The 87,953-nt window shown below is 64.6% G+C and carries 70 protein-coding genes and 1 tRNA gene (1 of these 71 only partly in view); 26 read left to right on the forward strand and 45 right to left on the reverse strand.

The features are described from left to right. The 5 genes from FKZ61_RS12345 to ilvB form a co-directional block, all read right to left on the reverse strand. Window positions 1–530: the beginning of a hypothetical protein gene (locus FKZ61_RS12345; RefSeq protein ID WP_141610430.1), read on the reverse strand. The gene continues 1,378 nt to the left of window position 1, outside the view; only the first 530 of its 1,908 coding nucleotides appear in the window; its start codon is at window positions 528–530; its stop codon lies off the left edge, out of view. A gap of 36 nt (window positions 531–566) precedes the next feature. Further along, window positions 567–2,345, reverse strand: coding sequence for a 2-isopropylmalate synthase (locus tag FKZ61_RS12350; protein ID WP_141610431.1), 1,779 nt, complete (start codon window positions 2,343–2,345; stop codon window positions 567–569). A 286-nt stretch (window positions 2,346–2,631) separates the two neighbouring features. After that, window positions 2,632–3,768 (reverse strand): ketol-acid reductoisomerase, encoded by a 1,137-nt coding sequence (ilvC, locus tag FKZ61_RS12355; RefSeq protein WP_326838568.1) that lies wholly within the window; start codon window positions 3,766–3,768, stop codon window positions 2,632–2,634. A 27-nt stretch (window positions 3,769–3,795) separates the two neighbouring features. Next, entirely contained in the window at window positions 3,796–4,365 is a 570-nt protein-coding gene (ilvN, locus tag FKZ61_RS12360; RefSeq protein ID WP_141610433.1) for an acetolactate synthase small subunit, read from the reverse strand. Window positions 4,366–4,549: 184 nt separating this feature from the next. Further along, window positions 4,550–6,280 carry a biosynthetic-type acetolactate synthase large subunit gene (ilvB, locus tag FKZ61_RS12365; RefSeq protein WP_268251980.1) on the reverse strand — a complete coding sequence of 577 codons (1,731 nt, stop codon included), beginning with the start codon at window positions 6,278–6,280 and terminating at the stop codon, window positions 4,550–4,552. Between the two features lie 829 nt (window positions 6,281–7,109). On the opposite strand from ilvB, the gene FKZ61_RS12370 reads away from it, so the two are divergent. The 5 genes from FKZ61_RS12370 (at window position 7,110) to FKZ61_RS12390 (ending at window position 13,605) form a co-directional block, all read left to right on the forward strand. Further along, a complete protein-coding gene (locus FKZ61_RS12370) occupies window positions 7,110–7,316 on the forward strand; it encodes a hypothetical protein (protein WP_141610434.1) in 207 nt (68 codons plus the stop codon). Continuing rightward, complete coding sequence (locus FKZ61_RS12375; protein ID WP_141610435.1) at window positions 7,313–9,352, forward strand: hypothetical protein; 2,040 nt, start codon at window positions 7,313–7,315, stop codon at window positions 9,350–9,352. The genes FKZ61_RS12370 and FKZ61_RS12375 overlap by 4 nt, the downstream gene beginning before the upstream one ends. Further along, window positions 9,349–11,007, forward strand: coding sequence for a glycosyltransferase family 39 protein (locus FKZ61_RS12380; protein ID WP_141610436.1), 1,659 nt, complete (start codon window positions 9,349–9,351; stop codon window positions 11,005–11,007). The genes FKZ61_RS12375 and FKZ61_RS12380 overlap by 4 nt, the downstream gene beginning before the upstream one ends. Window positions 11,008–11,051: 44 nt before the next feature. After that, window positions 11,052–11,939, forward strand: coding sequence for a patatin-like phospholipase family protein (locus FKZ61_RS12385; RefSeq protein WP_170199631.1), 888 nt, complete (start codon window positions 11,052–11,054; stop codon window positions 11,937–11,939). A gap of 817 nt (window positions 11,940–12,756) precedes the next feature. Beyond that, window positions 12,757–13,605: a sulfurtransferase gene (locus tag FKZ61_RS12390; RefSeq protein WP_141610438.1), complete on the forward strand. Its 849-nt coding sequence runs from the start codon at window positions 12,757–12,759 to the stop codon at window positions 13,603–13,605. A 104-nt stretch (window positions 13,606–13,709) separates the two neighbouring features. Here FKZ61_RS12390 and FKZ61_RS12395 read toward each other — a convergent pair whose 3' ends face one another. The 10 genes from FKZ61_RS12395 to FKZ61_RS12440 all read right to left on the reverse strand — a co-directional run bounded on the left by FKZ61_RS12395 (window position 13,710) and on the right by FKZ61_RS12440 (window position 25,221). Next, window positions 13,710–14,354, reverse strand: coding sequence for a hypothetical protein (locus tag FKZ61_RS12395; protein WP_141610439.1), 645 nt, complete (start codon window positions 14,352–14,354; stop codon window positions 13,710–13,712). Between the two features lie 279 nt (window positions 14,355–14,633). Then, window positions 14,634–15,584, reverse strand: a complete 951-nt coding sequence (locus FKZ61_RS12400) for an AfsR/SARP family transcriptional regulator (protein ID WP_141610440.1) — start codon at window positions 15,582–15,584, stop codon at window positions 14,634–14,636. Window positions 15,585–15,664: 80 nt separating this feature from the next. Further along, entirely contained in the window at window positions 15,665–16,111 is a 447-nt protein-coding gene (ndk, locus tag FKZ61_RS12405) for a nucleoside-diphosphate kinase (RefSeq protein WP_141610441.1), read from the reverse strand. 57 nt (window positions 16,112–16,168) lie between these two features. Further along, window positions 16,169–16,987: a tetratricopeptide repeat protein gene (locus FKZ61_RS12410; RefSeq protein WP_141610442.1), complete on the reverse strand. Its 819-nt coding sequence runs from the start codon at window positions 16,985–16,987 to the stop codon at window positions 16,169–16,171. A 103-nt stretch (window positions 16,988–17,090) separates the two neighbouring features. Further along, the gene (locus FKZ61_RS12415) at window positions 17,091–18,152 is read right to left on the reverse strand and encodes a histone deacetylase family protein (RefSeq protein ID WP_141610443.1); all 1,062 of its coding nucleotides are present in this window, start codon (window positions 18,150–18,152) and stop codon (window positions 17,091–17,093) included. A 16-nt stretch (window positions 18,153–18,168) separates the two neighbouring features. Continuing rightward, window positions 18,169–19,923 carry a hypothetical protein gene (locus FKZ61_RS12420; protein WP_141610444.1) on the reverse strand — a complete coding sequence of 585 codons (1,755 nt, stop codon included), beginning with the start codon at window positions 19,921–19,923 and terminating at the stop codon, window positions 18,169–18,171. A 115-nt stretch (window positions 19,924–20,038) separates the two neighbouring features. Further along, the gene (locus FKZ61_RS12425; protein ID WP_141610445.1) at window positions 20,039–21,637 is read right to left on the reverse strand and encodes an ABC transporter ATP-binding protein; all 1,599 of its coding nucleotides are present in this window, start codon (window positions 21,635–21,637) and stop codon (window positions 20,039–20,041) included. 70 nt (window positions 21,638–21,707) lie between these two features. Then, complete coding sequence (locus FKZ61_RS12430) at window positions 21,708–22,763, reverse strand: ABC transporter permease (protein ID WP_229964229.1); 1,056 nt, start codon at window positions 22,761–22,763, stop codon at window positions 21,708–21,710. A gap of 4 nt (window positions 22,764–22,767) precedes the next feature. Next, window positions 22,768–23,892, reverse strand: coding sequence for an ABC transporter permease (locus tag FKZ61_RS12435; protein WP_229964230.1), 1,125 nt, complete (start codon window positions 23,890–23,892; stop codon window positions 22,768–22,770). Between the two features lie 240 nt (window positions 23,893–24,132). Then, window positions 24,133–25,221, reverse strand: coding sequence for a BMP family ABC transporter substrate-binding protein (locus tag FKZ61_RS12440; RefSeq protein ID WP_229964231.1), 1,089 nt, complete (start codon window positions 25,219–25,221; stop codon window positions 24,133–24,135). A 331-nt stretch (window positions 25,222–25,552) separates the two neighbouring features. On the opposite strand from FKZ61_RS12440, the gene FKZ61_RS12445 reads away from it, so the two are divergent. From FKZ61_RS12445 to nagA, 10 genes are all read left to right on the forward strand, one after another. After that, the gene (locus FKZ61_RS12445) at window positions 25,553–26,518 is read left to right on the forward strand and encodes a tagatose 1,6-diphosphate aldolase (protein WP_141610446.1); all 966 of its coding nucleotides are present in this window, start codon (window positions 25,553–25,555) and stop codon (window positions 26,516–26,518) included. Between the two features lie 3 nt (window positions 26,519–26,521). After that, entirely contained in the window at window positions 26,522–28,561 is a 2,040-nt protein-coding gene (locus tag FKZ61_RS12450; protein ID WP_141610447.1) for a hydantoinase/oxoprolinase family protein, read from the forward strand. Continuing rightward, window positions 28,558–30,159 carry a hydantoinase B/oxoprolinase family protein gene (locus FKZ61_RS12455; RefSeq protein WP_141610448.1) on the forward strand — a complete coding sequence of 534 codons (1,602 nt, stop codon included), beginning with the start codon at window positions 28,558–28,560 and terminating at the stop codon, window positions 30,157–30,159. Before FKZ61_RS12450 ends, FKZ61_RS12455 begins: the two co-directional genes overlap by 4 nt. 631 nt (window positions 30,160–30,790) lie before the next feature. Beyond that, entirely contained in the window at window positions 30,791–32,161 is a 1,371-nt protein-coding gene (locus tag FKZ61_RS12460) for a sialidase family protein (RefSeq protein ID WP_141610449.1), read from the forward strand. A gap of 259 nt (window positions 32,162–32,420) precedes the next feature. Then, window positions 32,421–35,024, forward strand: coding sequence for a two-component regulator propeller domain-containing protein (locus tag FKZ61_RS24295; protein WP_141610450.1), 2,604 nt, complete (start codon window positions 32,421–32,423; stop codon window positions 35,022–35,024). Between the two features lie 48 nt (window positions 35,025–35,072). After that, window positions 35,073–36,875, forward strand: coding sequence for a hypothetical protein (locus tag FKZ61_RS12470; protein ID WP_141610451.1), 1,803 nt, complete (start codon window positions 35,073–35,075; stop codon window positions 36,873–36,875). Beyond that, complete coding sequence (locus FKZ61_RS12475; RefSeq protein WP_229964232.1) at window positions 36,872–37,939, forward strand: ThiF family adenylyltransferase; 1,068 nt, start codon at window positions 36,872–36,874, stop codon at window positions 37,937–37,939. The genes FKZ61_RS12470 and FKZ61_RS12475 overlap by 4 nt, the downstream gene beginning before the upstream one ends. 18 nt (window positions 37,940–37,957) lie before the next feature. Continuing rightward, a complete protein-coding gene (gene glgB / locus FKZ61_RS12480; RefSeq protein ID WP_141610453.1) occupies window positions 37,958–40,198 on the forward strand; it encodes a 1,4-alpha-glucan branching protein GlgB in 2,241 nt (746 codons plus the stop codon). A gap of 13 nt (window positions 40,199–40,211) precedes the next feature. Beyond that, entirely contained in the window at window positions 40,212–41,381 is a 1,170-nt protein-coding gene (locus FKZ61_RS12485; protein ID WP_141610454.1) for an ATP-binding response regulator, read from the forward strand. Between the two features lie 88 nt (window positions 41,382–41,469). Further along, window positions 41,470–42,687 carry an N-acetylglucosamine-6-phosphate deacetylase gene (nagA, locus tag FKZ61_RS12490; protein WP_141610455.1) on the forward strand — a complete coding sequence of 406 codons (1,218 nt, stop codon included), beginning with the start codon at window positions 41,470–41,472 and terminating at the stop codon, window positions 42,685–42,687. Window positions 42,688–43,307: 620 nt separating this feature from the next. On the opposite strand, the gene mvk is transcribed toward nagA, so the two are convergent. The 11 genes from mvk to FKZ61_RS12545 form a co-directional block, all read right to left on the reverse strand. Further along, a complete protein-coding gene (mvk, locus tag FKZ61_RS12495) occupies window positions 43,308–44,261 on the reverse strand; it encodes a mevalonate kinase (protein ID WP_141610456.1) in 954 nt (317 codons plus the stop codon). Beyond that, complete coding sequence (locus tag FKZ61_RS12500; RefSeq protein WP_141610457.1) at window positions 44,258–45,427, reverse strand: aminotransferase class V-fold PLP-dependent enzyme; 1,170 nt, start codon at window positions 45,425–45,427, stop codon at window positions 44,258–44,260. Before FKZ61_RS12500 ends, mvk begins: the two co-directional genes overlap by 4 nt. A 24-nt stretch (window positions 45,428–45,451) precedes the next feature. Next, a complete protein-coding gene (locus FKZ61_RS12505; RefSeq protein WP_170199633.1) occupies window positions 45,452–46,195 on the reverse strand; it encodes a glycerophosphodiester phosphodiesterase in 744 nt (247 codons plus the stop codon). 4 nt (window positions 46,196–46,199) lie between these two features. Next, on the reverse strand, window positions 46,200–46,877 hold the full coding sequence (locus FKZ61_RS12510) for a restriction endonuclease (protein WP_141610459.1): 678 nt from the start codon (window positions 46,875–46,877) through the stop codon (window positions 46,200–46,202). Between the two features lie 119 nt (window positions 46,878–46,996). Next, window positions 46,997–47,398, reverse strand: coding sequence for a metal-sulfur cluster assembly factor (locus tag FKZ61_RS12515; RefSeq protein WP_141610460.1), 402 nt, complete (start codon window positions 47,396–47,398; stop codon window positions 46,997–46,999). 51 nt (window positions 47,399–47,449) lie between these two features. Beyond that, window positions 47,450–47,860, reverse strand: a complete 411-nt coding sequence (mce, locus tag FKZ61_RS12520) for a methylmalonyl-CoA epimerase (protein ID WP_141610461.1) — start codon at window positions 47,858–47,860, stop codon at window positions 47,450–47,452. A 2-nt stretch (window positions 47,861–47,862) separates the two neighbouring features. Continuing rightward, window positions 47,863–49,563 (reverse strand): acyl-CoA mutase large subunit family protein, encoded by a 1,701-nt coding sequence (locus tag FKZ61_RS12525; protein ID WP_141610462.1) that lies wholly within the window; start codon window positions 49,561–49,563, stop codon window positions 47,863–47,865. 8 nt (window positions 49,564–49,571) lie between these two features. After that, window positions 49,572–50,201: a recombination mediator RecR gene (recR, locus tag FKZ61_RS12530; protein WP_141610463.1), complete on the reverse strand. Its 630-nt coding sequence runs from the start codon at window positions 50,199–50,201 to the stop codon at window positions 49,572–49,574. Window positions 50,202–50,235: 34 nt separating this feature from the next. Beyond that, window positions 50,236–50,616 carry a YbaB/EbfC family nucleoid-associated protein gene (locus tag FKZ61_RS12535; RefSeq protein WP_141610464.1) on the reverse strand — a complete coding sequence of 127 codons (381 nt, stop codon included), beginning with the start codon at window positions 50,614–50,616 and terminating at the stop codon, window positions 50,236–50,238. 36 nt (window positions 50,617–50,652) lie between these two features. Further along, complete coding sequence (gene dnaX / locus FKZ61_RS12540) at window positions 50,653–52,278, reverse strand: DNA polymerase III subunit gamma/tau (RefSeq protein ID WP_141610465.1); 1,626 nt, start codon at window positions 52,276–52,278, stop codon at window positions 50,653–50,655. 5 nt (window positions 52,279–52,283) lie between these two features. Continuing rightward, complete coding sequence (locus FKZ61_RS12545; RefSeq protein WP_141610466.1) at window positions 52,284–53,609, reverse strand: epoxyqueuosine reductase; 1,326 nt, start codon at window positions 53,607–53,609, stop codon at window positions 52,284–52,286. A gap of 198 nt (window positions 53,610–53,807) precedes the next feature. Between FKZ61_RS12545 and FKZ61_RS12550 the strand changes: the two genes are divergently transcribed. Next, window positions 53,808–54,791: a hypothetical protein gene (locus FKZ61_RS12550; RefSeq protein ID WP_141610467.1), complete on the forward strand. Its 984-nt coding sequence runs from the start codon at window positions 53,808–53,810 to the stop codon at window positions 54,789–54,791. Window positions 54,792–54,888: 97 nt separating this feature from the next. Here the strand turns inward: FKZ61_RS12550 and FKZ61_RS12555 are convergent, their stop codons facing one another. The 6 genes from FKZ61_RS12555 to FKZ61_RS12580 all read right to left on the reverse strand — a co-directional run bounded on the left by FKZ61_RS12555 (window position 54,889) and on the right by FKZ61_RS12580 (window position 61,414). Further along, window positions 54,889–55,329, reverse strand: a complete 441-nt coding sequence (locus FKZ61_RS12555; RefSeq protein WP_211358535.1) for a diacylglycerol kinase family protein — start codon at window positions 55,327–55,329, stop codon at window positions 54,889–54,891. A 4-nt stretch (window positions 55,330–55,333) separates the two neighbouring features. Next, a complete protein-coding gene (gene ybeY / locus FKZ61_RS12560) occupies window positions 55,334–55,861 on the reverse strand; it encodes an rRNA maturation RNase YbeY (protein WP_170199635.1) in 528 nt (175 codons plus the stop codon). Window positions 55,862–55,871: 10 nt separating this feature from the next. Continuing rightward, complete coding sequence (locus FKZ61_RS12565; protein ID WP_141610470.1) at window positions 55,872–58,076, reverse strand: HD family phosphohydrolase; 2,205 nt, start codon at window positions 58,074–58,076, stop codon at window positions 55,872–55,874. 89 nt (window positions 58,077–58,165) lie between these two features. Then, on the reverse strand, window positions 58,166–58,618 hold the full coding sequence (locus tag FKZ61_RS12570; RefSeq protein ID WP_141610471.1) for a GatB/YqeY domain-containing protein: 453 nt from the start codon (window positions 58,616–58,618) through the stop codon (window positions 58,166–58,168). 109 nt (window positions 58,619–58,727) lie between these two features. Next, a complete protein-coding gene (locus FKZ61_RS12575) occupies window positions 58,728–59,489 on the reverse strand; it encodes a TVP38/TMEM64 family protein (RefSeq protein WP_141610472.1) in 762 nt (253 codons plus the stop codon). A gap of 197 nt (window positions 59,490–59,686) precedes the next feature. Next, window positions 59,687–61,414 carry a sulfatase-like hydrolase/transferase gene (locus FKZ61_RS12580; protein WP_141610473.1) on the reverse strand — a complete coding sequence of 576 codons (1,728 nt, stop codon included), beginning with the start codon at window positions 61,412–61,414 and terminating at the stop codon, window positions 59,687–59,689. Between the two features lie 138 nt (window positions 61,415–61,552). Between FKZ61_RS12580 and obgE the strand changes: the two genes are divergently transcribed. Both obgE and nadD read left to right on the forward strand, forming a co-directional pair. Next, window positions 61,553–62,833, forward strand: coding sequence for a GTPase ObgE (gene obgE, locus FKZ61_RS12585; RefSeq protein ID WP_141610474.1), 1,281 nt, complete (start codon window positions 61,553–61,555; stop codon window positions 62,831–62,833). A gap of 137 nt (window positions 62,834–62,970) precedes the next feature. Continuing rightward, window positions 62,971–63,636, forward strand: a complete 666-nt coding sequence (gene nadD / locus FKZ61_RS12590; protein WP_141610475.1) for a nicotinate-nucleotide adenylyltransferase — start codon at window positions 62,971–62,973, stop codon at window positions 63,634–63,636. A gap of 27 nt (window positions 63,637–63,663) precedes the next feature. On the opposite strand, the gene FKZ61_RS12595 is transcribed toward nadD, so the two are convergent. Then, window positions 63,664–64,974 carry a S41 family peptidase gene (locus tag FKZ61_RS12595; RefSeq protein WP_141610476.1) on the reverse strand — a complete coding sequence of 437 codons (1,311 nt, stop codon included), beginning with the start codon at window positions 64,972–64,974 and terminating at the stop codon, window positions 63,664–63,666. Window positions 64,975–65,301: 327 nt separating this feature from the next. Between FKZ61_RS12595 and FKZ61_RS12600 the strand changes: the two genes are divergently transcribed. After that, window positions 65,302–66,042 carry a response regulator transcription factor gene (locus FKZ61_RS12600; protein WP_141610477.1) on the forward strand — a complete coding sequence of 247 codons (741 nt, stop codon included), beginning with the start codon at window positions 65,302–65,304 and terminating at the stop codon, window positions 66,040–66,042. A gap of 350 nt (window positions 66,043–66,392) precedes the next feature. Further along, entirely contained in the window at window positions 66,393–67,052 is a 660-nt protein-coding gene (locus FKZ61_RS12605; RefSeq protein ID WP_229964233.1) for a redox-sensing transcriptional repressor Rex, read from the forward strand. Between the two features lie 66 nt (window positions 67,053–67,118). Here FKZ61_RS12605 and rsmG read toward each other — a convergent pair whose 3' ends face one another. After that, window positions 67,119–67,976: a 16S rRNA (guanine(527)-N(7))-methyltransferase RsmG gene (gene rsmG / locus FKZ61_RS12610; RefSeq protein WP_211358536.1), complete on the reverse strand. Its 858-nt coding sequence runs from the start codon at window positions 67,974–67,976 to the stop codon at window positions 67,119–67,121. Between the two features lie 296 nt (window positions 67,977–68,272). Here rsmG and FKZ61_RS12615 point away from each other — a divergent pair, with 296 nt between their 5' ends. Further along, on the forward strand, window positions 68,273–69,031 hold the full coding sequence (locus FKZ61_RS12615; protein WP_141610479.1) for a metal-dependent transcriptional regulator: 759 nt from the start codon (window positions 68,273–68,275) through the stop codon (window positions 69,029–69,031). 12 nt (window positions 69,032–69,043) lie between these two features. After that, the gene (locus tag FKZ61_RS12620; protein ID WP_141610480.1) at window positions 69,044–69,487 is read left to right on the forward strand and encodes an NUDIX hydrolase; all 444 of its coding nucleotides are present in this window, start codon (window positions 69,044–69,046) and stop codon (window positions 69,485–69,487) included. A gap of 130 nt (window positions 69,488–69,617) precedes the next feature. On the opposite strand, the gene infA is transcribed toward FKZ61_RS12620, so the two are convergent. The 10 genes from infA to FKZ61_RS12670 form a co-directional block, all read right to left on the reverse strand. Further along, on the reverse strand, window positions 69,618–69,836 hold the full coding sequence (gene infA / locus FKZ61_RS12625) for a translation initiation factor IF-1 (RefSeq protein ID WP_141610481.1): 219 nt from the start codon (window positions 69,834–69,836) through the stop codon (window positions 69,618–69,620). 285 nt (window positions 69,837–70,121) lie between these two features. Then, complete coding sequence (gene rpsU, locus FKZ61_RS12630) at window positions 70,122–70,328, reverse strand: 30S ribosomal protein S21 (RefSeq protein WP_229964234.1); 207 nt, start codon at window positions 70,326–70,328, stop codon at window positions 70,122–70,124. Between the two features lie 346 nt (window positions 70,329–70,674). Further along, the gene (locus FKZ61_RS12635; protein WP_141610482.1) at window positions 70,675–71,898 is read right to left on the reverse strand and encodes a 30S ribosomal protein S1; all 1,224 of its coding nucleotides are present in this window, start codon (window positions 71,896–71,898) and stop codon (window positions 70,675–70,677) included. A gap of 251 nt (window positions 71,899–72,149) precedes the next feature. After that, the gene (locus tag FKZ61_RS12640) at window positions 72,150–72,737 is read right to left on the reverse strand and encodes an HD domain-containing protein (RefSeq protein ID WP_211358537.1); all 588 of its coding nucleotides are present in this window, start codon (window positions 72,735–72,737) and stop codon (window positions 72,150–72,152) included. Window positions 72,738–72,924: 187 nt separating this feature from the next. Then, window positions 72,925–74,556, reverse strand: coding sequence for a chaperonin GroEL (gene groL, locus FKZ61_RS12645; RefSeq protein ID WP_141610483.1), 1,632 nt, complete (start codon window positions 74,554–74,556; stop codon window positions 72,925–72,927). A 53-nt stretch (window positions 74,557–74,609) separates the two neighbouring features. Next, on the reverse strand, window positions 74,610–74,909 hold the full coding sequence (gene groES / locus FKZ61_RS12650) for a co-chaperone GroES (protein ID WP_141610484.1): 300 nt from the start codon (window positions 74,907–74,909) through the stop codon (window positions 74,610–74,612). Between the two features lie 253 nt (window positions 74,910–75,162). After that, entirely contained in the window at window positions 75,163–77,346 is a 2,184-nt protein-coding gene (locus FKZ61_RS12655) for a tetratricopeptide repeat protein (RefSeq protein ID WP_141610485.1), read from the reverse strand. 48 nt (window positions 77,347–77,394) lie between these two features. Then, complete coding sequence (locus tag FKZ61_RS12660) at window positions 77,395–77,724, reverse strand: hypothetical protein (RefSeq protein ID WP_141610486.1); 330 nt, start codon at window positions 77,722–77,724, stop codon at window positions 77,395–77,397. Between the two features lie 188 nt (window positions 77,725–77,912). After that, on the reverse strand, window positions 77,913–79,382 hold the full coding sequence (locus tag FKZ61_RS12665; RefSeq protein WP_229964235.1) for an SLC13 family permease: 1,470 nt from the start codon (window positions 79,380–79,382) through the stop codon (window positions 77,913–77,915). Between the two features lie 237 nt (window positions 79,383–79,619). After that, entirely contained in the window at window positions 79,620–80,756 is a 1,137-nt protein-coding gene (locus FKZ61_RS12670; RefSeq protein ID WP_141610488.1) for a tetratricopeptide repeat protein, read from the reverse strand. A gap of 96 nt (window positions 80,757–80,852) precedes the next feature. Here FKZ61_RS12670 and FKZ61_RS12675 point away from each other — a divergent pair. Beyond that, window positions 80,853–80,924 (forward strand) — tRNA-Arg (locus tag FKZ61_RS12675). 132 nt (window positions 80,925–81,056) lie between these two features. Next, window positions 81,057–81,455: a response regulator gene (locus FKZ61_RS12680; protein ID WP_170199637.1), complete on the forward strand. Its 399-nt coding sequence runs from the start codon at window positions 81,057–81,059 to the stop codon at window positions 81,453–81,455. Between the two features lie 181 nt (window positions 81,456–81,636). Here the strand turns inward: FKZ61_RS12680 and FKZ61_RS12685 are convergent, their stop codons facing one another. Then, the gene (locus tag FKZ61_RS12685) at window positions 81,637–84,873 is read right to left on the reverse strand and encodes a glycoside hydrolase family 3 N-terminal domain-containing protein (protein WP_141610490.1); all 3,237 of its coding nucleotides are present in this window, start codon (window positions 84,871–84,873) and stop codon (window positions 81,637–81,639) included. Between the two features lie 187 nt (window positions 84,874–85,060). On the opposite strand from FKZ61_RS12685, the gene lepB reads away from it, so the two are divergent. Together lepB and FKZ61_RS12695 are read left to right on the forward strand one after the other, a co-directional pair. Further along, a complete protein-coding gene (lepB, locus tag FKZ61_RS12690; RefSeq protein WP_141610491.1) occupies window positions 85,061–85,789 on the forward strand; it encodes a signal peptidase I in 729 nt (242 codons plus the stop codon). Continuing rightward, window positions 85,786–87,561 (forward strand): AI-2E family transporter, encoded by a 1,776-nt coding sequence (locus tag FKZ61_RS12695; RefSeq protein ID WP_141610492.1) that lies wholly within the window; start codon window positions 85,786–85,788, stop codon window positions 87,559–87,561. The genes lepB and FKZ61_RS12695 overlap by 4 nt, the downstream gene beginning before the upstream one ends. The last annotated feature ends 392 nt before the right edge of the window (window positions 87,562–87,953 follow it).

Below are 87,953 nucleotides of genomic sequence, written 5' to 3' on the forward strand. Positions count from 1 at the left end.
TGCAGGCAGAGCAGGGCCTGGGAGGCGGACTCGGCCGAGAGGCGGGCAATTTCAGCTGAAAGCCCCACCGCCACTTCTTCGGCCAGCCGGTCCATGGCCTGGACGAACACGGGCGCGCTGAAGGCGGCTGCGGCCACCGCCTGGGTCAGCCGTTCGGCCTGTTGGGGCGACCAGCCGGACAGGAACTGGCTCCACAGGTCCTCCTCCTGGCGCACCGTCTGAACGCCGTGGAGCACCGCGGCGTCGATGGCCTGGTCCATCTCCACCCGTTGCCAGGCCGCGGCCACCGTGGCGGCCACATCCACCGGGTGGCCGGTCGGCCCGATGGCCTGCTGGGCAAAGCGGTTCAGCTCGTCTCGCAGGGCTTCATCGTGGATGCTGGCGCAGGCAGCCGGCAGCGCTGGCTCTGCCTGGCCGGTTGGGGCAGCCCGGGCCACCGGTGGCCGGCCCCAACCCAGGACGCTGCCCAGGCAGAGCCAGGCCACCAGGGCCAGCCGGATGATGGGGTGGGATGGGCGTGTGTTGGACATTCTCCTCCTGGGTAGGCCCCGGGCAGCCAGATCGTCTTACGACGAAGGGCTGGCTTCCCCGGCCGGTTCATCGGCTGCGATGCTCACAGCCGAGACATCCTGGTCCTGCATGGCCAGGGCCTTGTTCAGCGCCTGCATGTAGGCCTTGGCGCTGGCCACGATGATGTCGGTGTCGACCCCGCGGCCGCTGAAGAGCCTGCGACGGGGTCGGCCCTGGGCCGTCTCTTTGTAGCCCCGGCTGTTGTCCGGCACTTCGATGCGGATGGTCACGTCGCCGTTGGCGTCAATGCCTTCGGTCACCGCCTGGACCAAAAACTCTACCAGGTTGTTGCGTACGCCTACCACCCGGTTGATGCCCTGGTAGACGGCGTCCACCGGGCCGGTGCCGAAGCCGGCGTCGGTGATCACCTGGCCGGTCTGGTTGTTGCGCAAGGTGACCACCGCCGTGGGCGTCACGTTGGTGCCACATTGGACCTGCACCTGGAGCAGCTCCCAGATCTCCTGGGGCTGGTAGATCTCGTCGCCCACCAGGGCTTCCAGGTCGGCGTCGGTGACGGTTTTCTTCTTGTCGGCCACTTCTTTAAAACGCTGGAAGACCTCGTTGAGCTCCTCCCGGGTCAGGTGGTAGCCCATCTCCTCCAGCTTGCGGCGCAGCGCGTGGCGGCCGCTGTGTTTGCCCAGGACCAGGCGGCTCTGGTTGAGGCCGATGGTGGCCGCGTCCATGATCTCGTAGGTGCGCTTGTGTTTCAGCACGCCGTCCTGATGGATGCCGGCTTCATGGGCGAAGGCGTTGGCACCCACAATGGCCTTGTTGGGCTGGATGACCATGCCGGTGTAGCGGCTCACCATGTCGCTGCTGCGATGGATTTCGGTGGTGATGATGTTGGTCTCCAGGCCGTAGACGCTGTTGCGCACGTAGAGGGCCATCACCGCCTCTTCCAGGCTGGTGTTGCCGGCCCGCTCGCCGATGCCGTTGACCGTCACCTCCATCTGGCGGGCGCCGGCCCGCAGGCCGGCCAGGGTGTTGGAGGTGGCCAGCCCCAGGTCGTTGTGGCAGTGGACGCTGAAGATCACATCCTTGCCGCCGGGTACGTTTTCCCGCAAGTATTTGATGAGCCCGCCGAACTCTTCCGGCGTGGTGTAGCCCACTGTGTCCGGAATGTTCAGGGTGGTGGCGCCGGCCCGAATGGCCACTTCCAGCACTTTGACCAGGAATTCCGGGTCGCTGCGGCCCGCATCCTCGGGGCTGAATTCCACGTCCTGGCAGAGGCTGCGCGCGTACTGGACCATGTCGCCCACCGTTTCCAGGACCTCGTCCCGGGTCATGCGCAGCTTGTGCTCCATGTGGATGTCGCTGGTGGCGATGAAGGTGTGGATGCGGGGGCGCACCGCGCCGCGTACCGCCTGCCAGGCCTTGTCGATGTCCGCTTTGTTAGCTCGGGCCAGGCCGGCAATGGTGGGGGGGGCGACGATGTCGCCGTTCTTGCCGATACGGGGCTTGCGGCCCACCGTCTCCGCGATCAGCCGCACGGCTTCCAGGTCACCCGGGCTGGCAGCGGGGAAGCCGGCCTCGATGATGTCTACACCTAGCCGGGCCAGCTGGTGGGCAATATCCAGTTTTTCCTGGGTGTTGAGGGTGGCGCCGGGGCTCTGTTCACCGTCCCGCAGGGTAGTATCGAAGACCAGGACGGTGTTGCCGTGGGCAATGGCGCGCGCGTGGGCCTGAATATCGGGTATGGCAAATTGGCTTACATCTACGGCAGGCTCTTCGCCGACCGGGTTTTCCTGCTCAGAACCGTTGACTTGGGTACTCATGATTCGTTTCTCCAGGGTGTGTATGTGTCCGACAGAGACCATTTAACGAGGCTGCCGGCTGGCAGCCAGGAGCCGCCCGCTGTGTCTGGCTGTGGTCTGGGCCACAACATTCGTGGGTAAGCTCACTAAGGCCGTCATCCATACATATCACCCCCCTTCGTGGCGCTGCGTCCAGCAGCGATCTTTTGGTCCGACTGCCATGGCCCTGGGTTAAGGCCGGTGTGGCCATGTTTTGTAGCTGGGCGGCAGGATGAACTTAAGTTCGTCCTGCCGCCCAGAGGTGACCCTATTCCACTTCTTTCGCGTCCAGGAAGGTCATCATCTTGCGCAGTTCTTTGCCTACCTGTTCGATCTGCTGGTTCTGCTCCTGCTTTCGCCGGGCGTAGAAGGTCTTGCCGCCGCTGTGGTACTCGTCCATCCACTCCTCGGCAAAGGCGCCGGATTGGATCTCGGCCAGGATCTGCTTCATGGCCTTGCGCACTTCGTCGGTGATGACCCGGGGGCCGCTCTTGTAGTCGCCCCACTCGGCCGTGTCGCTGACGCTGTAGCGCATGTAGCTCAGGCCACCCTGGTACATGAGGTCCACGATGAGCTTCAGCTCGTGGAGGCACTCGAAGTAGGCGATCTCCGGCTGGTAGCCCGCCTCCACCAGGGTTTCGAAGCCGGCCTTGATCAGCTCGCTGACGCCGCCGCAGAGCACCGTCTGCTCGCCAAAGAGGTCCGTCTCCGTTTCTTCGGCGAAGGTGGTCTCCAGGACGCCGGCCCGGGTGCTGCCGATGCCCTTGGCGTAGGCCAGGGCGTTGGCCAGGGCCTCACCGCTGGCGTCCTGGTGGACGGCCACCAGCGCGGGCACGCCGGAGCCCTCTTTGAAGACTTCCCGTACCCGATGGCCGGGCGCCTTGGGGGCCACCATGGTCACGTCCACATTGGCCGGCGGTACGATGAAGCCATAGCGGATGTTGAAGCCGTGGGCGAACATCAGGGTGTCCCCCTCTTTCAGGTTGGGGGCAATCTCCTGTTCGTACACCTTCGCCTGGATGGGATCCGGCAGGACCATCATGATCATGTCGGCTTCGGCCGCGGCCTGGGCCGTGGTCATGACCCGCAGGCCGTCCGCCTCTGCCTTGGGCCAGCTCTTGCTGCCCTCGTACAGGCCAACCCGCACATCCACGCCGCTGTCCTGGAGGTTGAGGGCGTGGGCATGCCCCTGGCTGCCGTAGCCGATGATGGCTACCTTCTTGTTCGCCAGCCGACTCAGATCTGCCTGGTTTTCGTAGTAAATCTTGGCCATGGGTACGTTAAACCTTCCGTTTTGTTGTCTTGTTTGTACGTTTTGCTGGTAGGATGGGTTGCATTGCCCTGAATACGGGTACAGTCGACCGGGATGGATGTATGGGCTCAGCCCTGACTTCCAGACCCGTATCCCCTGGCGTCACCGTTAGACTATCTCCTATACGCCACCGGTTGTCAAACGCGCGTCCTCACTGGCGGTACCATTGGCCCGGGCCCGCCACACCGCGGTGCTGCGGCGGAAGCGCCGTTCGGTGGTGCCCCGCACCAGGGCCACCCGGCCGGTCCGCACCATTTCGGTGATGCCAAACTGGCTCAGCAGATCGATGAGGGAATCCACCCGATCCTCGGAGCCGACAATTTGGACGACCATGCTGTCCAGGGAGACGTCCACGATTTCGCCCCGGTAGATGTTGACAATCTGCACGATCTCGGAGCGGGTCTCCGACGTGCACTGGACCCGGATCAGGGCCAGCTCCCGGGCCACCATGGGCTTGTCGGTGATGTCCTCCACCCGGGTGACGTCGATCACCTTCCGCAGCTGTTTGATCACCTGGTCGACCATGCGTTCATTGCCGTCCACCACGAAGGTCATGCGGCTGATCCCCGGGGTTTCGCTGTGGCCCACCTGCAGGCTATCGATGTTGAAGTTGCGCCTGCGCAACATGCCCGAAACCCGGTTCAACACGCCGGGCTTGTCCCGCATCCAGGCGACGAGAGTGTGTTTCATCTTGCATCCTCGCTTCTCTGTGAGCGTGTAAAGGCTGTCCTCGCCCCGTTTTCAGTATAATACCGATTGTCTTACGAATTGTCTTACGAAGTGGTACGCATGACTTCGTAAGTCCGGTATGGAAACCGGGCCGTAGGTCACGTAAGAAAACGTGACCTACGGTGGTTCTTGATTCGTGTTCCCCTTACCAGTGGGGCTCCACGCCGCTGTATCCCTGGACGATGGCCGGCTTGGGGCGGCGGATCAGGTCGTCCACTGCGGCGCCGGGCGCCACCATGGGGTAGACATTCACCTCTTCCTTGACCCGGAAGTCGATCAGGAAGGGGCCGGGCGTGGCCAGGGCCCGCTCCAGGGCCGGCACCACATCCTGGGGCTTGCGCACCGACACGGCCGGGATGTCATAGGCCTCGGCCAGTTTGACGAAATCCGGCGAGACCACGGGGGTGCCCACGTAGCGCTTCTGGTAGAAGAGTTGTTGCCACTGGCGCACCATGCCCAGGAAGCCGTTGTTGATGATGGCGATCTTCACCGGCAGGTTCTTCTCCTGCTTCAGCACCGCCAGTTCCTGGAGGGTCATCTGGAAGCCGCCGTCGCCGGCCACGGCCCAGACCAGGCGGTTGCGGTCGGCCATCTGGGCGCCGATGGCCGCGGGCAGGGCAAAGCCCATGGTCCCCAGGCCGCCGCTGGTGATGAGCTGCCCGGAATGCTCGTGGATGTAGTATTGGCTCTCCCACATCTGGTGCTGGCCCACATCGGTCACGATGATGGGGCGGGCGTCCCGGGTGCAGTGCCAGAGCTGGCGGATGACGTAGGGGGGAATCAGCTCGTCCACTTCGTAGTTCAAAATGTCGGTCGCCTGGGAATCGGCTCGCCATTCGTTGATTTCCTGGATCCAGACCTGGTGACGTCGGGCCTCGATCTTGGGCAGGAGGGCGGGCAGGGTTTCGGCCAGGTCGCCGATGACGGCCACATCTGGCACCACATTTTTGCCCACCTCGGCCCGGTCCAGTTCAAAGTGGATGATCTTGGCCTGCTTGGCGAAGCGGTCCAGGCGGCCGGTGATGCGGTCGTCGAAGCGCATACCCATGGCGATCAGCACGTCGCACGCCTGCACCGCCCGGTTGGCAAATGCTTCCCCGTGCATGCCGCCCATGCCCAGGCTGAGGGGATGACTTTCGGGGATGTTGCCCGCGCCCAGCAGGGTGGTGACCACCGGGATCTCCGCCTTTTCCACCAGCTCCATCAGCTCCCGGCTCACGCCTGCCAGCTGCACACCGTGGCCGGCCAGGATCAGGGGTCGCTCGGCCCGGTTGATCAGCTCGGCGGCTTGCGCCAACGCCTCGGCATCCACCGAGGGCCAGGGCTCAAAGCCGGGCAGGTCCACCTCCATGTCGTAGCGGAAGAGGCCGGTGGCCGTCTGCACATCTTTACAGATGTCGATGAGAACTGGGCCGGGGCGCCCTTCCCGGGCGATGTAGAAGGCTTCCTTGAGGATGGTGGGCAGCTCGTGGATGTCCGTCACCAGGTAGTTGTGTTTGCAGACCGGCTGGGTCACGCCCACCACGTCGGACTCCTGGAAGGCGTCGGTGCCCAGCAGGTTGGAGGGCACCTGGCCGGTGATGGCCACGATGGGGATGCTGTCCATCTGGGCCGTGGCCAGACCCGTGACCAGGTTGGTGGCGCCGGGGCCGCTGGTGGCGATGCAGACCCCCACCCGGCCGGTGGCCCGGGCATAGCCGTCGGCCATGTGGGCTGCGCACTGTTCGTGGCGCACCAACACATGGTGGATCTTGCCGCTTTCTTCGTAGGGGGCCAGGGCGTCGTAGGTGGGCAAGATGGCGCCGCCCGGGTGCCCGAAGATGACATTCACTCCTTCACGCACGAGAGCTTCCCAGACCATTTGGGCTCCCGTCATCGGGACGGGCGTCTCCTGCTCTGGTGAGCGGGATTCGGCCGACCTGTCTTTGGCAGAGCTGGCTCCATTTTGGTGCGACTGGGGCATGGTACCTCTCCTTACCTGTCGGTCATTCGGATGTCGGCGATTACCGTTTGGTGATTACCGTTTGACGTAACAGCTTGACGTAGATATCCAGGATATCCAGGTGGATTCTGACAGAAACCGGGTTCATGGCTGGCTGTTCATCTCTGGCCATAGGGGGTGGTACATTTCTGCCGTCATGAACCAAGATATACAAAAAAACCCTTCCCGGTTGGGAAGGGTCTGCAGTGACCAGAGGCTGTTAAAACAGGTCCGTCCTAGCGCACTTCTCCAACCAGCAAATTCTTCTGGACGCCGAGTACGACGACCAGAAGTTCGCTAAGGATAATTACGACAAGGACAGGAAGCGCCAGCACGGACATAAGGAAAGTAATTTCTGTATCAGTAAACCTGCGTCAGCAAACTTGGCTACCTACGGCCATTTTTACGGTTCGCCATTTTTACGATTCTATGGGCCTCTATGGGACAGGTTGCACAACGACATCGCAGCAACTTGTCCAGAGTTGCTTGTAAGTATAATGGACCCAAGGGAGGATTGTCAACTGTGAGAAACGTTGAAAGTGCTTAAACGGGCGTTGAACCATCTGTCCCCGTCCTTACACCATATGGCCGTTTCTCAGGAATCGCTTATAATAGGGCCCATATGAACACAGGAGAGGTAGGATTCCGCGCGGTCCGAAAGATACTTGTCATATCCTCCCTGGCTTTCTTCCTGGTTTGTGGGCTGGGGGGATGCGGGGCGGACGTGGCCACGCGGCCGGGGAGCGATTCACCCCTGGCCGTGGAGCAGGCCACATCTATCACCGCGACGCCAACGTCTCCTGTGTTGGCCTGGAACCAGGAGGATTCCCCAAGCACCGGCGCGGAGTCGAAAGGGGTGTTGACCCTCCTGGCGTTCGTCCTGGCTGCCATGCTGGTGGCCGTGGGTCTCATTGCCTGGCGTCAGCCATGAACCGATATGCGCTGCTTCTCTTCGCCGGCGGGAGCCTGCTGTTTCTGTTGCTGGCCGCCTGCCAGGCCCTGAGCCCCCTGGGGACGTCCCAACCCCGGCAGGCCGGAACCAACGAAACCGTTACCCCTACCGTCTCCCAGACGGTCACCGTTTCGCCCACGGCTACCGTGACCGGGACACCCACGGCCGCCGTCCCCCTGACCGTCACCGTCACGCCTACCGGCCCGCTGCCGCTGGTGGAGTCGCCTGCACTGACGCCCACGGCCCGTCTGACGGCCACCGTGGGCACATCGCCCACGGCCTGTGGCAGCCGCAGCCGTCTGCGGGTCCGGGCCAATACAGTCGTCTACTACTGCTACACCCTGGAGAACACTGGCCCCATCTCCCTGACCCGACACAGCCTCTCTGATGTTCGCTTTGGCACTTTGTGGGCTGACCGAATCTACCCGATGCCTCCCGGCGCCGTGACCGACACCGTGGCCGGCGGGTTGGTCCTCAGCCACACCATCACCGGCTCCCTGGTGAACACGGCCACCTGGATCGCGGTGGCCACCGCGGTATCCCGCAGCGTGGCCGTGAGTGCGACGACCCTGGTGGCAGTGATCACCCCCACGGTGGCCTTTACCAAGAGCGTGGGGCCACCGGGGGAGGGCTGCCCCGAGGCCACGGCCTACGCCCTGCTCGCCGGTGGGGATGCCCGTTTTTGCTTGACCCTGCAAAACACCGGCAACGTGACCTTCAGCCGCCATGCCCTGTACGATCCCGGCCTGGGAATCGAGGCCACCTTCACCCACACCTTGCCGCCGGGTGCACGGCTGCTCATCACCGATGGCAATGCCAGTCAATACCAGATCACCCAGCCGCTGACTGTGCGCGGCGTCCAGACCGATGTGATCAATGTGGCCATCTACACCGGCACCACCCCGGGCGGGGTCACCACCACGGTCACAGCGTCGGCCACCGTGGCCTTGGGGCAGGCCGCCATCGCCGTGACCAAAACCCTGGGCACGGATCCGGCCAGCTGCGGCACGGCCACTGCCCTCGAGGTGGGGCCCACCACCGGCGTCTACTACTGCCTGACGGTGGTCAACCAGGGGGTAGTCACCTTCACCCATCATGCCTTCCGTGAGCAGGAGCTGAACATCCAGGGCGCTTTCACCCACACCCTGGCCCCTGGCCAGGTGCTGACCCTGACCAACGAGGTGCTGGTCAATCGTTTTGGGCTGCCTCGCGTCTTTGGCCCCCTCTATCCACCCATCAACAGTGTCATGCGCTATACGGCCACCAATCCGGCCGGATATGTAGCTACGGCTACCGCGCTGGCCGTGGCCAACGTCGCGGGGATCCCGACAGCTACGCCGACGCCCACGTCTCGTTCCAGCTTTCCAACCAACACGCCCTTTCCCACGGCCACGCCCACCAACACACCCGTGCCCCCAACGCCCATCCCCACCTTCACCTTTACGCCGGCTCCACCCACGCCCACGCCGACGCCCACCCGGAGCTATGCCATCTCGTCCCTGGCTACACCCACCCCCCGGCCCGTTTCTCCCCTGGAGGTGCCGGCAGTGGATGTGGCCGCCACCCAGGCGGCCCTTCTGACCGTCCAGGCCCAGTCGCCCTTGCCGACGCCACCGCCGACTGAGGGCCCGCCGGCGGCCGCGCCGATTGCACCGGCGCCGGAGGCTGCCCGGCCCGCTCCAACTGTGGTGATCGTGGTGACCTCTCCGCCCCTGCCCACCCAGCGGCCTGTGGTCTATCCCACGCCCACCCCCACGCCCGACTACCTGCTCCTGGCGGCCCGGGTGATCGATGCCGCGGTGGCGACGGCCGGCTGGATCTGGTTCCTGGTGGGGACTCTGATCTTTTTCGCCGCCGCAGGGATCATGGCGGGGCTCAGCTTCCGCCAGCAGGAAGCCCATCGCTTCGATCTGCTGGAGGCAGCCCCACCGGAGGACGAAGAGGAGTGGGACGCGGACGATGAGGACATGGGCCCGCCGGAGATGGACGACAACTGGCCTGCTTCGCTGCCATGAATGTACAGACACCCAACTTGCCTGACCTGACTGGCGGGACCTCTCTGGCTCCGCTGCCCGAAGAAGGGACTGCCCTTCGGCCTGCGTCCCGCACCTGGCTCCTGGCGCGCCCTGCTCTGCTCGTGCTGAGCCTGGTGGCCTTCGCCTGGCGCGTCCATGGGCTCACCGGCCAGAGTCTCTGGCGGGATGAGGTGGATGCCATCTACTTTGCCACCCGCCATCTCCCGGAGACGTTGCGCATGTTTGTGCTGCCGGGCCAGAATGGTCCCCTCTTCTTCCTGGCCCTGCGCCCCTGGTTCTCCCTGGTGGGGACCTCCGAGTTTGCCTTGCGTTATCCCTCCGCGCTGGCCGGGATGCTGAGCGTCCCCCTGCTCTACCAGGTGGCCCGCCGCCTGCTGCCATCCCGGCCTGGGGGCTGGCGAGGGGGAATTTTGCCCCTGCTGGCCGGGCTGTTCCTGGCCGTCAACCCCTATCAGCTCTGGTACAGCCAGGAAGGCAAGATGTACGCCGTCATCGTGGCCCTGGTCTTGCTGGCCACCTGGCTTTGGTGGAAGGGGATCACCCGGGGTGGATGGCGGCCGTGGCTGGCTTACTGGGCGACCCTGACCCTGGCCCTCTACACCCACCTGTTGATGATCCTGATCTTTCCCCTGCACGGACTCTGGTTTCTGCTGGCGTGGCCCCAGGCGAAGCGACACTGGCGGGGCTACGGCGCTGCCCTGGCTGGACTCACCCTGCCATACCTGCCCATGGTCTGGTGGCAATGGGATCTTTTACTCGCCAAGGAGCAACGCACCGGTTTTCAATTCACCCCCCTGGCGGATATGCTGGAGACTCTGCTGTACAACCACAGCCGGGGCTTCATGCCGCCAGGGCCGGTGGTGTGGATGGCGCCGGTCTTTTTCCTGGCGGCGGCCGGGCTACTCCTGGGGATGGAGGAAGTGGGCGAGGGAGACCCGGCAGACGAGGCCCTCCTGGCTCCGTGGCGCCGGATGGCCCTCCTCTGGACCTGGCTGCTGGTGCCGGTGTTGACCATCTACGGCCTGAGCCTGCGCCAGCCCATCTTCACCGATCGCTACGTGATCTGGATTGGGCCGGCCCTGATGTTGCTCATGGCCCTGGGCGTCGCTGCCGTCTATCACAGCGGCGGCAAGGTGGGACGGTGGATTGCCGTGGGGCTGGTGGTGTACGTTGTGGGCTTCTGGCTCTACGCCGGTTGGCAGCAGAAGACCCTCCCCACCAAGTACAACCTGCGGGACGGCGTCCAGTTTATCGCCCAACATCGGCAGCCGGACGCCCTCCTGATCCTGCAGATTCCCCACATGGAGTACGCGTACCGCTACTACACCAGCGACTTTGGGCCTCGCCCTTTTCACGACAGCGAGGCGCGGCTGGCACCCTGGGCGCCCGGCCTCTGGACCAACACCAACCTGCCAGACGAACAGGCCCGTCAGGCCGTGGCCCAGCAGATGGCGGGGCTGACGGCCGGCTTTCGCGATGTGTGGGTGCTGCGCAGCGAGGTGGAGATGTGGGATCAACGACATCTGATGGATGAATGGTTGGCCCAGAATGGCGTCCTGGTGGATCAGGCAGATTTCCACGGCGTGCAGGTGCGCCACTACCGGCTTGGCGTGCCGGAGGGAGCCGGAGGATGACTCCGCCGCCAAAGGAAAAGGAGCGAGATGTGAAAGGAGCGAACATGCCACAGCAAAGCGTACCAGGCAAGCGGATTCCGGTGGTGCCCATCGTGTGGGAAAAGCAGCCGATCCCCCAGCGGGTGGGCCTGGCCCTGGGGGGTGGGGCTGCCCGGGGGCTGGCCCACATCGGGGTGTTGGAAGTTTTAGAGGAATACCGCATCCCCATTCACTGCATTGCGGGGACCAGCGCGGGCGCCCTGGTGGGGGGGCTGTGTGCCGCCGGGGTTTCTGCGACCCGCATGCGCACCCTGGCCGAGAACCTGAACTGGCGCACCATCAGCAGCCTGAGCCGCCCTTCGTTGCACCTCAATGCCAGGACGGCCTCGGTGATGGGCCTGCCCCTGGGCATCCTGGATCTGGACCGCTTGATCGGCTGGATTGAGCAGGTGCTGGGGGGCTCCCTCACCTTCGACGACCTGTCGATCCCCTTCGCGGCCATTGCCACCGACATTGTCAGTGGTGAAATGATCGTCATGAACCAGGGGCCCATCGCACCGGCCATCCGGGCCAGTTGCAGTGTCCCCGGGGTCTTCACCCCATGCCGCCGGGAGCATCGCCTGCTGGTGGACGGGGGCACGGTCAACAACCTGCCCGTGGCCGTGGTGCGCCAGATGGGGGCCGACTATGTGATTTCGGTGGACCTGCTGCCGGCTCCCCAGGAGCAGACCCGGGAGCCCCGCAACATGCTGGAGGTGGCCATGGTAGCCCTTTATACCTTGATCCGGGCCAGCCAGATGGAGCGCCCCATGGCCGACTGCACCATCGCGCCGGCCATCGCCCACATTGGCCTGGCCGACCTGGGGGCGGGGCAAGAGTTGATGGCGGCCGGGCGAGCGGCAGCCGAGGCCCTGATGCCCACCATCCTGCAGGATCTGCAGATTCAGCGGTGAAGTCTCCCGACTGCGTGACACCTTCGGAATAGGGATGTACGCCATTTAGGGGCTTGGAGTCGCAAACCGGCGACGCTGTCCGCCCAGGTCCGCCACAGTGGGGCACCCCCTCCTGATTTGACAAAGTGGCGCGCCTTCACTATACTCGCCATTGCCCTTGGGCTGCCTTTGAATTTTAAAAAAGTGGTTAGTAGACAGTAGACGGTAGTCAGTAGATGGCGTCCCAGGGCATCACGCGGCAGGCAGGTGCTTCGATGAACGCGGTTCATGTACGGAAAGGGGTTCCAATGCGTTCTATCTGGCAACAGCAATGGGTTATCCCACGGCGGCGCCCAGGCAGGTTTGGGCCAGCCCGCCAAGCTCTTTCTTCTGTCCCGTTCTCCGCTCCTGCCCTCTGTTGTTTCCCCTGTTGTACCTGCTCGTGTATTTGAGCCGGTCAACGGCGCTTCTCACTTTCCCTTTCTTCGCTCTGGCTTCCGCCATCCAGCCAAATCGCCCGTACCGGCAGCGTTCCCTCGACGGTGGCCACCAAGGCGGCCGCATTGAAGGTGGTCGAGGTCCACTTGGGATGCTGGACTGAAATCGGGTTGGCGCGTGCTGACCGCCGGCAAGGCTGGACGCCCCCCCGGGGATGTTGCCCGGTTCTTGATACCGTAGGCCGGGCGGACAATGGCAGTCGCCAGGCTGGCCAGAGCCAGAATCTGCCGGCACGAACATTCGTTGAAAGAAGCCCCGGCACCTGTTGGCAACCGTTGGAACAATCTGTTTGGAAGAATCTGTCGGAATTCAGAATCAGAACCAGAAAAGGAGAAATCCCATGAGCAAAGGATACGCCCATCCAGAGGTGTTGGTCAGTACCGAGTGGGTCGCCGAACACCTCAACGATCCCAATGTCAGGCTGATTGAGAGCAACGAGGACGTTCTGCTCTACGATACAGGCCACATTCCCGGCGCTGTGAACATCGACTGGCACACGGATCTGAACGATCCCATCATCCGGGATTACGTGGGGCCGGAGCAGTTCGCCGCCTTGATGCGCCGTCACGGCATCACCCCGGAGACCACGGTGGTCTTCTACGGCGACAAGAACAACTGGTGGGCCACCTATTCCTTCTGGGTCTTCCAGCTCTTCGGCCACACCAATGCCAAGGTGATGGACGGTGGTCGCCAGAAGTGGATCGACGAAGGGCGGGAGCTGACCCGGGAAAAGCCCAGCTATCCCCCCAGCGACTACCCGGTGCCCCAGCGGGATGACACCGTGATCCGGGCCTTCCGGGATCAGGTGCTCCAGCATCAGGCCGCCCGCAAACCCCTGGTCGACGTCCGCAGCCCGGGCGAATATCGGGGCGAACTGCTCCACATGCCGGATTACCCCCAGGAGGGCGCGCTCCGGGGCGGCCACATCCCCGGCGCCAAGAACATCCCCTGGGCCCGGGCAGCCAACCCGGACGGCACCTTCAAGAGCGCGGACGAGCTGCGGGCCATCTACGAAGCGGAGCAGGGCCTGAAGCCCGACGAAGAGATCATCACCTACTGCCGCATCGGCGAGCGCAGCAGCCACACCTGGTTTGTGTTGAAGTACCTGCTGGGCTACGAGAAGGTGCGCAACTACGACGGCTCGTGGACCGAGTGGGGCAATGCCGTCCAGATGCCCATCGAGAAGTAACGTCGGGCTGCCCCGAGCCGTTTCTACAATCTGTCTGCCCCGAATTCAGGCACAGGAGCTTCCGCTGGAGGTTCCTGTGCCTTTCTATTGGCGCTGGTGCTACCCTATTCCTGGCCGGTATCTGGGCTGGCGGCCCGTTTGGCGGCCTGGTGGGCCAGGTTTTCTTCCAACAGACGAACCCGGGCCTGGAGCGCACAGAGCTCTGCCTGGAGCCGGGCCACATGGCTCTCGGCGTCGTCGTGGGATAGGGCGGATGGGTTGCGGGCTGGGTGTCCAGCAGGCGGAAGCGGGGATGGGGCAGGGTGGGGTGCAGGATGAGGGCGTCCGTGGGCATGGCCGGCCTCCCGGTGCGGGTGGGCCGGGGTTTTCTGAGACGAAGCATCCGGCGGCCCCATGTCCTCCGCCTCTAGCGGGTCGGACGACGGTGGCGTGCCCATCAGTTGATGGATCACCTCGGTCAGGGCGTCCCGGTAGTGGGTGGCCAGCTCTTCCCAGCGCTGGAGGCTCTCCTGGAGCAGCTTCTCCTGGTGGGCGCTGTCCTCGCTGGCCGTGGCGCGCAGGGTCAGCTTGAGGAGGGTGTGCTGGATAAACAGCACGGCGTCGACCATGTCTGTGAAGCGGGATTCCAGCCCATCCTGGACGTGGCAGATGTAGCCCCGCCAGCGCACCTGGGGCCCGTGCTGGGGATCCGACCAGCGATCCTGGGTGAAACGGACCAGGAACGAGGCAATGTCACGCTGTGTGGTCATACGGCTTGGAACCTTTCTGGCCGGCAGGAGGGTTCAGCCAGTAGCAGGTAACACCGGTAGACAAAGGCCAGTTGTCCATTTACATCGGGGTGGGCAGACGACATATCCCCCATTTGCCTGGAGGGCAGGCCTGCCTCCAGCAGGATAAATCGAGGCGGTTACAGATAGGTTACAGGCTAAAGGGACGCCGCGGCAGGAGGACGGCCCGAAAAAATTTCACCAGTCCCCGCTCCTCAAAGGGAAGCGGGGACTGGTGAGTGACGGGTCACGAAATGGGAATCAGAGTTCGCCCTGCAAAATTTGCCGATAGAGCTCCTGGGTTTCTGGCAGGGGATCAACGGCAAATTCCTCCTGGAGGACCTGGACACACTGTTGGTAGGTGCGCAAGGCCAGGGGGCGATTGCCCTGGGCCGCGTAGGCCCGCATCTGGATCCGGTACGCATCCTCCCACACAGGATCCATGGCAAGCACCCGTTGGGTCAGCCGAACGCTCTCCAGCGGGTTGTGGGGCAGGTAGAGTCCGGCCAGGGTGGTCATGGTGCCCAGGGCCAGCACCTGCAGCCGCTCCCGTTCGGCCACACTCCAGTCTTCATAGCGGCGTTCGGGCAGGTAATCGCCCTGGTAGAGCTCCACCGCTGCGGCGAGGTAGCGCATGGCCAGGGCTTCATCGGCAGGCGTTTCACCCGCTGGCTCGTCCCCCGGGCTGTCCGCCGGCTGGGGAGAGAGCAGGCGATTGCCGGCTGCGATCAGGAGCTCGAACACGTCGCTGTCCAGCCAGATGTATTCCATGGCCAGCCCATAGGCCAGACCCTGCCGACGGATAAACTGGGCTTCACTCCAGGGTGTCCGCTCCGGCTCCAGCGTCTTGTTGACCGCGTTCAGTGCCACCTTGAAGTCCCGGTCACCCCGGCGTGCGTCCAGATCCGGCCAGAGCTGGTCGATGATCTGTTCCTTGTGCAGGTAGTGGCTGCGGTTGGTGATGAAAAACTGGAAGAGCTGCAGTGCTTTTTCACGGCCCCACGCCCCTGGGAGGATCTCCTCGCCATAGCGCCAGACTCGGAAGCCCCCCAGGGTCTGGACTCGAAGGGGGGCATGGATGGAGACGTAGCCGGGTACGTCTGCCAGCAGGCTATCCAGCCGTGCCGGCAGCACCGGTCCGGGCTGGGCTTCCGTGGGCGCGGTCGGTGAAGGGCCGGTGAAGGTGCCGCCGGTGGCAGCCTGTCCGTCCATGGCTGGGGTCGGGCGGGCTCCTTCACGACTGGCCTGCCCTTCGCGGTGAATCTGGCTTCGGGATCGACAGCGGGCCTTCTCTATTCGAAGATCCACGGATCGTTGGCCCGTTGCCATTCGATTAGATCGTCGCCAAACCATAGGGCAATCTCGCTGGCAGCCGTCTCCGGCCCATCGCTGGCGTGGACCAGGTTGCGGCCGATCTCCAGACCAAAGTCAGCCCGGATGGTGCCCGGGGCCGCTTCCGCGGGGCGGGTGGCGCCCACCGTGTTCCGCACCACGGCAATGGCATCGGTCCCCTCCACCACCATGGCCACCACCGGCGCGCTGGTGATGTAGCGGATGAGGCTCTCGAAGAAGGGTCGGCCCTCGTGGACTGCGTAATGCTGGCGGGCCAGCTCCTCGCTCACCTGGAGCATTTTCATGGCCACCAGCTTCAGGCCCCGGCGCTCAAAACGGCTGATGATCTCACCCACCAGCCCCCGCTGTACGGCATCCGGCTTCAGGATAATGAAAGTTCGTTCCACTGGATTTTCTCCCCGTGATATCTGGTATCAACGAAATTGAATGAATCAAGAAATTCGTCAGGCTCTCTCACCCGCATCCAACAGGCGTGCCTCTTCTTCCGTCACCCGCAGGTGGAAAGTCTCCTGCGGCCGAGGAACCCGGTAAACCCGGCGGACGAACTCCCCATCCGGATCCATGGACTGGATAGGGTGCTGGGCCAGGGCCCAGTCGTTCTCGTCGCCGACGGCTTCCAACACAACCCAGCCCATGAGCAGATGGGGTTGGCTCTGCACCAGGTGTCGGGCCAGGTGGTAGGCTTCTTCCCGGGCCTGAAGCTGCCAGAGCGCGACCATCAGGCAGACTTGAAAGTCGATGCGTCGGGGCTCAGCACGGACCAGCGCCCGATAAAGCGCCGCTGCCTCGGCCCAGCGTCCACCCAGCCGATATAGGGTGGCCAGGCAGGCCGGGTTGAAGGCCAGGGCATGGGGCGCTTCCAGGCTGGTCCGGGCCAGGCCGGCCCGGATCTCCGGCTCGAAGGGCGCCATTTCAAACGCCCGTTGCCACATGGCCTGGGCCCTGGCCCGCTGTCCCCGCTGCTCTGCCGCCCGGGCCAGAGCCCGCCAGGCCAATGCATGGCCTGGATCTGCCTGCAGTAGCCGGCGCCCCCACTCCTCCCCCTCTTCCCATCGTCTGAGCAGCCAGGTCAATCGCAGGAGCCAACGATAGGTCCAAAGGTGCCGGGGCAGGTGCTGGAGCACCACCTGGGCCAGCCGGGCCCCTTCTTCCGGTGCATCCTGTTGCAAGGCCCGTTTCATGGCCGCATACCAGGACGTCAGCGGAATCTCCACCGTTTGGGCGGCGTGGCCGTTTTTCGGTCCATTTGTACTATTATCCACAATCTGCCCTCATCCCGGAAATGGACGACAGCCCGATTGTCCCAAAAAGCACAAGCGCCCCGCCACGGAGTAGAGCAGCGGCCGTGGCGGGGCAGGTCACTTTTCAGTGGGGGATGGCGTAAAAGGGCGGGTCCTCCAGGCGGTGGAGCCGGCGCAGTTGCTCCAGCAGGGGGGCCACTTCCCGCTCGGCGCCCGGCGCGGGCCCAAAGGGATCGCTGACCGCGTCCGCTTCTCCCCGAAGCAGGCGCAGGCTGCTCAACACGTTGTGGGCCAGGACTTCCAGGTTGTAGCCGCCTTCCAGGACGGCCACCAGCCGCCCCTGGCAAAGCTCTTCCGCCAGCTCCATCACCACCGCCGTCAGCTGCGCGTAGCCGGCAATGCTGAGCCGCATGCCCGCCAGGGGATCCTGCCAGTGGGCGTCGAAACCCGCGGAAAGGAGGATCAGCTCTGGGCGGAAGCGCCGGGCCACGGGCATCAGGATGCGCCGGAAGGCTTCCAGGTACCCCGCGTCTCCCACCCCAGGCGGCAAGGGGACGTTGACCGTAGTCCCCACCCCGGGGCCGGCCCCCCGCTCCCCCGCCGCGCCCGTGCCTGGATAGTAGGGAAACTGGTGGGTGCTGAAGAAAAGCACCGACGGATCCGCGTAGAAGACATCCTGGGTGCCGTTGCCGTGGTGTACGTCAAAGTCCACGATCAGAACCCGGTCTACCCCAAATTGGTCCTGGGCCCAGCGGGCGGCGATGGCCACGTTGGCCAACAAGCAGAAGCCCATCCCCTGGTTCACCAGAGCGTGATGGCCAGGCGGGCGGACCAGGGCAAAGGCATTGTCCGCCTCTCCCCGCAGGACGCGTCCGGTCACGTTGAGCAGGCCGCCCGCGGCGCGCAGGGCCGCTTCATAGCTGTCAGCAGTGACATAGGTGTCGCCGTCCAGATGGCCGCCGCCGGTTAGCGCGACGTACTCCAGGCGCTCCAGGTACTCGGGGGTGTGGACCCGCAGGATGGCTTCTCGGGGGGCGGGCGAAGACGGGACCTGGATGAGGTGCTTTAGGATGCTATCTTCCTGGAGAAGGGCCCAGGTTTCTTCGACTCGGCGGTGATTTTCGGGGTGGTGAGGGTAGGTATGGTGGGTATGGAAGGGGTCGTAGACAATGGCAGTTCGTTTCATGAGTCAATCGGTTCCATCATTGGTTTCGCTGGCCAGTTGGCCGGTCAAAGTGGGGTCGAAAATGGATCGGAGAGCCCGTGGGCGACTCCCCATTGCTCGGGGCCGGCGTGATCTCAAACTGGAGGTCGAAGTCGAATTCACCGGCGCCAAGGGCGCGGATGCGCCCACATGGCACCACCGGATACTCGCTCTCCACCGGCCCGGTGGCGTAGAGTACCTCCCCATCCCACACCAGGCTCAGGCTGCCCTCCTGCCAGGGCATCTCCAGGAGCGCCCACCACGTCCAGGAGTTGTGGGCAGTTGGGGAGACGGCCAGGCGCTCACCCTGCCAGCGCAGGCCACATCCCTGCCAGATGGCTGCCCCGGCCAGGGCAATCCCCGCTTCCGGGCAGCTGAAATGCCAGGGGGCACGCGCTGACATCTGCCAGCCGGTGGCTTCCACCCAGTCGTCCAGGGGGAAGGGGGGCTGGGCCAGGGTGGACACCCCGGTGGCCCGGGCCAGGCGACTGTACTCCTGGGCTTCGCTCTCCCACCGGGCCGCGTTGACGCTGTCTCCCTGCCAGCTGGCCAGTTGGGTGGCCCACTGGAGGGCCACGGCCACGTCGGCCAGGCGTGGCCCATCCTCCTGCAGTTCCCGCCGCAGCAGGATCAGGGCCTCCACGCAGACCTGGACGGCTTCGTAGTGGTCGGCCAGGACGGGATGGGGGCCATGGCGCTGGATGTGGCCATGCAGGGCGGCCAGGTAGGCCCGGTTGGTGGCTGTCACCGCGAGCCCTGGATCGGCCGGTGCCTCTTTGGCCCGCAGGGGCAGGATTGTGGGCAGCCGTCCCTGGCTCCTCTCCGCCACCCGACGCAGGTGGGCCAGCAGGTTGCGGCTCAGGACCAGGTCGTGGGCGTCCAGGCAGCGAACCAACCCCGGGACAGACTCGACCCGGCGGTCCGAGGGGGCCAGCCCTGTGCGCAGCCGCTGGACATGCCGCAGGGCAGTCAACCGACCCACCTGGAGAGCCCGGTTCAGCCGGGGATCGGAGGTCCAGAGGCGGCCCGTTTTCACCACCCGGCTCCAGGCTTCGCCCGCCTGCTCAAAGGCCCGCTCCGCGTCCCGCAGGGAGAGGAAGCCGTTCCACGCCACCTGTTCGCCCACGTCGCTGATGGTCAGCACCAGGGGAACTTCCACGATCCCGTTGACCAGGACGTAGTAGATCAGCAGGGCGCGGCCTTCGTCGCTGAGTTCCACGGCCGAGGGCCGGCCGTAGGGGTTGCCAAAGACCCGGGTGCTGTCTGCGTTGTGCTGGGCGTAGATCCCCTGGGCCCGGCCCGGGTTCATCTGAGCCACCAGCAGCCCGTCCACCATGCGCTGGGTGAGGGGCTGCCCCCAGTCGATCTCCACTTCCAGCCGCAGCAGCCGGTCCCCTTCGGCCTGGCACTCCAGCATCCACAACACCGAGCGATCGTAGTTGGAGCCCAGGGGAACGGCCAGCCGCTTGCTGACGATCACCCCCTCGCTGCCCAGGATGCTCTCCTGGTAGCCGGGGTAGTAGCGGGTGGCCATCTTCATCAGGGGCTCGTCGTCGGGTGGGCTGCTGATGCGGAGCTGGATCCGCCGTGCATAGAACTCATCCGCCCAGGGCCAGAAGAGGTCCAGGAGGTCGGTGTTGGCGTCTACCGTAAAGACCACGTCCTGGTTGGCCAGTTGATAGGTGGCTTCGGGGTCGAGCTCGTCCTGATCGATGACCTGGGGCTGGTCCAGGATGGGGCTAAATGGATCCATGGCACCTCTTTACACCAAAATGGGACCGGTTTACATCAAAATGGGATTGGGGACACACCCAGGATACACAATAGCCAAGCGACGGCGGGGCTGTCAAATCGGGGAGGAACCGCGCTTATTCGGCCTCGGAAGGTTCGCCCTCCCGGACGGGTATGCCCTGGGCGGCCCGTGAGGCGTGCTGGAGCTCCTCTGGGCGGACGCCGGCCATGAGCAGGCCCAACTGTTCCCGGGTCGCCTCTTGTCGGGGCAGGATGGCCACGATTTCGCCCCGGTACATCACGGCGATGCGGTCTGAAAGGGCCAGGATTTCATCCAGCTCGGCGCTGACCAGCAGGACCGCCACGCCCTGATCCCGCTTGGCCACAATCTGCTGGTGGATGAATTCGATGGAGCCCACGTCGATGCCCCGGGTGGGCTGGGCTGCGATGAGCAGCCGGATGGGGCGGCTGAACTCCCGGGCCACCACCATCTTCTGCTGGTTGCCGCCGGAAAGGCTGCCGGCCGGGGCCAGGATGCTGGCGGTGCGCACGTCGTATTCCGCCACCAGGCGAGTGGCATGCTCCCGGATGGCCTGCTCGTTGATGGTCCAGCCCCGGGCGAAGGGCGGCCGGTAGTAGGTGTTGAGGACCAGGTTGTGGGCGACCGGGTAGGTGTCCACCATGCCGTAGGCGTGCCGGTCCTCGGGGACGTGGCTGCTCTGCCCCTCGGCGGTGATGCGCCGGGGGGTGGCGTTGGTCATCTCCTGGCCGGCGATGGTCACCCGGCCTGCCATGGCCCGCCGCAGGCCGGTGAGCACTTCCACCAGCTCGGTCTGGCCGTTGCCCTGGACGCCGGCCACGCCCAGGATCTCGCCGGCGTGGACCTGGAAGGAGACGTCGCGCACGGCTGGCGCACCTGTGTCGTCCTGGGCCGAGAGCCCGACCACGTCCAGCACCACCGGGCCGGGACGGGCTTCCTCCTTCTGCACCGTCAGGATCACTTCCCGGCCCACCATCATGGCGGCCAGAGAGGCCTGGGTCGCCTGGCCCGGGTCCGTCTCCCCCACCACCCGGCCGTTGCGCAGAACCACGATGCGGTCGGCCACGCGCAGGACTTCCTTCAGCTTGTGGGTGATGAAGATGATGGACTTGCCCTGGGCCCGCAGCAGGTCCATCACCTGGAAGAGCCCCTCGATCTCCTGGGGCGTGAGCACCGCGGTGGGCTCGTCCAGAATGAGGATGTCGGCGTTGCGGTAGAGGGTTTTGACGATTTCCACCCGCTGGCGCACGCCCACCGGCAGATCCTCCACCAGCGCGTAGGGATCCACCGCCAGGCCGTAGCGGTCGGACAGCTCCCGAATGCGCCGGGCCACCGCTTCCACATCCAGGAAGCCGCCCCGGACGCTCTCGCTCCCCAGCATCACGTTTTCGGCCACGGTCATCACCGGGACCAGCTGGAAGTGCTGGTGCACCATGCCGATGCCCAGGGCGATGGCATCCTTGGGGCTGGAGAGGGTCACCGGCCGGCCGTTCACCCAGATTTCCCCTTCGGTGGGTCGGTAGAGGCCGTAGAGGATGTTCATCAGGGTGGATTTTCCGGCCCCATTCTCCCCCAGCAGGGCCAGGATCTCGCCCGGGTAGAGCTGGAGATTCACATCTTCGTTAGCCACCACGCCGGGAAAAAGCTTGGTGATGTGGCGGGCTTCCAGCACCGGGGTACGATTCAACTGTTCCATGGCTTTCCTTTCACCCAGTCTCCTGACCGCGTCTCCTGGTGGGGCCTTCCTGCCAGGTCGGATCCGCCCCTCACTCGGAGCTGCCTTCGGTCTCGTAAACCTTGCCCTCGGCCGCGGGCGGCCGCACCCGACCCACGAAGCCGGAGACGGCCACGATGGTGACCACGTAGGGCAACATGGAGATGAACTGGCGGGGCACCTGGGTCACGCCGGCCAGCAGCAGCTCGTTCTGCAGGGCCTGGGTGTAACCGAAGAGGGTGGCCGCACCCAGCGCGCCGAAGGGGTTCCAGTTGCCGAAGATCATGGCCGCCAGGGAGATAAAACCCCGGCCGGCGGTCATGCCCTCCTGGAACTGACCCACTGCTTCCAGGACCAGGAAGCCCCCGGCCAGCCCGGCCAACATGCCGCCCAGGACAGTGTTCACGTAGCGATAGCGGTTGACGTTGATGCCTACCGTATCCGCCGCCCGGGGATGTTCGCCCACAGCCCGGGTGCGCAGGCCCCACCGGGTGTGGAAAAGGGCCACGTGGATCACCACCACCAGCAGCAGAGCCAGGTAGGTGATGGGCGGGTTCTCAAAGAGGACGCTCCCCAGCACAGGAATGTCTGCCAGGAGCGGAATGCGCACCGGGCCAAACTTGCCCTCGGCCACCGCGCTGCGGTCGAAGAGGTAGGCGGAGAAGCCGGCCGCCAGGATGATGATCACCGTCCCGGAGATGATCTGGTCCATGCGGAAGCGGATGGAGAGGAGGGCATGGAGCAGCCCCATGAGGCCGCCCACCAGCAGGGCGGTGGCCACGCCTACCGCCAGGCTGGCCGGCAGGGGCCAGCTGTTGGTCGCCACCTTGGCTACAAAGGCGGCGAAGGCACCCGCCAGCATCATGCCCTCAATGCCGATGTTGATGATGCCGGAGCGCTCGCAGAGGATCCCGCTGAGCGCCCCCAGAATGAGGGGGACGCTGGCCCGCAGGGTGAAGTTTAACGCGCTGACGCCAAAGAGCACCCGCAGCCAGACCTGCTGGTTGAGGCTGGTGGTGTTGACCAGAATGGCCATCACCACCAGGAAGAGGGCAAAGGCCATGCTGATGATGGATGAGGTCTTCCAGAACTGCCCGGTACGTCCCATGCTGCTACCTCCCGGCCCAGCCGGTGGTCAGGGTAGTGGTCTCCACTTCGTCGGGCGCGCGGCGGACGCGGTAGAGGGTCCGGATCAGGGTGGGCGCGGCCACAAAGGCCAGCACCAGGGCCTGGATCACCTGGATGATGTCGGCAGCCACGCCGGATTCAAACTGCATCCGGGCGGCGCCGGCATCCAGCGCGCCCAACATGAAGGCCGAGAGCACCACGCCCAGCGGATGGGTCTGGCCCAACAGGGCCACAGTGATGCCGTCGAAGCCCACTGCACCGCTGAACTCCGGCGCGAACTTGTGGTTCAGTCCCAGGGTTTCAATGGTGCCGGCCAGGCCCGCCAGGGCGCCGGCCAGGGCCATGGCCAGGATGATCATGCCGTTCACCCGCATGCCCGCGTAGCGTGCCGCCCGGGCGTTCTGGCCCACGGTACGCAGCTCAAAGCCCACCGTCGTCCGGTAGATCAGCCACCACATGACCACGGCCACCAGCAGGGCCAGCACCACCCCCCAGTGCACCCGGTAGGGCGGCCCCACGATCCAGGGGATCTGGGCGCTGGCCAGCACGTCGGGCGTTTCCGAAATGGCGCCCGCCGTGGGATCCCAGAGGGGGCCAGGCTGCTGCCCCTGGGTGCCGCCCGCGTAGACCGTCCACCCGGCGAAGAGGCTGGCCACATAGTTCAGCATGATGGTGACAATGACCTCGTGGGCGCCTGTGTAGACCTTGAGCAGGCCCGGCAGCGCGCCCCAGAGGGTACCGCCAGCGATGCCCGCGGCGATGGCCAGGGGCAAGTGGACAAAGGCGGGCAGTCCCTCAAAGTGGATTCCCACCGCCACCGAACAGATGGTGCCGATGATGAACTGGCCAGATGCACCGATGTTGAACAGCCCCGCCTTGAAGGCCACGGCCACCGACAGGCCGGTCAGGATCAAGGGGGTCATCTTGCGGATGGTGGTGGACCAGGCCCGGCCGTTGCCAAAGGCCCCACTGAAGAGCCCCTGGTAGGCCCGGACGGGATCATCCCCGAAAATGGCCATGACCAGCGCGCCGATGGCCAGCGCGGTGAGCAGCGCCAGCACCGGGATGAGAATCGCCCTACCCAATCTTCGCCAAACAGGAATATTCATGGACACTCCATATGTCCCGAGTACCAAGCGGGGTGCGTAGGCGGGTTCCCGCACCACGCCGTAGGTCCGGCCGGGAGGCCGGACATGGATGCTTGTCACGCAAGGATGCGTGACCTACGTACTGCCGGGATTGACGACCAGATAGGGGAAGACGGGAGGCGGCCTGCGCCACGCTCCCGTCTTCCCAGAGACGCACACGCAAAGGTGCGTCCGTGCCGAGCCTGCATGTCCGGTCGGATGCTACTGGCCGTAGCCGGTGGAGATGCTGCCATCCTCCAGGCCGGCTTTGATGCGGGCCAGATCGTCCTTGACTTCCTGGGGAATTTTATCCTCGAAATCGTGGAACGGCGCCAGATCCACCGGGCCGTAGTAGTTGCCGCCCTGGAAGGTGCCGTTGTGGACCTGCATGATCAGGTCCACAACGCTGGGGGTGATCAGCTTCATGGCGCTGGAGACCAGGCAGGCGTGGGCAGCCGGGAGGGTTTCCCACTGGTCGGTGTCCACGCCGATGCAGTAGACTTCCTGGCCTGCCTCGGCCGCGGTGGCCACCTCCTGGAGCGCGCCGTTACCCGTCTGGCCGCCGGCGCCGAAGATCACATCCGCGCCCTGGTCCAGGGCCTGGCGGGCGGTGGCCGCGCCCCACTCCGGGTCGGTGAAGGCCTGGGAGAGCTCACCCGGGTGGTAGGTGGAGATGATGTTGATGTCCGGCTTGACGTAGCGGGCGCCGGCTTCATACCCTTCCTTGAAGGCCACCACCGGCGGCACCAGGTCGGTCCCCAACACCGCGGCGATGGTACCCGTCTTGGTCAGGTGGGCGGCCAGAGCCCCGGCCAGGAAGCCCGACTGATCCTCATGGAAGATCAGGCCCACCAGGTTGGGCAGGGTTTCACCCTGGAACTGGTCCACACCGATGAAGTAGATGTCCGGGTTCTCCTTGGCCGCGGCGATGGTGGCCTCGCCCAGGGCAAAGCCCACGGTCACGATGACCTGGTAGCCGGCATCAATGAACTGCTGGATGTTGTCGGCGTAATCCTTGGCGTCCTGGGTCTCGATGTACTTGTAGTCCACGTTCTCCTCGAGACCCAGCTGTTGGGCCGCCTGTACCACGCCTTCCCAGGCCGACTGGTTAAAGCTGCGGTCGTTAACCCGGCCCACGTCGGTCACCAGACCAATCTTGAGCTTGGCGGCCGGGGCAGTGGCCTCCGCCTCCTGCGCCTGTTGCCCTTCGGCGGGGGCCGGGGCCGCTGCCTGGGGAGCCGCTGGTGCCGCACAGGCACTTACCACGAGAAGCGCAACCAGTGCCATCAGCAGGATCACATGTTTTCGCATACCTTTTGAATCCTTTCTTGAACCTTCGCTGAGCTTGACGGAAAGATCACGACGCTGTTGGGCCGCACCCATCCTCAGGCCCTGAATTGATATCCTGCTACGAAAAGATGTAGAATGGGTACCATGGCCAACGGCAGTATGAATGCTGGAGGATGGAGACGCCGTTGGGGCGGCACCGTAGCCCCATGTCTATAGCCCCATGTCTACAGGGCAGCACACAGAATGAGCTCAAGCCAATTGACACCGTTGGCCGTCGGGCAAAGGCATTATAAACAAGCTATTCGTCAGAAGCAAAGCCGCTTTTTCAGGGAGAGGAGGGTGTAGAAGACTTATGTCTCTTTCTCTTGGTAAACGCCGGGCGCTCCAACAGTGTGCCCAGGACGATGGCACCTTCGCCATGCTGGCCATGGATCAGCGGGGCAGCCTGGCCCGCATGATCGACCCGGATGCGCCGGACCAGGTCTCCTTCCAGCAGGTGATCGCCATCAAACGGGACGTGATCGCCGCCCTCTCGCCCCTGGCCAGCGCCGTCTTGCTGGACGTGGAATACGGCTACGGCCCCTGCGTGGCCAGCGGCGCCCTCTCCGGCCGGGCTGGTCTGCTCCTGGCCATCGAGAAGAGCGGCTACGAAGGCGACCCCACGGCCCGCCGCACCAGCCTGTTGGATGGCTGGGACGTGGAGCGAACCCGCCTGGCCGGCGCCAGCGGCGTGAAGCTCCTGATCTACTACCGGCCGGACGCACCCAACGCCGCCGAGCAGGAGGCCCTGGTGGCAGAAGTGGCCGCCGCCTGTGACCGCTGGGAGCTTCCCCTCTTCCTGGAGCCCCTCCACTACTCCCTGGATCCAGCGGTCAAGGTGGTCCCCAACGCCGAACGGCGACGGGTGGTCATCGAGACGGCCCGGCGCCTGGTCCCCCTGGGCGTGGACGTGCTCAAGGCCGAATTCCCCCTGGACGTGAAGCAAAGCAACGACCAGGCCGAATGGGCCGACGCCTGCGCCGAGCTGAGCGACGCCTGCCCGGTACCCTGGGTGCTCCTCAGCGCCGGGGTGGACTTCCCCACCTACGCAGAGCAGGTGAAGGTGGCCTGTGCCAGCGGCGCCAGCGGCGTCCTCTGTGGGCGAGCCATCTGGAAAGAGGCGGTGCAGTTGCCGCCAGCCCAGCGGGTGCAGTTCCTGCAGACTACCGCCCGGGAGCGCTTCCGCCAGCTTAGTCAGCTCGTCAGCGAGGCGGCCCGGCCCTACACCCACTTCTACCCGGCCAGCGACGGCGCCGACCTGGAGAACTGGTATCGATAGCCCATGACGTCTGACGTTTCCCCGATTCCCCTGGTCGGCATCGACGTAGGCGGCACCTTCACCGACTTTGTAGTATTTCAGGACGGTGCCCTGCGGGTGCACAAGGTCCCCACCACGCCGGAGGATCAGAGCCAGGCCATGGTGGCGGGCCTGGCTGCCCTGGGCATCCAACAGGCGGACATCGTCCACGGCATGACCGTGGCCACCAACGCGCTGCTGGAGCGTCGGGGCGCGCGGACCGCGCTGCTCACCACTGCCGGTTTTGCCGATGTGTTGGTCATCGGCCGCCAGAACCGGCCCCACCTCTACCGCCTGAGCCAGCAGCGGCCCGCCCCCCTGGTGGAGGATCCCTGGCGTCTGGAGGTAGACGAGCGGCTGGACCACACCGGGCGGGTGTTGCGCCCCCTGGACGAAGCGGCCGTGGAACAGCTGGCATCGCGCCTGGCCGCAGGCCAGGTGGAAAGCGTGGCCATCGTCTTTCTCTTTTCCTTCCTCAACCCGGCCCACGAAGAACGGGCTGCGGGGCTCCTCCGGGCCCGGCTGCCGGAGCTACCTATCTCCCTCAGCAGCCAGATCCTGCCGGAATACCGGGAGTATGAGCGGACGGCCACCACGGTCATCAACGCCTACGTCCAGCCGCTGGTGGCCCGCTACCTGCAGCGCCTCCAGGATCGGCTGGCCCACTGTCGGCTCCGCATCATGCAGTCCAATGGCGGCGCCATCGGCCTGGCCCAGGCCAGCCAGCAGGCAGCCCGGGTGGTGCTCAGCGGCCCGGCCGGCGGCGTGGTGGGCGCCTTCGCCGTGGCCCGCCAGGCCACCGGCAGTGACGCGCCCCAACTGATCACCCTGGACATGGGCGGCACCAGCACCGACGTGGCCCTCTGTCCGGGGCAGATCCCCACCACCGCGGAGAGCACCATCACCGACCTGCCCCTGCGCCTGCCCGTCATCGATATCCACACCGTGGGCGCAGGCGGCGGCAGCATCGCCTACCTGGATGCAGGCGGCGGCCTGCGGGTGGGCCCCCGTAGCGCCGGGGCCGTCCCAGGACCGGTTTGCTACGGCCGGGGTGGCACAGAACCCACTGTGACCGACGCCAACCTGGTGCTGGGCCGCCTGGCCCCCGAGGGCTTCCTGGGCGGCGCGGGGGAAGTCACCCTGGACCGGGCGGCCGCGCGCCGGGCGCTGGCCCGGCTGGGCGAACCGTTGGGCCTCAGCCCCGAGGCGGCTGCCCTGGGGGTGATCCGCGTTGCCAACGCCACCATGGAGCGGGCCCTGCGCCGGGTTTCGGTGGAACGGGGCCACGACCCACGGCAGTTTACCCTACTACCCTTCGGCGGCGCCGGCCCCCTCCACGCCTGTGACCTGGCCGACGCCCTCCAGATCCGGCGCATCCTGCTGCCGCCCATGCCCGGGGTGTTGAGCGCCTACGGCATGCTCGTGGCCGACGTGGCCCGGGACGCCTCCCGCTCCCTTCTGAGCACCCTGGGCGACTTACAGCGGGATCGGACGCCGCTGCAACAACTCTTCCAGGCGCTGGCGGAGGAGGTGCAGTCCGCCCTGGCCCAGGAGGGCATCGCCCATCCCACCCTGGAAGCCGCCCTGGACCTGCGCTATCGGGGGCAGAGCTACGAGCTGACCGTTCCCCTGGCCCTTTCCCTGGACGAGGCGGCGCTGGCCGCCGCGGGCGAAGCCTTCCACCGGGCCCACGAACAGCGTTACGGCTACGCCATGCCGGGGGAAACGGTGGAGACGGTCAACCTGCGGGTACGGGCCAGCAGCCCGGGAGCGTCTGCCGTCCTGCCTGCATTGCCCGACGCGGGACCGGATGCCACCGCCGCCCGCCTGCCCGAGCGCCCCGTCTGGTTTGACCCGTGGGAACCCACGCCCACGCCGTGCTACGATCGGGAGCGGCTGCAGCCCGGCAATCGTCTGGCCGGCCCCGCCATCGTTCACCAGTTTGACACCACCATCGTCATCACGCCCGGCTGGCAGGCCCGGGTGGACGCCTACCGCAACATCTGGCTGGAGAAACCCCAATGAGCGCCGCAGCCGTCGATCCCATCACCCTGGAACTCTACCGCCACCGTTTCGCCGGCGTGGCCGAAGAGATGGGCGTCACCCTGCGACGGACCGGCTATTCGCCCAACATCAAGGAGCGGCTGGACTTCTCCTGCGCCATCTTCGACGGCCGGGGCGCCATGATCGCCCAGGCGGCCCACATCCCTGCCCACCTGGGCGCCATGCCGGCCAGCGTCCACACCATCCTGGCCCGCTTCCCCCATTGGGAACCGGGGGACGTGGTCATCGTCAACGACCCGTTTGAAGGGGGCAACCACCTGCCGGACATCACCATGATCGCGCCGGTCTTTGTGGAAGGTGGGGCGGGGGATCCGGCTGGCCGGCCTGACTTCTTCGTCGCCAGCCGGGCCCACCATGCGGATGTGGGCGGCATGACGCCGGGTTCCCTGCCCCTCTCCACCGAGATCTACCAGGAGGGCATCATCATTCCGCCGGTGAAGCTCTACAAGCGGGGCGTGCTGGACGAGGATCTGCTCCGCCTGATCCTGCGCAACGTGCGCACGCCTGGGGAGCGACGGGGGGACCTGGCTGCCCAACGAGCGGCCGCGGCCATCGGCGCCCGGCGTCTCCAGGAGTTGGTGGACCGTTTTGGCTATGGGGAAGTCCTGGCGTATGCCGGCCACTTGCAGGCCTACAGCGAACGGTTGACCCGCGCGGCCATTGCCCGCTGGCCGGACGGCACCTACCGCTTCGAGGATGTGCTGGAGCTGGTGGAAGGGGAGCAGGTGACCCTGGTGCCCATCCGGGTGGCCGCCACCATCCACCACGACGAGATCACCTTCGACTTCACTGGCACCGCGGCCATGGTTCACGGCTCCCTGAACGCGGTCATCGCCATCACCCAGTCCGCCTGCTACTACGTGGTCCGCTGCCTGGTGGGGGAGGAGGTGCCCATGAACGCCGGCTGTTTCGCACCGGTCCACGTGGTGGCGCCGGCCGGCAGCCTGGTCCACGCGCAGGCGCCGGCGGCCGTGGCGGGCGGCAACGTGGAGACTTCCCAGCGCATCACCGATGTGGTGTTGGGTGCGCTGGCCCAGGCCTTGCCGGAGGAGATCCCGGCTGCGTCTCAGGGGACCATGAACAACCTGACCATCGGCGGCCTCCGGGCCGAGGGAAGCGGGCCCTACGCCTACTACGAGACCATCGGCGGGGGCATGGGCGCCTCTGCCCGGGGAGACGGCATGAGCGGCGTCCAGGTGCACATGACCAACACCCTCAACACGCCGGTGGAAGCCCTGGAGATGGTCTTTCCCTTCCGGGTGGTGCGCTACAGCCTGCGCCCTGGCAGCGGCGGCGCCGGTCGGCACCGGGGTGGCGACGGCATCGTGCGGGAATATGAGATCCTGGCACCGGCCACGGTGACCATGCTGAGCGAGCGCCGTGCGGTAGCGCCATGGGGCCTGGCCGGCGGCGAGCCCGGCCAACCAGGCCGGAACTGCCTGATCCACGCGAACGGCCAGGTGGAAGAACTGCCCTCCAAATTTTCCCGCCGGCTCATGCCCGGCGACCGCCTGCGGATTGAAACCCCGGGGGGCGGCGGCTGGGGTTCGCCAGCCTGAACTGCCCCTCTCTTCCCCGCCTTGACACCCGTCTCAAAACGCCACCAAAACATCGCCACCAGACAACGCCACAAAATGCCCTGAAATTCCGGGAACAACCCGGATGGCCCCTCCGTCTTCGCATCAGAGGATGTTCTTTCCGCCAATGGACAACCCTCGTGATGAGGGGGCGGCATCCTGTTCTGAAAAAAAGGAAGCCGGATGGGTAGTCCGGTCTCCTGGCCGGACATCTGCACCCAACGGGACGGAAACCCAGGTCACGCATCCCTGCGTGACCTGCGGACTACGGACCGTATCTGTGTTCATCTGTGGCTTCTGCGGAGGACCCATCTGGGGTTTTGGCAAGAGAAGCAAGAAGCGTCAGAGAACGGTCCGACTTCAAGGCCAAAGTGGTCAAGCAGCGGGATTTGACCTCTGTTAAAGTGAGAGTCGACCCTGTCGCTTACGCCAGGAGCAACTGGCGCAAACAACGTGGCCCAAACTGGCGCAACCACCGTTGGCCTGGGGCCTGTCTCCCGGTACACTGGGTTCAGGACAGCAGACAGCATCGCACAGCATTCCAACCGCAGCTCCAGCCGGAGCCGCAGAAGTAGCTCCAGCCGGAGCGGGAAAAAATAGAGGAGGTTGACCCATGAATGCACGCCGCATCTTTATCCTGGCTGTCACTTTGATCTTGATAGGCGCCGTCTTTACCGGGGTGATCTCGGCCATGGAACCCGGCACGGGCAGCAGCGCCCCCCAGACAGTGACAGCTCTCCAGAATGTACGCGATTATGCGTTCGGCGCCGGCCAGACGTATGTGGTCGATGGCGGTAAATTGTACGTCGGCGCCGCGTCCACCCCCGGGCTTCTGCCGGCCCGCTGGACGGAAGTCACCACGCCCGCCGATGTGATCGTGGGCGCTGTGGCCATCGATGAGGAACGAGGGATCGTGTACATCGGCGCCGCCAACGAAATGGCCATCTACCGCAGCCAGGTGCCGCAGAGCGGCGTTGCGACAGGCGCAAACAGCCAGCCCAACTGGCAGCGGGTGCCCCTTACCGCTGAGGTCGCAGGCGGGGTCACCGACATCGCCGTGGATCCGGTCCAGCGCCTGGTCTACGTGGGCACGGACAACGCGGGCCTCTTCCGCCTGCGGGACGTGGGCTCCAGCATGGTGCTCAATGCCCAGTTGTTGCTGGATGAGCCGGTGCGCCAGGTGGTGGCCGCGCCCGGTGCTGACCTGGCCCTGGCCCGCACCGACTGGCACCTCTACCGGGCGGAGAACTTTGGCCTGAGCTGGGTCCAGGTGGATGACCTCATCCAGAGCGTGCCCACGGCTCTGGCCGTTGCCGCCGGCCCTTTGGGCCAGGTGACCGCCTACGTCGGCACCATGGACCGGGGTGTGCTCAAGACCCAGGATGGCATCACCTGGACCCTGGCCAACCAGGGGCTGGGTCTGGTACCCGGGTCCCGGCTGTCGGTGGATGCCCTGGCGGTGGATCCCGCCCAGCCGGAGGTGGTCTACGTGAGTACCAGCTACCTCTACGGCACCACCCAGGTGCACCGTTCGCCGGCCATGGTGGCCATGAGCACCGATGGTGCCACGGCCTGGACGCCCCTGGAGACCAACCTGAAGGTGGCGGTGGTGGATCTGGTGCCGGCTGTGGGGCAGACAGGCGCTGTCTACGCCCTGACCACCGAGAGCCGTGCTTTGACCAGCATGCCGCTGGGGACCGCCCTGGCCGCGGCTCCAGCCCAGGCGCCGGTCGAAGGCGAGGGTGGCTCGTTGGTGGCGGGCACCAATCCCGGGGCGCCTCAGGTGGCAGCCACGAGTGAGGCAGTCCCAACCGGTCAGCGCCTCCCCTGGCAGAGCCTCCTGGCCTGGATTGTGGCCGGCCTGGCTGCCCTGGCCCTGGTCTTCGCAGTGGTGAGCGACCTGCGTAGCCGCCAGCCGAAGCCGGTCACCGGCCGGGAGGGCAGCGGGCCGCTGGCCCAGAATCCGGTCCACAACAACCGGTAATCCGACGTCCGCCGACTATTCGACAGGCATTTCCCGACGCCCCCTCCTCAACTTGAGGAGGGGGCGTTTTGTTGTTGCGGAGATGGCGCCCAATGTTAGCGTAGTGCCTTTACGCCAGAGGGGCATCAATGTTACAATCGTGTCCAGCAGTGTAGGGCTGCCCTACGGTTCGGCCCACCACATCTTCCCGGGCCGGATCGACTGCCCTGTCATCATCACCATCCCGTGTCATCACCATCCTATGAAGGAATGACCGGCCGTGCAGTCTACATCGTTCCGTTTGATCTCTACCATCATCACCCTGTTGCTTCTGCTCGCGCTCCTGGGCGTGATCGGCCTGGCCGTGCGCACCACTCCGGCCATGACGCTGGGGCAGGTCCTGGGGGCTACGCCGGTCACCTCTACCCCCAGGAGCCGTCCGACGGCCACTTCCCCGGATGCCCGTGCCACCCGGACGCCTCCCCTGGCCCAGGAAATCGCCCTGGGGCCCGTGGCCCAGGTGGCGGACGGCGGTTTCAGCTTTCGCCCCCTGCCCGATTACACCCTCACATTCAGCGATGACTCGGCCACATTGACCGCCGGATCAACTTCGGCTCCTGGCCAGGATGCCCTCTTCTCCCTCCGCGGCGGCCCCGTGACCCGTTTCATCACCACCTCGCTTCCATCCCCGGAATTGCCCACCATCCTGGAAGCGTACGCAGCGTCCTATGCCCAAGCGCACCCCGTGCGGGTGGGCGCGCCCCAGGAGCTGACGGTAGATGGCGTGCCGGCCCTGGCGGCCGATCTCACGGCGGATGAGCCGGGCCAGGTCGTGGTCGGCCGCATCACCCTGGCGCAGCCCGAACCCGGCTGGCTCTTTGTGATGGTCGGCACCGGGCTTGCCGACCGCTGGCAGGCAGAGCTGCGTCAACAGTACGATGCCCTCCTGGCTTCGGTGCGATTTCTGCCATTGCAGGCCACGCCCACGCCGACCCTGGGCATCGTCCTGGCGCCTACACCGACCCTGCCGGCCACGGCCACTCCCCAGCCGTCTCCCACAGGCACGGCGGCCCCCCTGGCGCCCGCCACGCCGGACACCCACTGGCAGATCTGGTCAGATGGCAACGTGATCAACGACCTGGCCCTGGCCGGCAACACCCTCTGGGCGGCCACGGAAGGGGGCTTCGTAGCCTGGAATCGAGCCAGCGCCAGAGCGGTCAAGTTCACCACCCGGGACGGCCTGGCGGTAAACTATGCCACCACGGTGGTCAACTGCCCCCTGCCCAATCTGGGCGTGGTCTTCGGCCATGACCATGGACTGCAACTCTTCGATCTCCAGCAAGGGCGCTGGAAGACCCTGGACAGCAACACCAGCGCCATGCGCAGTGACCGGGTGGTCGGCCTCTACTGTGACCTGGAGGGTGGGCTCCTGTGGGTGGTCTATGCAGACCAGGGGATCGACGTCTTCGACGCCGCGGCCAACACCTGGAGCGCCGTCCCCCTGCCTGCCCAGGCCCAAGAGGCGGGCGCCCTGCGGGATGTGGTGACCGTCGATGAGGGGCAGCGCTACTGGTTGCTGGCCGAACGAGGTGTGATCGCAGTGGACGGCCAGACGGCGACCCTGTACAATGGGCAGAACAGCCCTCTGGATACAGACCAGGTGACCGCCATGGCGGTAGATGGCTCGGGGAGCGTCTGGTTGACCACGGCCAGCACCCTCTACCGGTTCGATGGCGAAAGCTGGAGCTCCTTTGGCCCGGAACAACTGGTGGTCTCGGGCGCCCCGGCCGGCCGCCTGACGGATCTGGCCATCGCCGCCGACGGCACCATGTGGCTGGCCTGGGATCAGGCCGAGGTCTGCCGCTTCGACCCGGGCACGGGCCGCTGCCTGGCCTTCTACCGGGGGGAAAGTGGCATGGCTGCCCCACCCTTGACCGCCCTCGAGGCGGGCGCCGGCGGCCAGGTCTACTACGCCACGGCGGGAGATGGGGTGAGTTGGTTCGATGGAGAAGGCTGGCACCACTGGGTGAGCCAGGCCGAACCCCTCCTGGGCAACCAGGTGCGTGCCATGACCCAGCAGACGGATGGCACCATCTGGATCGCGACGGACCTGGGCGTGCAATCCCTGAATCCGGATGGCTCCCAGACCCTGCAGACCTTTACCCGTCGGGATGGCACCCTGCCCTTCGACAACATCCAGGTGGTCCACGCAGCCGATGGCGGCATCTGGATTGGGGGCCAGGGCAGGGTAAGTTTTTACGACGGCATCGCCTGGGCGGATTACGGCGTGAACGACGGCCTGTTGGACGGCCAGGTGCGGGCCATCGCCGTGGACGCCAGCCAGCGGGTCTGGTTCGGAACCAGCGCCGGGCTGAGTATCCTGACGGGCGAGGCCTTTTTCAACCTTACCCGGGCAGACAACCTGCCCAGCGACCAGATCACGGCCCTGGCCACGGCTGGCCAGGTGGTCTGGATCGGCAGCCAGGGGGGCGGCCTGTATCGCTTCCAGGACAACCAGCTCCAGGTCTTCAACACCGCCAATGTCCAGTTGCCCAGCGACAACATCACAGCCCTGGCGCTCCACCAGGATGGATCCCTGCTCATCGGGACGGATCGGGGGCTGGCCCGCTTCCACGAAGGCCGGTTCAGCCCCATTCCCGATGTGAGCGACACCACGGTGACGGCCCTGGCGTCCACACCCCGGGGCGAAATCTGGGTGGGCACGGCGGACCGAGGCGCCTTCTATTTTGATGGCGCCACCTGGTCTCCCTTCCCCCGGGATGGCCGCCTGCCCGCACCCCAGGTCAGCGCCCTTCTGGTGGACCAGAATGGCGTGGTCTGGATCGGAAGCCGCCGCGGCGGGCTGTTGCGCTACACGCCGTAACCTGATGACCGCACAGAGAGCCAGATAAACGCAGGGCGGAGAATCAACATGCCAGATGCGATTCCCTTAGTCATTCATGCGACCCATGAAGCCGGCGTGAAAGTGGGCGGCATTGGGGCCGTGTTGGACGGCCTCCTGAGCGCGGAGTCCTACGTGGAGCGGGTCCCCCGGACGGTCCTGGTCGGCCCGATGCAGGCCGGCGACCCCGTGTACATGGAGCGGCTCACCGATCCCCGCAACGGCCTGACCATCCGCTACAGCAGCCTGCACGGCATCTTCGACGGCCTTCCCGAAGTCCTGCGGGCGGCCCTCCAGGGGGTGGAGCGCCAGTACCAGGTGGGCGTGCTCTACGGTGTGCGCCGCTTTGGGCCGTACGAGCACGAGGTGATCCTGGTGGATGCGACCGCGCCCAACCGCCACGAGGCGGACCTGTTTCGCTACTACGTCTGGCAGCGGTATGGCATCGACTGCGCCCGCTACAGTTGGAACCCGGAATTCAACCTCTATTTCGACATTGCCCAGCCCCTGTTTGCCGCCATCAAGGCCCTGGGTATGGATGTGGGCCTGGAACCGGACCAGAAGTTCATCATCGCCCACGAGTGGCTGGGCATGCCGGTGGTCTTTGCCGCCCAGTTGAGCGAGCCGGCCCGCTGGCGTACCATTTTCTATGCCCACGAGACGGCCACCGCCCGCCGCCTGATCGAAGAGCACGACGGCCACGACACCCGGTTCTACAACGTGCTGCACAAGGCGGAAGAGTGGAACCTGGACCTGGAGAGCATCTTCGGCAACCAGGACGACCTCTTCAAACACCCCATCCTCAAGGCGGCGGTCCACTGTGACAACATCTTCGCCGTGGGCGACCTGGTGGTCCAGGAATTGCGCTTTCTGGGTGGCCGGTTTCGGCAGGCGAACATCGACCTGGTCTACAACGGCATTCCCGCCCCCCAGACCACCCTGGAGGAGAAGCTGGCGTCCAAGCGGCGCCTGCAGGCCTATTGCGAGGCCCTCCTGGGCTACTCGCCTGACTATGTCTTCACCCACGTGACCCGCATGGTGCTCTCCAAGGCGCTGTGGCGGGACATCCGGGTGATGGAGCACCTGGAAGGGATGCTCCAGGCGGCTGGCAAGCGGGCGGTCCTCTTCGTGTTGAGCACCAGCGTGCCGGCCGGCCGGCGCCCGGAGTGGGTGGAGGCCTGGGAGGCCCAATACGGCTGGCCGGTGGGCCACCGGGCCGACAACGGCGACCTCATCGACCTGGAGGTGCCCTTTTTCTTCGACGGGGTGGAACCCTTCAACCGTCAGGCCCGGCAGAGCCAGATCGTGCTGGTCAACCAGTTCGGCTGGAGCCGTTCCCGCTGTGGCCGTCGCATGCCGGCGGACATGGAGTTCCTGGACATCCGCCAGGGGACCGACCTGGAATTTGGCCAGAGCATCTACGAGCCCTTCGGCATCGCCCAGGTGGAGCCCCTGGGCTACGGCGCGCTCTGCTGTGTCAGCAACGTGTGTGGCTGTGTGGGCTTCGTGGAGCGGGCCGCCGGCGGGCAGGAGGAGATCCCCAACCTGGTGGTGGCGGACTACACCACCCTGCCCCAGGGCTACTGGCTGGGCAGCCCCTATGATGCCCTGGCCATCAACCGGAGCGTGCGGGATTGGATCGAGAGCCACAACAGCCTGGACGCGGCCCGCACCCTGTTCGAGCGGCTGCCCCAGGATTCCCAGCAGATGGCCCATCTGTTGCGCTGTGGCCAGGAGGTGGCCCAGCACATGAGTTGGGATGTGGTGGCCCGGGACTATCTGCTCCCCGGCCTGGAACGGGCCCGGCAACGGAACCTTCAAAACCCAGGATGATGAACTCAGAAGAACTTGCCCGATACCATCGCCAGATCATCTTCCCGCCGGTGGGGGAGGATGGACAACAGCGGCTGAAGGCGGCCACGGCCGTAGTGGTCGGCTGTGGCGCCACCGGCTCCGCCCTCAGCAACCTGCTGGTCCGGGCCGGCGTGGGCCGGGTCCGCATTGTGGACCGGGACTTCATCGAGCTGAACAATCTCCAGCGCCAGATCCTCTTCGACGAGGAGGATATCGCCGCCAACCTGCCCAAGGCCGAAGCGGCCGCCCGCAAGCTGCGCCGGGTCAACCGGGATGTGACCGTGGAAGCGGTGGTGGCGGATGTGAACCCCGGCAACGTGCTGGACCTGCTGGCGGATGCCACCGTGGTGTTGGACGGGACCGACAATTTCAGCACCCGCTTCCTGCTCAACGATGCCTGCCTACACCTGGGCAAGGCCTGGATCTACACCGGCGTGATCGCCTCCTATGGCATGACTGCCACCTTCATTCCCGATGGCGCGGTGGCGACGTTGCCGGGAGATCGCCAGGCCACCGGGTGCCTGCGCTGCCTGCTGGGTACCATGCCGGCCCCGGGTGTGACGCCCACCTGCGACACGGCGGGGGTGATCGGGCCGGCGGTGGCTCTTATCACGGCTGTGGCAGCGGCCGAGGCCATGAAGCTGATCATCGGCCGGGGCAAGCTCAACCCGGGCGTGATCCACATGGACCTCTGGACCCACGAGTACCACAGCTTCGGCGGCGCCATTCGGCGTCCCGACTGTCCGGCCTGTGGCCTGGGCCGCCTGGAGTACCTGGACGCCACCGTCGGCACGGCCAGCGCCACCCTCTGTGGCCGCAACGCGGTGCAGGTTCGGGTGAATGGCAGCGGCCCCCTGGATCTGGCCCGGCTGGAAGCCCAGTTGCGCCCGGTGGCCAGCCGCCTGGCCCGCAACGATTACCTGTTGCGGGCCCAAATCGGCGACTATGAATTCACCGTCTTCCCGGATAACCGGGCCATTATCAAAGGGACGGAGGACGAAGATTTGGCCAAAAGCCTGTATGCCCGCTACATTGGTGGATAGATCAAAGGAGCCAAGCCCATGACGTCCGAGCAGAAGAGCGCCCAGGAGAGGACTTCGCCCCAGTCTACAGTGAACCCGACAGAGATAGAGGCCATCGTCGGTGGCTATCATGGCGCGGCTTTTTCCGTCTTGGGGCCCCACGTGGTCACGGTAGATGGGAAGACCTGTGTGGCCATCCGCGCCTTCCGCCCTCTGGACGTGGCGGTCACCGTCCTGCGTCCGGATCGGGGCGAGCGCCAGGAGATGGTGCGGATCCATCCGGCCGGCTTCTTTGAGGCCATTTTCCCAGAGGAGCAGGCGCCCTTCGTCTATCAACTGCTGCTCCGAGATCCCCAGGGCGGTGAGCACCTCATTGAGGACCCCTATCGCTTCCCGCCCTTTCTAACCGACTTTGACCTGTACCTCCATGGGGAGGGGAATTTCCTGCGCAGCTACGAGAAGCTCGGCGCACAGATGTGCACCCGGGAGGGGGTCCCGGGGGTGAACTTTGCCGTGTGGGCGCCCAATGCCCTGCGGGTGAGCGTCATCGGGCCATTCAACGGCTGGGACGACCGCATGCACCCCATGCGCTGCCACGAGGGGGCCGGCATCTGGGAGATCTTCATCCCTCACCTGCCCGAGGGCATGCACTACAAGTACTCCATCAAGTCTCGTTTCATGGGCTACCAGGTGGACAAATCCGATCCCTACGCTTTCTACGCTGAGGTTCGCCCCAGCACCGACTCCCGGGTTTGGAACATCAACAAATACCAGTGGCATGACGAGGAATGGCTGGCCTCTCGGCCCCAACGGCAGGCCCTGGATCAGCCCCTCAATATCTATGAAGTCCACCTGGGGAGCTGGCGCCGGGTGCCGGAGACCAATGGTTTTCTCAGCTACCGGGATTTGGCCCATCAGCTGGTGGACTATGCCCAAAAAATGGGGTACACCCACATCGAACTTCTGCCCATCACGGAGCACCCTCTGGACGCTTCCTGGGGATACCAGACGACCGGCTATTTTGCCCCCACCAGCCGCTTCGGTACGCCGGACGACTTCATGTACTTCGTGGACTACTGCCACCAGCACCAGATCGGCGTAATCCTGGACTGGGTGCCGGCCCACTTCCCCCGGGACGCCCATGGCCTGGCCTTCTTCGACGGCACCCACCTCTACGAACACGCCGATCCCCGCCAGGGGGAGCAGCGGGATTGGGGCACCAAGGTCTTCAACTTTGGCCGCAACGAAGTGCGCAATTTCCTGTTGAGCAGCGCCCTCTTCTGGCTCAAGAAGTATCACCTGGACGGCCTGCGGGTGGATGCGGTGGCGTCCATGTTGTATCTGGACTACAGCCGCAAGGAGGGCGAATGGATCCCCAACCGCTATGGCGGGCGGGAAAACCTGGAAGCCATCGACTTCCTGCGCCGCTTCAACGAAGTCTCCCACGAGGAGGCGCCGGGGATCCTCACCATTGCCGAGGAGAGCACCGCCTGGCCCATGGTCTCCCGGCCTACCTACATGGGTGGCCTGGGCTTCGACCTCAAGTGGAACATGGGGTGGATGCACGATACCCTTTCCTACTTCCAGAAGGATCCCCTCTACCGGCGATATCACCAGAACGAGATCACCTTCAGCCTGGTCTATGCCTTCCACGAAAATTTCGTCCTTCCCCTGAGCCACGACGAGGTGGTCCATCTGAAGCGCTCCCTGCTGGACAAGATGCCCGGGGATGCCTGGCAGAAGTTCGCCAATCTCCGCTCCCTCTACGCGTACATGACCGCCCATCCCGGCAAGATGTTGCTCTTTATGGGCGGGGAGTTCGGCCAGTGGGCCGAGTGGAGCGAAGCCAAGAGTCTGGACTGGCACCTGCTGGAGCATCCGCCCCATCAGCAGCTCCAGCGTTTTGTGGCCGATCTCAACCACCTCTACCGGGCCGAGCCCGCCCTGCACCAGGTGGATTTCAGTTGGGAGGGCTTCGACTGGATCGATTTCAACGACGCGGAGCACTCCGTTATCAGCTTCGTCCGCCGGGCGCGAGACCCCCAGGACCTGGTGGTGGTCGTGTGCAATTTCACCCCCGTTCCCCGGCACGACTATCGGGTTGGGCTTCCCATGTTGGGCACCTATCGGGAGATCTTGAACAGCGACTGGACCCAGTACGGCGGCAGTGGGGTGGGCAACCCAGAGCCCATCGTGGCCGAGGCTATGCCCTGGCAACGGTGCAACTACTCGGCCCTGCTGAACCTGCCACCGCTGGGTGTGATTTATCTCAAACCATGACCGCACACCAATCATGTCGATCCTGAAGCGCAAGCAGCCCCTCATCCTGGTGGTGGAGGATAACCCAGACGTCAAGCTGGCCATCTGTGACATCCTGGAGGCCTACGGCTACCAGGTTCGTTCTGCCACCAATGGCATCGAAGCCCTGGAGATCCTGCGCCAGATCCGGCCGGATGTCATCCTCTGCGACATCATGATGCCGGGCATGGATGGCTATTCGTTGCTCCAGCATACCCGTTCGGATACGGAGCTGCGCACCCTGCCCTTCATCTTTCTCACAGGGCTGACCTCCACCGTCGACCAGCGCCGGGCCAAGGATATCGGCGTGGAAGACTACCTGACCAAGCCCTTCAACAACAACGACCTGATCCTGGCCATCCGCAACGCGCTGCGCCGCCACCAGATCATGGAAGAAGAGATGCAGCGCCAGATGGATCTGCTGCGCAATCAGATCGTGGGCATCCTGCAGCACGAGTTTCGTACGCCCCTCACCTTTGTCATGGGCTGGGCTGAATATCTGCAGGATACCCTGGCCGAGGAGCCCGAGCTGGATCTGGAAAACGTGCGGACCTCGGCAGCAGCCATCCTGGAAGGCGGCCGTCGCCTGCAGCGACTCATCGAAAGTTTCCTCCTCCTCTCCGACCTGCAGAACCGCCGCCTCCAGCCAGAGGAGGTGGAAGTAGTCAACGCCCTGGATCTCTGGCGAGAAGCCCAGGTCAACCTGCAGGAAAAAATTCAGGAAACGGGCATGGAGGTGCAGATCCTGCCGGAAAACGCCGACGCCCAGGTGAGCGTGGATCCCCACCTGCTGATCAACGCCCTGACCCGCCTGTTGGACAACGCCCTGGCCTACCGTCGGGAGGATTCCCGCCACGTCTGGCTGTCGGTGGTCACCATGCCCCGCTACATCGGCCTGCGCATCCAGGACGAGGGATGGGGGATCCCCGAGGCGCGGATCCCCCACCTCCTCCATCCCTTCAGCCGCAACCAACAGGAGGAGTGGCAGGTCTCTTCCACCGGTGTCGGGTTGAGCCTGGCCCTGGTCCACCACATCGCCCTCTCCCACGGCGGCAGCCTGGAGATCGAGAGCACGGTGGGGGAAGGCAGCACCTTCACCCTGTGGCTGCCGGACGTGATTTCTCCACCCGCTGACGACACCGAGGACACCGACGGCCAGGCATGAAAGACTGGCGATAAAAAACCGGGCGTGAGGAACGGGGGCCCCCTCCCCCTGAAGTGCCCACCCAAGATCCTGGAAACGAGAGAATCCCATGGCATCGAACCACGAATTGTTCATCACCCATGCCATGGTGCCGGCCGAATTCCTGCCGGCTCCTCAGGCATCGTCATTGCCGGGCTTCGGTCCCGGATTCGTGCACATCCGCCAGGGGCAGATCGTCTCTGTGAATGTCCCCGGGGCAGCAGCGCCGCCCCGGGGCGTGCGCCGCCTAAACGCTGAAGGTTGCATCCTCCTCCCCGGCCTGATCGACGTCCACGTCCACGGCGCCATGGGGCACGACACCATGGACGCCACCCCGGAAGCCCTGGCCGCCATGGCCCGCTTTTTCGCTGCCCACGGGGTGACGGCCTTTCTGGCCACCACCATGACCGCTTCGGCCGAGGCCACCCTGGCCGCGGTGCGGGCGGCAGCGGACTACTGCCGGGGTCCCCAGGAACCCGGCGGCGCGCGGCTGTTGGGCGTCCACCTGGAAGGCCCCTTCATCAGCCCGGAGTTTCCCGGTGCCCAGCGGGCCGACCAGATCCGGCCGCCCGACCTGGCAGAGTTCGACGCCCTGTGCCAGGCCGGCCCTGTGCGTATGATCACCCTGGCGCCCGAGCAGCCGGGTGCCAAAGCCCTCATCGCCGCGGCACGTCGCCGGCAGATTGTGGCTGTGGCGGGGCATACCAGCGCTACTTACGAGGAGTGCCTGGCCGGGATCGAGGCCGGCATCACCCAGGCCACCCACACCTACAACGCCATGACCGGCCTGCACCATCGCCGCCCCGGCACCCTGGGTGCGGTTTTGAGCGATGATCGGGTGTACGCCCAGCTCATCGCGGACAATATCCACGTGCACCCGGCGGCCATGAAGATCCTGGCCCGCTGCAAGGGCCCGTCCCGCACGGTCCTCATCACCGACGCCATGCGGGCCGCGGGCCTACCCCCAGGCCAGTATGACCTGGGGGGCCAGATGGTAACCGTGCAGGATAACCAGTGTCGGCTGGCCGACGGCACCCTGGCCGGCAGCGTCCTCACCCTGGAGCGGGGTCTGGCCCACTTCACGGCCGCCAGCGGCCTGGATCTGGCCCAGAGCTGGCCCGCGGCCAGCCGTACGCCGGCCCAGTCCCTGGGGTTGGACCACGAATTGGGGGCCATCGCGGTGGGGTATCGGGCGGATCTGGTCTTGTTGGATGGGGAGCTGAACGTGGTGGCCACCCTGGTGGATGGTCAGGTGGCCTATCTGCAGGATGAGGCGCGCCTGGAGTAGACTCCGTCTTATCTCGACGGATATTCCTTCGCCCGCCTGGATCTGGTGAGCCTGTGTGGTTGGGTACAACGGGGACGTAGCGGGTCTCTGGCCCGCCGTGGGCGGCTCGAACGGCGGGATTTCCGGCCCCGCCGCAGGCGCCGCTCGTAGCGGCGCTTCGTCGCTGCCCTTTCACCCGCCGGGATGTGGCGACAGCGGGCGGCTGGGAGCCGCCGCTACAAGAACCGGCGTCCTTTCGGGGCTGGCGACAGCGTGCGGCCGGAGACCGCACCTACGGCCAGGGTCGCCGCCCGCGTGGTTGGGTATAACGGGGACGTAGGGCGGGTCTCTGGCCCGCCGTGGGCGGCTCGAACGGCGGGATTTCCGGCCCCGTCGTAGGCGCCGCTCGTAGCGGCGCTCCGTCGCCGCCCTTTCACCCGCCTGGCTGTGGCGACAGCGGGCGGCTGGGAGCCGCCGCTACAAGAACCGGCGCCCTTTCGGGGCTGGCGACAGCGTGCGGCCGGAGACCGCACCTACGGCCAGGGTCGCCGCCCGCGCGGTTGGGTACAACGGGGACGTAGGGCGGGTCTCTGGCCCGCCGTGGGCGGCCGGATCTGCGGGGCGCCGGCCTGCTTTCTTCGTCAAGATTCCGCCCCTCCAACCGTCGTGATTACAACCTGAGTGGCGCCGGCGGCCACGAGGGCCTTCTTGACTGCCTTCGCCCGATCTGGATCCACCAGGGCGATAATGTTCCCCCCTCGCCCGCCGCCGCTGAGTTTGGCGCCCAGTGCACCAGCCTCCCGGGCTGCCTGGATCAACCGCTCCAGGGGTGGTGAACTCACCTCCAGGCGAGCCAGCAACGCCTGGTTGTCGTCGAATAGCGACCCCAAAGCTGTCACGTCGCCGGCCTCAATGGCCCGCCGGGCTGCCACCGCCAGCTCACCGATGGCATCGAACCAGCCTTCATAGCGAGCCCGATCCTGCTGCCAGCGGCTGCGAACATGGGCCACCGTCTCCCGGGTGGGGCTGGGAATGCCGCTCATGGCAATGGCCACCGTGAAAGCCCTACCTGGCCGGATGACCTCTGGCGGCTGGCCGCGCACAAACCAGATGGGCTGGCCCCAGGCCACCACCGTATTGTCGATGCCGCTGGGTGTGCCGTGGTACAGCTCCTCGCTGACATAGACCAACCCGCTGACCTCCTCCGGCGTGGGGGCCCGGCCCACATGCTGGAAGATGGCCCGCACCAGGGCGGCGCTGAGGGCAGCGCCGCTTCCCATGCCCCCGGCAATGGGCAACTGGCTGGTCAGCTCGATGCGCCAGTTGGGGTCAGGGGGTAAGGCCAGGGCCTGAAGGGTCCTGCGGACCACACAGGCCAGGGGCTGATCCGGCGGCGCATCCCGCAGGCGCAGGGTTAACCCCACGTCCCGAGCCACGATCACGCAGCCGTGCTCCCCCGCTGTCTCCTCGCCGCGCTCCTGGATATGGGCTGTGGCCACCACCCCCCAGACCGGCGCGGCGATGGCCGGCCGGCCATAGACCACCGCATGTTCGCCCACGAGGATGATCTTGCCAGGCGCTGTTGCTGTCGTCATGATGGCTGTTGGGTTGATGGCGATTGGGCCAGGATGGTCACCAGGCTGTCCACCAGGTAGCGGAGCTCCTCTTCGGTGTTGTAGAAATAGGGGCTGATGCGCAGGGCGCCGGGACGGGCATCCACGATGATGTTGTACTGGCGGGCCAGCGCCTGGACCACGGACGGCGGATCCGCCAGGGGCACCATGACGATGCCCCCATGACGCTCCAGGTCGTCCGGCACCCGGGGCTGGAACCCGGCCGCCCGCAGCTCCCCCACCAGGGTGGCGACCAGTTCCTGGGTCCGGGCACGGACCGAATCCACACCAATTTCCTCGATGATGCCCATGCCGGCGTTGGCCGCGTAGACCGCCGCCATGGCGGGCGTGCCCGTCTCGAAGCGGCGGGCATCCCTCGCGCGGTCAAAGTGGTAAGGGTCGAACTGGAACATGTTTTCGCTGGCGAACCAGCCAGTGGTGGTGGGCTCCAGCCGTTCGATCAGGGATTCCTTCACGTACATGAAGACCACACCCGGGCCGCCCAACAGCCACTTCAGGCCGCCGCTCAGGTAAATGTCCACATCCGCGGCCTTGACATCCACGGGGATCTGGCCGGCCGCCTGATAGCCATCGAAGAGGCTGAGGGCGCCGTGCATGTGGGCCAGCGCGCTGACGGCCGTCATGTCCTGGATCCAGCCGCTGGTGAAGAAGACATGGCTGGTGGCTACCAGGGCCGTCTGGGGACCGATGGCGTCGGCAAAGGCTGTCAGGGGCACGCTGATGCGGTCTGGTGAGGGGAGGAAGCGAACCCGCGCGCCCTCCCGTTCCCGGGCCAGCCACTGGTAGGGCAGGGTGGGGAAGTCCATCTCCGTCAACACCACTTCGGGCCGCTGCCGGTAGTCCAGGCTGCTGGCAATGACGCTCAGGGCCACGCTGATGTTGGGCAGGAGGGCCACTTCGTGGGGCTGGGCATGGATCAGCCGGGCAAAACGGGCCCGGGCCTCGGCCACTTCCCCGGTCCACGTCTCATACCAGGCGCTGGCGCCATAGCGCATCCAGAGCTCCAGGAACTGGTACACCGCGGTCCGGCTGCGCCGGCTCAATTGGCCCAGGGAGCAGGTGTTCAGGTAGGTGGTGTGGCTGAGGCCGGGGAATTCGTCCCGCCAGCGGTCGGTCAAGGCGCGCATGGGTTCCTCCCTTGGGGCCAGCCCTTACGCCGCCGCCCGCAATCCCGCCCGAATCTGATCCGGCACGTCGGTGATGATGCTGTCCACCCCCAGGGCAGCCAGACGGCGGGCCTCCGCCACGTCGTTGACCGTCCAGACGTTGACGGCACAGCCGTGGGCACGGGCATGCTCCATGGTGCCTTCGTTGACCAGGCTGAAGTGGGGATGGAGCGCTTCGGGCCGGATGATAGGGCTGAGCCAGGCCTGCTGCAGGTAGGGGGGCAACTCTCGGCCGTAGAGCAGCCCCAGGCGCACCCGGGCATCGCTCCAGCGCATTTTGATCAGGGAGATGGGGTTGAAGGACGAGACGATCACCTGGTCGTAGAGATTGCGCTGGCGGATCAGGGCGGCCAGCAGATCCACCTCATCGCCGCCCATGGGATCCAGGCTTTTGATCTCCACGTTGATCAGGCAGCGGTCGCCCACCAGATCCAGGACGTCGTCCAGGAGGGGAATGCCGGTGCCGGCAAAGGCGGGGTTGAAGTGGCTGCCCGCGTCCATGCGGGCCAGCTCGGCAGCGGTGAACTCCCGCACCCGTCCATGCGCGCCGGTCGTTTTGTCCACCTCGAAGTCATGGATGACCACCAGCCGCCCGTCCTTGCTGCACTGGACGTCTAGCTCGATGCCGTCGCTGCCCAGCTCCAGGGCCCGGGCAAAGGCCGGCAGGGTGTTTTCGGGTGCCGCCGCGCTGGCACCCCGGTGGGCGAAAATGAGGGGAAGATGGGCCATTGGTTCACCTCTCAAGGCTTGCTGGAGAAGCAGGGATGGAAACCGGTTCGGCCTGGGCCAGCCGAACCAACAGGGGGCCATCGATGAGGCCGATGGGCTTGCCCGCGGCCCACCGGCGGGCCGCTTCGCTGACCTGACCGGTCGTGACCAGGTAGGCCTGGGCGGCGCCGGCGTGGATCATGGTGCCGTACAGATCCCGCACCACCGCCTCGCCCACGGTACCCCGATAGCGCTTACACTGGACAACGGCCTGACGGCCTCGTTCGTCGAAGACCAGGATATCGATCCCACCATCGCGCACATCCGGCGTGTTGTGGACCCGGTAACCCTGGCGGGCAAAGATACGCTGGGCCACGTACTCTTCGAATTCCGAGGGCGAGAGGCGCTGGAGCTGTTCCAGATTGAGGGCCGGCCAGGCCGTGGAACGCCAGCGCGCCCGCCACCGTTGCAACGTCGTCCGCCAGCCCAGGGCGATGGCCACCCCCAGGCCGATGCAGCCCAGCATCAGCGCCAGGTTGAGCCGGTTCGCCAGGGGAAAGCGGTCGTGCCAAAGGTGCCAGCCGATCCAGCCGTAGAGCCCACACCAGAGTAGGGTTCCGGCCACCAGGGCGGCAGTCTGACTGTACAGTTGATCCGGGGGACGCCATTGGGGAGGCCGGAAGTCATAGCTCACGGATGCCATGAAGCATTCGACGTTGACAGGATGGGGTGCGTCCCCCGCGGGACTCAGGGGAGATTTCCTGCTGCCGCCGCTTTTTTTAGAGGAGACGCACCAAACCGGATGATTGGGACAATGGAGCTTCAGAGGCCCAAGAGGCGGCGAATCAGGCCTTTTTTCTTGGGCGGCGGGGGAGGAGGCAGCTCAATGGCCAGCTCCGGCTCCGGTTCTGGCTCCTCCAGCAGGCCCAATTCCCGCTGGAGTTCTTCGGTCATGGCCGCGGGCGTCCACATGGGTTCCCAGACGATGTTGACCTGGACCGCGCTGGCTCCTTTGCTCCGCAGGGTCTGTTCCACGTTTTCGATGATCTGGGGGCCCATGGGGCAATGGGGCGTGGTCAGGGTCATGGTCACCACCACCCCGTTGCCCTCATCCACCTGAATGTCGTAGACCAATCCCAGGTCGACGATGTTCTGGTAGATCTCGGGATCGATGACCGCCTTCAAGTACTCGCGGCACAGCTCTGGGGTTAGTTGGTTCTCCATGTCAGCTCCTTATGGCTCAACCCCTGTGGGGTTCAGACAGCCATGCCCCTGCTAATGGGCGTGGCTGTCTTTCTGCAACAATTCGATCATCACGCCGTGGGCGGCCTTGGGGTGGACGAAGGCCACCAGCCCGTGGACGCCACGGCGGGGCGTTTCGTCGATCAGGCGCAGGCCCCGTTCCTGCAGGGTCTTCAGGGCCGCCTCAATGTCATCCACCTCATAGCAGACGTGATGGGTGCCCTCCCCCCGATTGGCCAGAAAGCGGGCGGTGCCGCTGGTCGTATCCGTCGGGGCGATCAGTTCGATGGTACTGTTGCCACCATCCAGAAAGGCTGCCTCCACCAGCTGTTCGGGGATGGAGACCCGGCTGAGGAGGGTGAAACCCAACTGCTGGCAGTAGGTCTGGATGCTGGCCTCCAGGTCGTGGACCACGATGCCCACATGGTCGAGTCTGCGAAACATGGTCAGATCCAGCTTTCCGGGGTGTATTCGCCGAAGACCCGGCGCAGGGCGTCACAAATTTCGCCCAGGGTGGCGTAGCATTCCACCGCCTCGATCAGGAGAGGCATCAGGAGGGCTTCCGGCTGCCGGGCCGCGGCCTCGATCCGCTGCAGGATGGCCTGGACGCGGCCATTGTCCCGGCGCTGCCGAAGGTCGGCCAGGGCCTGGATCTGGGCTTCCCGGACGCTTTCATCCACCCGCAGCAGTTCATCCAACGGGGGCTCGTCCGTCTGGAATCGGTTGACGCCCACCACCACCTGGTCGCCTGCCTCGATGGCCCGCTGGGTTCGATAGGCGGCCTCCTGGATCTCTCGCTGAATGAAACCTTCCTCCACGGCCTGCAGGGCGCCGCCCAGTTCGTCGATGCGCTGGATGTAGGCAGTGGCCTGGCGTTCAATCTCGTCGGTGAGCCACTCGATGTAGTAGGCCCCGCCCAGGGGATCCACCGTGTCGGCTACGCCGCTTTCGTAGGCGATGATCTGTTGGGTGCGGAGCGCGATCTCCACGGCCTTTTCGGTGGGCAGAGCCAGGGCCTCGTCCTTGCTGTTGGTATGCAGGCTCTGGGTGCCGCCCAGGACCGCGGCCAGGGCCTGGATGGTGACCCGGACGATGTTGTTGTCCGGCTGCTGGGCCGTCAGGGTGCTGCCGCCGGTCTGGGTGTGGAAGCGCAGTCGCCAGCTGTCCGGGTTTTGGGCGCCGAAGCGCTCCCGCATGATGCGGGCCCACAGCCGCCGGGCCGCCCGGAACTTGGCGATCTCCTCCAGGAAGTTGTTGTGGGCGTTGAAGAAGAAGCTGAGCTGCCGGGCAAAGCTGTCCACGTTGAGGCCGGCCCGGATGGCCTGCTTCACGTACTCGATGCCGTTGGCCAGGGTGAAGGCCACCTCCTGGACGGCGGTGCTGCCCGCCTCTCGAATGTGATAGCCGCTGATGGAAATGGTGTTCCACTTGGGCACGTGGGCGGCGCAGAAACGGAAGATGTCCGTGATCAGGCGCATGGACGGGGCAGGGGGGAAGATGTAGGTGCCCCGGGCGATGTACTCCTTGAGGATATCGTTCTGGACGGTGCCCCGCAGTTGATTCAGGGAGACGCCCTGCTTTTTGGCCACGGCGATGACCATGGCCAGCAGGATGGCGGCCGGTGCGTTGATGGTCATGCTGATGCTGACCCGGTCCAGGGGGATGCCATCCAGCAGGGTTTCCATGTCCTGCAGGCTGCTGATGGAGACGCCCACCTTGCCCACTTCCCCCTCGGCGAAGTCGTGGTCCGCGTCGTAGCCGATCTGGGTGGGCAGGTCAAAGGCCACCGAAAGACCGGTCTGCCCCTGCTCGATCAGGTATTTGTAGCGCCGGTTGCTTTCCTGGGCCGTGCCGAAGCCCGCGTACTGGCGCATGGTCCAAAGACGCCCCCGATACATGTTGGGCTGCACGCCCCGGGTGTAGGGGTATTCGCCGGGGAAGCCAAGCCGTTCCAGGTAGTATGCCGCGGTGGCTTCGTCGTGCAGCCCCAGGTCGTCCGGCGTGTAGAGGGGCTGGACCTCGATATCGTCGCTGCTGGTGGTGAAACGGGCCCGCCGTTCCGGGTAGCGCTGAAGTTGCGGGGCGAGGACCGTCTCCTGCCATGCTTTTTTCAGGGTCTGGAGTTTGGCCGGTTTTGTGTCAATCATAGCCCCCCCTAAATTTCGCTGCGGCCGGCCAGGGCACGTCCCAGGGTCACTTCGTCTGCGTACTCCAGGTCGCCGCCCATGGGCAGGCCCCGGGCCAGCCGGGTGACCCGGATGCCCAGGGGCTTGATCAGGCGAGCGATGTACATGGCCGTGGCCTCCCCTTCCAGGTTGGGGTTGGTGGCCAGAAGAACTTCCCGGATGGGCACCCTTCCTTCTCCTTCGGCGCCCGTGGAGCTCGCCTGGATGCGGGCCAGCAGCTCCGCGATCTTGAGATCGTCCGGGCCGACCCCTTCCACCGGGGAGATGGCGCCGTGAAGGACGTGGTAGACGCCGTGGTATTCCCGAGTGCGCTCAATGGCCTGCACGTCCAGGGGCTCTTCCACAATGCAGATCAGGGCATGATCCCGCTGGGGATCGGCGCAGATGGCGCAGGGATCCCGGTCTGCGATGTTGAAGCAGACGCTGCAGAAGAGGGTGTTGGCCTTCAGCTCCTGCAAGGCCTGGGCCAGGTTGAGCGCAATGGATTCATCGCTGCGCAGCAGGAAATAGGTCAGGCGGCTGGCCGTCTTGGGACCGATCCCCGGCAGCTGGCTGAAGGCGTCGATCAACTTGGTGATGGGCTCGGCTAGTGGCTGCATATGTGTGGCGCGCCCAAAGGGCTCTCCGTTGATCTCAAAGACCCAACCCCGGCGGCAAACCCAGCCCGCCGGTCAGTCCCCCCATGCGTTCTTCCTGGAGATCCTGGGCCTTCTGGAGGACATCGTTGACGGCGGTCAGGATCAGGTCCTGCAACATCTCCACATCGTCGGCGTTCACTACCTCCGGATTGATGGTCACGGACCGCAGCCGGGGCTCGCCGGTGGCTACGATGGTAACCGCGCCGCCGCCCACGCTCACGGTGAATTCTTCCTCCTGGAGGGCGGCCTGGGTCTTTTCCATCTCCTCCTGCAGCTTCTGCATCTGGGCCATCAGGTTGCCGAGACCACCACCGCCCATCCCTGGGATGCCGCCGCGGGAGGGACGGGGCCCGCTATGTTTGCGCTTTTTGGCCATGCTTTGCTCCTTTGGATCGAATTGACGAGTCTGTCCCTATTCTACCACTTCTGCGCCCAGATCGTTGATGGCGTACTCCACCAGTGGATCCAGGGTGTCGCCGGCGTCTGCTGCGTCTCCGCTTTGGCCAGCGGACAGGCTCAGGGACAGGCGTGCCTGTTCTCCCATCTGACACTCCACCTGGACGGGGCGCCCCAGGTATTCTGAGAAAATGCGGCTGACCTTCTGCAGGGTATCCGGCCGGGCCACCATGTCCCGGGCAAACTGGTTGTTGCCGAAGGCCAGGGCCACCCCCTGTTCCGCGATGGCGATGTCCCGCACCGAGTTGAGCGCGGCCTGGATTTGAAAGCCACACTGCTCGCGGATCACCGACAGGAATTCTCGCCAGCGTGCCCGCAGCCGCTTGACCGCGTCCGGATCGGCCACCGGGGCCTGGGGCGCCGCTTCGGCAGCCGACTCGGTGGCCGGCGCGGGTTTCGCGCTTTCCGGCGCGGCTTCTGTAGGGCTGGCCGCGGCGCGGGCCGGCGTCTCGGCTGGCCGTTGGGGGGGCACGTCCGCCGGGGCGGCTGCCACAGGCGGCCCCTCCACCATTTCAATGAAGGCCAGCTCCAGGGGAAGCTGGGGTTGGAAACTTCCTTTTAGCTCGGGCAGGGCCTGGCTGAGCCGCTTCACCGCGAAGAGGGTCAGGGGGCGGGAAAGTTGCCGGGCCTGCTGCTGCATGCGCCGGATCATCTCCTGGGGAAGGTCGCTCAGCAGTGCCGGCTCGTCTGCCATCTGCAGGAGCATCACCCCCCGCAGGTGCTCGATGACCTGCTGGGTGAACTCGGTCAGGCTGGCGCCTTCAGTCACCAGCTGCTGGATCAACTTCAGGCCGGCGCGCACGTCCTTCGCCGCCAGCGCGTCCACCAGTTGGGCCACGGCTTCGGTGTTCACGGCCCCCAGGGCCTGTTGAACCTGGGCCAGGGTGACGGTGTGGACGCCCGTGCTGAGCATCTGGTCCAGCAGGCTCACCGCGTCCCGCATACAGCCCTGCGCGCTGCGGGCAATGGCCAGCAGCGCCTCGTCCTCGGCCTCAAAGCCTTCGGCCTCCACGATGTGCCGCAGGTGGCCGGCAATCTCCGGCGCGGGGATGCGGCGGAAGTCGAACCGCTGGCAGCGGCTCAGGACCGTGGCCGGGATCTTGTGGGGCTCGGTGGTGGCCAGGACAAAGCGGACGTGGGGGGGCGGCTCCTCCAGCGTCTTGAGCAGGGCGTTGAAGGCGCTGACGCTGAGCATGTGGACTTCGTCGATGATGTAGATTTTGTAGCGGCCTTCGCTGGGACGAAAGCCCACTTTGTCCCGCAGTTCCCGGATGTCGTCCACGCTGTTGTTGCTGGCGGCGTCGATCTCGATGAGATCGATCATCCGGCCCTCGTTGATGGCGACGCAGGTGGGACAGCGGTTGCAGGGGCGTTCGCTTTCTGCCGGCGCCGTGCAGTTGAGGGCCTTGGCCAGGATGCGCGCGGTGGAGGTTTTGCCCGTGCCCCGGGGACCGGAGAACAGGTAGGCATGAGCCACCCGCCCATCCCGCAGCGCGTTGCGCAGGGTTTGGGTGACGTGTTCCTGCCCGACCACTTCTTCGAATGTCTGGCTACGCCACTTGCGGTAAAGTGCCTGTGACATGTTGTCTAGTGTAACACTGGCGACAGGCCGTCGGCAAGTGATGGGGTGGACAGGGCCAGGTGGATCTCTTCCTGAACCCAGGGATCGGCCTCGGTCTCCAGCGCGGCTGCCAGGAGGGAGCGGGCCTGGCTGTGGGGGTGCCGGGCGGCGATGCGGCCCAGGGCCCAGGCCGCGTGCCCCCGGGGGAGGGGCTCTGGATCCTGTAGGGCCTGGCCCAGCGCGGGGATGGCTTCGACCGCGCCCCAGTTGCCCAGCGCTACGCAGACGTTGCGCAACATGCCGGCCCGCCCCGCCCGCAGGATCGGCGAGTGGCGGAAGTGTTCGGCAAAGGCCGCTGGCTGTAGCCAGTAGGGGGTCTCCGCCGCGAAGCCTTCCAGCAGGGGCGGCGCGATGCGATCGGCGTGGGCCTCCAGCCCCTTCAGCAACGGCGTCTGTCGGGAGAGGCGGCGGTTCCAGGGGCACACTTCCTGGCAGATGTCGCAGCCGAAGATGCGATTGCCGAATCGGGCGCGCAGGGCCCGCGGGATCGGCCCCCGGGCTTCAATGGTCCAGTAGGAGATGCAGCGTTGGGGATCCAGGTGATAGGGCCCCACGAAGGCTGCCGTCGGGCAGGCATCCAGACAGCGGGTGCAACGTCCGCAGGTAGCCACGACGGAGCGCTCCGGGGTCTCTGGTGGGGATAGGTACCAGCGGCCGTAGACCTGGTCCGGGGGCAGGCCGGCCATCACCGCCTGGGCAGTGGGCTCGTGGGGAGGCAGGGCCTGCGGTGGCGGGTCGTAGGTCAGGCGTTCAGGAATCAGCAGGGTGGCCAGAAAGAGCCAGCTGCCATCGCGGGGGTGGATCAGGCAGCAGTTTTTGCCCATGAAGCCCACCCCGGCCTGTTGGGCCCAATCCCGTTCCAGGACCGGCCCGGTGTCCACCAGGGCTTTGCCCAGGCTGGCGCGGCCTGTTTGGGTTCGGATGAAGGCATCCAGTTCGTATAGCAGTGGGCGCATGATCTCGTGGTAGTCATCGCCCCAGGCGTAGGAGGCGATGATGCCCCGGCTGGGATCGTCCCGCAGGGAGGGTGGCAAGTCGAACTGGTAGTAGTTGACCGTCAGGACCAGCATGGTCTGGAAGGGGGGCGTTTTGGGGGAGGCCAGCAGGGCAGGTTGGCGCCGCTTCTCCTGGTGGCGCTCCAGATAGGTCATCTCGCCGGCCCGACCTGCTGCCAGCCAGGCCTCGAAGAAATCCGCATGGGGGGCAGTTTGGACGGGCAGCGCCCGGCAGTCGTCGAAGCCCAAGCGGCGGGCTTCCCGTTTGATGGCCTGGGTCAGAGAGTCAGTGGGCATGGTTCACAGGAGGCAGAGGGGAGACCAAAAATTCGATTGTACGCCCCATCCTTTTATGATAGAATAGCCACGTACAGCTGGTTTTGCTGCCTTGTACACCCCTTTCTTACCCACACCTTGTTCGTTCTTTCTTTCACGCGCAGTGGAGGACCAATCCAAACGGAGGAAAAACCACAAATGCAAAAAGGAGATCATCTCATGCGAAGCGGGCGATTGAGTCTTTTGGCGTTGCTTGCGGTGGCTCTGCTGGTGTTGGCCGGCTGTGGTCCCCGGGCCACCGGGGGGCGTCTGGCAGCGGCAGCCAGCCCGGATCAGGTGGTCATCGATCTGCCGGCCCTGGTGATCGACATTGACAGCAGTGGTCAGCCCAGCGTGGGGGGGACTCCCCTGGCCCAGTTGGGTAGCCTGGTCAACCAGGACCTGGCCGCATTCACGGTCCCGGCCGAATGGGTCGATTACCTGGTGGCCAGCAATATTCAACATATCCAGATCGATAATACGGCCGATGGCCTGCTGATCCTGGTCAATGGTGAGCCCATCCCCTCCATTGCGTGGGATGGGGAAAAGCTGGTGGCCACGGCGGAAGCCCTGGAAACCTTTGGCGCTGGCGTTGCCCTGCTGGACAAGCTGCTCCCCATGATTCGCAACCTGGGCATCGGCGTGATTGTGCGCTTCCCCGTGCCCCAGGGTGAAGAGATCATTCCCCTGGTTGTGGAAGACAGCGAAGCCGCAGCCGCAGCCCGAGCTGCCCAGGAGGAGTTCCTGTCGGCTGTGGGATCTCCGCCCACCTTCCAGCTGGTGGTCAACTATGCCGCCGACGGCACCTGGAACCTGGGGGATCTCAGCGAGGCGGATCTGCGGCAGTTGGCGCCCATGCCCTGGGAGATGTTGAACCTGCCCCCCGCCCTGATCCAGGCGGCCAGTGGGGCCGGCATCCAGGAAATCGGGCTGGCCACCAACAGCGACGGCATCTTCATCTCCCTCAACGGCAAGACGTTGCCCTACATCACCTGGGCTGATGGCCGGGTGAACCACATGCTGGAGCTGGCCGGCCAGTTGGGGCTCCTGGAGGGGATTTTGGGCCCGGATCCCAGCAACATGGAAGTGATGATGGATACCGTCCAAAGCCTGTTGCCGGCGGTGCAGGCCTCCAACGTCAGCATCAAGGTGGTCTTCCCGTAAAGTGAATCTGCACTTATCCAGGTGTGTCCCCCTGGGGGGATGGCCCCCCGTACCCGCCAGGGGACGCACCTGGCTCCAGGGAAACGTCTGGTCACCCTCAACCGGCCAGGAGCGCCCAGAGCCGGGGGCCGAACAGAAAACCGGCAACGCCCAGGCTGGCCATCACCGCAATCAACAGGGCGCCGGCAGCAGCGTCCTTGGCAATCCGGGCCAGGGGATGGTATTGGGGCGACACCAGGTCCACCACCGTTTCCACTGCCGTGTTCATGGCCTCCAGGGCCAGGATCAGCCCGAAGGTCAACGTCAGCAGGGCCCACTCCACCAGGCGGATGCGGAACCATACGCCGGCGATGACCACGACCACCACAGCCGCCACCTCGATCCACGCATTGGGCTGGGTACGCAGGGTGTAGCGGACGCCAGCCACTGCCGCCTGTAGACTCTGCCAGCGCCCCTGCAGGAAGCTCCCCACAGCTGGATCTACCCTGACAGCCGCCAGGGTTCCCTCCTGTTGGCGGCGATTTTGGGATGTCCTCAAGGCCTCAGCCTCCACTTTCCATCTCGTCATAGCGTGCCCCCAGATCCTTCTCTCCCAGCAGGGCCAACACTGCCCGCTGGGCTGCCCACATGGCCGCCTTTTCCTCGGGCGTGCCGTGGTCGTAGCCCAACAGGTGCAGTGTACCGTGGACCGTCAGCAGGCGCAATTCAGAGCCCAGGGGTGTCTGATAGTGGGCGGCCTGCCGGGCCGCGTAGGGGAGGGCGATGACAATATCGCCCAAATAGTGGGCCAGCTCTGAAGCCAGCTCTGGGGGGAGCGCCAGCCCATCTTCCTCTCCCTGGCTGGGAAAGCTCAGCACATCGGTCGGCGCGTCCACGCCCCGGAAGGTCCGGTTTAGTTCCTGGATCACCTCGTCCCCGGTGATGACCAGGGTCAGGCTGGCCGTGGCCACCCCCTCATGCTGCAGGGTGGCCTGGACGGCTGCCGTCAGGTCTTCCGGATCTACCTGCCCGGCATAGGGCTCGTCGACCTGGACCTCAATCTGATAAGCTGGATCGGCGGGGTGGTTCATGGGCAGATGGTCAGATGCTGGCGGGCTCTTCCACGCCGCCGGTGCGGGACAGGCGTGTGCCTGATGGGGTGGGCGACCCGCTGCGGGGTTCTTCTTCCCGGTGGCCATTTCCCCCGGCAGGGGCAGTTTCGGGCGTTGGCGCAGCGGCTTTCTGCACGTTTTCCGGATACTTGATCCGCGGGTGGTGGACCCCCTGGAGCACGTGGAGGAAGACTTCTTTGATGGTGTTCAATTCCTTGAAGGTGAGGTTGCAGTGATCCAGTTCCCCATCGGCCACCCGCTCGTCGATGAGGCGGTTGACCAGTTGGGCCAACTCCTCCCGGTTGGCCGGGCGCATGGCCCGCACCGCCGCCTCGCACGTGTCGGCCAGCAGCAGGATGGCCGTCTCCTTGCTGCGGGGGCTGGGGCCAGGGTAGCGGAAATCTTCCTCCCGGACCGGCTCGCCTTCGGCCTGTTTCTGGGCCTGGATGTAAAAATACTGAACCAGGGAGCGGCCGTGATGTTCCCGGATGAAGTCCTGGATCCGTTCCGGCAGATGATATTTACGGGCCAGATCCAGGCCATCCGCCACGTGGCTGATGATGATCTGCGCGCTGGTCAGCGGATCCAGCTTGTCGTGGGGGGAGCTGCCGTCCATGATGTTTTCGGCGAAGAAGTAGGGGCGCACCGTTTTGCCGATGTCATGGTAATAGGCGCCGACCCGGGCCAGGAAGGCATCCGCGCCGATGGCCGCTGCCGCTCGTTCCGCCAGGTTGCTGACGATGATGGTGTGGTGATAGGTGCCCGACGCTTTCAGGAGCAACTGGCGTAGGAGCGGATGGGTGGGGCGGCTCAGCTCCGTCAGCTGGAGGCTGGTGGCAATGCCGAACAAGTTGCCCAACACAAAGTAGCCGATCAGGGCCACGCTGGCGGAAAGCCCCCCATTGAGCAGGACGATGAGATGCAGCTGGAGCAACTTGGGGACAGTGAAATCGGTGAACGGCGCCCGGTAGGAGGCCAGCGCCAGCAAATTGCAGCCCACCACAGCCATGCCAGCCCACAGGAAGGCGGACAGCCGCTCCGCCCGGCCCAAAATGACAGCGCCCAACAGGGACCCGGTACACAGGTAGGTGATCAGGGGGACGTTGTTGGGGCTCAGGTAGTGGACCACCAGGGCCATGGCCATGGTGACGACGACGGCCACCTGAACGTCGAGGAGCACGGCCAGCAGCATGCTCAGCGCCGCCAGGGGATAGAGGTAGGGCAGCCAGTCGTGGGGAACGATCATGAATTTGGCGGCGAGTAGCCCCACGGTCACCACCACCACCACAATGGCCAGTTCTTGCTGATGGCGCAGGGTCCGGGGGCGTAGTCGGTAGAGGGTGGCGCCGGTCACCGTCATCAGCGCCACGGTGAAGAAGATAGCTCGGGCGGTGACCCACCAGTTCCACTCGCTCTGAATCAGGCCGATCTGGGTCAGGGCTTCCACCTGCTCCGGCGTGGCGATGTCGCCGGCCCGCACGATGATCTCGTTGCGCTCCAGGGTCACCTGCTGGACGGGCACCTCGCTGCGGGCTTTGGCCCGCAATTCCTCTGTGCGAGCCTGGTTGAAGAGGCTGTTGGGGCGGATCAGCGCCTTGACCAGCTCGGCCACAATTGTGCTGGCCTCTTCACTCAGTTCGGCGCTCACCAGGGCCGGTACGCGCCGCCGGGCAATGGTCACCGTGTTTTCCCGGATCTCCTCCCGCATGATCCGGTCCAGGGTGCGGGGGACATCCGCCACAATGGCCTGCCACTCCTCCGGCGAAGCTTCCAGGATCGCCAGGGCCAGCTCGGGCGTCAGATCCAGGTCGGCAATGGCCAGCAGGTAGTCGATCTGGAGCTCTGGCGAGGCGTAGGGATCGCTGCGGACGATGGTGATGAAGTCCAGGATCTCCCGGCTGCGTTCCACCTGCTGGCGTCGGACCCGGCCGTCGGGCGTGTCGTATTGGTCGGGGACACTCTGGGCGGCCCGTTCTCGTGCCCGTTCGGTCAACACCTGGCTTTCATAGGTGATCTGGCGGGGCGCGACCACATCGTGGGGCGCCACTTCGCCCACCTGCAGCTGTAGCTGGACGCCGAAGGGGATCTGCCAGGAAAGCAGGCCCACCAGCAAAATGGCCACAGAGCTGATCAGCAGGGCCGTGATGAAAATATCAAGCCATTGACCTGAACGTGCCTTGAGGCTCGCAAGCATTGTGGGTTCCTTATGGGCAAAGGGGCTCAGGCGATCTGCTCGTCGCCGGTTGGCCCCTTTGCCGCTCCACAGGGCATTTCGGGCCGGCGTCAAAGCAGGCGGCGGACCACCTGGCTCACCCGCTTGCCATCTGCCTGGCCCCGCACCCGTTCCATCAGCGTCGACATGACGCGCCCCATATCCCGGGCGGAGGTAGCGCCCACCTCCTGGATCACCTGGCGGGCCAGGGCTTCGATCTCTTCGTCGGAGAGTTGCCTGGGCAGATATTTCTCCAGCACAGCCAGTTCCGCCCGCTCTTTGGCGGCCAGCTCCTGGGCGCCCAGTCGTTCATATTCGGCTGCGGCCTCCCGGCGTCGTTTGGCCTCTCGCTGTAAAATGGCCAGGATTTGCCCTTCATCCACGGTGTGGGCGTCGCCGCTTTTGCTCTCTTCGGTGATGGCGGTCTTAACCGCCCGCAGCGCCAGCTTGGCCACTTCGTCCTTCTCGCGCATGGCCTGCCGCAGGTCGGTGTCAATGCGTTCCATCAAACTCTGTTCACTCATATCCTCGATCCCTGGTAAATCCGGCAGAAATTCGCCGATAGTTTCCACTAGAGGTGGTGCGCTCAGAGGGCACCCGGAATTTCTGCCGTGGTATTGACGCCAGACTGTCCTAGTCCGGCGGTGACAGTATGTTCCCATCCTGGCCCGCCAGGTGGTCGCGATGAAAGCGGGGGCTCTCCTGCAAACGCCTGTGTAGCCGGCGGTCGAACCAGCTCACCAGCCTGTCCTGGTAGCGGAAGAACAGCACCACCAGCCCCGCCAAAACGCCGATCACGAGGCCGATCTGCCATCCCTCCAGCAGCATGATGCCAGCGCCTGCTGCTGCCGCCACAAAAACGCTGGGCATGCGCACCACCACCGTGATGGCCAGCAGTTTTGGAATGGATACCTTGGAAAGGCCAGCAAGGAAGTAGGGCAGATCGCCGGTGGGGCCCAGCAACAGGACGCACCAGAGCAGGGTGTCGGTGCTGTGGGTCACCCGCTCCCATCGTTCCAGCCGGTCCGCCCCCACCATGCGCACAGCCAGGGGACGGCCAAAGTGCCGGGACAGCCACATGGCCAGGGTCGAACCGGCCACCAGGCCCAGTCCCCCCCAGATGCCGCCCCACAGGGGGCCATAGAGATAGCCGGCTGCAATCTGAACCACATAGCCGGGAATGGGAGCCACCAGAATCTGCAGGGCGTTGAGGGCGACCAGGGCCAGAGGACCGAACCAGCCCAGGCGCAATATGGCTGCCTTGAGCTGATCCACATCTTCCAGGAGTTGTAAGAGCGCCGGTCCCCACCGCCAGAGCAGAGCCAGCAAGACCAACAGGGCCACGCCCATCCACCCATAGCGGCGCCAGCAGGCTGGCAAACGTAGCCCATTCATCCGTCTTGCCGTGGCCTCTGCTGCCTGTCCATGTTGCCTCCGTTGAGACTCGGGCGCCGTTCCATTGCCACGCCGGCAGTGGCCGTGGCCACCGACGCCCGAGTCTATCAAGACCAAAACCGTGCGATAATTATACCGTCCCCTGACGCCGTGTCAACAGCCTGGCCGGCCCAAGCTGCCAAAGCTGGCTGACCATGCTAGCCGGGGGCGTTCCATTTTACCTGGACATAGAGCGCGGGGATGAAGCGTTTGTAGAGGGCCGTCGGACAGGGCTCGTCCGTCTGGCGCCAGGCTTCCAGCCGTACCCGTCCGCTGGGGAAGTGCAGGTCCGGGAATGTGCAGACATTTTCCCCGGTTTCCGCCCGGGTCGCCCATTCCCGGTCATCTACCCGCAGGTGGACGACGCCCGGCGGCACATCGCGCCGAAAGCGGACCGTGACTTCATAGGGGCCATCCTGCCTGGCTGTCAGCTCCCAGTATCCCCGCAGGTTGTCCTGGTTCCATCCCTCCTCGCCGATGATGCGCCAGTCGTTCTGGGTGAGCAGCACCGGGTTTTCGTGGCGCGTGCCGATGGGGATGGGAGGCGGGTCGAAGGTGCCCAGGCCTCGGGTGGCCGCCATCTCATCCAGCCAGTTATCATACTGGGCCCGTAGCTCTGCAACCAGCTCGGGATGATCGGCGGCGATATTCGTCTTCTCATACGGATCCGCCACCAGGTCGTAGAGCTCATCGGGTTGGCTTTCGTGGGGGCGGTGGAGCTTGTGGCGTTGGGTGATCACCGCGTAGTTGCGGTAGCGAACCGGTACGTCGCCCCTGTGCCACTGCATGAAGATGGTACGTTCGGGCCATCTCTCTGGCTCCTGTTCCCCACGGAGCAGCGGCAGCAGGTTGACTCCGTCGATAGCCCGATCGGTCGGCAGAGGGATGCCGCAGGCCGCCAGCAGTGTTGGGAAGACGTCGATGGGGTGGGAAATCCGATCCACATCCCGGGCTGCCGCGAAGTGGCCGGGCCAACGCCAGAAGCAGGGAACCCGGATGCCCCCTTCGTACATGGTACCCTTGATCCCGCGCAGCCCGGCGTTGAAGCGATCTTGCTTCCCTGGCGGTGCCGTCCGATCCCGGGCTGAGCCGCATGGACCGTGGTCGCTGGTGTAGATCACCAGGGTATCCTCGGCGAGGCCAAGCTCGTCCAGCCGGTTCAACAGCCGTCCCACGTTCCAGTCGATATTTTCGACCATGCCATAGAGGCGGGCATGGGTTTCGTTGATCCCCATTTGGCGATAGCGATCGGCCCATTCATCGCCGATGATGAGAGGCGAGTGGGGCGCATTGGTGGCCAGGTAGGCAAAGAAAGGTTCGTCCCGATGTTCCTCGATGAAGGCAATGGCGGCATCGGTGAAAATGTCGGTGCAGTAGCCCTGATATCGTTCGGGTTCCCCGTTGTGATAGAGGACGGGGTCAAAATAGCTGTCCGTCTGCCAGCGGGGATAGTTGTCTGGGTGGTCACCTGGCTGTCCGATGCCGCCGGCCCGATGCGTCAGGGTCTCTTCGAAACCCAGGTCGATGGCCCGCATGGGGTAGCAATCTCCCAGGTGCCACTTGCCGAACGCACCGGTGCGGTACCCGTGGTCGTGCAGGGCCTGGGCCAGCGTCCGCTCTTCCGGATCCAGCATGGAGCGGCCGCAGTAGGTGTCGATCACCCGGGTGCGCAGATGGTAGCGGCCGGTCATGAGGCTGGCCCGGGCCGGTGAACAGAGGGGACCGCTACAGTAGCGGGTGAGGTGGGTGCTCTCCTGGTAGAGGCGATCCAGGTTGGGGGTGTAGGTGTAAGGGTTGCCATGGCAGGCCAGATCCCCCCATGCCAGGTCATCCATGATAATGATGAGGATGTTTGGACGTTGCTGTGTCAGGGTTTCGTGGGGCATGATCGCTCCTCTGGAAACATGGATGGTTTGTTTCTCGTCTTCAAATCAGGCTTTCAAATTAGACCTTCAAATCAGGCAAATCAGGTTGCTATCTCTGCAGATTGGAAAATTCATGCTTTCTTGGCTACAATGGGCAACATGTTCTTCGATCGCGCACGGATCTATGTGAAAGGTGGCGATGGCGGCAACGGTGTAGTCGCCTTCCGCCGGGAAAAGTTTGTGCCCCGAGGCGGGCCCGCGGGGGGCAGTGGCGGCCGGGGCGGCCACGTCTATCTGGTGGTCGACCCTGAGTTGAACACTCTGTACCCCTTCCAGAACCAGGTGCACTTCCGGGCAGAACGGGGAGGGCATGGCAGCGGCGCCAACAAGACCGGCGCCACAGGAGCCGACCTGCGCATCCCAGTGCCGCCGGGGACCCTGGTCCGGGATGCCGAAACCGGTGAAGTGTTGGCCGACCTGACCCGGCCGGGCCAGGAAGTGCTGGTCGCCCGGGGTGGCCGGGGTGGCCGGGGCAACGTGGCCTTCAAATCCTCCCGGAACCAGACCCCCAGGCTGGCTGAAAAAGGGGAGGCCGGTCAGGAGCGATGGCTGGAGCTGGAGCTCAAGCTGGTCGCGGATGTGGGGATCGTTGGCGTCCCCAACGCCGGCAAGTCCACCCTGTTGAGCGTGGTCAGCGCGGCCAAGCCCAAGATCGCCGACTACCCCTTCACCACGGTGGTGCCCAATTTGGGGGTCGCCGAGGTGGATCACCGGCAGATGGTGCTGGCCGATATTCCCGGCCTGCTGGAGGGGGCCCACGACGGCGTGGGGCTGGGCCTGGAGTTTTTGCGCCACATCGAACGGACCCGGGTGCTGATCCACCTGTTGAACGGCGCCAGCCCGGATCCCCTGGGCGACTTCGAGGCCATCAACCAGGAGCTGGTGCTCTTCAACCCCGCCCTGGCCGACAAACCCCAAATCGTGGTCCTCAACAAGATGGATCTGCCGGAAGCCCAGGCCCACTGGCCGGCCGTCGAGGCCCACATGGAGCGCCTGGGCTTGCCCGTGATGCACATCAGTGCTGTCACCGGGCAGAACGTGACCGAGCTGCTGCGCCGGGTGCAACAGATGTTGGACGCCCTGCCTCCTCTGGAGGTTGAGGAAGAGCCCCTGCCGGAGCTGACGCCCGAGCCGGACGAGAAGGCGTTCCAGATCCACCGGCTGGCACCCGATGTCTGGCAGGTGAAAGGGATCGCCATCGAACGGGCCGCCCAGATGACCAACTGGGACTACTACGAGGCTGCCATGCGTTTCCAGCGCATCCTGGCGGCCCTGGGCATCCGGGATGCCCTGCGGGAAGCGGGCATCAATGAGGGCGATACCGTCCGCATCGGAGATGTGGAGCTGATCTGGGGCTACGACAACGCCTACGATACCTGACATCGATCCACGCCACAAACCATCACAGAGGGTGCGTACCCCTTGCTTGGGCCCACTGCAGTGCACCCATGTAACTGCCAGCCAGCGGCCCTAAATAGTGGGACGCACCCCATCACACAGACCAGGAAAAGGAACCCATGCCCCAAGAGGATGGCGCCTGCCAACCCGCAGGCGAAGAGGCTGGCACTTTGCCTCGCCGAAAGCGCATCGGCATCTTCGGAGGAACCTTCGATCCCATTCACATTGGCCATCTGATCCTGGCCGAAGAGGCGTGGTACCAGTTGAAGCTGGATTGCATCTTCCTGGTGCCGGCCGGCGATCCACCCCACAAGCGTAACCGCCGCCTCACCCCGGTTGCCCACCGCATCCACATGGCCGAACTGGCCACCGCCGACATCGACTACATCTGCGTCAGCCGCCTGGACGCGGACCGGCCCGGCCCCCATTACACCTCGGACATGGTCCGCCTGGTGCGACAACGGGTCGGGCCGGATGCCGAGATCTACTTCCTCATGGGCCTGGACAGCCTGCGGGATCTGCCCACCTGGCACGAGGCCGCCTGGCTGGTGGAAAACTGCAAGCTGGTAGCCCTCAACCGCCATGACGTGGAGCTGGACTGGGACCAGCTGGAGGCCGCCCTTCCCGGGATTCGGGAAAAGGTGATTATCCTGGACATGCCCGAACTGGAGATCGCAAGCCATACCATCCAGGAGCGGGTGCGCCGCGGCCAGCCCATTCGCCACCAGGTGCCCAAGGCGGTGGAAGAGTACATCTACAGCCACAACCTGTACCGGGAGCCCTGAGGTCCTCCTGGCCGCTCGTCGTGCCGGTTATGGCTGCGTGGCAGGCGTGACAGCCTCCTGCTCCGCGCTGCGCACACTCCAGCGCAAGAGGAGCAGCCCCATCTGGAACTGGCGATCCGGATGGCGTCGAACCTCCAGGGCATCCATTTCATCCAGGGCCACGCTGCTAACCATCTTCACCGAGGTGCTCTGCTCCACCACCACATCCGGCTGAATGCCCTGCCCCTTGATCAGGTGCTGGTTGGGCGTCAGCCAGTTGGTGACCCCCAGGCGTAGAACCGAGCCATCGCTCAGGGTGAAGGGGCGCAGGACGGTGCCCGTGCCCACGGTGGGCTCGCCCACCAGCCGCGCCCGGCCATTTTCCTGCAGCGCGCCAGCCACAATCTCGGCCGCGCTGGCCGACCCGGGATTGACCAGGACAATCAGCGGGATGGAGCGGGCCAACCCGACCCCGCGCGCCCGGTAGGTGGTGATCTGACCCTGGGCGTCCCGTTCGTGCAGGATCACCTGGCCTGGCTCCAGGAACTGGCTGGCCACCTGGAGCGCCTCCTGGAGGTACCCACCCGGGTTGTTGCGCAGGTCCAGGAGGATGCCCCGGACAGGTTCGCCCCCCTCGCTTTCTGCCTCGATGGCCCGCAGGGCATTGACCAGCTCCTGACCTGTATCCCGGGCAAACTGGGTGATCTGGAGGTGAACCAGATCTGTGCCGGGAATGCGGGCCCAGAGGACGCTCTCGATGTCGATGCGCCCGCGCACGATGGCGATGTCCACCGGTTCATCGCTGTCGGGGTGTAGGACGGTGAGGGTAACCGTCGTGCCTGCCGGGCCCCGGATGCGGGAAATTACCTCCCATTCCGGCAGGCCGGTGATGTCTTCGCCATCCACCGCCAGCACCACATCACCGGCCACGATGCCGGCTGCCTCGGCCGGCGAGCCGTGGATCGGGGCCACGATTTTGAAGAGTCCATCCTCCAGGGTCACGTAGGCCCCAATGCCTTCGAAACTGCCTTCCAGGTTGCTTTCCTGCTGCTCGGCCACATCAGGCGGGAAGAAGACCGTGTGGTTTTCGTCGCCCAGGGAATCCAACATCCCCTGGATGGCGCCATAGGTCATGGCCTGGAAGTCGATCTTTTCCTGATCCACGAAGTGGTTGACCACCAGATCCCACGCCTCCCAGAAGATGGCGAACTCGGCCGGTTCATCGGCCCGGGCCAGGGCCGAGCGGGCCATGAAGCCGGTCACGTTGCCGGCGCCAAAGCTGCAGAGGATCAACAGGACAACGATCGCGGTGGTCAGTGGCCGTGGAAGGGCCCGTTTGGGATGGCTTGTTTGGTTCATAGGTTTGATTCCATATTCAGTCCAATACAACAGGGAGCAGTACGGATTCCGCTGCAGAAAGCACAGATTTCACAGACGCACACCGATTCCGCTCTGGCAATCCTCTGCGTCTTTACGTTTTTGCGTTAAACAATGCCCTTTTTGCGGGGAAATCATAACAGGCTTGTAAAGTGATAGTGTCGCTGGACCCATTTATCTGGTATAATCAGGTCGGCGAAGCGCCCAAAACTGGCAGGACCTGGGGATCTGTTCCCTGCCCTGGCTGCCAGAAGTAATGGGTGTCGCTGCCTGAAGGAGCAGACACGCAAGCGGCCTTGGAAGGTGCCCATGACCGAAATGACCATGACGGGTGAAGAAAGCCCCAAACGAATCCTCGTCGTCGACGATGCTGCGGAAACCCGCCTGATGTTGGAGCTGCGCTTCAAGCGGGAAGGCTACACAGTCATGGTAGCCAAGAGTGGCGAAGAAGCCCTGGACCTGGTGCGCCGCGAAGGGCTTCCATCCCTGGCCGTTTTGGATATTCTCATGCCAGGTATGGATGGATTCGCAGTGGCGGAAGCGTTACACAGCATGGGGGATGTGCCGATCATTTTCCTGTCGGCGCTTTCAGACACCAGCTCCAAGGTCGAAGCCTTGAGCCGTTACGCCGAGGACTATCTTACCAAACCTTTCGCATTTTCTGAACTCCTGGCTCGGGTGCGCCGGGTGCTGGCCCGCAAGTCCACCGCCCTCTTGACCGACACAGAATCGGTGATCGACGAGCAGCTTCAGGTGAACTTTGCCCAGCAGTATGCCGTGCTGCAGGGGCGGAAAGTTCCCCTGACCCCCATCGAAAACCGCCTCTTGCGCATCCTCTACTACCACCGGGGGCGCGTCCTTTCACCCGGGTTTTTGATGGCCAAAGCCTGGGACCCTTTGCAGAAGGGCACAGTCGGCTCTCTCTGGGTCCACATCCGCCGGTTGCGCAGCAAGATCGAACCGGATCCCAACAACCCGGTCTACCTGATCACCGTACGCGGCCAGGGCTACTGCCTCACCACGCCGGTGCAGGAGGATCAGACGACCTGATCTCTCCGAGTATCTTGCATCTGTTCCAACGCTGATTCCAGGGCGAAGGCGCTGCCAAAATACCGCAGGACATCTACAGAGGCACGGGGAGCGGCGAGTTTCCCAACGGACCGCCTCTCTTCTGCCTCTGGATCCTCCCCTCTGCACCCAGGGCATCCCCGGAGGGCTGGCTTGCGGGTTGTTCGCCCAGATCCCCAGGTATATTGAGTAAACCGAAATCCACGCAAAGAGATTTGAGATTAGCGCCGCCTCTTGCTTTTGTGATAAAATACACACAGTGAGAACTTCCGGCGCTTGCCAGAGCGCCACCCTTTTCACCCATTTCCCGAAGGTCTATGGCAGTCCATATTGTGACAAACAATCATTCGACGGATACCAAGAACGACATTCCCGACATTGTCATCGGTCGCCTGCCCATTTACCTGCGCACCCTGAAGCTGTTACAGAGCGAGGGGAAGGAAGTGGCTTCCAGCCAGGAATTGGGGGAGCGCTTGGGTATCAGCTCGGCCCAGATCCGCAAAGACCTGAGCCATTTTGGCGAGTTCGGCAAGCAGGGAACAGGATACAACGTGGCCTATCTCTGTTCCCAACTGGAAAAGATCCTGAAGGTCGACTGTATCTGGCCCGTTGTCCTGGTAGGCGCCGGTTACCTGGGCCATGCCCTGGCCAGCTACAACGGTTTCGAAGACCGGGGCTTCCGGATCGTGGCGGTGTTTGACACCGATCCGGAGAAGCTGGGCAAGCGGGTTGGCCCTTTGCGGGTGGAACATCCCCGTGCCATTCCCGACTATGTGCGCAGCCACAAATGCCAGATTGCCATTATTGCCGTGCCCGCCGAGGCGGCCCAAGAGGTGGCCAACACCCTGATCGAAGCCGGCATCAAGAGCATCCTCTGCTACGCACCCATCACCCTGACCGTGCCCAAGGAGATCCGGGTAGAGTATATCGACCCGGTGATCCACTTCCAACACATGACCTATTATCTGGAGAAGCACTGCCTGGATGAGTAACCGGGTGCAGTGCTTCTCTGCTGGGCGTCATTGGGTGTCATGCTGGCGGGGCTCCTGAAGGGTCCGCTACGTCAGCGGTTTTTTCCGTGGCAGACCCTGGCCCCGGGGATACTGCTGGGGCGTGTGTCGCACCTTCTTCACCAACAGGATGAAGCGTTGCTCCGGCAGAAAAGGCACCTGAACCGGCGCAAAGCGTACCACGTCCCCCCCTAAGATCTCGATGGCCCGGCGGGCTTCCATGAACTCCTGGGCGGCCCCTGGGCCTTTGTACATGATGGCCAGGCCACCCCGGCGGCAGAGGGGTAGCAGATACTCAACCAGGGTATTCAGGGGGGCTACTGCCCTGGCTGTGACCAGGTCAAACTGGCCCCGATAGGCCATCTGCCGGCCCAGCTCCTCAGCGCGTCCCTGTACCACCTGGGTATTGGAGAGCGCCAGCTTCGCCACCAGTTGTTCCAGGAAGCGCACTTTCTTTCCGGTTCCATCCATCAGGGTCAATTTGAGCCGGGGCGCGACAATCTTCAGCGGGATGCCAGGGAAGCCTGCGCCGCTGCCCACGTCCACCAGGTGAAGCGGACGGGTGGGCGGCAGGGGTTCTTCCAACTCCTGGCAGATCAGCGGGAGTGCCGCCAGGGAATCCAGGAAATGCTTGACCTGGACATCCTCAAAGTCGGTGATCGCGGTCAGATTCACCCGCTGGTTCCACCGCACCAATTCCACATAGTGGGTGACAAACTGCTGGATCTGTCGGGGCGAGAGCGTCAGCCCCCACCGGGCACACCCTTCCCGCAGCAGCGGCAGGGGGTCGGCCGGGTCCACGTCCTCGGGCACTTCCGGGGGCAATGGGGCCGTTGCCTCTGGTTGGTCCTGGGGTGACGGCGAGTCCTGGGGCGGATGGTGGAGCATCCTATCGTGCTCGGGCATTTCGTTCATCATGATGGTGGATTGTACCACAAAGTATGTCGGTTGGCCGCACGCTCCGAGGGCGAGGGCATCGTTCAAGAGGGTAAGATGCTCCCTTCGGGCGCTGTTTTGGACACAACACCGCCAGGAACGTCCGGCCGATGAATGGGAGCGATCCCCCTGGGAGGGTTCCCAGGCTGAAATTGGCAGTGGAGCGCCCGTTAAATTGACAGCCGCAAGGATACAACTTATAATTTGCTCAAATTATTCTGATGAAATTGATAAAAATTGCCGGTACATGGGACGATGGGTAACTGATGCAAACTTTCTGTGGCCTTACCACCGATGGCATGCTCGACTATCTGGCAGCCATCTATCGACTTTCCCAGGATACGGAGAAGGTGACCACCAGCGCGCTGGCTGAGACCATGAGCGTTTCCCCGGCAGCAGCCAGCAGCATGCTCAAACGACTGCAAGATTCTGGTTTTGTGGAGCGCTCCAACACCGACGGTATCACCCTCACGGAGCAGGGCCGGCTGGCCGCTTTGCAGCTCATTCGTCGTCATCGCCTGTTGGAAGTTTTCTTGATCAAGGTGATGGGGTTTACCTGGGATCAGGTGGATGTAGAAGCCCATCGTCTGGAGCATGCCATCAGCGCCGCCTTCGAAGACCGAATGGACCGGCTCTGTGGCTACCCAACCCATTGTCCCCACGGCGATCCCATTCCCCGCAAAGATGGCACCATGCCCGAAGAGCATCTCATCTCCCTGACCGAGATGGAGCCCGGCCAGTTGGGCGTCCTGAGGCGGGTGGGGATCAAAAATGCCAGTGTGCTCCGCTATCTGAGCCAGCTCACCCTGACCCCGGGCCGGGTAGTGAAGGTGGTGGAGATCGCTCCCTTTAACGGTCCCGTCACCCTGGAGCTGGCGTCCCCACACAACGGAAACGGAGAGGACAGCGGCGGTCAACGCCCCACCCAGATCTTGGGCCGGGAATTGGCCGAACAGCTCTTCGTGATCCCTCAGCCTGCCCCGCAGGCGGAGCCCGACGCAACCCCGGCGCCAACCTCCCTCTGAGGGGCAGCAACCATGGCTCAGATCCGATACGAAGCCGCCGGCGGCATTGTCATCCAGGATGGCTGCATGCTCCTCCTGGATCGGCCCAGCCGGAATGAGGTGCGCCTGCCCAAGGGCCACATCGAGCCTGGGGAAAGCCCGGCAGAGGCAGCCCTTCGGGAAACCCGGGAGGAGACAGGATATGGCCAGCTGGAAATTTGGGACGATCTGGGCTGCCAGCAGGTGGAGTTTGATTACCGGGGCAACCATTACCTCCGCACCGAATATTACTTCCTGATGGGGCTGGCCGGACCGGACAGGGTGCCGCGGCCGCCTGACGATCAGGCCGACTTCACCCCCATCTGGGTCCCCCTGGAGGAGGCCGTTGCCCGGCTGACCTTTGATTCGGAGAAGGCCATGGCCGAGCGGGCCATCGCTGCCTATCGCCGGCGCCAGACGAACTCCTCCGCCGCGTAAAAAAGAGCGCGTAAAGAAACGCGTAAGAAAAGGAACGCGTAAGAAAGATGAAGAAAAAGAAACGGCAACGACAAAAAGCCGGGCACGTCTGACGCCCCGGCCGCTGTCGCTTGCCGTTTTTGGGTAGTTCTCAGTTCCGATACCGGTAGGTGATGCGCCCCTTGGTCAGATCGTACGGGCTCATCTCCACCTTGACCCGGTCGCCCAACAACACGCGGATATAATACTTACGCATCTTGCCGGAAAGATAGGCCAGAACGGTGTGGCCATTCTCCAGCTCGACGCGAAACATCGCGTTGGGCAGGGTATCGACGACTTTTCCTTCTAATACAATTGTTTCTTCTGCCATGAAACTCCATTCACAGGCGATGCCTGTCCATTCTTTCTCAAAGGTTTCCTTTGATGCTCACTTCGACTTCTAAAGCGTGTATCGCCCCTGGTCTGGATACCGGAAACACGGGCAAAGCACTTTGCCCGTGCCAGCCTATGGCTTCAAACGATAGCAGCCAACCTTATGACGCTTGTTTCGGGGAGAATGTTGCAACATTCTCCCCGAATGAATTGTTCCGCGAAAACTCAAATTGTTTGGCGAGCAATTGTTGGACACGCGATCGTCAGGTGGCGGCCGGCCTGATCAGGCGTTACCGGCCCGCCGGGCCGCGCGCTGGGCCTTGCGGATCGCTTTCTGCCGCTTGATGCGCTTGATCTCGCTCTTGGACGTGAACCAGCGCTTCTGGCGGACGATGGGCAAGATGCGGGCCTCAGCAACAGCTTTCCGGAAACGCTTCAGCAAACTTTCCTGAGACTCGCCTGGTCGCAGTTCGACGCTAATGGGAATCACCTCCCTTCCAAGTGGATATCAACAACTGCCCTCGGACGAACGGTCATGGAATTCAGGCCACCGTTGGCCCTTCACCTTCTCCTGACGAACAGAACCTGTCAGAGTGGTTCGGTGCCTCTGACAGGTCTGTAGACGCCATACTCAGGGCCGATGGTCCTGCCTTCTCTCGGTTATTATACTGTACTTCACCGGACTGGGGCAAAAAAACAGAGTGGACCCGGCGTTCACCCCGGGTGAAAGTGCTGCTCTGGACCACTTCATGGGGAAGTTCAGTCAACTGGATTCTGGGCGAAGCCGGAATGCGGAACACTGCTCTCGGCAGGGCCCCCGCGATGGGCGCCTGGCCCTACCTATGAGCTGTGCCATCATTGCTGGAGGTTTCGCTGCCCTCCCCTTCTTCCCGGTACAGCACCTGGCGAATGCTCAGCCCAACCCGTTGCCGGCGTCGGTCCACCCGCAGGACTTTGACGTGAACCTTATCGCCCACCTGCACGGTTTTCAGGGGCTCTGCCACCGTGATGTCGGCCAGCTCGCTGATGTGGATCAGACCTTCGATGCCTGGCTCCAGTTGGGCAAAGGCGCCGAAGTCCACCACCCGGGTGATGGTGGCGGGCACGATGTCGCCAGGATGGTAGCGTTCTTCCACCGTGTCCCAGGGGTTGGGGAGAAGTCGCTTCCGGCTGAGGGCAATCCGCTGGTTTTCCGGGTCCATGCGGATGACCTGGACCTGGATCTTCTGGCCCACTTCCAGCACATCCCGGGGGTGGCTGACCTGGGCCCAGCCGATCTCACTGACGTGGAGCAGGCCGTCCGCCCCGCCGATGTCCACAAAGGCGCCAAAGGGGCGCATGCTGCGCACTTCCCCTTCGATGATGTCGCCCACCTGGACGGTGCGGAAGAGCTCTTCCCGGCGCTGGCTCTGCAGTTCCCGTTCGGCCAGGGATTCAGACATGACCAGCCGCCGTCGCCGCCGCTCCACTTCGATCACCTTGAGGCGCAGCTCCCGGCCGATGTGCTTTTCCAGCTCTGCCCGGCGTTGTTCTTCATTCAGGTTGCGGGGCATATTGACGATGTGGGAGGCCGGAACAAACCCGCGCAGGTGGTTGAACTCGACGGTCAGGCCGCCTTTGTTGTAGCCGACAACCTTGTGAACTGTGATCTCGCCACTCTCCAACAGCTCCTGGGCCAGGAGCCAATCTTTCTGTTGGAGGGCATCGGCAATGCTGAGCAGGAAGATGCCGTCGTCGTCTGGCTGCCGGCTGACGACCACGTCGATGGTCTGCCCTTCCCGCAGGCTTTTGACAAATGCCGGGTCGAGACGTGCTAAGTCCGACTGGGGAACAACGCCATCCCGCTTGCTGCCCACATTGACCAGTAACTCACTCGGCCGAATTTCGACGATGACGCCCTGACGCAGGTCACCACGGCCGGGGAGATCAAAGTCCAGCTCTTCTTCCAGGTATCGCTCGAATTCTGCCAGGTCGAGGTTGTTTGTGTTAGAAGGTTCTTGTGCCTGATGGGTGTCGCCGGCGCCCTGAGCCTCAGAATTGAATTGCTCCGAATCTGACATCTTCAAACTTGCTCCAGAATGCTTGTGAGTGGCGAGGGAGGCGCGATGCCAATTGCCAGAGGAATGTGTCTGTAGCGCGCGCAAGCCAAAGGATATTGGCTCATGATAGATTATATCAGGCTCACAGGAGAGCGTCAAGGAAGGATTTTGGGCCCCGGGTGGGGCCGATGTGGGGCGTCCAGGGGCGGATGACGAAACGTTCAGGGACTGGGGAGGGCGAAGGGGAGGATTACCGGGTGGCCAGCCAGCGCTCAGGGAGCCTGGCCGGCCACCCCCAGCTCCTGGGCTATGCCCTGCATGGCTGTGAGCACCCGTTGGACGTGTTCGTCAAAGGGGACGCCCAGCTCTTCGATGTAGCGCAGGTTCTCCTCCCGGTCGATGGCCGCAGTGAAGGCCTTGTCCTTCCACTTCTTCTTGACCGACTTGAGCTTGACCTCCCGCAGATCCCGGCTGGGGCGCACGTAGGCACAGGCCAGGATCAGGCCCGTCAGTTCATCGCAAGCCAGCAGCGCCTTGTCCAGCAGGGAAGTGCGGGGCACGCCCAGGAAGGTGGCGTGGGCCTCCACCGCATGGATCAGCTCCTCGGGATAGTCTCGCTCCCGGAAGAGGCGCAGCGCGGTGCGCGGGTGGCCGTTGACCGTATCTTCCATGTCGGGAAAGCGCTCGTAGTCCAGGTCGTGGAGCAGGCCGGTGATACCCCACAGCTCTTCGTCCTCGCCGAAGTGGCGGGCGTAGGCCCGCAGCGCAGCCTCCACGGCCAGCATGTGGCGGCGCAGGTTTTCAGATTGCACCCATTCACAGAGCAGCGCGTAGGCTTCGTCTCGGGTGGGCAATGGCATGCGTCGATCCTTTCTGCTACAGCTTGTGTCAATCGCACGGCAGAAATGCGGCAGCAGTCCTCTGGTGGGGAGCCTGAGCGAATTTCTGGCGGGATTGAGCACGAAAAATTGAGTGCAAAAAAAGGGGTGTTGAGCTGAAGCCCAACACCCCCCATTGTACACCGTGTCACCCGGTTGAGCAACGGAATTACATCATGCCGCCCATGTCGCCGCCGGCCGGGGCCGCCTTCTCGGGCTCGGGAATGTCGGTCACCAGAGCCGAGGTGGTCAGGATCATGGCGGCGATGGAGCAGGCGTTCTCCACCGCGCTGCGGGTGACCTTGGCCGGGTCGATGATGCCGGCTTCCAGCATGTCCACGTAGTCGTTGGCGATGACGTCGTAACCGACGTTCAGCTTGCCCTCTTTGTGCAGGGCCCGCACCCGCTCGATGACCACGGGGCCGTCCAGGCCAGCATTCTGGGCGATCATGCGCATGGGCTCTTCCAGGGCCCGGCGCAGGATCTTCACACCGGTGGCGGCGTCACCGTCCAGCTCCACCTTGTCCAGGGCAGGGATGGCGTTGATCAGGGCCACGCCACCGCCGGGGACGATACCCTCTTCCACCGCAGCCCGGGTGGCGCTCAGGGCGTCCTCGACCCGGTGCTTCTTCTCCTTCAGCTCGGTCTCGGTGGCGGCACCAACCCGGATGATGGCCACACCACCGGCCAGCTTGGCCAGGCGCTCCTGCAGCTTCTCCCGGTCGTAGTCGCTGGTGCTGGCCTCGATCTCGGCCCGGATCTCCTCGATGCGGCCCTTGATGGCCTCGCTGGAGCCAGCGCCGTCCACGATGGTGGTGGTGTCCTTGGTGCTGACCACTTTGCCGGCCCGGCCCAGATCCTCCAGGCGGACGGAGTCCAGTTTGCGGCCCAGCTCTTCGCTGATGACCTGGCCACCCGTCAGGATGGCGATGTCCCGCAGCATGGCCTTGCGGCGATCACCGAAGCCAGGGGCCTTGATGGCCAGGGCGTTGACCATACCCCGCAGCTTGTTCAGCACCAGGGTGGCCAGGGCCTCGCCGTCCACGTCCTCGGCGATGACCACGATCTCCCGCTTGCCGATCTGGACCAGCTTCTCCAGGATAGGAACGATGTCCTGGGCGCTGCTGATCTTCTTGTCGGTGATCAGGATGTAGGGATCTTCGACCACGGCTTCCATGCGCTCGGAGTTGGTGACGAAGTAGGGGCTCAGGTAGCCGCGATCCAGCTGCATCCCTTCCACATACTCGGTCTCGAACTCCAGGCCCTTGCTCTCCTCGACGGTGATGACGCCGTCCTTGCCGACCTTGTCCATGACTTCGGCGATGAGGTCACCGATGACCTTGTCGGCGGCGGAGATGCTGGCCACCTGGGCGATGCTGGCCTTGCCGGAGACGGGGGTGGCCATGTCGCGGATGGCCTGGACGATGGCATCCCGGCCAGCCTCGATGCCCCGCTTGAGCAGCATGGGGTTGGCGCCGGCGGTGACGTTCTTCAGGCCCTCGGTGACGATGGCCTGGGCCAGGACGGTGGCGGTGGTGGTGCCGTCACCGGCCACGTCGTTGGTCTTGGTGGCTGCTTCTTTGAGCAGCTGGGCGCCCATGTTCTCGAAGGGATCTTCCAGCTCGATTTCCTTGGCGACGGTGACACCGTCGTGGGTCACGGTGGGGCTACCCCATTTTTTGTCCAATGCAACATTGCGGCCCTTGGGGCCCAGGGTGGTCTTCACGGCGTTGGCCAGTGCGTCCACACCCGCTTTCAGGCTTTTACGCGCTGCATCTTCGAAAATGATCTGCTTTGCCATTTTTTATTCTCCTCGAATGGACTGCGTTCTGTGCGAAAGCTGTTGCATCGAACTTACTTGTTGCCGTTCTCGACGATGGCCAGAACGTCGCTCTCCTTCAAAATCAGGTACTCTTCTCCCTGCAGTTTGATGCTGGTGCCCGCGTACTTGGCGTAGAGCACCGTGTCATCGACCTTGACATCCAGGGGAATGCGTTCCCCGTTTTCCTTGCGGGCGCCGGGGCCGGCGGCCACAACTTTGCCCTGCTGGGGCTTTTCCTTGGCAGTCTCGGGCAGGAAGATGCCGGTAGAAGTCTGCTCCGCCTCTTCGATGGGCTTGACAACCAGGCGGTCTCCCAACGGTCTGAGATTCATGGCTTTGATCCTCCTAGTGTGAATGTGGCATGCACCAGTAACCGAATTTGATAACGTCCGTCGACTTTGTTGGCGACTAAAACGGCGGCCGTTAGCACTCGGGTGACGAGAGTGCTAACGGCCCGTATCATAGCCCATTCAATTTTTCTGTGCAAATTGGTAGGGAAGTCAGATCGCTTTTTCACGACCCGGAGGATAAGAAAAATGCTAATGTTGTGTTAGAAGTTTGTTAGCTGGCCGCTGCCGGCCCGGTTTATGCCATGCGTTGCCCTTCCAGGGATTGAATATATTCAATCATCTCCTCTTCCTCCTGGACGTAGTCGGTCAGCTCAAAGGCGGCGTAGAGCTCCCGACTCTGCTGGAAGTACTCCAGGGCCTGTTCGGGCCGGCCCAGCTCCAGGGCCACATGGCCCAGGTTGTGGAGGGTAGCCGCCATATCCGTCCAGGCACCCCGCTGTTCGGAAAGGGCCAGGTCCAGCTCATACCAGTGGAGGGCCTGCTGGTAATCCCCCTGGGCGTAGGCCACGGAGCCCAGGTTGTTGTAGCAGGTGCTGATGCCGATGAGGTCGCGGATGCGCCGGAAGATCTGGAGCGCGTTTTGGTAGGCCTGTTGCGCCTCTGCCAGCCTATCCATGCCCTCCAGGGCCAGGCCCATGCTGTTGAACGCGCTGGCGGCCTGTTGTTCGTAGCCCAGACGCAGGGCAATGCGCAGGGCTTTGCGATATTCCCGCAGGGCATGTTCGTAGTCGTCCAGGCCGTAGTAGGCGCTGCCCAGGTTCATGTACGCTGTGGCCAGGCCATACTGGTCGCCCAGCTGGGCCACACAGTCAAAGGCCGCCCGGAAATAGCGCAAGGCCTGGCGCGGGTTGTCCAGGATGCGGTTGGAGGTACCCAGGTCGGTGTACGTGTAGGCTAACTCAGTCAGCAGATCCCGGGAGTCAAAGATGGCGGCCGCGCGGGAGAGCCAGTGGACGGCCTGTTCCACCTGGCCGGTGAAGAAGAGCTGGCGGCCCAGGTTCAGTTGAATCCAGGCGTAGTCTCGCAGATCCGTCAGGGCCAGGGAGGCCAGGGCGCCGGCCGCCAGCCAGCGCTGGATGCCGGGCGGATGGCGCCAGAAGGCGTAGTGGGCCAGGGCCAGGGCATAGGCACGGGCCAGACGCAGGTCGTCTTTGACTGCCTGGACTTCCGGCGGCAGCTGGATCCCCTCCTGGTCCACCACGGGATCGGTGATGAAGTGGATGGGTTCATCCTGCCAGAGGCGCTGCATGCGGGCCGCGCACCAGTCTGCCCCTTTGTAGATGTTGCCCCATTCCACGTCCACCTCGGGCCAGCGCTCCAGGGGGAGGTACTGGTAGCGTTCGGCCAGGGCCACGTAGTAGCGGGCATGGCGCCGTTCCCAGTCCTCGCCCAACATGACCGCGTTCTGCTCCATGTAGCTGCGCACCACCGGGTGCATCACCACCCGCTGCTCGTACGGGTCCAGATCCAGCAACGCCCGTTCGGTCAGCGCGTGCAAGGTCTGTTGGAGCTCGGCCGGCGTGCCCAAATCCGCCCAGAAGAGTTCGCCCAGGGCGGCCAGGGAGGCGCCGCCCGCAGCGCTGACCAGGCGATCCAGCAGGGGGCCGGCCTGGGGCTGGATGGCGGCGAAGTTCTCCACGGCAAAGGCTGCCACCGCCTCCGTGTGCAGCACGCCCTCGGGATCGGCCATGTCCTGGAAGATGAAACCCAGCTCCTCCCAGGAAAAATCCAGCATGAGGCCCCAGATGAGCCGCAGCATGAAGGGTTGGCCGGTCGTCAGGTGCCAGAGCTCTTCCACATGGGCCAGGGCTTCTTCTCGCACCGGCTCCGGCGCACGCGCCTGGATCAGCTGGGGAAGCTCGTCCAGGATCAGGCCCTCCAGGTGGATGTGCTGGAACTGGACCAGTTCGGCGATGGCGGGGCTGAAATCTCGGTCGATGAAGAGGACTCGGGAGTGGCCGCCGGCTTCGTGCAGGTGGCCGATGATGTCCACCAGGGTGTTCAGCTCCTCCGGCAGGGCGCCGGACAGCTCGTCCAGGATCAGAAGGCGTCGCCGCCGGTAGAGCTGCTCCAGGATGCTGATGCCCCACCGCTCTTCGCTGATGCGGGTGAGGGTCGTGCCGAAGACGGTGTCCATGGTGCGGACGATGTCGTAGAGCCGGAAGCGGTGTGCCCCGGCTGCCCCCACCCGAACGATGCCGTCGGAGAAAACCCGGGCAAAGCTCCAGGCGGCTGCGGTGGCCAGGGTGCTCTTGCCCATGCCCCGTTCACCGCTGATGGCAATGGCCGGCAGGTCGTCCCCCCCGATCATCCATTCATGGAGCTGACGCAGCTGGGCCCGCCGCCCGCTGAAGCCGGTCAGGCGATAGAGGCCCAGATTGTGGTAGCTTTTGGAGGTGTCGTTCAAACTGTCGGCCATAGTACCATGGACTTTTGCCACAACTCCCTTATTCGGTCAAATCATCGGTCAAATCAACAGGCAAGGATAGTCGCTGGTGGCGGCAATTTCATAGAAAAGGGCTTCGGACAGGGCCTGGCCGCCGCTGACCCGTCCCAGATGGCGGTTCTCCTGGGAAGTGTCGATCAGGATCAGGTCCGGGCGGATGCGTCGGGCCAGGGTGTTGATGTTGGCCTGGGTGACCACCTCCACGTGGTCCACCTGGCCGATCACACCCTCCTCCACCGCCTTGGGCCTCGGCGTGGGATCGCTGACGATGACCTCGATGTCGGCGTTTTTTTGGAGCTGGCGCAGGGCCTCCGTTCCTTTGGTGCCCGCGCCGATGAGCCATATCCGCATGGGTGTTCTCCAGATGATGAACAGACAGCCCAGTACACGACGACATAAACGGGCCAGCGATTCTGGGATACATGATGCGTAGGACGTGGTACGCGACATCCCCGTCGATGGCTGGCACGTTGATTGATGTGTCACGCACCATGTCCCACAGGCCATTGGATTCCTGGGCAAATCTTTGCCTCACGGGGTTAGATCCACCCCACCACGCTGAGCCCGTAGAAAAAGGCGATGACCACCAGGGCCGAGGGCAGGCCCACGGCCAGGCCGGCCCGGATCATGTCCTTGCGCTCCACGGCCCCGGTGACGGCCACCAGGGTCATGCGGGCCGAGGCGCTGGGCAGCATGTAGGCCAGCGCCAGGGAGATGATGGTCGGCAACAGGAGGCGAGGCGGCGAGATGCCGCTGGCCTGGGCCAGGGTGATCAACACCGGGGCCAAAATGGCGCCCAGGGTAACGTTGTTCATAAACTGGGTCAGGCTGAAGCCCAGCATGACCAGGATCACCAGGATGACGCCATAGGGCAAGCCTTCCAGGGCCGGGGCCAGTTGGGCTGCAAACCAGGCGCTGGCCCCGGTCTTGTCCAGGGCATCCCCCAGGGTGAGCCCGGCCCCGATGACGAAGAAGACGCCCCAGTTGACCCCCTTCAGGTCGTTCCAGTCGATCACCTCGTCGATGGAGAGGAGGGCCACCGCGCCAATGGCCACCACCGCGCTGCTGAGCAGGGTGCGGGGCAGATGGAGCATGGATTCCAGGGACGACCCGCTGACCCACAACACCACCGACACGAAGAGGATGGCCAGGATCTCCCGCTCCGGCCCCTTGAGGCTCCCCAGCCGGGTCAGCTCCTTGGCCGCTGGTTCGGTGTCGATGCGCACAGAGGGTGCGGGCAGGGTTCGCAGGAGGATTGCCCAGCTTAGGGGGATGAGGGTGACACTAATCGGGAGACCAAATTGCATCCAGTCCAAAAAGCCAAAATCCATGACTTCATCCAACAGCCCAACGGCGATGGCATTCTCCCCGCTGCCCATGATGGTGGCGATGGCGCCGATGCTGGAGCTGTAGGCGATGCCCAGGATCAGTAGGGTCAGCACCCGCCGGGCTTCCTCCTGGCGCGGCACCCGCTGGGCAATGGTGATGGCCACCGGAATCAGCACGGCCGCGGTGGCTGTGTTGAGGACCCACATGCTGAGCGCGCCGGTGATCAGCATCAACTCCAGCAGCAGCAGCCGGAAATTGCCCTTGCTGGCCACAATGGCGTAGAGGGCCAGGCGGCGGGTCAGCCCATGCTTACGCAGGGCCTCCGCCAGGAAGAGGCTGCCCAGGATGAGGAAGACCACCGGCTGACCGAAGGGCGCAAAAGCGCCAGGAGCCTGATCAATGCCCAGGGCGATCTGGCAGATGGGCACCATAAGCGCCGCAATGGGCAGGGGGGCGGGCTCCAGGGCCAGGATGCTGCCCGTAAAGATGAAGAGGGCTAGCCCCCGGTGCCCTTCCGGCGACAGCCCTTCGGGCGTGGGAAAGAGCAGCACCGCCGTGGTCAGGCCCAACACCAGCAGGAAGCGGCGCAGGTCGAAGACCTTGCGCACGCCGGCCTGGAGGGGCTCCTGGAGGACCTGTAGCGGCGTCACCCGACGCTGGAGGCGCCGTTTGCTGGTCATGGTCCGCTCAGCCGTGTCACCCCGGCGACCTCCCCCGTCTGAGGCAGCGGCAGGGGAGGATTCTGGGGCGGGGCCGGGCGGACCCTCCTGGCGAATTTGCCGGTGGGAAGGAGGCGGCCTCAGGGTGGCTGTGGGCGGCAGCGACGATTTCAGGCGCGAACGTTTCAGGGTCATGGATGTCCGGAAAAAGGCTATCGCCGACGGTTTAACGGTTGACGGGTTCGAGGGCAGGCTGGCTTAACGGGCGTTGCACAAAGAGAGGCCTTCCAGGGCCGGGCCGCTCTCCGGGTCGATCTCCAGCGCCTTGCGGAGCCAGGTCACCGCCTTGTCGCATTCGGGGGGATCTTTGTAGATGTAGGCCAGGCCCAGGGTGTAGAGCTGTTCAATGCGGGCGCTGTCTCCTACCAGGTTCAGCCCTTTTTCCAGGGCGGGCACCGCATCCTCGTAGTTGCGCCGGGCGTAGAGGGCCATCCCCAGGTGGACGTGGGCAGGCCCGTAGTTGGGATCCATCTCCACGGCCTTGCGCAGCTCCCGAATGGCAGTCAGGTGATCGCCCATATTGTAAAGCCCGTCCCCCAGGGCGTCCAGGGTGATGGCCGACTCGTAGACGGCCACGGCCTGGCGGTAGCTTTCGATGGCCTTTTCGTAGTCCAGCAGGCCGATGCGATATTGGCGTCCTTTGGCGATGTACAGGTCAAAGCGGTTGGGTGCTGCGGCAATGGCCGCGTCGTAGGCCTGGATGGCCGCCTCGTAATCGCCCCGCATCTCGTACAGGTAGGCCATGTTGCGCAGCGCAGTAACGTTTTGGGGGTCCACCTCCAGGGCCTCGTTGAGGTATTCCTCCGCCACATCCCAGTTGCCCACATCGGTGTAAATTTCGCCCAACACGGCCAGGGTGGTGGCGTTTTGGGGGTCGATCTCCAGGGAGTCCAGCGCATAGTTGAGCGCGCTTTCATAGTCGCCGGTCCAGTCCAGAGCCCGGGCCAGGGTGGTGAGCACGTCTGGGTCGTCTGGCGCCAACTCCGCTGCCCGCTGGGCCAGGCGGAGGGAGGTGGGCACGTCCTGCAGGATCAAGTAGAGGCGAGATTGAGCCGCCAGGGGCGCGGGGTTCTCCGGCTCCAGCCGGGCGACCTCCTGGTAGGCCTCAATGGCAGCATGAATGTTGCCTGCCTGATAGGCCGCTTCTGCATCGGCCAGAAAAGCCAGGGCGCTGCGGGTCGGGATGGCCGTGGGCCGTATGGGCTGGGGAACCAGCCAGGTAGGCCTCTGTTCGTAGAGGATGATGCCCACGATGCCCAGCAGGATCAGGGGCCAAAAGCGGCCGATGATACCCCGACGGCGTCGCCGTGGGCGGTAGCTTCGATCGAGATACATGGCCCGATTATAACATTCTTGCCCGCTCTCGTCACGAAATTTGCCCAATCGGGCCAGATTATGGTATAAACCAAGGGCAATCAGCGCAATTCACGGGCCCCCGTAGCTCAGTGGATAGAGCACTGGCCTCCGGAGCCAGGTGCACAGGTTCGAGTCCTGTCGGGGGCGCTATCTTTTTTGGAGAGTTCTCCGCTCCGGTCTGCCCGAGGTTATGTCTGTAATCTGCAGGAACATCTGAGCAGATACCCCTGGATGGGGAAGATACCTTTGGGCGGGCTGTTATCCCACTGCATGGCCACTTTGCTCGTTGTTGATGACAACCGATATTTCCTCCACGCCTTGAACCGGCTGCTGACTACGGCCGGGCATACGGTGTTGGAGGCTTCCGATGTGGCGACCGCCCTGGAGATCCTGACGGCGGAACCGGATGGGGCAGGGGTGGAGGTCCTCATCACCGACATTTTGATGCCCCAGCGGGATGGCATTCAGTTGATCCGGGAGCTGAAGCGCTCCAACCGGCGCATCAAGATTATCGCCATCACCGGCGGCGGCTATGACAACGAGCTGGCCGAAGACGTTCTGGCTGCAGCCCAGATCTTGGGCGTCGATCTGGCCCTTCAAAAGCCCTTCGACCCTCAACTCCTGCTGGATACCCTGGAACGCCTCACCGATTCGCCCTCCTCGGCCGATCCCTCTTGAAACGGTCTTTTTTCTTTCTTTTCAGCCCCAGATGACACAGATTCAGCCCTTCACGATGGTTGCCCATCTGCGGCGCCGTTTTGTCCGACTCCGCGTGGCGATGGTTGGCCGCTTGTGGCGTGAGCATCCTCCCATGCGGCGCCGTCCCTGAGGTTACCCGGATTACGCAGATTGGGGCCGACTACGGTTCCATACGAAGCTGGAGCCAGACCAGGGGGAAGAGCATGGCGATGAAGACGACCACGCCCGCGCCCCAGATGCGCAGGCTGGACTGAAGCCACTGGGAGCCCGGCAACCACCCCAGCCCGTACAAAATATAGGCGGCCAGGCCGAAGATGACCGCCCACAACATGCTGTGCACCAGGATCGCCCGGGGCAGGACCCGCACCTCCACGATGAGGAGCAGGCTCAAGGTGGCTGCGATGGTCAACAGGGCGATGATCAGGGAGGGGATGCGGTTTTCGGGCAGATTTTCGGCTCCCCCTGGGGTATTCTCTACCAGGGCGGCCACCTGCGCCGGGCCGGTCATGGCCGTGGTGCTGGTCATGTCGGCGGCTGCCGAGGCGGCGGAGGCGTTCTCCGCGGCCGAGCCGTTGCCAGTTTCAGCCAGGGCGGTCCCCTGGACGTTCAGGGTGATGGCCTGCCCGGTGGTAGCCTGCCCGGCCTGGGCCGCCACCCGCAGCATGCCGCTGCGTTCCAGGAGCACATCGCGGATGGCAATGCCGTTGCGGGTCATGGCAGGTTCAATGGGCAAGGCCAGCTCTTCCCCTTCGTAGATCAACTGGAAATTCACCCGGGTGCCGTCGGGCACCACCTTCCCGTTCAGGTCGTAGACGGGCCCCACCTGAATGCGGAGCATGGTCCCCACGTCAACCGTTGGGGGAGGCTCGTCGGTGTCAATCGTCTGGAGGCTGGCGATTTCCGTTTCGTCTACCAGGAGGTGCAGGTCAATGGGGCGGTTGGGGTCAGGCCGTAGCCGGTCGGCCAGGTTGCTGAAGCGGGTCCCCGGGACACCCACCGGCGGTGCGCCGCCCGGGGTGAACGAGCGAAAGAGGGCACGCACGGCTGCTTCCAGGAATGGCTGGGTTTTGCTGTAGAGGCCGTAGTAGACGTTGAGTTTGCCGATCTCGGTGGTGTCCAGGAAGTAGGGGGCGTGGAAGGAGAGGACCACCACCTGTTTGTTGGCCAGTTGCTCCCCATGGAGGCGCAAAAAGCGCTTGACGATGTTGCTGTTGGGATATTGCTCTGGCACCACGTCCAGCATGGCGAAGATGAGCCAGGTGGCCTGCTGGATTTGCAGCCGGGTCTTCTCGTTTTTGTCCAGCAGCTCCTCATCCGTGGTGCTGGCCTGCTCTCCGGTCGTTCCGGCCACTTCTCCTTCCGCGGGAGGAGGCGCACCAGCGGCCGGGGAAGCTTCTGCTGGGGGGGTAGAAGTAGAAGGGGTAGAAGTAGAAGATGGGTCCTTTGCAGGAGGGTGGGCCGCTGCCGCTTCCTCGGTATCCAACAGCTGGGCCAGGTCCGAGAAGGTGAGGCTGGTGACCTGCTCCTCCTGGATCTGGCCGGTTCCCCCAGGCCCATAGAGGCGTAGCATAATCTGGGCCAGCTCATCCGGGTTGATGGCCGTCTCCGCCACACACCCGGGGCACTCCTGGACCAGGCGGCTGTCGGTGAAGATCAGCAGATGGTCGCCAGGCTGGATCATGGGCGGCGCCAGGTCGGCCGCGTTGGCCGGGTCTGGATAGAGGAGGGTGACCGCTTCCCGCGCCACCTGGCCGACCACGGCCAGGGCATTGGCCCGCTGCTCCCCCCCCAGGACCGACAAATCGTCGGCCTGGACGAGCACGTTGTTCAGCGCCAGGGTGGCGGTGATGGGCGGGATGGGCAAAAGGGTGGGGGCGGTGGTGGGGACGGGTGCGGTGTAGAGCCGCAGCTTCAGCCGAAGGATGCGCCGCACGGCTGCATCCACCTGGGCAGCGAAGTCCGGATCGTTGATGTACCGTTCCTGGAAGAAGGCGATGGTCTCCTTGATGTTGGCCTTCTCGTTCTCCCAGCGGTCGTCCAGGCTGAATCGGTCCAGGAGCAAAATGTCGTGGCCGGCGGAGAAGGCTTCCATGGCGATGCGCCGGTAGGGGAATTCATCCAGGTTGGGGCTGTAGTAGCGCCGGATCGCCGGTATGCCCAGGGCGTTGCTGACCAGCAGGCCGCCTTGACCGCGCCAGGTGCCCATCCCCTCCATCTCCAGCACCTGGGTGAGATCGGGCGTCAGGCTGATGGGCGTGCTGCGGCCTGGGGTGTTGCCCTGGAAGCCGGTGTAGCGCATGTGGCTGGACATGAGTCCATCGGTGGCGCCGGGGTCACCGGCCAGGCGCAGGATGGAAGAGGCCCGGCGGGTGACAGTCTGGAAGGGGGGCAACGCCATCTGTTCCAGTTCCTGCTGGCTTTTTTGGACGATGGCCACTTCGTCGTCGGGCAGGCGGTCGGCGCTGCCCGCGCCAGGGAAGTGGCGGGCAATGGTGGCCACCCGTCCCTGTCCCCCCTGGTGGACGCCGGTGATGTAGGCCCGGCCGATCTGGCTTACCCAGTAGGGATCGCCGCCGAAGGATTGGAGCCCCAGGCTACCCACCCGGTCGGCCCGGGGGGCCTCGATCACGTCCAGGTTGGGGCCCAGGAGAAGGTTGACGCCCACGGCGCGCAGTTCCCGGCCCACAATCTCCCCCACCTGGCGGGCCAGGGTCTGATTCCAGGTGGCGCCCAGGGCCATGGCGCTGGGCAGGGGGGTAAAGCCCCGGCGCAGGGCGGTGGACGGCAGGTCGTCGCCGGCCTGCTCCACGGCCACAAAGAGAGGAATGTTCAGGGGGGGCGCGCCGGTCATCTGTTCCATGGAAATCATGCCAGGGGGCGGCCAGGGCTCATCTGGGATGGGTTGGAGGGCCCGCTCCTCCGGCAACAGGAGCCCATAGGCCAATGCCTGGAGCCGATTGATCAGGCTGGCCACCTGGCGCGGGGTATCGACGCCCTTCTCGTTGCTGAAGTTGCCGTTCTCCGGACTTAGCAGGACGCCGCCCACCCGGTAGCCGTAGATGAGCTCAGCGATGTCGCTGTCGAAGCTGATGTCGTTGCCTTCGAAGGAGATGAGAAAGAGCTGGCCGACCCGATCGGCGACGGTCATGGAGGCCAGAAGTGCGTCGATCTGGGCCTCCAGGGCCTGCTCTGCCGCCAGGGTCGGGTCCGCGGTGGGCGTGACCTGGGGCGTCGCCTGCCCGGGTGTGGACTCGTCGCCGGTCGGTCCATTGCTGTCCTGGCTTTGGGCATGCACCGGGGGGATGGATGCCAGCAGCAGGGCTACGACCAGCAGAAGCTGCAGGACTGCATGTATGGAACGTGGATGGGTGAAGATCTGTGTACGATAATTGATCATAGGCCGTATGGGGACAGTATAACGTCCGTAGGATCCAGCGTCAAGCGGGGCGGCGTCCCCATTCTGGGGCCATGCATCCTTTTGTCCTTGGGTAGACCATTTGGATAAACGTCTTTTCGCCGTTATACTTGAGGATAATTTTGGATCATGTTCAAGGTGATGTTTGCACGGGTGATCCTACGAAGCCATGAACGATTTTTTGCCCTCCCCCTCGGATCCACACTTCGACCCGGAACGTCCTGGGGTTGACCCTGGGCGCCAGCGCTCCTACCCTTTCAGCCAACAGAGTCCGGGTCAACCCGATGAGAGCGATCCCACCATCCCGGCGGATTCCCCGTGGAGGATCCGGGAGGCCGCTGCCGACCGGGAAGCCCTGGCGGCTTCAGCGCCGGTCCCACCCTGGCGGCTCCTCCTGCGGGAAACGCTTCAGGTGATCTTGCCGGCCCTGGCGCTGGCCCTGGTGGTCCACCTGTTCTTCGCCCAGGCCACCATCGTCTACGGCCAGAGCATGGAGCCCAACCTTTCCGAGCGCCAGCGCCTGATCATCGACAAGTTCAGCTACCATTTTCATCCCCCCCGCCGCAACGACATCGTGGTGATTGACCTGCCGGGCATGGAAGAGATGCTGGTCAAGCGGATCGTAGGCCTGCCCGGGGAGACCATCGAGATCCGCAAAGGGGTGGTCTTTGTCAACGGCGAACCCCTGGCCGAGCCCTTTCCCCATGACCTGGGATACCAGAGCCTGCCGCCCGTGGTCCTGGGGCCCCTGAGCTACTTCGTCCTGGGAGATAACCGGGAAAATAGCAACGACAGCCGCTCCTTTGGGCCGGTGAAGCGGGAATACATTGTGGGCCGGGTCTGGCTGCGCTACTGGCCTCTCAACCAACTGAAATACTTCCCCTCGAATCCTTCATGAGCTCCAGACGCTGGAGTACGCTCACCAAGATCATCGTCATCTCCACGTTGGCCATCCTGGCCATTGTGCTCTTGGTGACCTTCCGAGAAATGATTCCACCCACGGTGGTGGCTTTCCTGTTGGCCTTCATCCTCAGCTATCCGGTCAACTGGATTCAGCGGACCACCGGATGGGCCCGGGGGACCGCGGTGACGGTCATCTACATCATCCTGCTGGCCCTGGTGGCGCTGATGCCTGCTCTCCTCATCCCCCGCTCGGCGGAGCTCTTCCTCTCCCTGCAGGCAGCCCTGGAAGACCTGGTGACCAGCCTGCAGACGGCCTCGGCGGGCCCTTTGCTGGTGTTGGGCAACTATCGTCTCTCCCTGGATACCGTGCTCCAGGAGGCCGGCAACGTCCTGCAGAACGTTCTCATCCTGGCCACCACCAATCCCATGTCCATCGCCCGGGGGGTAACGGCCGGGGTGCTGACAGTGGTGTACGTGCTGGTCTTGAATTTCTGGCTGCTGAAGGATCTGCACAAGCTTCAGCGCCTGATCTACGAGCAGATCCCGGCCGACTACCAGGAGGACGTCCGCCGGCTGGCCCAGTCGTTGGGGGAAGTCTGGCATGCCTTCCTGCGGGGGCAGCTGGTGCTGGGGCTGGTGGTGGGGCTGATGACCTGGATCGCGCTGGCCATTGTGGGGATGCCCAACGCCGGTGGCCTGGCGTTGCTGGCCGGCGTCATGGAGTTCCTGCCCACCATCGGGCCGGGCATCAGCGGCACCATCGGCACTGCGGTGGCCCTCTTTTCCGGTTCGACCTGGATGCCCGTGGGCAACATCACCTTTGCCCTGGTGGTCATGGCCATCTACATCGTCATCACCCAGATCGAGAGCGTCTACCTGATCCCCCGGCTGGTGGGGGGGCGGGTCCAGCTCCACCCGGCCGTGACCTTCGTGGGCATCATCAACGGCGCCATGGTCTTTGGCGTGTTGGGTGTGTTGCTGGCCACGCCCACCATCGCCAGTGCCCGCATCCTCCTTTCCTACGTCTACCGCAAGTTGCTGGACCTGGAACCCTTTGAGCCCATCCAGCCCCTGCAGCCCGGGGTCCGCATTCCCGGCCTGATTGCCGGCCGCAAGATCGAGGCCGTCATCTTCGACCTGGACGGCACCCTGGCGCCGCTGGATTGGCGGGCCTGCCACTGGGCAGCCCAACACCTGACCTGGCTGGACCGGCTGGTGCCACCGGTACGGCGGAGCTACCTGGCCCGCCGCGCCATGATCCTCCTGGAAGGGTTCATCAATTTTCTCATCAACCAGCTGCGCCACCTCAACCTGCAACAGGACCTGGCCCGCCTCTCCCCACTGCTGGACAGCCTGCGGGGCTATCCACCGGCGGCCGACCTGCGGCCCTTTCCCGGTGTGGCCGAGACCCTGGCCCAGCTCGCCACCCATTACCGGCTGGTCCTGGTTTCTACCCGCAGCCGGCAGGAAATTGAGCAGTTCCTGAACCAGGGCGATCTGGACCCGAATCTGTTCCAACTGGTGATCGGCCGGGAAGATGTGCGGAACCTGTTGCCCCACAGCGAAGCCCTGTTGGCCGCCGCCCAACATCTGCAGCTGGAGCCCGATCAGATCCTGGTGGTCAGCGATACCGACATCAACCTCCGTTCGGCACGGGCCGCCCAGATGGCCACGGCAGGGGTTCTGTGTGGCCTGGGCGAAGCCCAGGATCTGGCGGAGGCGGACCTGGTCCTCTCCTCGCTCCTGGAACTGACCGAGTGGCTCTAACCGCTTCCGGTTCCCTCCCCGCCCGCCTGGCGTTCCAATCTCCTTGTCGTCCCCCTGCCGAATCGTCCACAAAGTGGGCAGAAGGGAAGCCTGCTTGCTATCTGGTGCTCGAGAAAAGCATAGACTGGATCCGGAGCAGATTGCAGCGTTCGATTCCTTGTCCAGTCTGGCGTACGTACCACGGCAGAAATTCCGAGTGCCCTCTGGGCGCACTCCCTCTGGTGGATACGATCGGCGAAGCCGCGGGCCAGAGGCCCGATCGGTTAAGCCGCGGGCCAGAGGCCCGATCGGTTAAGCCGCGGGCCAGAGGCCCGATCGGTTAAGCCGCGGGCCAGAGGCCCGATCGGTTAAGCCGCGGGCCAGAGGCCCGATCGGTTAAGCCGCGGGCCAGA

This window comes from Litorilinea aerophila, assembly GCF_006569185.2.
In the GTDB taxonomy this organism is placed as follows: Bacteria; Chloroflexota; Anaerolineae; order Caldilineales; family Caldilineaceae; genus Litorilinea; species Litorilinea aerophila.

Coding starts and splice junctions, on each gene's coding strand:
- FKZ61_RS12350 (WP_141610431.1), bottom strand. CDS start 2,345: ATGAGTACCCAAGTCAACGGTTCTGAGCAGGAAAACCCGGTCGGCGAA.
- ilvN (WP_141610433.1), bottom strand. CDS start 4,365: ATGAAACACACTCTCGTCGCCTGGATGCGGGACAAGCCCGGCGTGTTG.
- ilvB (WP_268251980.1), bottom strand. CDS start 6,280: ATGACGGGAGCCCAAATGGTCTGGGAAGCTCTCGTGCGTGAAGGAGTG.
- FKZ61_RS12375 (WP_141610435.1), top strand. CDS start 7,313: ATGAACCGATATGCGCTGCTTCTCTTCGCCGGCGGGAGCCTGCTGTTT.
- FKZ61_RS12380 (WP_141610436.1), top strand. CDS start 9,349: ATGAATGTACAGACACCCAACTTGCCTGACCTGACTGGCGGGACCTCT.
- FKZ61_RS12385 (WP_170199631.1), top strand. CDS start 11,052: ATGCCACAGCAAAGCGTACCAGGCAAGCGGATTCCGGTGGTGCCCATC.
- FKZ61_RS12390 (WP_141610438.1), top strand. CDS start 12,757: ATGAGCAAAGGATACGCCCATCCAGAGGTGTTGGTCAGTACCGAGTGG.
- FKZ61_RS12395 (WP_141610439.1), bottom strand. CDS start 14,354: ATGACCACACAGCGTGACATTGCCTCGTTCCTGGTCCGTTTCACCCAG.
- FKZ61_RS12400 (WP_141610440.1), bottom strand. CDS start 15,584: ATGGACGGACAGGCTGCCACCGGCGGCACCTTCACCGGCCCTTCACCG.
- FKZ61_RS12415 (WP_141610443.1), bottom strand. CDS start 18,152: ATGAAACGAACTGCCATTGTCTACGACCCCTTCCATACCCACCATACC.
- FKZ61_RS12420 (WP_141610444.1), bottom strand. CDS start 19,923: ATGGATCCATTTAGCCCCATCCTGGACCAGCCCCAGGTCATCGATCAG.
- FKZ61_RS12425 (WP_141610445.1), bottom strand. CDS start 21,637: ATGGAACAGTTGAATCGTACCCCGGTGCTGGAAGCCCGCCACATCACC.
- FKZ61_RS12430 (WP_229964229.1), bottom strand. CDS start 22,763: ATGGGACGTACCGGGCAGTTCTGGAAGACCTCATCCATCATCAGCATG.
- FKZ61_RS12435 (WP_229964230.1), bottom strand. CDS start 23,892: ATGAATATTCCTGTTTGGCGAAGATTGGGTAGGGCGATTCTCATCCCG.
- FKZ61_RS12440 (WP_229964231.1), bottom strand. CDS start 25,221: ATGCGAAAACATGTGATCCTGCTGATGGCACTGGTTGCGCTTCTCGTG.
- FKZ61_RS12445 (WP_141610446.1), top strand. CDS start 25,553: ATGTCTCTTTCTCTTGGTAAACGCCGGGCGCTCCAACAGTGTGCCCAG.
- FKZ61_RS12450 (WP_141610447.1), top strand. CDS start 26,522: ATGACGTCTGACGTTTCCCCGATTCCCCTGGTCGGCATCGACGTAGGC.
- FKZ61_RS12455 (WP_141610448.1), top strand. CDS start 28,558: ATGAGCGCCGCAGCCGTCGATCCCATCACCCTGGAACTCTACCGCCAC.
- FKZ61_RS12460 (WP_141610449.1), top strand. CDS start 30,791: ATGAATGCACGCCGCATCTTTATCCTGGCTGTCACTTTGATCTTGATA.
- FKZ61_RS12470 (WP_141610451.1), top strand. CDS start 35,073: ATGCCAGATGCGATTCCCTTAGTCATTCATGCGACCCATGAAGCCGGC.
- FKZ61_RS12475 (WP_229964232.1), top strand. CDS start 36,872: ATGATGAACTCAGAAGAACTTGCCCGATACCATCGCCAGATCATCTTC.
- glgB (WP_141610453.1), top strand. CDS start 37,958: ATGACGTCCGAGCAGAAGAGCGCCCAGGAGAGGACTTCGCCCCAGTCT.
- FKZ61_RS12485 (WP_141610454.1), top strand. CDS start 40,212: ATGTCGATCCTGAAGCGCAAGCAGCCCCTCATCCTGGTGGTGGAGGAT.
- nagA (WP_141610455.1), top strand. CDS start 41,470: ATGGCATCGAACCACGAATTGTTCATCACCCATGCCATGGTGCCGGCC.
- mvk (WP_141610456.1), bottom strand. CDS start 44,261: ATGACGACAGCAACAGCGCCTGGCAAGATCATCCTCGTGGGCGAACAT.
- FKZ61_RS12500 (WP_141610457.1), bottom strand. CDS start 45,427: ATGCGCGCCTTGACCGACCGCTGGCGGGACGAATTCCCCGGCCTCAGC.
- FKZ61_RS12505 (WP_170199633.1), bottom strand. CDS start 46,195: ATGGCCCATCTTCCCCTCATTTTCGCCCACCGGGGTGCCAGCGCGGCG.
- FKZ61_RS12510 (WP_141610459.1), bottom strand. CDS start 46,877: ATGGCATCCGTGAGCTATGACTTCCGGCCTCCCCAATGGCGTCCCCCG.
- FKZ61_RS12515 (WP_141610460.1), bottom strand. CDS start 47,398: ATGGAGAACCAACTAACCCCAGAGCTGTGCCGCGAGTACTTGAAGGCG.
- mce (WP_141610461.1), bottom strand. CDS start 47,860: ATGTTTCGCAGACTCGACCATGTGGGCATCGTGGTCCACGACCTGGAG.
- FKZ61_RS12525 (WP_141610462.1), bottom strand. CDS start 49,563: ATGATTGACACAAAACCGGCCAAACTCCAGACCCTGAAAAAAGCATGG.
- recR (WP_141610463.1), bottom strand. CDS start 50,201: ATGCAGCCACTAGCCGAGCCCATCACCAAGTTGATCGACGCCTTCAGC.
- FKZ61_RS12535 (WP_141610464.1), bottom strand. CDS start 50,616: ATGGCCAAAAAGCGCAAACATAGCGGGCCCCGTCCCTCCCGCGGCGGC.
- dnaX (WP_141610465.1), bottom strand. CDS start 52,278: ATGTCACAGGCACTTTACCGCAAGTGGCGTAGCCAGACATTCGAAGAA.
- FKZ61_RS12545 (WP_141610466.1), bottom strand. CDS start 53,609: ATGCCCACTGACTCTCTGACCCAGGCCATCAAACGGGAAGCCCGCCGC.
- FKZ61_RS12550 (WP_141610467.1), top strand. CDS start 53,808: ATGCGAAGCGGGCGATTGAGTCTTTTGGCGTTGCTTGCGGTGGCTCTG.
- ybeY (WP_170199635.1), bottom strand. CDS start 55,861: ATGAACCACCCCGCCGATCCAGCTTATCAGATTGAGGTCCAGGTCGAC.
- FKZ61_RS12565 (WP_141610470.1), bottom strand. CDS start 58,076: ATGCTTGCGAGCCTCAAGGCACGTTCAGGTCAATGGCTTGATATTTTC.
- FKZ61_RS12570 (WP_141610471.1), bottom strand. CDS start 58,618: ATGAGTGAACAGAGTTTGATGGAACGCATTGACACCGACCTGCGGCAG.
- FKZ61_RS12575 (WP_141610472.1), bottom strand. CDS start 59,489: ATGAATGGGCTACGTTTGCCAGCCTGCTGGCGCCGCTATGGGTGGATG.
- FKZ61_RS12580 (WP_141610473.1), bottom strand. CDS start 61,414: ATGCCCCACGAAACCCTGACACAGCAACGTCCAAACATCCTCATCATT.
- obgE (WP_141610474.1), top strand. CDS start 61,553: ATGTTCTTCGATCGCGCACGGATCTATGTGAAAGGTGGCGATGGCGGC.
- nadD (WP_141610475.1), top strand. CDS start 62,971: ATGCCCCAAGAGGATGGCGCCTGCCAACCCGCAGGCGAAGAGGCTGGC.
- FKZ61_RS12595 (WP_141610476.1), bottom strand. CDS start 64,974: ATGAACCAAACAAGCCATCCCAAACGGGCCCTTCCACGGCCACTGACC.
- FKZ61_RS12600 (WP_141610477.1), top strand. CDS start 65,302: ATGACCGAAATGACCATGACGGGTGAAGAAAGCCCCAAACGAATCCTC.
- rsmG (WP_211358536.1), bottom strand. CDS start 67,976: ATGCCCGAGCACGATAGGATGCTCCACCATCCGCCCCAGGACTCGCCG.
- FKZ61_RS12615 (WP_141610479.1), top strand. CDS start 68,273: ATGCAAACTTTCTGTGGCCTTACCACCGATGGCATGCTCGACTATCTG.
- FKZ61_RS12620 (WP_141610480.1), top strand. CDS start 69,044: ATGGCTCAGATCCGATACGAAGCCGCCGGCGGCATTGTCATCCAGGAT.
- infA (WP_141610481.1), bottom strand. CDS start 69,836: ATGGCAGAAGAAACAATTGTATTAGAAGGAAAAGTCGTCGATACCCTG.
- FKZ61_RS12635 (WP_141610482.1), bottom strand. CDS start 71,898: ATGTCAGATTCGGAGCAATTCAATTCTGAGGCTCAGGGCGCCGGCGAC.
- FKZ61_RS12640 (WP_211358537.1), bottom strand. CDS start 72,737: ATGCCATTGCCCACCCGAGACGAAGCCTACGCGCTGCTCTGTGAATGG.
- groL (WP_141610483.1), bottom strand. CDS start 74,556: ATGGCAAAGCAGATCATTTTCGAAGATGCAGCGCGTAAAAGCCTGAAA.
- groES (WP_141610484.1), bottom strand. CDS start 74,909: ATGAATCTCAGACCGTTGGGAGACCGCCTGGTTGTCAAGCCCATCGAA.
- FKZ61_RS12655 (WP_141610485.1), bottom strand. CDS start 77,346: ATGGCCGACAGTTTGAACGACACCTCCAAAAGCTACCACAATCTGGGC.
- FKZ61_RS12660 (WP_141610486.1), bottom strand. CDS start 77,724: ATGCGGATATGGCTCATCGGCGCGGGCACCAAAGGAACGGAGGCCCTG.
- FKZ61_RS12665 (WP_229964235.1), bottom strand. CDS start 79,382: ATGACCAGCAAACGGCGCCTCCAGCGTCGGGTGACGCCGCTACAGGTC.
- FKZ61_RS12670 (WP_141610488.1), bottom strand. CDS start 80,756: ATGTATCTCGATCGAAGCTACCGCCCACGGCGACGCCGTCGGGGTATC.
- FKZ61_RS12685 (WP_141610490.1), bottom strand. CDS start 84,873: ATGATCAATTATCGTACACAGATCTTCACCCATCCACGTTCCATACAT.
- lepB (WP_141610491.1), top strand. CDS start 85,061: ATGAACGATTTTTTGCCCTCCCCCTCGGATCCACACTTCGACCCGGAA.
- FKZ61_RS12695 (WP_141610492.1), top strand. CDS start 85,786: ATGAGCTCCAGACGCTGGAGTACGCTCACCAAGATCATCGTCATCTCC.